Source organism: Anaerocolumna aminovalerica, from assembly GCF_900115365.1.
GTDB lineage: Bacteria > Bacillota > Clostridia > Lachnospirales > Lachnospiraceae > Anaerocolumna > Anaerocolumna aminovalerica.
Window position 1 is genome coordinate 1 of sequence record NZ_FOWD01000003.1, and the last position, 115,343, is coordinate 115,343.

At 33.6% G+C, this 115,343-nt stretch carries 98 protein-coding genes, 2 tRNA genes, 1 pseudogene and 2 riboswitches (1 of these 103 running past the window's edge); of the genes and pseudogenes, 34 read left to right on the forward strand and 67 right to left on the reverse strand.

Annotated features, from left to right (window positions below; translation table 11 throughout):
* Positions 1-204: transposase (locus BM183_RS02140; RefSeq protein ID WP_170847848.1), on the forward strand; the 204-nt coding region annotated here is incomplete at its 5' end.
* A 160-nt stretch (positions 205-364) separates the two neighbouring features.
* Entirely contained in the window at positions 365-2,140 is a 1,776-nt protein-coding gene (locus BM183_RS02145; protein WP_091684133.1) for an alanine--tRNA ligase, read from the forward strand.
* Positions 2,141-2,399: 259 nt separating this feature from the next.
* On the opposite strand, the gene BM183_RS02150 is transcribed toward BM183_RS02145, so the two are convergent.
* On the reverse strand, positions 2,400-3,038 hold the full coding sequence (locus BM183_RS02150) for a peroxiredoxin (protein ID WP_091684134.1): 639 nt from the start codon (positions 3,036-3,038) through the stop codon (positions 2,400-2,402).
* A gap of 890 nt (positions 3,039-3,928) precedes the next feature.
* Here BM183_RS02150 and BM183_RS02155 point away from each other — a divergent pair.
* Together BM183_RS02155 and BM183_RS02160 are read left to right on the forward strand one after the other, a co-directional pair.
* Entirely contained in the window at positions 3,929-4,453 is a 525-nt protein-coding gene (locus BM183_RS02155; protein ID WP_091684135.1) for an HD domain-containing protein, read from the forward strand.
* 114 nt (positions 4,454-4,567) lie between these two features.
* Positions 4,568-5,164, forward strand: a complete 597-nt coding sequence (locus BM183_RS02160; protein WP_091684136.1) for a class I SAM-dependent methyltransferase — start codon at positions 4,568-4,570, stop codon at positions 5,162-5,164.
* A 205-nt stretch (positions 5,165-5,369) separates the two neighbouring features.
* Here the strand turns inward: BM183_RS02160 and BM183_RS21210 are convergent, their stop codons facing one another.
* Complete coding sequence (locus BM183_RS21210; protein WP_276326316.1) at positions 5,370-5,495, reverse strand: hypothetical protein; 126 nt, start codon at positions 5,493-5,495, stop codon at positions 5,370-5,372.
* A 190-nt stretch (positions 5,496-5,685) separates the two neighbouring features.
* Here BM183_RS21210 and BM183_RS02165 point away from each other — a divergent pair, with 190 nt between their 5' ends.
* Complete coding sequence (locus tag BM183_RS02165) at positions 5,686-7,245, forward strand: hypothetical protein (RefSeq protein ID WP_091684137.1); 1,560 nt, start codon at positions 5,686-5,688, stop codon at positions 7,243-7,245.
* A 412-nt stretch (positions 7,246-7,657) separates the two neighbouring features.
* On the opposite strand, the gene BM183_RS02170 is transcribed toward BM183_RS02165, so the two are convergent.
* Positions 7,658-8,710 (reverse strand): tyrosine-type recombinase/integrase, encoded by a 1,053-nt coding sequence (locus BM183_RS02170; protein ID WP_091684138.1) that lies wholly within the window; start codon positions 8,708-8,710, stop codon positions 7,658-7,660.
* Positions 8,711-9,296: 586 nt separating this feature from the next.
* Here BM183_RS02170 and BM183_RS02175 point away from each other — a divergent pair.
* The 3 genes from BM183_RS02175 (at position 9,297) to BM183_RS02185 (ending at position 15,250) form a co-directional block, all read left to right on the forward strand.
* Entirely contained in the window at positions 9,297-11,936 is a 2,640-nt protein-coding gene (locus tag BM183_RS02175) for an N-acetylmuramoyl-L-alanine amidase (protein WP_091684139.1), read from the forward strand.
* 75 nt (positions 11,937-12,011) lie between these two features.
* Positions 12,012-14,060 (forward strand): glycoside hydrolase family 10-like protein, encoded by a 2,049-nt coding sequence (locus BM183_RS02180; protein WP_091684140.1) that lies wholly within the window; start codon positions 12,012-12,014, stop codon positions 14,058-14,060.
* A 365-nt stretch (positions 14,061-14,425) separates the two neighbouring features.
* Positions 14,426-15,250, forward strand: a complete 825-nt coding sequence (locus BM183_RS02185; RefSeq protein WP_091684141.1) for a helix-turn-helix domain-containing protein — start codon at positions 14,426-14,428, stop codon at positions 15,248-15,250.
* Between the two features lie 147 nt (positions 15,251-15,397).
* Here the strand turns inward: BM183_RS02185 and BM183_RS02190 are convergent, their stop codons facing one another.
* Positions 15,398-15,757, reverse strand: a complete 360-nt coding sequence (locus BM183_RS02190; RefSeq protein WP_091684142.1) for a VOC family protein — start codon at positions 15,755-15,757, stop codon at positions 15,398-15,400.
* Between the two features lie 389 nt (positions 15,758-16,146).
* Here BM183_RS02190 and yaaA point away from each other — a divergent pair, with 389 nt between their 5' ends.
* Complete coding sequence (gene yaaA, locus BM183_RS02195) at positions 16,147-16,887, forward strand: peroxide stress protein YaaA (RefSeq protein ID WP_091684143.1); 741 nt, start codon at positions 16,147-16,149, stop codon at positions 16,885-16,887.
* Positions 16,888-17,110: 223 nt separating this feature from the next.
* Here yaaA and BM183_RS02200 read toward each other — a convergent pair whose 3' ends face one another.
* Complete coding sequence (locus BM183_RS02200; protein ID WP_091684144.1) at positions 17,111-17,539, reverse strand: PPC domain-containing DNA-binding protein; 429 nt, start codon at positions 17,537-17,539, stop codon at positions 17,111-17,113.
* A 136-nt stretch (positions 17,540-17,675) separates the two neighbouring features.
* On the opposite strand from BM183_RS02200, the gene BM183_RS02205 reads away from it, so the two are divergent.
* From BM183_RS02205 to BM183_RS02275, 15 genes are all read left to right on the forward strand, one after another.
* Positions 17,676-17,945, forward strand: a complete 270-nt coding sequence (locus BM183_RS02205) for a L,D-transpeptidase (RefSeq protein WP_330392289.1) — start codon at positions 17,676-17,678, stop codon at positions 17,943-17,945.
* 71 nt (positions 17,946-18,016) lie between these two features.
* Positions 18,017-19,438: a PTS mannitol transporter subunit IIBC gene (locus tag BM183_RS02210; protein WP_091684146.1), complete on the forward strand. Its 1,422-nt coding sequence runs from the start codon at positions 18,017-18,019 to the stop codon at positions 19,436-19,438.
* Between the two features lie 167 nt (positions 19,439-19,605).
* Entirely contained in the window at positions 19,606-21,699 is a 2,094-nt protein-coding gene (locus BM183_RS02215) for a BglG family transcription antiterminator (protein ID WP_091684147.1), read from the forward strand.
* Positions 21,700-21,735: 36 nt separating this feature from the next.
* Positions 21,736-22,161 carry a PTS mannitol transporter subunit IIA gene (locus BM183_RS02220; protein ID WP_091684148.1) on the forward strand — a complete coding sequence of 142 codons (426 nt, stop codon included), beginning with the start codon at positions 21,736-21,738 and terminating at the stop codon, positions 22,159-22,161.
* Positions 22,162-22,165: 4 nt separating this feature from the next.
* Positions 22,166-23,098 carry a 1-phosphofructokinase gene (gene pfkB / locus BM183_RS02225; RefSeq protein WP_091684149.1) on the forward strand — a complete coding sequence of 311 codons (933 nt, stop codon included), beginning with the start codon at positions 22,166-22,168 and terminating at the stop codon, positions 23,096-23,098.
* A 579-nt stretch (positions 23,099-23,677) separates the two neighbouring features.
* The gene (locus tag BM183_RS02230; protein WP_091684150.1) at positions 23,678-24,940 is read left to right on the forward strand and encodes a zinc-binding dehydrogenase; all 1,263 of its coding nucleotides are present in this window, start codon (positions 23,678-23,680) and stop codon (positions 24,938-24,940) included.
* Positions 24,941-24,955: 15 nt separating this feature from the next.
* Positions 24,956-25,219 carry an HPr family phosphocarrier protein gene (locus tag BM183_RS02235; RefSeq protein ID WP_091684151.1) on the forward strand — a complete coding sequence of 88 codons (264 nt, stop codon included), beginning with the start codon at positions 24,956-24,958 and terminating at the stop codon, positions 25,217-25,219.
* Between the two features lie 342 nt (positions 25,220-25,561).
* Positions 25,562-26,605: an extracellular solute-binding protein gene (locus BM183_RS02240; RefSeq protein WP_091684152.1), complete on the forward strand. Its 1,044-nt coding sequence runs from the start codon at positions 25,562-25,564 to the stop codon at positions 26,603-26,605.
* A 59-nt stretch (positions 26,606-26,664) separates the two neighbouring features.
* Positions 26,665-28,362, forward strand: coding sequence for a sensor histidine kinase (locus BM183_RS02245; RefSeq protein ID WP_091684153.1), 1,698 nt, complete (start codon positions 26,665-26,667; stop codon positions 28,360-28,362).
* A 38-nt stretch (positions 28,363-28,400) separates the two neighbouring features.
* Positions 28,401-29,180, forward strand: a complete 780-nt coding sequence (locus BM183_RS02250) for a response regulator transcription factor (protein WP_091684154.1) — start codon at positions 28,401-28,403, stop codon at positions 29,178-29,180.
* A 145-nt stretch (positions 29,181-29,325) separates the two neighbouring features.
* A complete protein-coding gene (locus tag BM183_RS02255; RefSeq protein ID WP_091684155.1) occupies positions 29,326-30,660 on the forward strand; it encodes a hypothetical protein in 1,335 nt (444 codons plus the stop codon).
* A gap of 79 nt (positions 30,661-30,739) precedes the next feature.
* Positions 30,740-32,566, forward strand: coding sequence for an ABC transporter permease (locus BM183_RS02260; RefSeq protein ID WP_091684156.1), 1,827 nt, complete (start codon positions 30,740-30,742; stop codon positions 32,564-32,566).
* Positions 32,567-32,657: 91 nt separating this feature from the next.
* The gene (locus BM183_RS02265) at positions 32,658-34,304 is read left to right on the forward strand and encodes an ATP-binding cassette domain-containing protein (RefSeq protein ID WP_091684157.1); all 1,647 of its coding nucleotides are present in this window, start codon (positions 32,658-32,660) and stop codon (positions 34,302-34,304) included.
* 592 nt (positions 34,305-34,896) lie between these two features.
* Positions 34,897-35,886, forward strand: a complete 990-nt coding sequence (locus BM183_RS02270; protein WP_091684158.1) for a hypothetical protein — start codon at positions 34,897-34,899, stop codon at positions 35,884-35,886.
* A 14-nt stretch (positions 35,887-35,900) separates the two neighbouring features.
* The gene (locus BM183_RS02275) at positions 35,901-36,158 is read left to right on the forward strand and encodes a helix-turn-helix domain-containing protein (RefSeq protein WP_091684159.1); all 258 of its coding nucleotides are present in this window, start codon (positions 35,901-35,903) and stop codon (positions 36,156-36,158) included.
* A 994-nt stretch (positions 36,159-37,152) separates the two neighbouring features.
* Here BM183_RS02275 and BM183_RS02280 read toward each other — a convergent pair.
* The 10 genes from BM183_RS02280 to BM183_RS02335 form a co-directional block, all read right to left on the reverse strand.
* A complete protein-coding gene (locus tag BM183_RS02280; protein WP_091684160.1) occupies positions 37,153-37,548 on the reverse strand; it encodes a hypothetical protein in 396 nt (131 codons plus the stop codon).
* 181 nt (positions 37,549-37,729) lie between these two features.
* Positions 37,730-38,593 carry a class I SAM-dependent methyltransferase gene (locus BM183_RS02285; protein ID WP_091684161.1) on the reverse strand — a complete coding sequence of 288 codons (864 nt, stop codon included), beginning with the start codon at positions 38,591-38,593 and terminating at the stop codon, positions 37,730-37,732.
* Between the two features lie 103 nt (positions 38,594-38,696).
* The gene (locus tag BM183_RS02290) at positions 38,697-39,215 is read right to left on the reverse strand and encodes a hypothetical protein (protein ID WP_091684162.1); all 519 of its coding nucleotides are present in this window, start codon (positions 39,213-39,215) and stop codon (positions 38,697-38,699) included.
* Positions 39,216-39,533: 318 nt separating this feature from the next.
* Positions 39,534-39,878, reverse strand: a complete 345-nt coding sequence (locus BM183_RS02295) for a hypothetical protein (RefSeq protein WP_091684163.1) — start codon at positions 39,876-39,878, stop codon at positions 39,534-39,536.
* 23 nt (positions 39,879-39,901) lie between these two features.
* Positions 39,902-42,070 carry a DNA topoisomerase III gene (locus BM183_RS02300; protein WP_091684164.1) on the reverse strand — a complete coding sequence of 723 codons (2,169 nt, stop codon included), beginning with the start codon at positions 42,068-42,070 and terminating at the stop codon, positions 39,902-39,904.
* Positions 42,071-43,416: 1,346 nt separating this feature from the next.
* A complete protein-coding gene (locus tag BM183_RS02305) occupies positions 43,417-43,872 on the reverse strand; it encodes a chemotaxis protein CheX (RefSeq protein WP_091684165.1) in 456 nt (151 codons plus the stop codon).
* Between the two features lie 1,715 nt (positions 43,873-45,587).
* Complete coding sequence (locus BM183_RS02320) at positions 45,588-46,874, reverse strand: IS110 family RNA-guided transposase (protein WP_091684168.1); 1,287 nt, start codon at positions 46,872-46,874, stop codon at positions 45,588-45,590.
* A 773-nt stretch (positions 46,875-47,647) separates the two neighbouring features.
* Entirely contained in the window at positions 47,648-47,938 is a 291-nt protein-coding gene (locus BM183_RS02325) for a hypothetical protein (RefSeq protein WP_091684169.1), read from the reverse strand.
* A 332-nt stretch (positions 47,939-48,270) separates the two neighbouring features.
* Positions 48,271-50,421: a ferrous iron transport protein B gene (gene feoB / locus BM183_RS02330; protein ID WP_091684170.1), complete on the reverse strand. Its 2,151-nt coding sequence runs from the start codon at positions 50,419-50,421 to the stop codon at positions 48,271-48,273.
* 26 nt (positions 50,422-50,447) lie between these two features.
* On the reverse strand, positions 50,448-50,690 hold the full coding sequence (locus tag BM183_RS02335; RefSeq protein ID WP_091684171.1) for a FeoA family protein: 243 nt from the start codon (positions 50,688-50,690) through the stop codon (positions 50,448-50,450).
* 234 nt (positions 50,691-50,924) lie between these two features.
* On the opposite strand from BM183_RS02335, the gene BM183_RS02340 reads away from it, so the two are divergent.
* On the forward strand, positions 50,925-51,392 hold the full coding sequence (locus BM183_RS02340) for a metal-dependent transcriptional regulator (protein ID WP_091684313.1): 468 nt from the start codon (positions 50,925-50,927) through the stop codon (positions 51,390-51,392).
* 161 nt (positions 51,393-51,553) lie between these two features.
* Positions 51,554-51,637, forward strand: a riboswitch (NiCo riboswitch).
* A gap of 82 nt (positions 51,638-51,719) precedes the next feature.
* Positions 51,720-54,305 carry a cation-translocating P-type ATPase gene (locus tag BM183_RS02345; RefSeq protein ID WP_091684172.1) on the forward strand — a complete coding sequence of 862 codons (2,586 nt, stop codon included), beginning with the start codon at positions 51,720-51,722 and terminating at the stop codon, positions 54,303-54,305.
* A gap of 70 nt (positions 54,306-54,375) precedes the next feature.
* Here the strand turns inward: BM183_RS02345 and BM183_RS02350 are convergent, their stop codons facing one another.
* The 5 genes from BM183_RS02350 to BM183_RS21605 form a co-directional block, all read right to left on the reverse strand.
* A complete protein-coding gene (locus BM183_RS02350) occupies positions 54,376-54,897 on the reverse strand; it encodes a GNAT family N-acetyltransferase (protein ID WP_091684173.1) in 522 nt (173 codons plus the stop codon).
* A gap of 111 nt (positions 54,898-55,008) precedes the next feature.
* On the reverse strand, positions 55,009-56,490 hold the full coding sequence (locus tag BM183_RS02355; RefSeq protein WP_091684174.1) for a phytoene desaturase family protein: 1,482 nt from the start codon (positions 56,488-56,490) through the stop codon (positions 55,009-55,011).
* 91 nt (positions 56,491-56,581) lie between these two features.
* A complete protein-coding gene (locus tag BM183_RS02360) occupies positions 56,582-57,430 on the reverse strand; it encodes a DUF3307 domain-containing protein (protein WP_170847864.1) in 849 nt (282 codons plus the stop codon).
* A 4-nt stretch (positions 57,431-57,434) separates the two neighbouring features.
* A complete protein-coding gene (locus tag BM183_RS02365; protein WP_091684176.1) occupies positions 57,435-58,109 on the reverse strand; it encodes a SatD family protein in 675 nt (224 codons plus the stop codon).
* Between the two features lie 231 nt (positions 58,110-58,340).
* Positions 58,341-58,487, reverse strand: a complete 147-nt coding sequence (locus tag BM183_RS21605) for a capping complex subunit for YIEGIA (RefSeq protein WP_418884214.1) — start codon at positions 58,485-58,487, stop codon at positions 58,341-58,343.
* Between the two features lie 205 nt (positions 58,488-58,692).
* Here BM183_RS21605 and BM183_RS21345 point away from each other — a divergent pair, with 205 nt between their 5' ends.
* The 4 genes and pseudogenes from BM183_RS21345 to BM183_RS02380 all read left to right on the forward strand — a co-directional run bounded on the left by BM183_RS21345 (position 58,693) and on the right by BM183_RS02380 (position 62,339).
* Entirely contained in the window at positions 58,693-59,217 is a 525-nt protein-coding gene (locus BM183_RS21345; protein ID WP_330392291.1) for a xanthine dehydrogenase family protein molybdopterin-binding subunit, read from the forward strand.
* A gap of 12 nt (positions 59,218-59,229) precedes the next feature.
* A pseudogene (locus BM183_RS21580) lies at positions 59,230-61,026 on the forward strand (xanthine dehydrogenase family protein molybdopterin-binding subunit); the annotation flags it as partial.
* Entirely contained in the window at positions 61,016-61,861 is an 846-nt protein-coding gene (locus BM183_RS02375; RefSeq protein WP_091684177.1) for an FAD binding domain-containing protein, read from the forward strand. The pseudogene BM183_RS21580 and the gene BM183_RS02375, both read left to right, overlap by 11 nt.
* Positions 61,845-62,339, forward strand: coding sequence for a (2Fe-2S)-binding protein (locus BM183_RS02380; protein ID WP_091684178.1), 495 nt, complete (start codon positions 61,845-61,847; stop codon positions 62,337-62,339). Before BM183_RS02375 ends, BM183_RS02380 begins: the two co-directional genes overlap by 17 nt.
* A 108-nt stretch (positions 62,340-62,447) precedes the next feature.
* On the opposite strand, the gene pdaA is transcribed toward BM183_RS02380, so the two are convergent.
* Positions 62,448-63,254: a delta-lactam-biosynthetic de-N-acetylase gene (gene pdaA / locus BM183_RS02385; protein ID WP_091684179.1), complete on the reverse strand. Its 807-nt coding sequence runs from the start codon at positions 63,252-63,254 to the stop codon at positions 62,448-62,450.
* Positions 63,255-63,606: 352 nt separating this feature from the next.
* Here pdaA and BM183_RS02390 point away from each other — a divergent pair, with 352 nt between their 5' ends.
* Positions 63,607-64,434: a DNA-formamidopyrimidine glycosylase family protein gene (locus tag BM183_RS02390; RefSeq protein WP_091684180.1), complete on the forward strand. Its 828-nt coding sequence runs from the start codon at positions 63,607-63,609 to the stop codon at positions 64,432-64,434.
* Between the two features lie 84 nt (positions 64,435-64,518).
* Here the strand turns inward: BM183_RS02390 and BM183_RS02395 are convergent, their stop codons facing one another.
* The 3 genes from BM183_RS02395 to BM183_RS02405 form a co-directional block, all read right to left on the reverse strand.
* Positions 64,519-64,758: a hypothetical protein gene (locus BM183_RS02395; RefSeq protein ID WP_091684181.1), complete on the reverse strand. Its 240-nt coding sequence runs from the start codon at positions 64,756-64,758 to the stop codon at positions 64,519-64,521.
* A gap of 24 nt (positions 64,759-64,782) precedes the next feature.
* Positions 64,783-65,532: a GNAT family N-acetyltransferase gene (locus BM183_RS02400; protein WP_091684182.1), complete on the reverse strand. Its 750-nt coding sequence runs from the start codon at positions 65,530-65,532 to the stop codon at positions 64,783-64,785.
* A 186-nt stretch (positions 65,533-65,718) separates the two neighbouring features.
* The gene (locus tag BM183_RS02405) at positions 65,719-66,222 is read right to left on the reverse strand and encodes a GreA/GreB family elongation factor (RefSeq protein WP_091684314.1); all 504 of its coding nucleotides are present in this window, start codon (positions 66,220-66,222) and stop codon (positions 65,719-65,721) included.
* Between the two features lie 484 nt (positions 66,223-66,706).
* On the opposite strand from BM183_RS02405, the gene BM183_RS02410 reads away from it, so the two are divergent.
* The gene (locus tag BM183_RS02410; protein WP_091684183.1) at positions 66,707-67,117 is read left to right on the forward strand and encodes a hypothetical protein; all 411 of its coding nucleotides are present in this window, start codon (positions 66,707-66,709) and stop codon (positions 67,115-67,117) included.
* A 73-nt stretch (positions 67,118-67,190) separates the two neighbouring features.
* On the opposite strand, the gene argS is transcribed toward BM183_RS02410, so the two are convergent.
* Positions 67,191-68,885, reverse strand: coding sequence for an arginine--tRNA ligase (gene argS / locus BM183_RS02415; protein ID WP_091684184.1), 1,695 nt, complete (start codon positions 68,883-68,885; stop codon positions 67,191-67,193).
* A 601-nt stretch (positions 68,886-69,486) separates the two neighbouring features.
* On the opposite strand from argS, the gene BM183_RS02420 reads away from it, so the two are divergent.
* On the forward strand, positions 69,487-70,032 hold the full coding sequence (locus BM183_RS02420; protein ID WP_091684185.1) for a histidine phosphatase family protein: 546 nt from the start codon (positions 69,487-69,489) through the stop codon (positions 70,030-70,032).
* A 119-nt stretch (positions 70,033-70,151) separates the two neighbouring features.
* Here BM183_RS02420 and BM183_RS02425 read toward each other — a convergent pair whose 3' ends face one another.
* The 21 genes from BM183_RS02425 to BM183_RS02525 form a co-directional block, all read right to left on the reverse strand.
* Positions 70,152-71,858, reverse strand: coding sequence for a M3 family oligoendopeptidase (locus BM183_RS02425; protein WP_091684186.1), 1,707 nt, complete (start codon positions 71,856-71,858; stop codon positions 70,152-70,154).
* A gap of 101 nt (positions 71,859-71,959) precedes the next feature.
* Positions 71,960-73,144, reverse strand: coding sequence for a cation:proton antiporter (locus BM183_RS02430; protein WP_091684187.1), 1,185 nt, complete (start codon positions 73,142-73,144; stop codon positions 71,960-71,962).
* Between the two features lie 95 nt (positions 73,145-73,239).
* A riboswitch (Fluoride riboswitch) is annotated at positions 73,240-73,313 on the reverse strand.
* A gap of 38 nt (positions 73,314-73,351) precedes the next feature.
* Entirely contained in the window at positions 73,352-74,560 is a 1,209-nt protein-coding gene (locus tag BM183_RS02435) for an MFS transporter (protein ID WP_091684188.1), read from the reverse strand.
* A 43-nt stretch (positions 74,561-74,603) separates the two neighbouring features.
* A complete protein-coding gene (locus BM183_RS02440; RefSeq protein ID WP_091684189.1) occupies positions 74,604-75,422 on the reverse strand; it encodes an HAD family hydrolase in 819 nt (272 codons plus the stop codon).
* Positions 75,423-75,628: 206 nt separating this feature from the next.
* A tRNA-Tyr gene (locus BM183_RS02445) sits at positions 75,629-75,710 on the reverse strand.
* Between the two features lie 18 nt (positions 75,711-75,728).
* Positions 75,729-75,800 (reverse strand) — tRNA-Glu (locus BM183_RS02450).
* A 198-nt stretch (positions 75,801-75,998) separates the two neighbouring features.
* Positions 75,999-78,923, reverse strand: coding sequence for a glycosyl hydrolase family 18 protein (locus BM183_RS02455; protein ID WP_170847865.1), 2,925 nt, complete (start codon positions 78,921-78,923; stop codon positions 75,999-76,001).
* Positions 78,924-79,692: 769 nt separating this feature from the next.
* Positions 79,693-80,202, reverse strand: a complete 510-nt coding sequence (locus BM183_RS02460; protein ID WP_091684191.1) for a GNAT family N-acetyltransferase — start codon at positions 80,200-80,202, stop codon at positions 79,693-79,695.
* 83 nt (positions 80,203-80,285) lie between these two features.
* Positions 80,286-81,257 carry an immunoglobulin-like domain-containing protein gene (locus BM183_RS02465; RefSeq protein ID WP_091684192.1) on the reverse strand — a complete coding sequence of 324 codons (972 nt, stop codon included), beginning with the start codon at positions 81,255-81,257 and terminating at the stop codon, positions 80,286-80,288.
* A gap of 267 nt (positions 81,258-81,524) precedes the next feature.
* Complete coding sequence (locus tag BM183_RS02470; protein WP_091684193.1) at positions 81,525-82,979, reverse strand: NADP-dependent glyceraldehyde-3-phosphate dehydrogenase; 1,455 nt, start codon at positions 82,977-82,979, stop codon at positions 81,525-81,527.
* A gap of 347 nt (positions 82,980-83,326) precedes the next feature.
* The gene (locus tag BM183_RS02475; RefSeq protein ID WP_242960814.1) at positions 83,327-83,692 is read right to left on the reverse strand and encodes a BlaI/MecI/CopY family transcriptional regulator; all 366 of its coding nucleotides are present in this window, start codon (positions 83,690-83,692) and stop codon (positions 83,327-83,329) included.
* Between the two features lie 551 nt (positions 83,693-84,243).
* A complete protein-coding gene (locus BM183_RS02480; protein WP_091684194.1) occupies positions 84,244-85,542 on the reverse strand; it encodes an ATP-binding protein in 1,299 nt (432 codons plus the stop codon).
* A gap of 19 nt (positions 85,543-85,561) precedes the next feature.
* Complete coding sequence (locus BM183_RS02485; RefSeq protein WP_242960815.1) at positions 85,562-86,479, reverse strand: RluA family pseudouridine synthase; 918 nt, start codon at positions 86,477-86,479, stop codon at positions 85,562-85,564.
* A 226-nt stretch (positions 86,480-86,705) separates the two neighbouring features.
* Positions 86,706-87,203 carry a signal peptidase II gene (gene lspA, locus BM183_RS02490; RefSeq protein WP_091684196.1) on the reverse strand — a complete coding sequence of 166 codons (498 nt, stop codon included), beginning with the start codon at positions 87,201-87,203 and terminating at the stop codon, positions 86,706-86,708.
* A 156-nt stretch (positions 87,204-87,359) separates the two neighbouring features.
* Positions 87,360-88,448 carry a 3-dehydroquinate synthase gene (aroB, locus tag BM183_RS02495; RefSeq protein ID WP_091684197.1) on the reverse strand — a complete coding sequence of 363 codons (1,089 nt, stop codon included), beginning with the start codon at positions 88,446-88,448 and terminating at the stop codon, positions 87,360-87,362.
* A 50-nt stretch (positions 88,449-88,498) separates the two neighbouring features.
* The gene (locus BM183_RS02500) at positions 88,499-89,263 is read right to left on the reverse strand and encodes a DivIVA domain-containing protein (protein ID WP_091684198.1); all 765 of its coding nucleotides are present in this window, start codon (positions 89,261-89,263) and stop codon (positions 88,499-88,501) included.
* A gap of 10 nt (positions 89,264-89,273) precedes the next feature.
* Positions 89,274-90,035: a YlmH family RNA-binding protein gene (locus BM183_RS02505; protein ID WP_242960818.1), complete on the reverse strand. Its 762-nt coding sequence runs from the start codon at positions 90,033-90,035 to the stop codon at positions 89,274-89,276.
* A gap of 150 nt (positions 90,036-90,185) precedes the next feature.
* Positions 90,186-90,449, reverse strand: coding sequence for a YggT family protein (locus BM183_RS21610; protein ID WP_091684199.1), 264 nt, complete (start codon positions 90,447-90,449; stop codon positions 90,186-90,188).
* Between the two features lie 23 nt (positions 90,450-90,472).
* Entirely contained in the window at positions 90,473-91,042 is a 570-nt protein-coding gene (locus BM183_RS02515) for a cell division protein SepF (RefSeq protein ID WP_170847866.1), read from the reverse strand.
* A gap of 66 nt (positions 91,043-91,108) precedes the next feature.
* Entirely contained in the window at positions 91,109-91,801 is a 693-nt protein-coding gene (locus BM183_RS02520; protein ID WP_091684201.1) for a YggS family pyridoxal phosphate-dependent enzyme, read from the reverse strand.
* Positions 91,802-91,842: 41 nt separating this feature from the next.
* Positions 91,843-93,225, reverse strand: a complete 1,383-nt coding sequence (locus tag BM183_RS02525; protein ID WP_091684202.1) for a biotin/lipoyl attachment domain-containing protein — start codon at positions 93,223-93,225, stop codon at positions 91,843-91,845.
* A gap of 201 nt (positions 93,226-93,426) precedes the next feature.
* Between BM183_RS02525 and BM183_RS02530 the strand changes: the two genes are divergently transcribed.
* A complete protein-coding gene (locus BM183_RS02530; RefSeq protein ID WP_091684203.1) occupies positions 93,427-93,648 on the forward strand; it encodes a DUF378 domain-containing protein in 222 nt (73 codons plus the stop codon).
* Positions 93,649-93,856: 208 nt separating this feature from the next.
* On the opposite strand, the gene BM183_RS02535 is transcribed toward BM183_RS02530, so the two are convergent.
* The 21 genes from BM183_RS02535 to BM183_RS02635 form a co-directional block, all read right to left on the reverse strand.
* Positions 93,857-94,276: a twitching motility protein PilT gene (locus BM183_RS02535; RefSeq protein WP_091684204.1), complete on the reverse strand. Its 420-nt coding sequence runs from the start codon at positions 94,274-94,276 to the stop codon at positions 93,857-93,859.
* Positions 94,277-94,404: 128 nt separating this feature from the next.
* A complete protein-coding gene (locus BM183_RS02540; RefSeq protein ID WP_091684205.1) occupies positions 94,405-95,367 on the reverse strand; it encodes a D-alanyl-D-alanine carboxypeptidase family protein in 963 nt (320 codons plus the stop codon).
* A gap of 86 nt (positions 95,368-95,453) precedes the next feature.
* The gene (gene mgsA / locus BM183_RS02545; protein ID WP_091684206.1) at positions 95,454-95,852 is read right to left on the reverse strand and encodes a methylglyoxal synthase; all 399 of its coding nucleotides are present in this window, start codon (positions 95,850-95,852) and stop codon (positions 95,454-95,456) included.
* The gene (locus BM183_RS02550) at positions 95,852-96,985 is read right to left on the reverse strand and encodes an FtsW/RodA/SpoVE family cell cycle protein (protein WP_091684207.1); all 1,134 of its coding nucleotides are present in this window, start codon (positions 96,983-96,985) and stop codon (positions 95,852-95,854) included. The genes mgsA and BM183_RS02550 overlap by 1 nt, the downstream gene beginning before the upstream one ends.
* Positions 96,986-97,000: 15 nt before the next feature.
* Entirely contained in the window at positions 97,001-97,273 is a 273-nt protein-coding gene (gene minE, locus BM183_RS02555) for a cell division topological specificity factor MinE (RefSeq protein WP_091684208.1), read from the reverse strand.
* An 18-nt stretch (positions 97,274-97,291) separates the two neighbouring features.
* Entirely contained in the window at positions 97,292-98,083 is a 792-nt protein-coding gene (gene minD, locus BM183_RS02560; protein ID WP_091684209.1) for a septum site-determining protein MinD, read from the reverse strand.
* A 27-nt stretch (positions 98,084-98,110) separates the two neighbouring features.
* Complete coding sequence (minC, locus tag BM183_RS02565; protein ID WP_091684210.1) at positions 98,111-98,776, reverse strand: septum site-determining protein MinC; 666 nt, start codon at positions 98,774-98,776, stop codon at positions 98,111-98,113.
* Between the two features lie 77 nt (positions 98,777-98,853).
* The gene (locus tag BM183_RS02570) at positions 98,854-101,712 is read right to left on the reverse strand and encodes a penicillin-binding transpeptidase domain-containing protein (protein ID WP_170847868.1); all 2,859 of its coding nucleotides are present in this window, start codon (positions 101,710-101,712) and stop codon (positions 98,854-98,856) included.
* Between the two features lie 5 nt (positions 101,713-101,717).
* Positions 101,718-102,224, reverse strand: a complete 507-nt coding sequence (gene mreD / locus BM183_RS02575; protein ID WP_170847869.1) for a rod shape-determining protein MreD — start codon at positions 102,222-102,224, stop codon at positions 101,718-101,720.
* 20 nt (positions 102,225-102,244) lie between these two features.
* Positions 102,245-103,093 (reverse strand): rod shape-determining protein MreC, encoded by an 849-nt coding sequence (mreC, locus tag BM183_RS02580; RefSeq protein WP_091684213.1) that lies wholly within the window; start codon positions 103,091-103,093, stop codon positions 102,245-102,247.
* A 124-nt stretch (positions 103,094-103,217) separates the two neighbouring features.
* Positions 103,218-104,240, reverse strand: coding sequence for a rod shape-determining protein (mreB, locus tag BM183_RS02585; protein WP_091684214.1), 1,023 nt, complete (start codon positions 104,238-104,240; stop codon positions 103,218-103,220).
* A gap of 126 nt (positions 104,241-104,366) precedes the next feature.
* Positions 104,367-105,065, reverse strand: coding sequence for a RadC family protein (gene radC / locus BM183_RS02590; RefSeq protein WP_091684215.1), 699 nt, complete (start codon positions 105,063-105,065; stop codon positions 104,367-104,369).
* Between the two features lie 48 nt (positions 105,066-105,113).
* Positions 105,114-105,389 carry a DUF4321 domain-containing protein gene (locus BM183_RS02595; RefSeq protein ID WP_091684216.1) on the reverse strand — a complete coding sequence of 92 codons (276 nt, stop codon included), beginning with the start codon at positions 105,387-105,389 and terminating at the stop codon, positions 105,114-105,116.
* Between the two features lie 91 nt (positions 105,390-105,480).
* Positions 105,481-106,767: a methionine gamma-lyase family protein gene (locus BM183_RS02600; protein WP_091684217.1), complete on the reverse strand. Its 1,287-nt coding sequence runs from the start codon at positions 106,765-106,767 to the stop codon at positions 105,481-105,483.
* A 198-nt stretch (positions 106,768-106,965) separates the two neighbouring features.
* Complete coding sequence (gene miaA, locus BM183_RS02605; protein WP_091684218.1) at positions 106,966-107,922, reverse strand: tRNA (adenosine(37)-N6)-dimethylallyltransferase MiaA; 957 nt, start codon at positions 107,920-107,922, stop codon at positions 106,966-106,968.
* Between the two features lie 86 nt (positions 107,923-108,008).
* Entirely contained in the window at positions 108,009-110,090 is a 2,082-nt protein-coding gene (mutL, locus tag BM183_RS02610) for a DNA mismatch repair endonuclease MutL (RefSeq protein ID WP_091684219.1), read from the reverse strand.
* Positions 110,091-110,233: 143 nt separating this feature from the next.
* Positions 110,234-112,942, reverse strand: coding sequence for a DNA mismatch repair protein MutS (gene mutS, locus BM183_RS02615; RefSeq protein ID WP_091684220.1), 2,709 nt, complete (start codon positions 112,940-112,942; stop codon positions 110,234-110,236).
* A gap of 64 nt (positions 112,943-113,006) precedes the next feature.
* Positions 113,007-113,480 carry a ribonuclease HI gene (rnhA, locus tag BM183_RS02620; RefSeq protein WP_091684221.1) on the reverse strand — a complete coding sequence of 158 codons (474 nt, stop codon included), beginning with the start codon at positions 113,478-113,480 and terminating at the stop codon, positions 113,007-113,009.
* A 278-nt stretch (positions 113,481-113,758) separates the two neighbouring features.
* Positions 113,759-114,295: a hypothetical protein gene (locus BM183_RS02625; protein WP_139221469.1), complete on the reverse strand. Its 537-nt coding sequence runs from the start codon at positions 114,293-114,295 to the stop codon at positions 113,759-113,761.
* Positions 114,280-114,882: a J domain-containing protein gene (locus BM183_RS02630; RefSeq protein WP_091684223.1), complete on the reverse strand. Its 603-nt coding sequence runs from the start codon at positions 114,880-114,882 to the stop codon at positions 114,280-114,282. Before BM183_RS02630 ends, BM183_RS02625 begins: the two co-directional genes overlap by 16 nt.
* 30 nt (positions 114,883-114,912) lie before the next feature.
* Positions 114,913-115,343 carry the 3' portion of a DUF5685 family protein gene (locus tag BM183_RS02635; protein ID WP_091684224.1) on the reverse strand. 406 nt of this gene lie beyond the right edge of the window, so the window shows 431 of its 837 coding nt (coding positions 407-837); its start codon lies beyond the right edge, outside the window; the stop codon is at positions 114,913-114,915.

Consider the following 115,343-nt stretch of genomic DNA (forward strand, 5'->3'; position numbering starts at 1 on the left):
AGGCATTCCAATCTGAAATACAAATATGGAAACAGAAATTTTTGGTGCAGAGGATATTATGTAGATACAGTAGGAAAAAATGCAAAGAAAATACAAGAATATATACAAAATCAAATACAGGAAGATTTGCAATATGACCAGATATCATTGAAAGAGTATATAGACCCGTTTACGGGTGAGCCAGTACAAAAGGGCAAAAAATAAAGCCCTTTAGGGTTTGCCCGAGAAAATAGTGCGGCTGGCGAACTATTCAGTGCGTCTTTAGACGCAAGCAGGTAAAAGCCCCTTATAGGGGCAAATCAAGCCACCAGCTAAGCTGGTGGTCTTGACTAATACAAAAAATTACTAGGAGAGGAGTTTTTCAATGACAGCACAAGAATTAAGAAGAATGTATGTTGAATTTTTTAAGGAGAGAGGACATTGTGAAATCGCCTCTGCTTCATTGCTACCGGACAATGACCCAACGGTTCTATTTACTACGGCTGGTATGCATCCGTTAGTTCCGTACTTGTTAGGTGAGAGCCATCCACAAGGTAAAAGATTGACTAATGTTCAGAAATGTATAAGAACATGTGATATTGATGAAGTTGGTGATGATACACATCTTACATTTTTTGAGATGTTAGGAAATTGGTCTCTAGGAGATTATTTTAAAGAAGAATCAGTTTCATTAAGTTTTGAGTTTTTAACAACCGTTCTGCATATTCCAGTAGAACGGCTTGCTGTTACTGTTTTTAGTGGTGACGATATAGTTGCAAGGGATGATGAAACAGCTAAGATGTGGAAAACAAAGGGACTGTCAGATAGTCAAATATTTTTTTACGGCAGAGAAGAGAATTGGTGGGGCCCAGCAGGGGTAACTGGTCCATGTGGTCCGGACACGGAGATATTTTATGATATGGGAAAGGAGTCTTGTAGTGAGGATTGCGGACCAGCCTGCCACTGTGGGAAATACGTTGAAATATGGAATAACGTTTTTATGGAATATAACAAAAATAGTGACGGCTCATATGAACCTCTGCACAATAAAAATGTAGATACAGGAATGGGAATGGAAAGAGTTTTAACTATTTTGAATGGTAAAAATAATGTGTATGATACGGAACTATTTATACCAGTGATGAATAAACTCAAAAGCTTAACTGATATTTCGTATTCAGATGAAAATAAAAGGGATTTCCGTATCATATGTGAGCATTCAAGAGCAATTACATTTATACTTGGTGACCCAAAGCGAATTACACCTTCAAATACAGAGCAGGGCTATATTTTACGAAGGTTAATTAGAAGGACCATAAGACTAATTAAAAAGCATGGCTTTCCTGACAATATCCTTTGTGATTTGGTAAACGTGATAATACAACAATATAAGGATGTATATAAGGAGCTTGGAGAAAATCAAAATTTTATTTTAGATCAAATAGAGAAGGAGTCCTGTTTATTCAGAAAAACTCTTGATTCCGGCTTAAAGAAGGCAGAACGGTATTTTGCTTTACTAGAAAAGGATGAATTATTGAGTGGAGAACTTGCATTTAGATTGTATGATACGTTTGGATTTCCTATAGAATTTACAATGGAATTAGCTGATGAGCGTGGGGTAAGGGTAGATATTACTAATTTTGAGCAAAGATTTAAAGAACATCAGGAGAAATCAAGACAAGGTGCAGAAGGAAAGTTTAAAGGCGGCCTTGCTGATGCCAGTATACAAACAGCACGGCTTCATACAGCAACCCATCTTCTGAATGGTGCGTTAAGGAAGGTGCTGGGTGACAGCATTTATCAGCGGGGCAGCAATATAACCGAAGAGCGGTTGCGATTTGATTTTTCATTTACCAGAAAACTAACAGCAGAAGAGCTAATTGAAGTATCAAGGATTGTAAACGAAGCCATCCATAAAAGTATTGATGTAAAATGCGTGGAAATGACATTGGATGAAGCCAGAGAATCAAATGCAATCGGAATATTTGACAATAAGTATGGTGATAGAGTTAAAGTTTATACGATTCCTGGTTACTCCAAAGAAATATGTGGTGGTCCACATGCTTTCAATACAAATGAATTGGGGAAATTTATAATACTAAAGGAAGAAGCATCTTCGGCTGGCGTTAGAAGAATTAAGGCAAAAATCGAGTATGATTAAAGCTTTATCTTATTTATAAATTAATTCCTGTTAATCATGGAATGTTTTAGCTGCATAGACAGAAGAGAAAGAAATCAAACATGTTATAGGTGATTATCCTCACATGGTTAACCATTAAACCATCGAGAAATAAATCTAGATATACAGTATCTATTTGGATATGCAATTCATATATAATAAAAACCAGGTGTAAGAGAATAATGATTTCATACACCTGGTTTTTATCATTTAGAATTATGGCAGGAATGGAAAATGGTTATTATGGTAAGTCTTTGTAACACCAGAACCAGTCCATGCAATTCAATTCCATTTTGGCTGGTTCGTTTATCCGCTCTAACATCTGGTTGTATGTCTGTGGTGGAGGAATCATAGCAGGACTGCCGGGCTGCCAGTTAGCAGGGGTAACCACTTTATTTTTATCCGTTGTTTGAAGAGCGGTTAATAAACGAAGAATCTCGTATATGTTTCTGCCATTTGTCAAAGGATAAATTAGAATGGCGCGGATGATCTGCTGGGGATCAATAAAGTATACATTTCGCACAGTTTCCTGTTTACTGGCATCTGGGGCAATCATTCCATAGAGACCGGCAACTTCCGCCATGCGGTCTGCAATCACAGGAAAAGGGATCTGAACACCAGTTAATAGATAAATCTGATTTACCCATGCAAGATGAGAAGGGTTACTATCGATACTTAATCCTATTAACTTCGTATTTAATGCTTCAAATTTATCATTTGCTTTTGCAAATTCAACAAATTCTGTTGTACATACTGGTGTGAAGTCACCTGGGTGTGAAAATAGTATAACCCAGTGACCTTTGTTATCTGACATTTTGATTGGTCCAAAGGTTGTCATTGCTGTAAAATCAGGAGCTTTCATGCCGATACTGACATTCATGGGATTTTCACCAAAATACTATTTTTACTATATATATATGCCGGTTGGAAAGAATAAAGTAGCAGTAGATTGAGACGTTTGCTGAAGCTCCAAAATAACCTTACGGCTTCTTAAGCCAGTCGGCCAATAGAGAATTAACACAATCTCGTTATTTTTTGCTAATTATTCTAAATTTTTGATGTATTCTTATGCTAAAACTTAAAAGCAATACTTTAAATTATATCTCTCTTGATGCTGATTAACACTGAACTTAGACAATAAAGTACATTTTGGTTTACGTGGACTTTACTTAATATTGATTTACCAATATCTAATAATAAAGTACATATTTTAGTTTATTTGTTATAACACTACATTGATTCCAAAAGTTCAATGCTTGACACTAATAGATATTGTTTTGTACATACTAATAATGTGTAATATTACCATGTGATTATATACAAACGTTTTAGATTACAAACTGGACATAGTATATATTGAGAGGAACACTATCATGCAAGAACTAGAAAAAAATATAAAGACAGCACAGTACTTCGATTTCAATTTCAATCAGATTTATGACCACATTGGTTAGTAAGAACGATTGTTCGGATTTCAAAAAAGTGATATTGCTTCGCCATACAGAAGTGGCGAGGAAAAACTCGGTGTTAACTTTACAACCAAGAAAAATTAATTATCCATATCATCAGTATACAGGGAATGAAGAAGTTTTTTATATTATCTCTGGGACTGCTGTGATATTGAAGTTTCTGAAGGTGATGTAATTGTAATGCCGTCAAATGGAACGGCGCGCACATGCTGACTAATAATTCAAATGAAACCGCTTTTTTACCTTGGTGTTCATATAGCAGGTTCGCCGGAAGTAGTTTATATAATGGACGGAGGTAGACATGGAAAACTATATTGAAAAAATGCAAAAGCATATACATAATGGACGTTCTGAAGAAATGGAAAATCGCATTGAAAGGCTTCGAAAGTATATTGATGAAATTCTATTAAACATGAAAGACACTCAAGAAAGAAGGTGTGGGTATATCCATCTTTATGGAGTTTCACAAACATGTGCTTTTATAGCTCTCAAAAGAAATCTAGATTTTGAATTGGCGACCATGGTTGGTATGTTACATGATTTACATTCTTACAAAGCCATGAATACTGAAAATCATGCTGAGCATGGTGCAGTTTGGGCACGTCAAATTCTTGATGAGTTGTCATTGACAACAGAGAATGAAACAGATTTAATATGTTCAGCTATTCGTAACCACAGCTCAAAGGCGACTACTCATTCTGCATTTGATGAAGTATTAAAAGATGCAGATGTTTTGCAACATTATTTATATAATCCGCTTTTTCCTGTGATGGAACATGAAAAATGTAGGTTGCAGAATTTATTAACTGAATTTGGTATTAAGTAAATATTATAAGTATAATATGTGGTTCAATAACTACCAATTTTTTAGAATTTACCTTCTTCGCCCTCGTCCTCGAATGCTAAGTGAGAAATTTATATAACAGAAAGGAGTAAAACAATGAATATAGAAAATTTTACAGGCAAAGCGGAAGCCTATGCTATAGGACGCCCAGGCTACCCGAAATCGGCGATTGAATATATTTGCTCACTTGTACCGCAGGACGCCGTATTGGCCGATATTGGTGCGGGGACGGGAAAATTCACGGTGACTTTGGCGAAGCGTGGTTATTCTGTGTATGCTGTTGAACCCAACGCTGATATGCGCAGGCAGCTTGCAATTACACTTGCCCCTTATACAAATGTAAGTATTATGGAGGGTACCGCTGAAGCCACAGCACTTCCTGATGGTAGCGTTGATATTCTCACCGTCGCCCATGCACTGCATTGGTTTAATTTGGATGCATTCCGAGTAGAGTGTAACCGCATCGTCAAGCCCGGAGGATTGGTCATCGCTATTTACAACCATGTACCTGGTAGAGAAATGACAGATTTTTGTAAACAGACTGTCGATATGTTCTTTACAAATCCTACGACTTGGACATTCCCTAACCCAATGGAATATACACAGACAGGCTTTAATAGGCTTTTGCCGCCCATTAAACGAAAAATAATAAAAACGACAATTAAAATTTATACAAAATTGTCGTTTTTTTAATTTGTAATAACTTATTCAGTTTTAGTAAAAAAACAGTTTTATTGAACATTTTAAATTAATAGTTTATAATGGTATTATATGGAATCTGGGATTGGAAAGCAATATATAGTGTCGTATAATTTAATTTTAAATATTGATCTACATAAGCTTGAGTTCGAAAAGAAGTCCGAGTTCATTTTCAAGGACTTCTGGATGAACATGTCTATTATACCGCCCAATCAGGGGTAATATTAATTGTAACACTATGACCTAAAGTTTTTGTATTATTACGTGCTTCATATGAAGCAAGTCCGTCATTATAAGAGTGAGGATGAACGTGATTGTACCACACATAAGCAAAGTACTCCACTGCCTGCTTTATTTCATCATCAATATGATAATAGTGATGATGGATCTACGAACCAATGGTTTTATGTTGCGAATAGGTGGTACGCACAGTGAGTATATTCATTAATGGATTATCGACAAAACAGATTAATAATTATTTCAACTATATCAATACATGAAATGGAGAACTTTATATGAAAACTCATTTTATAAAATTAATACTCGTCTGTTTATTAGCTATTTTTACGGTTTCTTTTGGCAGTTGCAGTAAAGAAAGTGAATCAACTATTCAAAAGAAAGTGTTTACATCAAAAAATTATAATTTAGTCAATGAAAACTATAACTGGGATGATATAAGTCAACGCACCTTTGAAATGAATTATGGATATTATAATAATTTTGGTATAGGATTTGAAACAGGACTTTTTACGGCAGAAGAAGAAAAAGAACAGTTAAATGTACTACTCGATGACTTGAAACAGTTTATTTCTGTTTTGGGACCTATGAAAGAATTTGACTTGTATATTGTTCAGACCTCGCCTAAACGTGCTTCTTATTCCAAAAAAGATAAAGTGTTTTTACTAAAAGATGACTTTTTGGCAAAAGAGTATCATGTGTTATTAATGGATGCATACGAGCTAAAATATGAATGGAGTGGTTATGGCTTAAATGCTTATGTTTCAGGTGATAAAGCAGATGAATCTATGCTTAAAGACTATTACTTAAATCATGATTCTATGGATTGTTTGGAATTGCTTCCGATTCGTTTTATTGAAGAGTGGAATACACAGATTGAACTGGATATTGCAAAAAAAAGTGCAATCTCATTAACGAAATTTGTATTGGAAGAGTACGATATACAAAAGCTAAATCAAGTCGATAACGATATACGTACAAAATGGTTAGAACACATTGGAGTTAATAAAGAGTATCAGTATTCATATGGCGATATTGGTAACTATAGTTATTCCAAGGATACAAGTAACTTACTTGTTGTAGATAGTGGAAGAAATATTTATAATATAAAAAAAATTAGTGGTTTGACGGAATGTAGTGATGATGTTGAAAAATTATTGTATTTTACCGAAAAGGAAATTCAGTATATTAATAGTTATTTGTTGGAGAATTTGCCAGCGTATGAATTTGATTTTAGCTCAAAACGAAACATAAGCACATCAAGTGGTAGTGTAAGTACAGCGAAAGGAAATTTGGATATAGACTTAACTCGACCGGATGTGGTAATTCATGAGTACATGCACACTGTTTTTCCTTTATCAGGTGATCTATATTCTGAGGCTCTGTCTGAGTATTTTGGGAAAATTGTTTGTAATAATACATATTGGCAAGAAGCATTTTATAAAAATTATTTGTTAGAAAATAAAGTTGTAGAGGATCCAGTAGTACCGTTAATTCAAAGTTATTATTATAGTCACCACAAAAAGCCATTAGGTTTTGATGAAATCGATCGATCTATTTCAATCGATGCAATTGCTTATGCCTCTATTACTGCCGATTTTCATGCAGGTGGAGTATGGCGAACATTAGAGTCTACATATGGAAATAGAATGAAAAAAGAAGGAATGGAGTTAAATTTTTGGGAAGCGACTTCATTTTTTAAATTTTTGATTAATCAATATTCGCTGGATACAGTTATGAATGCAGCATTAACTGATATATCCTATAAGGATGCATATGAGAAAGAATATGAAATACTGAAAGAGGATTGGATTCAGTATCTGAATGAAAAACCATGATTTTGCTGAAAATCCCTATTCCCTGTTTTACAATCCCAATATAGAATAGAAGAATTGTTAAAAGAGTAAACGCTCCATAGTGGGGACTCTCACAAAGCTAACTATACTGGTACTCAGATGGTGGACATCAACATGACAGTTGATGTCCACCGTCTCGGGCTTTTTATTTCAATTGTAAGCACCTAATTTTAGGGTGTACTTCGTAAGCGCCTAATTTCAGGGTGGATTCCATTTACTGATATTTATCTTTAAGCTAATTCTGCTTGACTAATTCTTTTGCTAACTCTAATCATGTCATAAAATAATCCTCCTAGATTAATATTTATTTTAACATTAATCCAAGAGGATGTCTTTATAGTTTACAAAAAATTATTTACAGTTTCTTTTTTTAAGTTATATTTTCATATATTTACTATAATTTCTCCCTCAACCTCACCTTATTAGCAGCACTCCTACGTCTTGAATCTTCAATAGCAGCATAATGCTTTTTCGTTGTATTAACATCCTTATGTCCTAATACATCAGCAACCAAATAAATATCCCCTGTTTCCCGGTACAAGTTTGTACCGTATGTACTTCTTAGCTTATGTGGTGTAATATTCTTAAGTTTCGTTACCAGACCGGAATACTTTTTCACCAGGTTTTCAACTGCCTTAACGCTGATTCTTTTCTTTTGTAAAGATAAGAACAAAGCTTCCTCACTGCCCGTAGCCGGAACAATCTGTTCACGTTCTTTTAAATATTCTTCTAAGGCATCCCGTACTTCCTCACCGAAATAAATAATGGATTCATTTCCACCTTTTCTTCTGATTTTAATACCGTCATTGTTAAAATCCAAGTCATTCAAGTCTAAACCAACGCATTCGGAAACACGAATACCGGTACCTAATAGAAGAGTAATAAGAGCCAAATCCCGGTTCTTTAGTTTATTATGATACTTTTGCTGAGAGGTTGTCATGTTCTCACCATTTTCTACAGCATCTAACATTTTGGCAACTTCATCAATCTCCAGGCGGACAATCTCTTTCTCATGAAGCCTAGGTATGTTAACTAAAGCTGCCGGATTACTAACTATCATTTCTTTTTTGAAATAGTAGTTGTAGAAGGTACGGAGGGCAATTAATTTTCTTTTCTTACCGTTTTCGCTATTTAAATATTCTTTATCTTCTTTTTTATAGTAGGATAGATAATCCAAGTATTCTTCTATATCTAAGGCTTTTAATTGATCCAGTACTTCAATCTTGAATTCACGAATAGGCGTATTTTTGAATGCAGGGTTAGTTTCCGTTAGGAAAGTAAAGAATACCCTTAAATCATAAGCATAGGCGATTCTGGTGAGGGAAGAGGTGGTGGGTTCAATGCCGCGGAAAAAATCACCGCAGAATCTGGGCAGCTCACCTAATATTTCTCGTAATCTAACTGCATTTTCAATATTTTTTTGGTCGTGATAATTATGTTCGGCCATGAAATCATTCCCTTCATTACATTTAATATTTATTCATTATAGCATAAAAAGGATAAAGTAACTATAAGTATGAAATTTTTTCAAAATATGACACAATTTTAACACTAATTAAAATTATGGTAATATATGAAGCAAATGGAGTATGTTTTTTTAAAAAAGCGAAGAATTCTGTTTGGAACTTATTTATTAGATGGAGGTGTTATATGATATAGGACAGAAGATAAGGTGATAGTAAGTCGATTTTTAGATAGCTATTTTATCAGATTGACTAATCAAGCTGGGATGATTTTATATAGCCAGCTTAAAAAAGTATTAAATCTTTACAAAAGATAAGTTAGACTCAACAACAAGTAGGTTAAAAGCAGGCTAAATTTACATAAATTAATTATGTTAACTAATATATCAAATAAAATTTATGTACTTTTATGTTTTTCCTAAAAGATAAGATATGGTTATTCGCATAACTTTTAAATCTTTGCAAAGCAATTATAATGCTTATCAATTACATATAAACCAAAATGCTAACTTAGAATGTATATTATATTAGCATTTTAATGACAACAATATACAAAGGGATGATTTTAGAATGAAAATGAAAAAACGTAACATACTTTGGATGCTTTTCATTGCATTAACTTTGTTTTGCATACCATACACTACAGTATCAGCAGCATCTAATTTATCTTACTATGATTATGGAACAAAGAAGAATGTTACTTATACCGATAAACAGGTAAAGTACTATTTAGATGGAAAAGGAATCAAAACCACTGCACCAGGAATTATCATTGATGGTACTTCCTTAGTATCTTTTCGAGATGTTTTTGTTAACTCGAATATAGGTGCTGAATTTGATTATTCCTCATCTAATGGTGTGGTAACATTAAAGTTAAATGGAACAACCATAAAGTTCACAGTTGGCAGTAAAACTGCTTACGTAAATGGCAAAAAAACCACCTTGTCCATTGCCCCTAGGAAAATAAAGATGAAATCCGGCAGTTATGCGCAGATTTTTGTGCCTGCAAGATTTACAGCAGAGACATTAGGCTACAAATATGCTTATAATAGTGCAAATGGAACTGTTTCTATGACCAGTCCAATGAAATTATATTATAATGGCAAAACAGTGGCTTACACCGGTACCATAGGATCTGTTTCCGTAGATGGCAAAGCGATTAATCTTGGAAAAATGCCAAGCATTATAATAAATGACACCGCAATGGTTTATGCATATAAGGTATTTGGAAGTGCCCCAATCAGTGCAAAATATAACTACAATGAAAAAGAGGGAACTGTTACCTTATCCAAAAACGATGTTACGGTTAAACTGACACTTGGCAGTAAAACCGCTTACGTGAATGGAAAAGCCCATGGAATGGACACGGCGCCTCTTTTAGTTAAGAATTTAGATTCCGGTGCTGCCCATGTTATGGTTCCGGGAAGCTTTATATCATCCTATCTTGGATACAATTACAGATGGGACAGTACTCTAAAGAGATCCGTTATAACTTCACGTAAAGAAGAAAATAATAACAATGGAAAACCGGACGGACCAGAATTAGGTGGAGACGATTTTATACCGGAGGACAAAGTTTTCTTAGAGTGGAATCTTTTAGACGAATATCTTGATGATTATAAATTAATTGGTAACACTGCCAATAGAAAAGAGATAAAGTCAGATGAAAAGAATACTGCTAATATTTACTCGATTATCAAAGACAGTCAAAGTACAGCAACTACAGAAACTTACTCTATAATGTCTACAACACCCTTTGGAAATGTTACATCAAATTTAAATGATCAAACCTTAACATTACATGTAAGTAATGCAAGTACTAATAATACCAGTTATGATTTAAAAGGTACTTATGTAGGCAATGCATCATCTGCATATAATTATACCGATATCAGTACGGATGTAATATTAAATTTAAATCAAAAAAACATGGATTATTTCTTATCACTATCTGAAGATAAATGTACTTTAAAAGTAACGTTTTTCAAGAACTATTTATTTAAAGTTACAGCAGGAATAAAAGATGGTTATGATTATATTACGTTAACCGGTTTAAGTAAGCTGGATGTACAGCTGATAGAAAACAACTATCAGTTTATTTTACAGATAGCAAACGTTAATAACGGAATAGGAAACCAAAGTTTTGTAAACGAAACGGCAGAATCCCTCCATTCCTTAAGAAATGTGGATAGTCTCACAATAGACAGCAATACAGCACAGATTGTAATTGAAAAATCAGAGGATGCAACTTATGAAGTAACAGAAACGGATAATGAGTATACAATTTCATTTAAAGAAAAACGTCCGGAAACAGTTCCTTCAAATGTAAGTATAATACAGTTTAAGATGCCGGAGAATGTACTTTTCTCTGAAATCACTCACGAAGACCGTTATTATAACAATAAATTCTCTATTTATGTACCTGGTGACCAACGTTCTTTTTATGCTAATACATTCTATGGTTATCAGGATGGCAGAATTAAAAATATTTCACTTAATTATGATTCTAAAAATGATGTTACTGAGATTATTGTAAATACAACTAAATTACAAGGTTATAAATTAAAAGAGAACAAAGGATACATAAATGTAACTGTTGGAGATCCAAAGGATATTTATAAAAATATTGTAGTTTTAGATGCAGGTCATGGTGGTACTGACCCAGGTGCTGTTCGTAAATTAAATGGTAAAACTATCAATGAAAAAGATGTAAACTTCTCCATTATTTACGATTACTGCAAAAAAATCTTTGATGCACCGGAATCTGAGATCAAAGCTTATTACTCAAGATATAATGATACAAAAGTTGATCTTTATGAACGTGCAGCATTCGCTAAAAAGGTAGGAGCTGATTTATTTATAAGCCTTCACATGAATGCAAACACTAAGACCACTGTTCGCGGAACAGAAATCTATTACTCCGATGCAAATAATTCAATGTCCAAAATGGGCTTAAACAGTCAAAAATTTGCTTCTATATTCTTGGATAATTTACCTAGTGCAGTAGGTACACAAAAAAGGAGTATTTTTGCTAAACAATATGTTGTTACCAAATACAATACGGTTCCTGCAATTCTTATTGAATTAGGTTTTATGTCCAATACGAGCGATTTAACACTTATGACAAAAAGTTCCTTCCGTGAAAGTACCGCAGAAGCAATTTATGATATATTGCAAATGGTATTCACTACTTACCCTACAGGAAGATAAAAATTCATATTCCGTCTTTACTGACTTTGTAAAGACGGAATTGTCAAATAAACAGTTATTGAAAGGAAGGATATAATGCAAAATAATTTAATGAAGTGGTTATATAAGGCAATTATTTGTACTGTACTTGGTATCGCCTTGTTTGGAACAACTTATGCCAGTGCAGCAACCGACACAAAAAAACCATCCATTACTTTGACGCCGGCCACAACAAAGCCTACCAAGGGTTCTGTAAAAGTGGCATTGCAAGTTAGTGATGCATCAAAATTAAAGAAAGTAAAATATAGATCTGGAAACAGAAATGCAAGTTACTTTAGTAAAGATGGTAAAGTAATAAATTTAAATTCCGATAACAAAGCTACGGTAAGTATTACTAGAAATGATACATATACTTTTTATGCAGAAGATATTCATGGTAATAAAACGACTAAGGAACTTGTAGTCTCTAACATTGATAAAACAGCTCCCGTTATTAACTATTCTTTAAGTACAACGGAACCTGTCAAATCTGGAATTAGTATATATGTAACTCCATCTGACAAAGAATCCGGTATAAAGGAGGTACTCTATATGGCCGGAAAGAAGACTCTTTCTGACTTTAATACTCAGACAGATGCAGTTAAAACCGTTTCAATGGATGAAAAAGGAACAGCTGCTATAGACGTTTCAGCCAATGGAGAGTATTCTGTAGCTGTAACCGATAAAGCCGGCAATCAGGCTTTAGAAGTAATTAAAATAACTAATATTGATAAAACAGCACCTTCTTTAGATTTAACATATTCTGTAATGAATCAGAAAGCAACTGTAACCTGTAATGCTTCAGATAAATCAGGAATTAAGCGTGTTTTATATGTAAAAGGTGATATGTCAAATGTTAATAATCCTGATTGGAATACTAAAGGTATTAATATAACCGATTCTAAAGAGTTTAAAGTAGATTCTGCCGGTGTATACACAGTATTGGTTCAAGATAAGGCTGATAATAAAATTGCTAAAACTATTAATATTAAATTAGAGTTTAAAGCTGTTTGGATCTCTTATCTGGAATTCGCAGAATATGGTAAAGGCGGATTTACAAAAGAAAGTTTTGAAGCTGTAATAGATACTATGTTTGACAACGTAGTTGATATGAAAATGAATGCAGTAGTGGTACAAGTAAGACCTTTTGGAGATGCTATGTATAAATCCAATTATTTCCCATGGTCAAAATATATATCAGGAACACAAGGCGTTGATCCTGGATTTGATCCATTGAAATATATGGTAAAAGCGGCACATGACAGAGGATTGGAATTCCATGCATGGTTAAATCCATACCGTGTAACCACTGCAAGCACCGATTATAAAGCATTATCAAAAGACAACCCTGCAAGAGTATGGTATGAGGACAAGGATAAATCCAATGACAGAAATGTATTGGCTTTTGGCGGTAATTTATATTATAATCCGGCTTCCAGTGAAGTTCGTCAGTTAATCTATAACGGCGTGAAAGAAATTGTAAGAAATTATGATGTAGACGGTATCCATTTTGATGATTATTTTTATCCTGTATTAGGAACCGGTCATGAAAAAAAGTTTGACAATGTAGAATATGAAGAGTATGTTGTTCGTTGCGGTAAATACAACAAAAAACCTTTATCTATTGCAGACTGGAGAAGACAAAACGTTAATGATCTGGTAAAGAATGTTTATAAATCAGTTAAAGATATCGACCCTACCGTAGAATTTGGTATCAGTCCGGGTGGATTTATCAATTCCTTATTTGCAGATAGCGGATATTATACTGATATTGCAACCTGGTTATCAAAAGACGGATATATTGATTATATTTGTCCGCAGATTTATTGGACCTTCTCTAACAGTTCCTATCCATATGATAAAACATTGGATAAATGGCTATCTTACAGAACCAGTTCATCTGTTAAGATGTATGTAGGTATTGCAAACTACAAAGCTGGATCCAGTTTAGAACCAGACTGGAAGAATGATAAGGATGTTTTAAGAAAACAGGTAGAGTATGGCAGAGGCACCGGATTGGTTGATGGTTATATGTTCTTTAGATATGACTTCTTCTTTAATAAGGTGGCAAAACCGGGTAATGACAGATTGATAGAAATATTATAATTTTAACTTGAATATGAATTAACACTACAAGGAAGTTTCTTTCTGCTTAAAAAGCAAGGATGAACTTCCTTGTATTTTATATAACTTTAATATTTCGGAATTAGCCCTATGAATAAGGTTAAGAAATATCTTTGTTTAAATACTGGATTAAAAAATAAAATTTAATTATACGAGCATTTGTGATAATATAGATTTGTAATTAGTACATAAGAATAAATCTGTCCGTAAAGCCTCAACTATAAGTTGAGATAAGAATTAAAGTAACTCAAGCATCAGTTGCTTTATTATAGAGATTTTATTCGGTATATTAGAATTATCCAATTGGAGAAACAAAATAAAATTATTAATTTAAGGAGGATATTCTAATGTTTAATACAACAGTCATTGGAAAGAAAATTGCACAATTAAGAAAAGAGAAAAATTTAACTCAAATGGAACTGGCTGATATTATGGGAGTCAGTTATCAGGCAGTTAGTAACTGGGAAAGGGGTAATTCCATGCCTGATATTTCAAAATTAACGGAATTAACGGTTACTTTAGGTGTTAGTATTGATGATTTATTAGACTATGAAAAGCCTGTTAAACTGGTAAAACATATTTTAGAAGGTACAGAAGATACCTATATTTATAATGATAATGTAACAGCTTCTTCTGTTGTTGAAATTGCACCTATATTAAAACCGGAACAAACTCAGAATATTTTAGAATCTATAATTAAAAAGAATCAAAATAACATTAGTATTTCTGATATTATATCACTTGCACCGTTTTTAAATGAGGAGCTATTAGAATCCTATGTTAATAGGTTATCAGGTACCATATCTATGAAAGAAATGGCAGGATTATGTCCATTCTTAAGTTCAGAAAGAGTTGATAGATTAGCATTAAAAATAAATACAGGCAGCTTAAAAGAACTAACCTCTATAGCACCGTTTATGAGCGATGAAGGCCTAAATGAAGTTGTTAAAATGGTGGAAAATGAAAATATGCAAGATATCATACCCTTAGCACCGTATCTTAGTGAAGAAACTTTAGATACCCTGGCAATGAAAGCTTTTGAGTGTAATAATATGGACTTTCTACCGGCTTTGGCACCATACCTGTCAACAGAAATATTAAATAGGCTTGCAGAAGAAATTGTTAATCAAAATGGATTTAAAGCATTGAAATCCATAGCACCATATCTATAAAATAAGAAAGACAATTATAAAATTTTAGCCTATAAAACGAAGAATCTCATATCTTAAAGTGAGATCTATAAACCAAAACTGTCATTCTAAAGCAAAAATCATTCAGAATGACAGTTTTTATTTTGCCGTCGCATGAAAAGCAATTTTTTACTTTTGTTCAATTAACTGAATTGTATATCCATCCGGGTCTTGAACAAAAAAGAAGCGTATATGGGGGTTAGGTGATACAGGGCCAGTCACTCTATAACCCATATTCTTTAATTCGTCAATAAGTTTTTCTAAATTGTCGGTTTCCAGCCCGATTGATACGCCGTTACCCGGGTTTTCTATTCGAGCATTTGGTTCAAATATCAACTCAATCTTTGTCCCGTCAGCCTCTCCAAGCATGACAATTTGGTGGTTCTCATCGCCAAACCTCGCTGAAATATTAAGTTTTAGCACCTTTGTATAAAAATACAAGCTCTTTTCTAAATCCCTTACATTAAGCGTAACCCAGTTTAGTTTCATAATTGAATGCACTCCTTTTTGAAATATTTCTAAAAATATCGCTGGCTGATGAGCCAAAAATGGCTACATATTGCACCTTTGCCAAAAAAATTGTATTTGGACATACCATGTAATATTATTATAATATAAAATAAGGTTTTTGCAATAAATATCATCTTTCACAATTGAAAAACGAACATAGGTTTACTATAATATATTCTAGTGCTACCGATATGGCGGGAGCCTATCCCTTTTAGCACCTGAATTCCATCAAAAATTTAAACATTTAGCATAGAAATCATCAAACATTAAAATCATCCTATGATAATTTTTCTGAGAAAATCTTTACAAAAAGGAGGGATGAATTGTGGTATGGTTTTGATAAATCATTATTTACAAGGAGGATAATTGTGAAAGTTATAATATCACCTGCAAAAAACATGAGAGTTATTCCCAAAGAAGATCTGACTCTAACAAATCCAAAGTATATAAAACAAGCAAAATATTTAATAAGTATATTAAAGGAATATTCCCCTTTTGAATTAGAAAGTCTGATGGGTATTAATCCTAAACTGGCAATGGGGACTTTTGTGGATTTTCAAAGCTGGTCTGAAAAAAAGCATGAAACTCCAGCACTACTTGCATACCATGGATTACAATATATGAATGTGGCTCCGGATACCTTTTCAAGAGAGGACTTTGATTTTGCAGGAGAAACAGTTCGGATCTTAAGCGGTTTATATGGCATGGTGAAAGCTTCTGATAAAGTTTATCCATATCGTTTAGAAATGCAATGCAAACTTGATATAAGCGGTAAAAATCTATATGGTTTTTGGGGCGATACTCTATATAAAGAGTTGTTTCAGAGTCAGGAGATTATAATAAATCTGGCCTCCAAGGAATATTCCAGCGTAATAGAGCCTTATTTATTACCCTTTGATAGAATGATTACCTGTGATTTTAAAGTAATGAAAGGTGGTAAGCTGAGAACTCTAGCTACAGAAGCCAAGATGGCTAGAGGTCAGATGGTAAGATACATAATTAAAAACCGTATCAACAATCCGGAGGATTTGAAAGGGTTTTCTTGGAATGACTATTATTTTGAAACCTTAGAATCTATGGAGAATAGATATACTTTTATTAAGAATTAGTCTGAATAATAGAAGTTAAACACTATTGGCGAAGACATTAAGAAGAAAAAAATGAAACAGGATTTTATATTGACTTTCTGCTTCACTATACTAGGCTGATATTATATTGCAAATTAAGTTACATAATAGACTGTCTCTCTGGGAGTGTAAATTCATCGAAACTAAATTTACACTCCCAGAGAGACAGTCTATTGTGTTACATCAGCCTTTTCCTGGCTATCAATTACATATTGAATTTCATTAAGTTAAGACCGATTTCTTCGCTAAATTCTCTTCCTACTTTTCCGGGAATAACAGTGATAAAGATTTCACCGGTAGCGCCGATTACCGCTTTATTTAAGTGACCGCCATAGTTTTCATTTGTTTCGGTATTTCCTATGGTAATGTGCAAATGAAGATATGGCTTTTCATTCATTCGGGTGATGTTACCGGTTAAAGAAGTAACTTCGTAATCACCTTTACATTCTTTACTATAATAGGTTTTTTCTTCGGTATCGAACATTCCGATAGTTACATCATTGACTGCACCAAGTCCGCTTACTACGCCTAAATGAATATCCTCATCTATGCATAATTTTTCTAAAGAAGATAATATTTCCTCTCCTTTATCAATTCTTGCAACAATAGTGTTCTCAAATCTCTTATATTCCATATAATCACCTTTCCCTTTATGTATTTTTATTTTTTACTGATGCTTTAGAAACTTTCCTTATCTGATATTATACCATGTATTTTTGAATTAAAAAACATTTTACAATAAATAAAAAGTAACATTAGTGAATAAAGCTATGAATCCAGGCGGACCATTTGGAGCTAGATGGCTTGGATTAAATGCTCCAAATGGAGATTATGGTATTCATGGCACTAATAATCCAAGCTCAATTGGTAAAGATATTTCCAATGGATGTATTCGAATATACAATAATAATGTAATAGAACTTTATAATTTAGTACAGATAGGTACACGGCTAAAATTATATAAAGTTAACTTTTTAATTATGTCATTAACGTCTAGTGCCAAATTAATATTACTTCAAGTTGTAAATAGTCTGTCTTAGCTAGTATAATGAAAACATGAAGAGGATTGGCCGATCGTTTCTTCGGAATAAATCAGAAGAGAGGGTATGTAATGAAAGAAAGAATTCAGGTATTTGGAAGATTCTTAAGCGGTATGATAATGCCGAATATTGGGGCATTTATTGCATGGGGACTTATCACTGCATTTTTTATACCAACAGGTTGGGTACCGAATGAAAAGTTTGGAGCTTTAGTTGGCCCAATGTCTACCTACTTGTTAACAATATTAATTGCATTTACAGGCGGTAAAATGGTGGCCGGTCATAGAGGCGGTGTTATTGGGGCCATAGCTACTATGGGTGTAATTGTTGGAGCGGATGTACCAATGTTTTTAGGTGCCATGATTATGGGACCTTTAAGCGGATGGATTATCAAAAAATTTGATAAATTATTTGAGGGTAAAGTAAAGGCAGGTTTTGAAATGCTTGTGAATAACTTCTCCCTTGGTATTATAGGTGCTATTTTGGCGTTAATCGGGTTAATCGGTGTCAGTCCAATCGTACAAGGATTAAATACAGTAATGGAAGCCGGTGTTGATTTTTTCGTAAGCCATGGAATTCTGCCTCTTGCCAGTATATTTATTGAACCGGCAAAAGTATTATTCTTAAATAATGCGGTAAATCATGGTATACTTTCTCCAATGGGAATGGAACAGGTTAAGGAAGTAGGAAAATCCATTTTCTTCTTGTTGGAAGCAAATCCAGGACCTGGTCTTGGAATTCTGTTAGCATATTGCCTGGTTGGAAAAGGAGATGCAAAAAATTCAGCACCCGGTGCAATTATTATACATTTTTTTGGTGGAATTCATGAAATATATTTCCCTTATATATTAATGAATCCTACTTTATTATTAGCTGCAATTGCCGGTGGAGCAAGTGGCATATTTACTCTTAATCTATTAGGCGGCGCATTAACTTCTCCTGCATCACCAGGAAGTATTTTAGCTATTCTTCCATTAACACCGATAGGAAGTCATGTAGGTGTTATACTAGGGATTTTAATATCGACAGCAGTATCCTTTATAGTTGCATTACCATTATTAAAGATCTTTGGAAAAGAAGGGAATTTGGAAACAAGCAAAAATACAGTAAAAGATATGAAACTAGCATCAAAAGGAATGGCAACGTCAACTACTCCGGCAAAAGCTGCGGATGGTTCATCAGAAGCAGCAATAACAAAAGAATTAGGTGTTGTAGAAAATATCGTATTTGCATGTGATGCAGGTATGGGTTCCAGTGCAATGGGGGCAACAGTACTTCGTAAGAAACTAGCTGCTGCCGGATTAGGGCATATTAATGTAATTCATTCTTCTGTTTCCTCCATTCCGGAAAATGCCCAGATTGTTGTAACACATGCAGAACTAAAGGAACGTGCTTCCCATAGTAATCCTGATGCAAAGTTGGTATTGATCCATAATTTCTTGTCAGCTCCTGAATATGATAAATTAGTGGAGGAATTAACGAAAAGAAAATAGAGATATATAGAATGTCATTCTTAAGGAAATTCTGTTGGAGCCATATTCATAAAGAATCTGTGAAGGTATAGTTGATATTCTTAGTTAGGATTAGAATAATTAAGGTCAAAGATAATTTTTTCCTTGATTCTTAGAATGACAGAACAAAATGTATAAGGAGGAAGACCATGATCTTATCACCAAGACTTCGGCAAATATTGTATATTATGCTTAAAGAGAATCAGATTATTTCTGTCCAGAAACTTGCAGATGAAATTAAAGTGAGCAAGCGCACGGTTCAAAGAGAGCTGGAAGATGTAGATGCTTCTTTAAGAAAATATGGTCTTTCTTTGCAATCAAAGACAGGAATTGGTATTTGGCTGGAAGGTAAATCAGATAATAAAGAGTCTTTGTTATCCGAATTAAAAGAAGAGGATATGATTGATTCCGGTGATATAGAAGAACGCAGAAAGTTATTGATTCTTGAAATCTTAAAGGATCTTTCTCCAAAAAAATTATATTATTATGGAAATATCTTTGGTGTAAGTGAAGCAACCATTAGTAATGACATGGAAGCAATCCAAACCTGGTTTGAACAATTTAACTTGAAATTGATCCGCAAGCCAGGTTATGGAGTTGCCTTAGAAGGCAGTGAAAAGAATTACCGCATTGCTTTACGAAAGTTTATTGATGAGAATATGGACAACAAGATATTTAGAAATCTTATAGATGAAAGAAATCGAACGGTTATTGATGTAATAAGAAATAAGGAAGAAGAAAATATATACAACTTACTGGATGAAGACATATTAAAACGGGTAGTGATATGCTTTTTAAGTATCCGTGATAAAAGAATATTACGGTTAACGGATATTTCCTACATTGGGTTGTTATTACACATTACGATTGCAATCAGTAGAATCTTACAGCATGAAATTATTGAGCCAAATGAGGAATTAATCGAAAAACTGCATAAAGACGATGACTATGATTTAGCTTTATGTCTTGCTACTTCCCTGGAAGAAGAGTTTCAAATCGAGATACCGGATATAGAAATCGCTTATATCTTCCTTCATATTAAAGGCTCCAAATTGCAGTATATTGATGAAGAAGGAATGGAAAATCAGTCAGAAAGAGAGGAATTATTAAGCTTTATTAATAGTATGATTGATGCTTATGATGAATCTTTAAGCTATGAATTAAAACAGGATGAAGAATTCATAGTCGGTTTGCTGGCACATTTACAGCCTACTTTTGTTCGTTTAAAAAATCATATGATGATCTCCAATCCATTATTGAAACAAATAAAAGAAACATATTCTGATATTTTTCAGAAATGCTTAAAAGCAGGCAAATTAATTGAAACAAAATTAAAATGTAAAGTGCCGGAAGAAGAAATAGGATTTTTATCCATGCATTTTGGAGCCGCTGTTGTTCGGTTGGAAAATCAAAAGGAAAGTAAGCGTAAAGTAAATATCGGCATTGTTTGTGCCAGTGGTATTGGAATATCCAGATTAATGCTTTCTAAGTTAAATCGTTTTTTAAAAGAACGTGCAGATATTGTTACTTATGGGAAAGAAGATTTAAACCCTTTGATTCTCGGCAAATTAGATTTCTTAATATCCAGCATCGCTTTAGATAATATTGAGGCTGATATTGTGAAGGTTAGTCCGTTGCTAATTGATAAGGATCTGGAACAAATTGATGCAAAAGTCAGAAAGTATGCAAAAACCCCTAAAAAGAATATGGCCGCCACAGAATTTAGCAGGCAACTGGAACAAATTAATTTTACCATAAGCCAAATAAAACATATTATCAAAGAATTTGAATGTATTAAGGTAAATAATGAAATACCCTTTGATGAACTGTTAGTAGCGGTTACCGAAAGAATAGCTTATTACAACGACAAGCGCTTGATGATACAGGAAGATATCAAAAAAAGAGAAAAAATTGCATCTCAGGTGATTCCTGAATACGATTTTGCCTTATTACATTCCAGAACAAAAGGGGTTGTAAAACCAAGTTTTTCAGTATGTCTGACTAAAGATTTAAAAGAATTTACGGATCCTTATTTAAAATCGGTGCATACCGTAATCATTATGTTAATACCGGATGATGAACATACAAAAGAAAACGGAGCAATTCTTGGATTCTTAAGCAGCCGGCTGATAGAAGATAATGAATTCTTAGATGTAATATTTACCGGTGAGAAAGAAAAAATAAGAAATTTTATATCCAAGGAATTAAAGAAATATTTTAACCAGTATTTAGAAACTGTTTAAAAAATAAGATTTATTGCATAAGGAAGGAATGACAAAATGGAACTGCTTCAGAAGAAAAATATCATATTAGGATGTAGACCAAAAGAAAAAGATGAGGTAATACGTGAATCCGGCAGACTGCTATATAATAGTGGTTATGTGGAGGAAAGCTATATTGATGGCATGTTAGAAAGAGAAAAGACTTTCTCTACTAATATTGGCAACGGAATTGCAATTCCACATGGTGTAGAGGCAGCAAAGCAGAATATCAAGACATCCGGTCTGTCAGTTATGGTATTTCCGGAGGGGACTATGTGGGATGGTGAACTGATGTATGTTGTAATCGGTATTGCTGCTGTGGGAGATGAACATCTGAGTATTCTGGCTAATATAGCGGATAAATTATCGGACATGGAAGCGGTTAAAAAATTAATCGTTAGTGATGTAGATACTATTTACAATATCTTTATGGGAAAGGAATAAAGAGATGATTATAACTGTTACGATGAATCCTGCCATTGATAAGACAGCTGATCTGGCACATTTTGATCATGGTGGTTTAAATAGATTATCTGGTGTAATTATGGATGCCGGTGGTAAGGGCATTAATGTATCAAAAACGATTCATGAGCTTGGAGGAGAAACCATTGCTACCGGCTTTATAGGGGGAAGCGGAGGTGTCCTTATTGAAAAGGCTCTGTCAGAATTGGGAATTCAATCTGATTTTGTGTTTATCAAAAATGAAATTAGAACTAATATGAAAGTAGTTGAATCCAATGGCTTAGTTACAGAACTGAACGAACCAGGACCTATGATTCATAAAGAAGAAGTAAATGAATTAACAGAAAAATTAGTCAGCTACGCAAAAGAAGATACACTATTCATTTTTGCAGGAAGCATTCCTAATGGAATAGATACCTCTATATATAAGACATTAATAGAAAAAGTAAAAGAAAAAGGCGCTAAAGTATTCCTGGATGCAGATGGGGAATTATTTATAAATGCCATTGAAGCAAAGCCGGATATAATAAAACCAAACCGCCACGAAATTGAAAAGTTTTTTAAGATGGATTACCGTGCCGATGAAAAGGAATTGCTGGATATGGGTAATAGACTATTAGATAAAGGTATCCACATGGTAACCATATCCCTTGGGCAGATGGGGGCACTTTTCTTAACGAAAGAACAAAAACTAAAATGCCCCGGATTAAAGGTAGAGGCTCATTCCACTGTTGGTGCCGGTGATGCTATGGTTGCAGCTTTGGCATATGGATTAGATCAGGGCCTTGACTTAGAGGAATGTGTAAAATTAAGCATGGCTGCATCAGCCGGCGCTGTTACAACGAAAGGTACGAAACCACCAAAAAGGGAATTAGTAGATGAACTAATGGAGAAAGTTATAGTAATTCAATGTAAGTAATAGGAAGCATTACTGATAATTATAGATAGAAAAGTAATTGTTAGAATTGAATTGTTACAGACATAGAACTAGATAAAATATAAAAATAAATAAAATATATAGATAGAAGAAGTATAGAAATAGACAAAATATAGAATAAAAACAGATTAATGTAATAATAAAATAAATATATAAGGTATGGTAATAAATAAAACACTGCAATTGTAAAAATATAAAATTATTAAAACGTTGCTAAAACATTAATTATAAAAACATATAACTGTAAAAACATATAACTGTAAACATATACCTATATAAATATATACCTATATAAATTATACCTATAATAAATTACCTATACTAAATTATATCTATATAAAAAATATATAATTTTTTAATTATAGTACTACGAAAATTTAAAACATAATAGTTGTTAATAATAGCCCAAATTGAAATAGAATTTAAACAGGTAATTAATTACATATTATTACCTTAGTTAAAATTATTTTCCGAGTTTGGTTTACATAAATATATTATGTAGACTATATGCTTATATTTATTTACTTAGTAAAAGATAAAAAGGAAGGCAGGAGATCAATTATGAAAACAAAAGCAGTAAGAATGTATGGAATGGATGATTTACGGTTAGAAGAATTTGAATTACCTGATATAAAAGAGGATGAGATTTTAGTAAAAGTAATAAGTGACAGCATATGTATGTCTACTTATAAATTAGTAAAGCAAGGGAAAAAGCATAAAAGAGCTCCCCAAAATATAGATACAAACCCAATTATTATTGGTCATGAATTTGCTGGTGATATTGTTAAAGTAGGTTCAAAATGGCAGGATCAGTTTAAACCCGGACAAAAGTTTTCTTTGCAGCCGGCACTTAACTATAAAGGAAGTTTAGCATCACCGGGTTATTCCTACGAATATTTTGGAGGAGCCTGTACCTATTGCATCATCCCCCATGAAGTTATGGAATTAGGATGTTTGTTGAATTATGATGGAGATAGTTATTTTGAAGCTTCTCTTGGTGAACCTATGAGTTGTATAATAGGAGGATATCATGCTAATTACCATACCAACAAGCAAAATTATCATCACGCCATGGGAACGAAAACAGGGGGTAATATATTAATATTAGGTGGCTGCGGTCCAATGGGGCTTGGTGCCATAAGTTATGGTTTAATTATGGAGAATAAACCAAAACGCTTGGTAATTACGGATATAAGCGATGAAAAAATTAAAAGAGCAAAGGAAGTAATATCCGAAGAAACAGCTGCTGCTAAAGGGATTGAACTTATATATGTAAATACAGCAACTATGAAGGATCCGGTATCAGAACTAATGGAATTGACAGAAGGTCACGGCTATGACGATGTATTCGTGTATATTCCTATTCGTGAAGTAGCTGAAATGGGAGATAGGCTTTTAGCATTTGACGGTTGCATGAATTTTTTTGCCGGTCCTACAAATAATGAATTTAAGGCAGAAATTAATTTATATAATGCACATTATACCAGCACACACATTATGGGTACGACTGGTGGTAATACAGATGATTTAAAAGAAGCACTTTATCTATCCGGTAAGAAATTAATTGAACCTGCAGTTATGGTAACCCATGTAGGAGGAATAGACAGTATTGCAGAAGCTACCATTAATTTACCCAATATACCGGGAGGTAAAAAATTAACCTATACCCAGTTTAATATGCCTTTAACTGCAATAGATGATTTTGCCCAGTTGGGAAAAACAGATCCCCTATTTGAGAAACTATCAGAATCCTGTAAAAAGCATAGAGGACTGTGGAACAGTGAAGCAGAGAAAATATTATTTGAACATTTTGGAGTCAATTAAATAAGAGGTGACAATATGGTTAGTAAAAATGTTGTAGTAAAGAATAAATCAGGTCTTCACGCAAGGCCTGCCAGTGAATTGGCAAGAACAGCGATGAAATGTAATTCAGATGTAACAATTAAAGTAGGGGAGAGGAAAATAAATCCCAAAAGTATATTAAATTTAATGGCTGCAGCTATAAAATGCGGAACAGAAATTACAGTAGAGTGTACCGGAGATACGGAAGTAGAAGATCTTAACGCAATTGTATCAAGTATTGAGAATGGTTTGGGAGAATAACTACCCTTTTCCAATTGTAACAAATTTAAATTCATATTCCATCCCATAAACTATCACAAAAAAAGCAGGAAGTAATCAGATTTTGATACTTCCTGCTTTTTTTGTGGTATAGGTAAAAGACATTGGTATATAAGGCATGTATAAAATCCAGTATTTATACTTACCTTTTTAGCATTATTATGTTAATATGTATAAAGAAAGTGCTTGCATAATATGGTTTGTTATTAAAATTGTAGAAAGAATTAATAAAAGGCAACCATTTATTATAATTATAATGCATTTTTATTTCTATAAAGTTTATCTATATTTCAACAGCGACAGTAGATTAATTGGGGGATTGCTATGAAACGTAAAATAATAATTACGGTTATACTGTCATTCTTTGTCATACTTTTAGTTGGATATACCATATCAAAAAGAAACCACAATGTACATATCAGTAAGCATCAACGGGAAGAGTTAGTGATTTACAGCTCCCATCCATTGGAATTTCTCAGACCGTTAATTGAAGAATTTGAGTCAAAAACAGAGATTTTAGTAACGGTTGTCAGTGGCGGTACCGGAGAATTGATTGAAAGAATAGAAGGGGAACAGAATAACCCCAATGCAGATATATTATGGGGAGGGACATTGTCTACATTAAAACCCCAGAAGTATCTGTTTGAAGAGTACTCTTGTGCTAATGAAGATGTAATTCAGGAAGAATTCAAGAATAAAGAAGGAATGTTTACTAAGTTTTCTGATGTACCCAGTGTCTTAATGGTTAACACAGATTTAATAGGAAATATAAAAATTAATGGTTATAAGGACTTACTAAATCCGGAGTTAAAAGGTAAGATTGCTTATTGCAGTCCTGCCGTATCATCATCTGCTTTCGAGCATCTTATTAATATGTTATATACAATGGGAGAGGGTAATCCTGAGGAGGGTTGGGATTATGTAAAACTCTTTTGTGAGAATCTGGACGGAAATCTGTTGAAAAGTTCAACAGAGGTATATCAAGGCGTTGCAAATGGTGAATTTGTTGTGGGACTTATATTTGAGGAAGCTGCTGCCGCTTTGGTGGCTAATGGAGAAAAGATAAAAATTGTATATATGGAAGAAGGAGTTCTATCTATGCCTGACTGTGTGACGATAGTTAAAAATTCACCTCATCTAAAAAGTGCCAAGGCATTTATAGATTATGCTACCGGATATGAAGTGCAGACAATGATAACCATAGAGCTTAACAGACGGTCGGTTCGTGTAGATGTAAAAACTCCAAAGTATCTTAAGACAAAGGATGAGATTACAATTGCTCATGCAGATAGAGAATTGGTTTATGAAATGAAAAAAGAATGGCTGCAAAAATTCAAAGAAATATTTTTAAATATAAATGAAGAATAGGAATCCTAAATTGATAATATAAGTATCGCAATTAAACTGCGGTACATAATGGAGCCGATATGAACAGAAAAAGAATAAGATACTTTAGTGATAATATAAGACATATGTTTATCCTGTATGCAATTATACCTGCATTCCTGATTGCCTGTTTATGCATGGGGCTGATACTTGGAATATGGCAATATAGTGTTTATACTACAAACCGTGCCGCTAATGCTAAGGTAAGTAATGTATTTCAAAAAGTTGTGGATATTTACATAAATGAAGCATTAAGCTTATCAAAGGATGAATCGTTAATTACGGAACCTATCGATACAAATAAGCTGGTAGAAATACGAAGATCCATGTATAAACTTTTTGCAGAAACAAAATATTCCGCAAAACTATATATTCTAGACGAAGAACTGAATTCTGTTCTATCCGATTATAATAATATGCCTGGTTTTTTAATAGATAATTCTTGTTATGATTGGGGTATTATTCGGGAAATACGTGAAAACCCTCAGGATATTTCTATAAAGCTTGCAACAGAGGGAGGGCGGATTCTATGTATTGGTACAAGCATACAAAAACAAGGAGAACTGGCAGGCTATATAGTAGTAACGATTCCGGCGGATGAATTTCGTTTATTGTTGACACAGGTATCACCGCAGCAAACGGTTATAACAGATGGTAATGGATGGATCTATCTTACCAATAATTATGTTTTTCAAGATACATTGGGACGCTTTGTAAGAGAACAGGAATATTCCGAAGGATTTATTCAGTATCAGGATAAAGGATATTATCTGTCCAAAAGTAAAATATGCAAGGATAAGTTACAGGTGTACACTATTACCAGCCATGATATGGAATCAAGAATGTTTTACACAATGAGCATGTTCATTCTGCTTATATTTGCCGCAATTATTATAATTACCTATTTTATCAGCAGAAAAGTAGCAAAAAAGAGTACAAGGGATATTTATAAAATAGCGGAAGCATTTGAACAGGTCAAAAAAGGTAATCTGGAACGTTATCTGAATATTGACAGTAGTGTTGAATTCAAGGAAATCGGCGAAGCATATAACTTAATGTTGGACGGCTTAAAGAAGAACATAAAAGAAAACAAAGAATTGACCAGATATGCTGCATTTGCACAGGTGAAACAACTGGAAGCGCAGTTTAATCCTCATTTTCTTTTTAATACTTTGGACAATATCCGCTTTATGAGTAAGATTGATCCGGAAGCTTCGGATAAAATGATCATTGCCTTATCAACGCTGCTTCGATACAGTATCAGTGATGCGGAAGAAGAAATTCAGGTTGAAGAAGATATGCGATATACGGAGAGTTATCTCACCATTTTAAAAATTCGATATAACAGAAGGTTTACCTATGAAATTGATGTAGAAGAAAAGGTTAAGAAGTATTTAATTCCTAAATTAATGATACAATCAATTATTGAAAATGCTGTCAAATATGGTTATGCAGAAGGAGATACACTGCATGTTACCATTAAAGGATTTGAGAAGGAAGGCAAATTAATCTTTGTTTGCAAAGATAACGGAGGGGGAATTAAAGAAGACATGTTAAAGCAAATCAGAGAAAACCTTCTACTGCCGGTAAATAAAACGAATCATCATGGTATTTATAATATACACAGAAGAATACAATTAATGTATCACGGGGATTATGGAGTTACTTTAGAAAGCAAATTGGGAGAGGGAACGGTTGTAACCTTGACGTTACCTGTTCGCATGAATTCTGGTCTATAGTTGCATTGTAATATTATTGAGAAGGAAGGTATAAGGTTATGCTTAAGGTACTAATAGCAGAAGATGAGGATATTATCAGAAAGGGATTAGCTTACACCATTGATTGGTTAAGCATAGGATATGTCCTTGTGGGGGAGGCCGCCAACGGTGAAGAAGGAATTGAAAAGATTAAAGAATTAAAGCCGGACGTGGTACTCGCAGACATTATGATGCCTAAAGTAAATGGACTTGAAATGATACGCCGGGCAAAGGAGGAAGTTCGGTTTAAAAGTGTAATTCTCACAAGCTATGCAGAGTTTGATTATGCAAAAGAGGCAATTGAATTAAAAGCATATGATTATCTTATGAAACCGGTTGATGTAGATAAACTGAAAGAGGTCATGGGTAAACTGCAAGTTGAAATTAAGCATGAAAAGGAGAAGGAACTGGTATTTAGGCAGAAAAATCAGGGAATGGACATTGAACTGCTTTCTTCCGGTGACTTCTATAAGAATCCTTATGTTAAAAAAACAATCGATTTTATCAAAGAACGTTACATAGAGAAGATAAGTATAGAAAGTATTTCAGAGGAATTAGAGATTAGTGCCAGTTATCTTAGCAGGAAGTTTAAAGAAGAAACGGGACACACCTGTCTGGATTTTTTAAATATGTACCGTGTACAGCAAGCCATAAGACTTCTTGATGAAGGAATTTACCGTGTTTATCAGGTATCGGATATGACAGGATTTTCAGATTACAAACATTTTTGTTTAGTGTTTAAGCGTTATACCAAAACTTCACCTAGGGAATTTATAAAAAATAAGGTATATACCAGTTAATAGTTCATTTTTAAGGATAATTTTGCACAAAAGAAGGTATCATTATTACCACAAATTATCTAATATGTATATATGAAGAATACAAGTTACGGGGGATTCATATTGTATTACTTCAAAAAACAGATAATATGTGGAGGATGGAAAAATGAAAAAGTTGGTATCACTTCTTTTGGTTCTTACAATGGTCAGCACAATGCTGGCTGGTTGCGGAACATCACAGACAAGTAAAAGTGGAGAAAAAAGTGAGGCAGAGAAAATCATTGAACAAGCAGAAAAAATGACACTTCAAGAACTTTACCAAAAAGCAATTGAAGAGTCCAAGGGTAAAACCATGTATGGTATCGGTAACTCAAGCCGGGGTGCAACGGCAGCAACCGGTTTTATTGAAGAACTGCAAAAAATTGATTCTTCCTATAATGGAACCATCGAATGGTCACAGCCTAAGAATAATTCAATTTTTACCCTATTAAATGCAGACATAACCAGTTCCAGTCATACATATTCCATGACATTAATTCAGGATGGAAACCAGATTCAGAGTAAAATGCTGGATACCGGTAATCTTCTTAATTTCATTCCTAAGGAATGGAAAGAGGCAAATGGCGTAAATGAAAAGGAAAACGGGCATCCATTAGCATTACAAACATTAAATAAAGTATTCATGTTTAACAATCTTGGAAATAAAAACTACACAAACTGCTGGGATTTTGTGTATGAGGACGCAAGCCCGTTATTTATGGGTGTTGATTCTGAACCTGTTGGAAAGAATTTCTTATATATGTTAACTAATGATAAATATGCGACCTACCTAAAGAAAGCATTTGATGCTTTAGACAGTACAAAACAGGCTTATTTCCAAACAACCATTGATGAAGTAGCTGAAGATGGGAAAAGCCTTGGTTTGTCCGGGGATAATACGAAATATGGTTTAGCATGGATTAAGCTATGGTGTGAAAAATACAACGAACAGACAGATGACGGCCCTATCTGTAACGAACTTGTTACCACCTCAGCAGTTGGTGAAAGCGGTCTTCTTGTTTATTCTAAGCTTCGTTCCGTTGAAGAATCAGAAACTGTTTCTGTAAATAATGTAACAGTGGCAGCCTATCAGGATGAATATGCGGGAATCGGCGGCTATGCCTATAAGCATTATCTTCAGCTTGTGAAGACAGCTCCCCTTCCATGGACAGCCTGTGCTTTTATTGCGTATATGGTAACTACAGAAGAAGGTTTTTATGCATGGGGCAAAGATATGGGTGGCTATAGTGCTAATCCTAATATCAATCAGGATCATTCACAGGATGGTTTTGTAGATGGTGTTGATACCTATTCTGCCAAAAATGACAGAGGATATGACTGGTGGGTTAGCGAAGATGGAGGAGCTCTTGTAGTAGAAGATCCGAAGTACTGTTCAGAGGTATCTTTCAATATGAGTGACTGGATAGACGTAATTATTGGAAATAAAGCTACAGCAGAATAATTATTTTTTTGAAACTAATAGTTGACCCAATAAGGGGCGTTTATGATACGCCCCTTTAATAATAAAGAAAGAGGAAATCATGGAACAGCAAATTTTACAAAGACCGGGGAAATCAAGAATTTTTATGAATAAAGTTAAGACTTTCCTATGTAAACCCCAAAACGTTGTTTTGTTGGTTCTCGGTATTATTCTTTCTGTAACGACGATAGCACCCATTGTTTCTATTTTTGCGGATACAATTTCCATACATGTAGGATCTGTAGACGCACATCTGACCGGAAAGACCTCCGGTTATACATTAGTTAATTGGATTGATCTTTTTACCGGAAATCTTAGCAGACAAAATGTTTGGATACCTCTTGGCAATACACTGTTATTGGCTTTCTTTACTTGCTTAGGTGCAATTATTTATGGAGGTATTTTTGCCTATCTTGTTACAAGAACGAATTTAAAATTCAAAAAGTATTTAAGTGCCATTTTTATCTTCCCGTATATCATGCCACAGTGGACCTTGGCAGTAGTATGGCAGAATTTATTTAACAGTCATGGGGTAACCGGCGGTTCTGACGGTTTACTTGCCTCCTTATTCAGGATCACCATGCCTGCATGGTGGTGTAAAGGACTTTTTCCCAGTGCAGTAGTATTGGCACTTCATTATGCCCCTTTTGCATATATAATGATCGGTGGAATATTCCGTAATATGGATGCCAATCTGGAAGAAGCGGCAGTGATTTTGAACACACCAAAGTGGAGAATATTCAGCAAGGTTACTCTTCCCATGATTAAACCGGCAATTCTTTCAACTATCCTTCTTGTTTTCGGAAGTGCTATGGGAAGTTATCCGGTACCTCATTATATGAATTTAACAACTCTGTCAACAAAGTACGTCAGTATGAATGTGAACAGAGCCGGAGAAGCCAGTATTCTTGCTATTATCATGATGGTTTTTGGTGTAGTTATTCTTATGATGAATCAGGTAACCACAAGCAGCCGGAAGAGCTATACAACAGTAACAGGTAAATCAGGACAGATTAGTAAGGTGAATCTTGGCAGAGTGGGCAAATATGCAATTGCTGCTATATTTATTATATTAACAACATTTACAAGTATTTATCCTATTATTTCCTTTGCTATGGAAACCTTCCTGCCAAACCCAGGTGATTATAGTTTCCTTACTTCAGGAAATCTAAGTAATTTAACATTAAAATGGTGGATTACTTCAGAAAATTTAACGGAAAATGGAATGTACGGACAATTGGGAATCCTATTTAATTCTACCATATGGAATGCATTTAAAGGCACGTTAATTGTATCAATATGCTGTTCTTTAATTGCCGGTACCATAGGTACTTTGGTGGGATACAGTGTCAGTAAAAACAGAAGGAGCAAAGCCGCAGGCTATGTAAATGCCATAGCATTCCTGCCTTACCTGATACCTTCATTGGCAGTGGGTGTTTCCTTCTTTATCTTTGGATCGGCACTGGGAATTTATAATACATACCTTTTAATTATTCTTGCAGGAACTGTAAAGTATATACCATTTGCAAGCAGAAGTGCGCTAAATTCCATGTTACAGCTAAGCGGTGAGATCGAAGAAGCTGCCATTATCCAGGACATTCCATGGTTCAAACGAATGTTCAAGATTATTATTCCTATTCAAAAGTCATCCATTATAAGCGGCTATCTATTACCGTTTATGACTTGCCTTAGAGAATTAACTTTATTTATGCTGCTTTGCTCACAAAATAAGATCGTTACAACTTTACTTGATTATTTTGATGAAATGGGTCTTTATGCATTCTCCAGCGGTATTAATCTTATTTTGATTATATTTATTATTATATGCAACGGGCTGATTAATAAGGTAACGGGTGCAAGCCTGGATAAAGGAATTGGAGGAAATTAAGTTGAAAAAGTAAATTTTTAACCGGCAATTTGTGCGGCACAAAAATTGCTTCGTTATAAAATGGTGCTAAAGCATCGGAATCGAGGATAATATGCCAGAAATAATACTAGAAAATGTTACGAAAAGATGGGGAAAGTTTTATGCGGTGGATAATCTTAACCTGGTAATAGAAGATAATGCATTTGTTACGTTACTTGGGCCTTCCGGATGCGGAAAAACAACAACACTCCGTATGATTGCAGGTCTTGAAACTCCTACAAGCGGAAAAATTACCATTGGCGGAGTTACTGTATTTGATAGTGAGATGGGAATTAATATTCCTGCTAATAAAAGACATGTAGGCTTTCTCTTCCAAAACTATGCTTTGTGGCCAAATATGACCGTATACCAGAATATATGCTTTGGTCTTAAAAACATAAAAGAAGAGATGGCAACGGTGGATTACGAGGTTAAAAGTGCAGATACGCTTATTAAAATACTTAGTAAACCGGGAGAAGTTGCTCAGGCAATTAACGAATGCATGGATAAGTCCGGCGTTTTGGACACAGGCAGAGCAATAATCAAATTAATTGATTTATATGAAATATCTGTTTACACAGCAAAAGAACTTTTAAGTTATAAATTACAGGATACTTTTGATGTAGAAGAAAAAGCGAAACAAATTCGAGAAAAATGGAAAGCTGATATTGAAAGTGCAAAAAGAAAATATAAAGATTCCGGCTGCGAATTAAATGATAACTATGAAGTTATAAAGAATGGTCAGGTAGTAAAGACAATTAGAAAAATGACGAAGGAGGAAATCGATTTAGCGGTACGAAGAGTCTCCAGAATCGTAAAGATTGGCATGTTTATGGATAGGTATCCCAGTGAACTTTCAGGAGGTCAGCAGCAACGTGTAGCTATTGCACGTACTTTGGCTCCGGAACCTACGGTGCTGTTTATGGATGAGCCATTGTCAAACTTGGATGCTAAATTAAGACTTGAGATGCGATCTGAGTTACAAAGACTTCATATTGATACCGGAAGTACATTCGTCTATGTCACCCACGACCAGATGGAAGCTATGACCTTAGCCACTAAAATATGTCTGATTGACAATGGAGTGTTAAATCAATATGATAGACCTCTCCAGGTATATAATAGACCAAATAATTTATTTGTGGCGGATTTTGTAGGGAACCCGGCCATTAATTTCATGGAAGCAAAAGGAGTACAGAACGCAAATGGAAACATTGCTTTAGAAATCTTAAAGAATATTAAAGCCACATTTATACCAAGAGAAAACCTGGATATAGCACGTTGGATCAAGCAACAGGAAATAGAAGAGGAGAGTAAGCGTCAAACTGAGTTTGAAAAGCAAAAGGACAAGAAAAATGTTGAAAAAGGAAATAAAGATTCCCGATTCCGATATCACATTGCTAAGGTGGATGAAGATGGAATATTAGAGGAAGAGAAGGTAATTACATACCATGATTTTGTTATAGGAATACGGCCGGAATTTATAAAAATCAGTGAGCATGGTTCTTTAACAGGAGAAATCTACAGTGCAATGCCTACTGGTATGGAGACTACCGTTAAAATAAGAATTGGTAATTTCCTATTTACAGGTGTTGTATTCGGGGGTGTATTATATGAGATTGGGCAGACTGTAAAACTCGACTTTGATGGGAAAGGTATATTGTTATTTAGTCGTAAGAATGGTAATCTGATATCCCAGGGAGCATTAAATGTGGAGTAAAGAAATTGACTTGTAAGGTTTTTAACTTTAAATTACCAAATAAGCATAGATAGTATTAAATAACGTTCTATTAAGAAGGATTTTGCTAACCTTTTTAATGGAACGTTTTTTGCTATTTATTAATATCGATATGTATAACCTAAGGTGGCAGCTAAGGTTACAAAAAATACTGTGGCAGAAGTCACCGCCCTTGCGAAAATCACAAGTGAATTATATTCTGACCTTTTAAATTACCAAATTAGTATAGATAGTATTAAATAGGTAGTTGATAAAATTAGTTTTATAGTTAAAAAACGTTCCATTAAGAAGGATTTTACTAACCTTTTAAGTGGAACGTTTTGCTATTTATTAATGTTATTTATTAATATCGATATGTATATTCTAAGGTGGTAGCTAAGGTTACAAAAAACATCTTGAATGAATGATGATAATGTCAAAGAAACTTATTGAAATTAATAGATGAAAATTTTAAAAAAAGAAAATAGCCTCTTTACAATTATCGGAATAAATGATATTCTTAAATCATAAGTAGTAAGTAATATGTAGTAAGAAGTAACTAATAAACATATTAATTACAGGAGGAAGTATAGTTATGGAGGAGTTAACATTAGCTCAGGGATTTACAATTATATCACTAAATTCGTTGGACAGTCTGCATATGACAACAGCAAAAAGAATGGCGCTTCGCTGTATTTCTGCAGCGGTAATACTAGAACTTTATTTAGAGGACTACTTTACAGAGAAGGAAGAACAACTGGTTCTGAACAGAGAGGTGTTTGCCAAGCCGGATATTCTTCTTTATCAGGAAGAGGTACTGAAACATCTATTTAAGAACCAGGACAGTCTGGAAGGGACTTTTGCCTGGTGGCTTGGGAAAGCTTCAACACTTTCCGATAAAAGCTTAAAGAGGGTAGAGCATACTATAATGGATTCCTTAAAAGGACTTAATTTAATGGAGGAAATTCCGAACCTTTTAGGTTGTGATTTATTTTATACTACAGCGGATATTACCATGAGGGAATATAGAAGCAACAGTTTGGAATATAACCGGCAGACAGAAGGAATCAGAAGCGAAGTATTGGAAGAGGGTAAACTTACAGACGAAGATATCGTAAAGCTTTGGCTTCTACGGGAAAGTGCTTGCTTAAGCGAGATATTTACAAAAAAAGAATTGGATAGCGTTTTGATCCGTTTTAATGAAATGTATCAAAGCAGCCAACTGGCAAAGAGGTTGTTTGAAGTTTCAATCCATCATATGGGTGAGACTGCCGTAAAGAATTTTCTGACCTTTAAAAAACAGTTGATGAGTACACCTTTCGGTACGGGTTTAAATTTTGACTTTCCCTTTATTGAACGTTCCCAGTCAGTATTCATTGAAACGGAAGCAATGTTTTCCAACCCTGAGAAGCGTCTTGAGGACGTACTAAAGCGTCTGAATGGTTACGGACATGAAGTTACCGTGCTTCGTGGGGGAGCGGTGCCATTATTGAAGATAGACAATATCTTATATGAAGCAGTCGCAGATGCAATTGTGGGTAAAATTCCGGTTCATGGTATTCGTCTCCGCCGCTATCAGATATAAAAGGAGGGATAGAAATGTCAAGACAGCGCTCCCTTGAGAAGATAGCAGCCTCGGAATATGTTTCCATCGGAGAATTGGTCCGGCTTACTGGTAGCCGGTACAGTACCCTGAAGTTCTACACAGAGGAGGGAATATTACCCTTTGAACAGGAAGAAGAGAATCTGACACGGAGATTTCCAAGGGAAAAGACAATTGCAAGGATTAATGAAATCCAGGAACTGAAGAGGCAGGGATATAGCATTTCGGAAATTAAGAAGCTTCTGTATAAATAATTAAAAGTGTCATAAGTCATTGTATCGAATCAATCTGACTTATGACACTTTTAATTATAGAGGAATTTTTAGATAACTAAATAATAAATACGATGTTAATCTGGATTCCATATATATTATATATATATTAAATTTAGTTTAAACAAAAGATTACCCGAGAATGTTTAAATACAAATAAAGGAAAACAGGGTTTCCTTGAAGAATTTCTTTAGAGTTATAAGAAGAACTCTCCAACTATTCGATAAACTTGTGTTTTGCGAATAGTTGGATATGTGCCTAATCATACAATATGCTAACTTTGTCAAATTGTCCATTGAAAAGAAACTTCGGGTGTTTTTGAAAAGAAAGTTCGGGCTTACTCTCTTTACATATCGAATATAAAATTAAAATGAATCTTCAGAAATCTCGAATTATTGAAAAGAAACTTAAGAAATCATGTAGCTAGGTTATATTGAAACAAAACTTTGATATGGAGTATTGAAAGGAAATTTAAGAAATATCGTAATGTATCCATGATTAAAAGCTGCATTTTACGAAAAATACAGCTTATAGATTTGCTCTTTTTGATTGACTGTTAATAGGAACTCTTTGTATATTCTTCTGAATATGTTCTAAATGATATGTTTTTCAGGCGTTTGGTCAACGCGTATTTATCTTCATGGTGAAACCAATAATTAATATAATTTTCCCACATTCCATATCTCGTTTCCATAAAAATAAAGTATGGCATTCAAGCTAAAGCCTCTATTAAAAAAATGTTCTATTTGCTTTTCATTTAGTATTAGATAAAATCTTCTGCTTTTACCAATTTACGTCTTATGTGGTTTGCTCGACTAATATGGTAATAAAGCTTCTGATAGGCATAAATGTATACATACTCTTCTATTTTTCTTCTTTCGTTCAGTCTTCTATGATAAAATAAATTAAATCATTAGAAGACCTATTATTATGCAAACATAGAATATTTTTACTGGTTTAATGCTTCTTGGAGTTATTATCTCTTAAGACGAAATTTTGCTTTATCTGTAACCTTTACTTCTTGATTTTCATTTTTTAATTTTATCAGAGATGAACTATTTTCTAGAAAAATAAGAGTATCTCCATCTATTTGAAATACATATTTTTCGTTACCATCATATGTTGTCATTGTTAATATATCACCTTCTATTGAATAATTACCAAGTGATAAATGATTACTTAGTAAATCATATGTGAATGATATTTGATTTTCACTAATCATAACAAATGGAGATATCCCTGATTCTGTATCTACTTCCATATAATAAGATCCATACTTTACAGTTTTTGAAATATAATTATTCATGTACCATGATAGAAATAAAATAATTAAAACTATAATAAAGACAAAAAAAACTGCTCTTTTTTTCATATAAAACATCTCCATTAATTCAAAAATCTGAATTTAAACTAAGTGTCTAGTATTTAATTAGCATGGTTTTTCTACTCACTTAAGCTCATATTACAGAAGAAACAATAAAAAGGTGTAGTTAAAATAGATTCTACTCTCTTACTTTTCCTTCACAACAAGGTATATTGAAACAGAATGTATATCATAACTTCCACCCATATGAAATCAATACACACGGTGTTTGTATTAAATAACCTTCTCCATTCACGACAGTAGATGCTATCTTTTGTTGATTATCAAGGAATTTCTTCTTTTCTTTATCTGTCAGAGCAACTGCTAGTGGCGGTAAAACATCCGGGTTTTTAAGTATTTCATAATATCCTTTTCCGGCTGCAAACATTCTGCGTTTTTCTTCATAATTATCCAAAACGGGGCTTGCAAATTTCACGCTGTCATTCATTCTTACACTGACATTTTGCAACCCAATTTCCTGCATAAACTTCGGCATCTTTATTCCTACACGATAGTCCCGTCCACCTGTTGTATATTCATAATCGCACATTTTACGATAAAGCTCTGATTGACCAAGCGAATAATTATCAATTTCACTACAATAAAATCCGATCTCTTCTATAGGTCTGTCCACTTCAAAACAGATTACTAATCCATTTTTTACAACAGAATTCTTCATCTTCTCCAATATCTTTACAGGATTAGGAATATGTCGCAAAACGGCATTGCAAATTGCCAGATCATACTTTTCTTCCGGAATATACTCTAGCAAATCCGCATATACAAAATTTACTTCAAATTCATAATGTGCAAGATGCTTTCTTGCTGCCTTTATTAGTTCATTACTGTTATCAATACCTGTGTATGTACTTCCCGCCGGAAGAAGGGGCATCAGTAAATCACAGATATATCCATAGCCACACCCAAAATCAACTACTTTTACTGGATCATTAATACACCAAACCTTCTCAACTAGAAACTCGATATAATCACTGTTACACCAGTCCTTACGAATACTTTTTAAAAATTCGAGTTTATCATCCCATTCGGACATATATGTACCTCTCTGTCATTTGTACTTTTTTAGGCTTTACATTAAGCAAATATGCTCTTCCCTGACATACAGATTCCTCATTCATTTCTGTTATACAGAGAAATCATCTCTGATTTTCTGTCATACAATCTAATATGTATTTTGCTTCTTCAACTAATTGCTGCTCCTTTACCTTTATATCTTTCAATAATAATATCTGTTCATTTCGTAAGTTCAGATTCAGTTTCATTTGAATTGAACCATTATAACAAAGAACCTTTCCATTACTCTTATTTAGCTTTTCTCGAAATACCAATACTCTTTCACTAATCTTTGTATAACTATGGGCAATGCCATTCAGCATTCTTGCCTCCTCCTGTTGTAACAATGAAGCACATTCTTTTAAATAGACTCCAGCACATCTTCTTGCATCGCCTAAATTAAGTAACTGTGCATCATTGACTTGTAACCTTCGTTCTACCTCATTCTCTAAACTGCTATCATTCCATAAGTCGTCTTTGCTCAAACCAGTAATCCAATGTTCATAGCCTTCGCTCCCTTGATAGTATCCTCGTTCACATGGAGCTTCAAATGAATCTATCATTGCATGAAGAGATGCTATTAATTTTTGAGTCTGTGACAATTCTTCTTGCTTCTCTCCAAAATGTTGAATTAGAAATGGCCAAAAATCACTTTCTAAATATTCTTCTTACTCATTCAAATATTCTTGATCTTTCCTTCCCAAATCGATTGCTTTATCATTTGATTCGCGAATAATTATAACTGTTCTTTCATTACATTTATCCTTCCCATAACTACACTCTAACACGATAGCTCTACAATAGAACAAGTCTGTATTCATCAATCTTTTCATGGTTACTCTTTTTTATGTAACGTATCCCTTGTTCATTGCAGTTGGCTTCGACCCAAGATTCTATGCAAAATACAATGCCTTATCCGCTTATATAAATTTAATTCCACAAACACTACACCTTTTATCACTCAGCTTAACTTGTCGATTACCACATGCCTGACATTCAAATTTTCCGTCTTCAATTGAGATTTTTTTATTCTTATTTTTCTCAAAATGCTTATTTATTTTTTTATCCTGATAAAGTTCTATCTTTAGCCAAATGAAAAATAGTAGTAAGATTAAAATACCTACCCAAAATGAAACCTTTGAAACAAGATTTAACAAACTGCATTTATATGGAACAAAGAATATTATTATTGGAAAAATAAATGTAAACAAAATACCAACTAAAATAACCTTTCCACCATATCCTATTGAATTTATCTTTTTCATACCTTTTCATTCCTATCTTACTTTTAAAGCTTTAACCTAGCAAAAGCATCTGCAAATGCACTATTTATTGGTTCTTTTTCTTCTTTATTAAGTTTATTCATATAGTTTGCAATATCCTTTTTGCTAACACCAGCACCTTCCTTTTTCCGTCTTTCTTGGAATGCCGTTAGTTTTTCTTTGTATCCGCAAACACAGGTAAATAACTGCCCTTCCCCTTGACCTTTTAATGCCATCTTCTTGTGACATACAGGGCATCTTGCATTACTTGTTCTTTCTATTGTCTCTCTATGACCACATTCACGGTCTTGGCAAACTAACATTTTACTGTTTTTATTATTTACCAATAGCATTTTTTTACCGCAATCTGGACATTTCGTATTGGTTAGATTATCATGCCGGAACTTGCCTTCATTCTCTTTAATCTCTGCTACAATTTCCTTTGTATAAGATACCATCTCATTCATTAAGTCTTGCTTTTTAAGATTTCCCTTGGCTATTTTGGATAACTTCATCTCCAATTGAGCGGTTAACTCCGGTTTTTTCAAGTCTTCCGGTACTAATTCTAATAATTGTTTTCCTTTTGATGTAATAAATATATCTTTACCCCTCTTCTCCATTAAGAAAGAGTTAAATAGCTTTTCTATGATATCAGCACGGGTAGCAACGGTTCCTAGTCCACCTGTTTCTCCTAATGTTTTTACCATTTCTTTTTCTTTTAGTTCTAAAAAGTTGATTGGATTTTCCATAGCAGTTAATAGACTCGCTTCATTAAATGGTGCTGGTGGTTTCGTTTTTCCAACTGTTATGGAGAATTGGATATTCTTTAGAATATCATTTTTATTTACTTTAGGCAGCTTTTCCAGATCAGTTTCTTCTTCAAATGTATTTTCATAGATTTCTTTATATCCTAATGACTTAATTACCTTACCATTTGCAATAAATTCTTCATTTTCCACTTGTACCTTTATTGTTACTTCCTCATATTCACAAGGCAGGCTTAATACAGATAGGAATCTTTTAACCACCAAATCATATATCTTTCTCTCATCAGTACTTAGATTATCAAGGCGAACATATTGTTCAGTTGGTATTATAGCATGATGATCACTTACTTTTTGATTATCTACAAATGAAGAATTGGTTACTATTGGTTTTCTCGCTAACATGGATGCGTATTTTTTATATGGACCAATACTGATAGCATCTAATCGTTCTTTTAAAGTTCCTATAATATCCGTAGTAAGGTACCTAGAATCCGTTCTTGGATAAGTTAACACTTTATGATTTTCATATAAGCGCTGCATAATATTTAGAGTTTCTTTCGCTGAAAAATCATATCTCTTATTGGCATCTCTTTGTAGTTCTGTTAAATCATATAATCCAGGTGAATAGGATTTTTTCATTATAGAATTTAGTTCTGTAACTATACCATTTTTTCCTGTTACAACTTTTAAAACATCGTCCGCTCTACTTTTATCAAAGGTAGTATAACCTTTTGATTTTGGATCTTTCCAATTAATTGTCATTCCATTAACTCTTCCAACAAGTCCATAGTATGGAACCGGTATGAAATTTTTTATCTCTTCTTCTCTCTTGGAAATCATCGCTAATGTAGGTGTCTGAACTCGTCCACAAGAAAGGCTCGCATTATATTTACACGTTAGAGCCCTTGTAGCATTCATTCCCACAATCCAATCCGCTTCAGCTCTTGCTACAGCTGCCTGGTAGAGATTCACATATTCTTTGCCATCCTTAAGATGAGAAAAACCTTCTTTGATTGCTTTGTCTGTAACAGATGAAATCCATAATCTCTTCACTGGCTTATTATTCTTTGCTTTTTCTAATATCCACCTAGCAACTAATTCACCCTCACGTCCAGCATCAGTAGCAATAATAATATCTGATACATCATTTCGATGAATTTGTGATTTAACGTTTTGATATTGCTTACTTGTTTGTTTCAGTACAACTAATTCAAACTTCTTCGGTAACATAGGAAGATGTTCCATTTTCCACTCTTTATATTTGCCATCGTATACTTCCGGATCTGCTAATGAAACCAGATGACCTAGTCCCCATGTGACAATATATCGTTCTCCTTCTATGGCTCCATTTATATTTTTAGAACATTTTAAGACTTTTGCAATGTCTCTTCCAACTGATGGTTTCTCAGCTAATACTAATGACTTCATATCTCTTCCTGTACCTTTCTCGTTTTAAGTTCTATATAAATTATAACTAAAATAGTCAAAAATACGTGTGGCTGAAGTGTTCTTCAACCTTATACTCATTGAATATCACGTCTGTGAACAGATGTGATATTGCTACAAATAAATAGTTTGAAAAGTATTATTCTGTGGCAGCCTTCTATATATATATCTTTCAAATTAGCTTCTAATTAATACTTGTAAAGTTATTATATATCAATCATTGTATTTTTACAATTCACATAAATCACTGACCCTAGTACTAAAATTCCATGTAATATAAAGAATTTCATGTTTTCAGAAAACAGCAAGCTGATTTTCTCTATATTTTCTATTTATTTATCTAAGGAGTAATTACAATCCAGTTTCTTAATCTGCGCTTGTTTATTTCTTTATATGGTTCTGAGTTTCCCATTATTGCTATAATTAACAACATATTGCCATTATATCATATTATATCAGTGGAAAATATTAAAACATGTTGAATACCAACATTCCCTAACATTTACTTCAAAACTTGATGATATTCCCTAAGTTTTGCTTTAAATTACAAAATTCCCTTACTATTGCTTCACAAATAAATGAAGAAAAGGTTAGGGAATCAAATGTGGATAAAAAAAGAAAGCCAGAAAAATCAAGGCTTCCAATATGATTTTATATGTAAATTCCATAGCATTTGCTTCAATGGACAAATTCTTAAGATTTGCTCTCTGTTGACATTTTATTAAATTTACTTATTTTAAAATTATTTTTTTATGCGATTATATTGAAAAATTAAAAAAAGCATATTCTAAGTATTATTCTGCAGTTTGAATATGCAATAAATTATATAAATAGTGTTAACTATAATACAAATTACAGTATAACTATAATCTATTAAGATTAACACTTCTTTTGTTAATGATTCGTTGAAATCAAGTTTTTCATTTTTTAATGAAAGCACTTCATGCTTCGAACAGAACTCTTCCAGCGTAAGTTCATCTTAAAAAAAATTAAGCCATTCTTAAGTTTGAGACATCCCTGCTTTTCAGGAATATCAATTAGGTCATATCTTAAAAATCTGTTTCTGCAGCAGTATTTATCGCTAAAAAGGGAACAAAATCACGATTATTTTTTACCTTGATTTTGCCCCATTTTGCTTTAGACATACTATATGTTGTGGTCATATTCTAATTTTTTCTCGTATCACAATTCTACATCAAAATTCACGCATTCAACGTGCCTTGAGCGATCAATAATGATGCCTCTTAAATCTAGTTATTCCTTGGTGGGAGCTCATTTTTTAGAAAACTCACCTTACCAGGTTATTTCCTGCCGTTTTAGCTTTTAGCTCAGCTTATATTAAGTCCAATATTAAGTTCCATTTTTCCCAGATCAGTTTCAAAATCAATCACTAAAGTCTCAATACTGTTAATTTCAGCGTTTTCTAAAATAACTCTGGGAGGATTTATCTTTGTAGATAATCCAAATGAAGAAAGTTTTGTTGCATAAGAACTTGCTATAATACTGGATAATTCCCCTATTGCACTTTTAGCCATATTATCGATGACAGTAATACTCATTCCCATCATCATTACTGATGCTAAATTTTTTGCAGTGTCTAAAGGCATAGAAAGAGCTATATCGCCCTGAACGGCACCTTGAAAACAGACTATTGTGGATAAATCTAAGTTCAAGTACATTTTGTTTTTCTTTTGAATATTACATCTTTTAATATTATGTACTCCGAATTGCTCCAAAGTAACATTGAAAGTTTCTATAACAGAATTTATATACTTAACGTCCATAATAGCTCACAAAATCTCCTTTAAGGCAACTGCCTTCCCAAAGTTTTTACGGATTACATTTTACAAAATAATCATTTTTTTGGTTAAGATCATCAATAAGTTGTTGTATCTTTATTTTTTGATACATTAAATACTGAAGCTCTTTAGAACTAATAGTATTATTTTTTTCAATTCTCGAATCGATGTTATTCAGTACGATTTGTAAATCATTGATTGTCTGTTCACACATATAATTTCACTCCTCATTTTTTCTTATTATAATTTCGTCAATTCACTGAGGTAATATAACAACATACAGACTATTTACCTATTAAAATAAGCTTAAAGAACTAGGAAAACCATGCAAATCAAATACAGCCTTCTTCTGCTTATGCCTTATGGGTATAGTTCAGCTGTTAGCCTACCTCTTAATATGATTTCAAATTCCACACACACATTGATTGAATCCAGGTTTTCTTTTTCAAATTGCATATTGATCCCTCACTCTCTTAAAAATCTTAAAATTTTCAAAACACTAAAGTAATTGCGCATTCTCTATAAATCAGTCACATTTGCCTATAAGAAAATTGGTAAACTAAACATGGGTAGCTTCTTAGTTTAGAAGCTACCCATCAAGTAAGCTATGATTATATTATTAACCGTAATGTTCCATATGCGCAGTACATAAAAAACAGTATAAATAAGGCACCTCTTCTTGCTTACGGACACAAATCTGGTAAAATGCCGCGCAGTAACTATTTATGCTTCTCTTTCCAGATAAAAAAGTGACACAAAAGTGGTTACATGTATCACTTGATTTATTCTGTGATTTGGTTATAAACAATATGTTAGCTTGTTAAATATTGTTTTAAGTCAAAATGATATTATTCCATTGATATTTCTGGAAGCTATATGTAATCTATCATTTTCTATCATGGTACGCCCTGAGAATGTAAGTGGAATATTTATTGTACTCTCCAATTCAATGTTTCTTTATTATTGCTCCGTTTCGCATACAGGCAAATCCTGTCACACATTTTTCTAGATTGACTAAGTAATTCATAATTATATCTCCTATTGACTACATTTCCAAAACTAATTTAATTTTCCTTTTGAAAAATTATAATATAAATTTTTATAATAAAATAATAGGTTAAGACAATTCCAATAAGAGTGATTAAATTTATTATTGGATTAAAGAAAAATAAAATCAGAGTAGATAAATTAATAAGCCTATTATTAGACATATGTTCTATGCTTTTCTTAATCAATTCATTATTAATTATAATAAGTAATATAGATATTACTAACCCAAATGTGTATTTTTTTAATAAACTTACTTTCATAGTCTTGTAATCCTCCTCTTTAAGTCAAGTACCGATTTACCAGTACTTTGTATACTTTTTGTTACATAATTCCTAGTTATATATTAATTGAAATGTTGATAATCTAATAAATTGCCCACACTTAATAAAAGCAACACATATTTTTCTATAGATAGTGACTTTAGCTTCACTTAAAACATGAGAATACGACCTCTTTCTACCGGAGTCATTGCTCCAAACTTCCTTCGTTCTATCTCATCATGTGTGAGTCCCGCGATGCTCGTATACGGGGTTATGCCCTAATGGAGGAAATACGGGATCGTCACTTTTGTCATTTGTCTTTCTTTGTTGCGTTTGTAATCCGTTACCGTTGCCATAATAACAGACCTTTTTCATTACTTAAAAATCTTTCTATGCTGCAAAAGAAAACTCATCTGGGTGTTTTATAGCTTCAAGCATTTTTGTCTCGTCATAATCAACATCCTTTACCACAATCGTATGGATAATCCGTAACAACTTGTTGACCAAGACTATGATTGCCTGTTTCCCTGTCAGCTGATTCTTGGCTCTATATCGATAATACTGATATAACTTATGGAAGGCTTCATTGGTTCGAATCATACCTACTACGGCTTGATATAGTATCTTTCTCAAGTCCTTACGTCCTCGTTTGCTAATGGACATTTTACCTTTCTTTTGACCCGAACTGTTTTCCGTCAACGATAAACCAGCCATTTTTATCATCTGTTTTGGGGTTCTGTATTCTTTTATATTTCCCAGTTCTGCAACAACACCACTAGCGGTAGTAATTCCAAAACCTTTTATCTGTGTGATTCTTTGTACTTCTGGCAACTCTTCACACAGACTTCCGATGGTGCTTTCTATATCATCTATATCTGAGACCAATTCATTATATCGTTTCAATAGATAATCTAATTCCTTTTCTGCCATACGGCATCCTTCCGTTATTCCTATGCTTTCCTTACTTGCCCTAATCAGATTTTCAATCTTTTTCTGACCTACTCCTCGAGGAAATTTTTCTCTTACATCTGAATATACTGTTATTGCATCTAACTCTGCAATTCTTGACGGAAGTTTATATTTTTCTAAAACATACAAGAATGATTCTGCCTCCCAGTTAGTGTATCCTCTTTTGTATTCAGGAAAATACCTATCTAACCAATTCGCCATTTGATTCTTGATACGTTTCAAATCATTTACCATTACTTTTCGGATATTCTTTGCATTTCTCAACTCTTCATATACACCTGCAAGCAGGTTTGGTTCTGAGAACCTTGCATCTTTTATCAATTGAGCAATAACCCTTGCATCTCGATAGTCTGTTTTTGCCTGGTTATTGTCATCTAATTCCTTGCACTTCTTTACATGTGCTGGATTTACAGTAACCGTCCAGTATCCTTCTGTCTGTAACCATCTTGCAAATGGCAGCCAGTAAGGTCCAGTCGGCTCCATACCAACTATTACTTTTGTTTTACTATTTTCAGACTGTAAAGAATTCTTCCATTCCTCAAATTCAGCAAATCCTTGTCTGCTGTTGTCAAATTTAATTCCTTTTTTAAACTCAACTCCCCTAAAGTCCTGTGCTCTAGCAACGTGAAATTTTTTTGACACGTCAACTCCAATGATAAGAATATTTTCATCCAATTGATTAAGTCTTTTGTTTTGGTTATAATTCATAGTGAATCCTCCTTAAAAATAAGATTTTTGTTTTCGTCAAATTCATTATATCTTATTTTTTAAGTGAGGGTTCTTTTTACATTTCTACTTTATCACAGGAAGCTCGTATTATAAAATAGGCCTTAAAGTCACTGGACACTACAGAAAAACTAATTTCCTACGCAAGTGCCATTAATATTATTTTTTACCTATATAATAAATAATAAATTACACTTTATTAAATTTAACTTTACCATTCTTTCCATTATATATCAATGTCTGATGTCTGCAATTTACACTCAGTCCCCTCCTGTATTATTCAGTATAATATGACTCTATTTTTTACTTCATCCCAATTCATTATGAGCTTCTTGCTCTGTAACACCGCGGTCACAAAGCGATTTTACACAGTCATAAAATAATTTTCTTAGATTTCTTCATAATCAGAACTACTATAATATATTTGATTATACCCTCAATTTTACAATTGTCCAAGCACTTTTTAAACAGACTATAAAAATATTTTTACTACTACCCTATTTCATACATTTCAAATTCTTTACATAAAAAATGAACCCTCCATGTTAGACTTTTACAACATTTTGGGTTCAATTAACCTGTGATTTCTCCTAATATTTCTCCAAGTACTGTATTCAAAATTATTTTGGGCTAATGATATACATAAAGTAAATATCCAATTTTAAAACTAATTATATATATATATTAATACACAAGTCTTTTGTATCTACCAAATTCCTAACTCATGCTTGTTGAAAATCTATACGAGGAAGTTCTTAACGCTCACGGAAAAAACGTTCACGAGGAAATTCCTCACGTTCTTCTTCACGACGTTCACGAGGAAATTCTTCACGTTCGCGGAAGAAACGTTCACGAGGAAATTCTTCAAGTTCTTCTTCAAATTCAGGAAAGAAACGTTCGCGAGGGAATTCTTCTCGTTCACGGAAGAAACGTTCACGAGGAAATTCTTCTCGTTCCCGGAAGAAACCTCCACGAGGAAATTCTGGTGGATCAGATCTGAAACTTGAACATCGTTTTCGACTTTCATCTTTTCTATAATATGTCATTAATATCAACTCCTTAAATATATTTTAGATTAAAAAGGTAATCTATAGCCTATTTTCTCTTAGCATTATACATAAATACTAATACTTTCTCATTTATCTAATAAATAATTTTTATTACTACACTATATATTATGAAGAAAATGTCGTATTGTGAATGAAACAATGTAATTTTGCATTTTAAATTTAAATAAAAAAAAGGATTACAACAAGTTTCAATCAAGTTGTAATCCTTTTTATACTCCAGTATCCTTCGGAAACAGAGCTTTATTAATGGTATACAATACAAATCATAATAATTGATGTAGACTTTTGTCTGACATTTTAGAATTATATTATATTAAACCAATTAATCTTACTGTATTTGCAACAAAGAAACATGTTATTATACCGGTTACTGTTGGAATAAGAAATGAAACCGCTGTCCATTTCCAGCTTTGAGATTCTTTCTTTATTGTCCAGCATGTTGTACCACATGGCCAATGCATTAATGAAAAAAGCATTGTACAAACAGCGGTAACCCAAGTCCAACCATGGGAAACAAGTAGTTCTCTAAGTTGATCTAAGCCATCCAACTCCATAATATTACCGGTTGCCATATAGCTCATTATAATGATTGGTATAACGATTTCATTTGCAGGAAAGCCGAGTATAAATGCCATTAAGATATAGCCATCTAAGCCTATTAACTTAGCAAAAGGATTTAAGAAACCTGCACAATAGGAAAGAATGCTTGAACCACCTATATGGATATTTGCCGTAATCCATATAATTAAACCGGCAGGGACAGCTATTAAAACAGCACGGGCAAGAACAAATAAAGTTCTGTCAAATACAGATCGGATAATTACTCTACCAATCTGAGGCTTTCGGTAAGGTGGAAGCTCCAAAGTAAATGAGGAAGGAAGACCTTTTAGAATTGTTTTGGATAATATTTTTGATATGACCAATGTCATAAATACACCATAAACAATTACCCCAGTTAACAATAGTGTTGAAACTAAGGATTGAAAAGGACTTGCAACTACACCTGCAAAGAACATGGTGATAATTGCAATCAGCGTAGGGAAACGGCCATTACAAGGTACAAAATTATTTGTAATCATTGCGATAAGTCGCTCTCTTGGTGAATCTATAATTCTACACCCAATTATACCTGCTGCATTACATCCAAATCCCATACACATAGTAAGCGCCTGCTTTCCATGAGCACATGATTTTTTGAAATAATTATCCAGATTAAAAGCAACTCTCGGTAAATAGCCCAAATCTTCCAACAGAGTAAAAAGAGGAAAGAATATTGCCATGGGAGGCAGCATGACGGATACAACCCATGCTAATGTACGATAGATTCCCATGATAAAAACCCCATGTACCCAGGAAGGGGTTCCCAGCCATATGAAAAATTCAGTAAGCCAGCCTTCTATCCAGAAAAGGAACTTTGCAATCATTTCGGAAGGATAATTTGCCCCGGTAATAGTGAGCCAGAATACAATACCAAGAAGTCCAATCATAATAGGAATTCCAAATATTCTGGATGTTACAATACGGTCTATTTTCCGGTCTATATGGTTATATTTTTCATTTTCAATAGTAATTGACTCACTACAGATTTTTTCTGCCGTGCTTATAATTGCGGATACAACTTTATCCCTCAACACATTATGGTCTATACCAGCTATCTCCAGCCTATCTTTCGCTTCCTTTATTTTTTGCAGGATATTTTCATCCGATGTCAATTCAAAATCCAAGTATTTTTGAAGTGCCTGTAATAAAATTTCATCCTCATCCAAAAGCTTTAATGCTACCCAACGACTGCTGAGTCTATCTTTTAAAAGATCCCATATGGCAGGTTCCAGAATACGGATTGCTTCTTCTATGGTATCATCATATGTAATTTGTAACGGAGTGCTGGCTGCTTCTTGATTTGTAACTTCATATACGGCATCCATTAGAGCGCCCAGTCCTCTCCCGCTTCTTGCACTGGTTCCGATAACTGGTACACCTAATTGATAAGAAAGTTCTTTCAAATCAATACTTATTTTTTTCTTTTTTGCTTCATCTAGAAGGTTTACGCAAACCACAACATTAGATGTAATTTCCAAAGTCTGTAGAACAAGATTTAAATTTCTTTCCAGGCAAGTTGCATCAGTTACGATTATAGTTGCATCTGGGTTTCCAAAGCAGATGAAATCCCGGGCAACTTCTTCTTCTACCGAATTAGCCATTAGTGAATAAGTACCGGGTAAATCTACCATAATAAAATTTTTATCCTTATGAATACATTTTCCTTGTGCATTGGTAACTGTTTTACCGGGCCAATTACCTGTGTGTTGATTTAACCCTGTTAAGCTGTTAAATACTGTGCTTTTTCCTACATTGGGATTTCCGGCAAGTGCTATGATCTTATCATCCACACGGCTACGTTCAATTCTTAATTCGCTGTCTAATACACCTATTCCGGTAGATTGACTTGTCAAACCCATATTCTGCTCTCTCCTTTATTAAACTATTACGATATAGCCTCTACTATGACCTTGGAAGCCTCTTCTGAACGTAAAGCTATTACTGCTCCCCGGATATCGTAAGCAACGGGATCTCCGGAGGGACTCCTTTGTAACGCTTCAATTTCGGTACCATTAGTTAATCCTAAATCAAGCATCCTTCTTCGCATAATACCATCAGATATAAGTACCTTTACTTTTGCTTTTTTTCCTAGGGGTAAGAAATTAAGTGGTATGATGTTATTATTCATTGAATATTAGCCTCCTGAATTATGAATCGTTAATGTTAGTGGGGTGCAATACTTTTACCCTACACTAACATATGTAAAATAACTTCATGTGTTACTGCATATATATAAATTAATAGAAATTTTGGGATATGGAAGGCTGAAAGAATATTAATCTTATAAGGTTGAAATTCTTTCAGCCGGAGATTTGTGCTATGCACAAAGCCTCCAGACTTTGAAAGGAGCATGATTATAAAGGTGATAAATAACGAATTTTATACGGTTAGAGGATATCAACTCCTGGAGCAGAACAAAAGTAAGCTAACATCGGCTATGGAGGATTATCTTGAGATGATATATAGGAATAGCTTAAAAGAAGGATATATCCGAATTAATATACTTGCAGAATTATTGAATGTAAAAGCGGCCTCTGCTACGAGAATGGTGCAGAAACTTGCTGCACTTGGTCTATTAATATATAAGAAATACGGAATTATCATGTTAAGTGAAAGTGGTAAGGAAATAGGTGAATACCTTTTAAAACGCCATCATATCATTGAAAATTTCCTGAAAATCCTGGGTTGTGAAGATGACTTATTACAGCAGACGGAATTGATGGAACATAGTTTAAATCCGAAAACCGTACATAAAATGAACGTATTTAATACTTTCTTTTCTGATCATAGTGACATACTGGAAAGCTTACGTGAATATCAGAAAAACTAAACGAATCAGAATATTTCAAACCCACTAAGCTTGTAAGCGTTAATACGGTATTAGCAGTTTGACCGTATTGGTGCTTTTAATTTTTGATGTAACATTTAATTCATATTTACATATGATGAAGTACTAAATCACTTTGCACTGCAGGGTTAATAAGGTAATCAACAGTACAATCTGATCAGGCGGCGATACTTCGTGCAGCCGGGCTGTTAGACAGCAACAGGAATATAAATGCCTGTGGGACAGTAGTTTTCTCTATGTGTTCCACAGGCATTTTTTTATAATCGGGACACATACCCTTAACTCTGCCTAAATGGAGGTAGCAGGTATATGACTGATTATTACGGATTAACTTTGAAAGAAGTTCAAAAACGGAGGGAGATTTACGGATATAATGAAATACGTACGAATAATAAGAAAAAGTTTTTAAAACAGCTAAAGCATATTATTTCAGAACCAATATATCTTCTATTATCCTTTGCTGCTATAATTTATTTTCTTCTGGGGGAAGCAACAGATGGTATATTTATGATAGCATTTGTAATATTTGTTATCGGAATCGATGTTTTTCAAGAAATCAGAACCGGAAATGTATTAAAAAAATTAAAGGAAATTAGTGAACCTAAAATTCCTGTTATCCGAGAAGGAAAAGAAATACAATTATCCGGCAGAGAACTTGTACCAGGGGATTTGATGCTTATAACGGAAGGAGTTAAAATTCCTGCTGATGGCTATATAGTCAGGGCAAATGGTCTATGTATTGATGAAAGTATATTAACCGGTGAATCCACCGGTATATGGAAGAATGCCAAAAAACATATTATTCATAAGGACTTATTAAATTATCTCAATGTGAATACCGAGGCAGAAAGCAAAGAAGAATATTTTAAAAAAGATTGCTGTTATGCGGGAACCCATGTAATCGTTGGAACCGGTATTGTATGTGTGGAGAAAACAGGTAAATATACAGAGTATGGGAAAATAGCTGAGAGCATTTTAAAAGTACCTGAAATAAATACCGGTCTACAAATACAGATGAAAAAGCTTGCAAAGCAATGTACTATATTGGCTGCATTACTTTTTCTTTTAGTTGGATTTTTTACATTTTTAAATTTATCAGAGCAAGAATTGATGGAACGTATTATTCATAGTATGATGGCTGGCATTGTTTTGGCTTTATCTATGATTCCCGGAGAATTCCCTGTAATTTTATCTGTCTTTTTATCAATGGGAGCCTTTCGATTGGCCAAGAAAAATGCTTTGATTAGACATCTTCCCTCTGTGGAAACTCTGGGTTCTGTGTCTGTATTATGTATGGACAAAACAGGTACCATAACACATAATAAAATGCAGGTTTCGGAATGCTTTATGAATAACCCTCAAATTGAAAGGTTCCGCAAAGCTATAATTTTTTCCTGTAAAGAAGGGACTTTCGATCCGGTGGAAAAAGCATTGATTGAATATGGAGAATCTTTATACAGACAAAGTACCAACCAACCAGAGAAAGTTTCAATTTGCAGTATAGATAAAAGTAATTCTATACTTATTAAGGAATATCCCTTTACCAACGAACTTAAAGCCATGGGTCAGGTCTGGAAAGAAGATGGATATTATACTATAGCCGCAAAGGGAAGTCCTGAGACAATCCTTTCCCAATGCTATCTCACAACGGATCAGGACATGGAAGTGAAAGAACAGATGAATAACTTTTTAAAGAAAGGTCTAAGAGTAATTGCATTGGCAGACAGGATTATTCCGGAAGGCAACCATATTCCTGATAATCTGTCTGAGTGTAAATTGCATTTTAGAGGAATTGTTGGTTTATCCGATCCAATTAGAAATGAAATGAAAGATATTATTAAAGAAAGTTATGATGCAGGAATCCGTATTATTATGATTACCGGAGATCATCCGGAAACAGCGTCCTTTATTGCAGGTAAAGTAGGGATTCGTAACAGCGATAAGGTTATTACTGGGGAAATGCTATCCAGGCTAACAGACTTAGAATTAAAAAATATTGTAAAAGAATATAATATTTATGCCAGAGTTTTACCCCTCCATAAAATGAAAATTGTGAAAGCACTTCAGGAAAACGGTGAAGTAGTTGCTATGACCGGTGATGGAGTGAATGACTCTCCTGCTCAGAAAATTGCTGATATTGGAATTGCAATGGGCAAGCATGGCAGCGAAGTATGCAGAGAGGCTGCTGATTTAATCCTATTAGACGATAATATATCAACTATAATAAGTACTGTTCATGATGGAAGGCGAATATATCAGAATATTGTTAAAGCAATAGGATATGTATTAACGATACACATACCAATAGCGCTTATATCCCTGGTAGCCCCAATGTTAGGAATCGGGTCGGATTCCCTTATGCTTCTGCCCCTCCATATTGTATTACTGGAGTTGATAATGGATCCAACCTGTAGTATTGCGCTGGAACGCATTCCGGCAGAGGCTAATACTATGAAGAAACCGCCAAGACAGCCAATGGAATCATTATTTTCAAAAGCCAGACTTATAAAAAGCATTATTCAGGGATTGGTAATATTTATATTTTCATTTAGTATTTACTTTAGTATGCTGAATTTATCTTATCCACCAGAAATTGCAAGAACAGCGGGCTTTTCCGTCCTTGTACTTTCCAACATTCTATTAGTAATAGAAAATAGTTCTGAAAAAGAAAACATAGTTCAGGCTTTTAAAAAGATAAGCCACGATCCAGGAATATGGGCAGTTAATATTATAACATTGGTCGGACTTGTTTTATGTATTTACAGCCCTCTTCATAAAACTTTAGGATTTTATCCTTTAGGCCTGACAAGTATAAGCCTGGTAATAATTTTTTCCATCCTTTCAGTATTGTGGTTTGAAATAGTAAAATTAAAATATTGCCGGAAGACGGAATAAAGTAAATATAAAAAGGCAGCATCTGAAAATTATTCTTCTGGTTGTTGCCTTTTTTATGTGATAATCCTGTTTATTTAATTTCAAGGGAGTACATCAATTCTTCTCTTTCTTCATCAGAGGATTTATTCTTACGTCCATTTGCTCTTTCCACTAATGAGAATCCCAATTTTTCCATCACTCTAGATGAGCTAACATTTTCACTGTCACAGTGTGCAATGAATTTCCGGATTTTCAATTCTTGTATAGCAAAATGGATAATTGCACTTGCCGCTTCTGCTGCATACCCATTTCCCCAGAACTCCTTACATATTATCCAGCCAAGCTCACCCTCTGCATTTTCATTATTGATATATATACTAACTGCGCCGATATGTTTATTATCTAACAGAATAGCAAATTCATAAAATTGAGGGTTATACTTTTCCCATTCTGCCTGTACCCTTTCCAGAAAGCTCTCAGTCTCCCTTATATCTGTATTTGGTAAGTATACCATATATTTAGTATTATCAAAATCACTGGCATATTTATGTGTAGATATAAGATGTCGGGATCCTAATGGCTCCAATAACAACCTTTTTGTATGTATATTCATATTAGTTCTCCCCTACAAACTGGTATTCAAAAATATTATCAATTTCCATGACGCATGATTCCAACATTCTGTTGATATATCTTGTCTCGTTACGAATCTCCAGATCAGAATTTAAATATTAATTGACTTGCCTTCTTTTTTTAGTATCCGCTGTATCACAAATTTTCCGGTAGCTGCAGCCACTGGTAATCCACCGGGAGATTGCAGCCATTGACTTGCTATAAATACGTTGGAAAGCCCATTTACTTTACCTTTTAATCTTGGGATTTTAATATTTTTCTTTTCAATGAAAGCCATATATGCTCCGTTAAATGAATTGCAATATTTCTCATAGGTCAGAGGTGTCCAACAATCCAGAAGTTCAATATGACCATTAAGTTTAGGAAAACATTCAATAATTCTATCTGTTACAGCTTCTGCAATGGTTTGTTTTGCATTTTTGTAATCCTGCTTATTCAAGGACTTCCAGTAATCAAAATCATCTTTCCGTTGCATAATATTAACTTGTAAAACAGTTTTACCTTCTGGAGCAAAGGAAGGATCATAATGATAACTTTTTAGTGACATTCTTGTAACATCATTATTTCCTATAGTAATAGGCTTGAAATCAAAAATAATTGTTTCATCGCTAAACAAGTTATTATCTGCAGAAAAAGCCATTTGTAATCCACTGAAAACAGGATAATCATTGGGATTTTCATAGCAGACTTTTAGCTTTTTATCCATATAGGAGCTATCCATTAAACGTCCAAATGTTTCTGCTGTGTCAGTTGCACAAATAACATAGTCTGCATGAACAACTGTGTCATCATTAAGAATAACACCTTCTGCTTTATTATGACTGATGATTATTTTCTTTATAGGTTTATTAGTATGCAGAACACCTCCAAGTTCTTTATATCTTTTAATAATTCTGTTTGTCATGGCAAGTGAGCCTTTCAATGGAATATCACCGTTTCCGCTTGTCATTGTAGCATAAGAAATAATGAAGCTGGAAGCGAAATATTCTTTACACATATAGTCGGTTAACAATTTTCGTATCAGCGGATTCTCAAATCTGTTACCTAAATCTTCAATATCCATTTTGTCATATTCTTTCATTACTTTAAACATTCCAGCCATTTTTTTGCCCATGTTAATATAATCAAATATATTCATCATATCCATTGGCTTGTTGAAAGGCATTTCACAACATTCTGCTAACCGAACATGGGAAATTAATTTATGTATTTCTTCTGCATCTTCGGGAGCAATTTGTAAAAGTTCCCTTTGGGTTTTATCCAAATCTCTCCACAAGGTAGCCGATTTGCCATCCAGTTTGGAGGTGTAGAAGGTTTGATTATGAATCATTTCTACATCATCACCAATTGCATTTAAAGTTTCCCAAATTTTATAAAGTTCCGTTCCTTTTTTTGTCCCAGTTAACCAATGGATGCAATTGTCAATGTGATGCCCTTTTCTGTCCCAGCCCATGCATTGTCCACCTGCTACCGGATTTTTTTCATAAATTTCACTTTTGAAACCATTCAATTGTGCATAAACTCCGGCTGTAAGTCCTGCAATACCCTCGCCGACTATTACTGTTTTTTTCAAATTATCCCCTCCTTAAAATATCATTCATATTTCTAAGTCTAACATCATCATAACTTCATCCTCATCTATTACGCCCATATGTTGAAATCATTTATAATAAAGTAAAAATAAAAAAGTATGTAACCAAAGCTGCTATCAGGCTTGCAAGAGTACCAACCAGGTAATACTCTGCAAATTCCTGACTTTTTGATATTTTATCATACCTTGCAATTGATTTTGCAGTCATAATAAAACCGATGGAAGCGTATTGGCCTATGCTAAGAAATATAGCTATTAAAATTCGTTCTAAAAATCCAATATACTGTCCTGCATTTTTATTTTCTATTCCTATGATAGTCTTCCTATTCATATCCATTGAAGTATCTGCTGCAGTCACAGATAGTTTGAATTCTGAGCCACTATATTGGGATATTAATGGATCAGATGGCTTTAAACCAGTAAATAACTTTTTAAAGCTTATATTAATTGGTTTACCAATAATTAACATAAGCAATATCCATCGAAATAATTTATGTGAATCGATGTTTAGGTATTGAAAAAATGCTTCTACGGAAAATACAGGTTTAATTTTTAAATTGCGGTTTATAAAACATATAATAATAATTGAAATTAAATGCAGGCTTTGGTCAGCCAGATATAAAGTACTTTCTCTTAATACTAAATATTTTTTCTTTATTTTTTTAATGATTTTTACCTTATATAAAAATTTTACAGAATCAATTATGAAGTGAATAATACAGATAAATAAGAGGGTTCTCCATAAGCTCCCATCCAATCCCAAAAGAAACCATATAAATAAGAATGGTATACAATATATGAAACTATGCTGTACAACCCCTTTAAATACATTATCCTTTATTTTAGCCAAATGCTTAGTCTGCAAATAGTAATCACCTGCAAAATGTGCCATTAAGCATAATAATAATAGTTCATGTTTCATTAAACTACCCCCAAATCTCATTCACTATTGTAGATACAGTTTCAACTCCTTGAATATAATCATAAAACCCTGCTGCTTTCAGACGTCTTTGCACACTTGATTGGGATATTCCCAACGCTTCTGCTGCTTCTACCTGACTTTTCTTTTCTAACATTATTTTTTTAACTATCTCTCTTTGCTTTAAGGTCCAATTGTTTTCAATACAAGAACATAATTGAAGGTTGCTATTTATTAAATTAATTTCATGAGGATGGATTCCTGCTTCTTCTTTTATCATAATGTTTACACTGCCATTCATCTTGCCTTTTTCTAAAACTTTAATCTCCTCAACCATTTTTCTAGCATTATAGTAAGCAGGGCCGTCCGCTCCTATTGCCATATCTCGATTGATTTCTGTGTACATTCCGCCTATACCAATCCCAAAACGTAGTTTTATTGGATAAATATTTAATTTAATAGTTTCAATAATTTCAAAAATATATTTTGGATGATTCAATAATCCTTGGAACTCATCTCCCAGAGTTATTAAAAAATTAGCTGCTATTACATCAGAATATTTTTTATTTATTTCATCTAATATTTTGTTTAAATTAATTTGAACTTCATTTCTAATTTGTAATGTTCTATCTGTATCGATGCTTTTGGAATTAATGATATCTCCTATTATGGCAAAAAACATTGGCTATTCCTCCATATAAACAATTCTTTATTTTGGAATATTTTATCATATTTTTTATATAATAGCAAGAAAATATGCAATAAAAAGTACATATTTAAACTACATGCAGTTAAAACTGCATATTTAAAGTTCGTGTAATTTCTACTGCATATAATTAAATTATTTACTTACATTTGTACTCTATCTAATTGTCCAAAGTACCCTGTCTCATTCCATTAACAGTAACAGTGCTCATCTACTAATTAAAATATAATCTCCATTTTTTAATTGTATAACGTCAGCCTTTAATGCAATTTCTAAATCCCTTATACACTGCTGCTTTTCGTTTTCATCAGTTATATATAGTGCCAGGGGGTTTCCAGTAATTACACTATCTATTTATCAGTTATATATACAAAAATCTCACGATTCTTCTCCACTTGAACCGCCTCCGATTTTAGTATTCATAATTGTATGGATTCCCCTACCATTTTATAACAATGTTGTTTCTTTGCAATTGCATGGCTATAAGAAAGCAGATGCATATTATCTTTAAATTAGTAAATAATCTAAATACTAAATAACAAATAAAGGAATTTAAGAGATGGGTACAACTATTAATGAAAATGTTCATCGTAAAGAATCTTGGGATAAAGTTACGGGCAATGCAAAATATACAGATGATTATCCTATTACAAAATGTCTCTGTGCTCGTTTGCTTACTTCTCCCCACCCTCATGCTAAAATAAAATTTATCAATATACTTAAGGCACAAAAATTAGAAGGTGTAAAAGCTATAATTACAGGTCATGATTTTCCAATATTAACAGGTCCCTTGTTAAAAGATCGGCCGCCTTTAGCTAAAGATATTGTAAGATATGCTGGAGAACCAGTTGCAATGGTTGTTGCTATTACAGAAGCAATTGCATTAAAAGCTGTTAGACTAATTGAGGTGGAATATGAAAAACTAACTCCAATATTTTCACCTATAAAAGCACTGGAAACTGATGCGCCCATATTACATCCATATCTATCTCAGTATACTAAAGTTCAAAAAGATATATATCCAATAGAGAATACTAACATAAGCTCTAAGTTTCAGATACGAAAAGGCGATATAGAAGAATGATTTAAAAAAAGTGATGTAATAATAGAACAATCATATCATTTACCACCATCTGATCACTTAGCTATGGAAATACGTACAGCCAGAGCAGAAATTTCAGCTGATGGGAAAGTGAAAATAGAAACCTCATCACAATCTCCCTTTTCAGTAATGAAACAAATTGGAAAATGCTTTAATATTGATGCTGGTAATATTGAAGTTCATGTTCCATTTGTTGGTGGTGCATTTGGTGGAAAAGCACCGGTTACCTTAGAAATATTAGCTTATATGGCCAGCTTTAAAGTAAATGGAACTCCGGTAAGGGTTATAATATCCCGGGAAGAAGATATGACTTCGGCTCCTTGCCGCCTTGGATTAGATGCAAAGATAATGCTTGGTGCAACCAAAGAAGGTAAAATAAATGCTGCTAAGCTAACTTTTTATTTAGATTCAGGTGCCTATGCAGATATTAGCCCGTATATGTCAAAATCTATTGCTGCTGATTGTACAGGTCCATATAATATAGAAAACTTATATTGTGACTCCTATTGTATTTACACCAATCGTACCTATTCGACCTCATATAGAGGCTTTGGACATCTATGCTATACCTATTGCATGGAATGTGCATTGGATATTCTGGCGAAACGGTGCGAAGTAGATCCTCTTGAATTAAGGTTAATTAATGCAATTAAACCCGGGAATCTAAGTCCAACACAAGTAATAAGTACCTTAAGTAATACTGGAAATATAACATCATGCTTACAAAAATTAAAGGAGGTCATTAATTGGAAAGGGCCTCAAATTAAGAAAATTGATAACGAAGTTATACGAACCACTGGTATTGCATGTTTATGGAAACAAGCTGTTCCGCCACCTGGTTCTGTATCCGGTGCTATCATTACTTTCAATTCAGATGGCAGCCTTAATTTAAACACTGGTAATGTTGAGATGGGAAGTGGCGGACAAACCATGCTTGCACATATGTTAGCTGATAAATTAAAAATGGATATAAAAAAAATTCATGTTAATTTTACTAAAGATACAAGGTTTAATCCAGAACACTATAAAACTGTGGCAAGTATAACTAACTATATGGCTGGAAATGCAGTAATGAAGGCTGCAGATGAAGTCCTTTCACAATTAAAGGAAATGGGAAGTGAAATATTTTCTTGCAGCCCTGAAGATATAGACGTAGCTGAAAGTAAAGTGTTTCGTAAAGATAATCCCCAAAGCTTTATTGACTTTAAAGATATTGTATTAGGATATAAGCCAGAAAATGAGAAAGTAATTGGACAGCCGGTTATAGCCAAAGGCACTTTTATATTGAAACAACTATCCTTATTAGACCCCAATACAGGTAAAGGAAAAAGTGGCCCATCATGGACAGTTGGGGCACAAGCTGTAGAGATAGAATTTAATATAAAAGATTATACTTATCGAATCGTAAATGCAACTACCGTTATGGATGTTGGAAAAATTGTTAATCCAGATGGAATGAAAGGTATAATCTATGGTGGAATGGCCATGGGATTAAGTATGGCTAGCCGTGAGGTTTATGACTATAATCAGGAAGGCAGATTAAAAACTCCTAATTTACGCACCTATAAATTATTGCATATTGGCCAAGAACCGTTATATCATGTTGAATTTATTGAAACCCCCCAATTAGATTCGCCATATGGTTCACGTAGTATATCTGAACATGGCATTATTGGAATACCTGCGGCTCTCTCAAATGCTCTATCCTTAGCTACCAATATTAATATTAATGAATTACCCTTAACACCAGAGTATTTATGGAGGCAGATGGAGGCTAAACATGATAGCTGATAATTTTATATATTGTAAACCAGAAACAAAAAAAGATGCTGTAAAAGCTTATGAAAAACTAAAAAAGGAAAGCAATAAAGTATTTTATTATGGTGGAGGCAGTGAAATTATCACTATGGCCAGGGCTGGCAGTAATGTACCTGATGCTGTAATTGACATTAAAGGTATACCAGAATGCAATGTTTTAGAGCTTAAAAATGATGTATTAATTATTGGTGGAGCGGTTTCACTTAATGATATTAATGAATCCAAGTTATTTCCTTTATTGGGTACTGCCGGTGCACGTATTGCTGATCATACAAATCAGTGTCGTATCACAGTAGGCGGGAATATTTGCGGAACAATTATATATAGAGAAACCGTACTTCCATTATTGCTTACAGATGCTAAAGTATCAATTTATGGTCCTGGCAGACGTAGAACTTTACCCTTAAATGAAATCTTTCATGAAAGAATTAAGTTAGACCAGGGGGAATTCATTTACCAAATAAAAGTCAAAAAAGAGATGACAGAAACACCTTTTATTCATGTAAAAAAGACAGCTAATGAAAAAATAGACTATCCACTTGTGACAGTTTGTGTTACCCAATATAAAGGCAGATTACGAATGGCATTTTCGGGAATTTGTTCCTACCCTTTTAGAAGTACAGATATTGAAGAAGTCATTAATAATCCGGAAATTTCTGTAGGAGATAAATTAAATCTGATTCATAATTTACTTCCTGAACCACCTTTGACAGATTATGAAGGTTCTGGTAAGTATAGAATATTTGTCATGAAAAATATTATTGAAAAGATTTTAGAAAGGTATCATAATAATGCTAAAATTCTATGATAATTTAACAGTAATAAATTTAGATGTCAATGGTGAATTAAGGAGTGTTACAGTACGTCCTTCTGATATACTTTTAGATGTATTAAGGGAACAATTAGGTTTAACAGGTGCTAAACCAGGCTGTAAAAATGGTGATTGCGGTACTTGTACGGTCTTATTAGATGGTATGCCTGTAAAATCCTGCTTAACTTTAGCTATCGAAACCATTGGTCATAAGATCTTAACCATTGAAGGGTTGGGAGGCATGGGAAGCCATACCCAAATTCAGGAAGCTTTTGTAGAATATAATGCATTTCAATGTGGCTATTGTACCTCTGGTTTTCTTATGGTCTGTCATGCCCTGATTAATAATAAACCTGAAGCTGATGAATATGAAATAGAGAAATGGCTGGAATCAAATATCTGCCGTTGCACAAGTTATCAAGAAATTAGAAGTGCTGTTGAAAGCGTTTTAAAAAATCAGCCTAAATATGTTTAATCCCACTTGGGAAAGAATGTATAATCTAAGATACCGCTTTTATAAAATTTAAGAGACGAACAAGTATTCACTGATTCGTCTCTTATTGACAACATATTCAACTTCGTTTTACTTACTTTGAACGATATCATCTAATGTTCCAAAGGTATACCCCATCTCTTTCCACTTCGTAATTAACTCATCCAGGATTTCAGAATTCGTCTTTGATGTACTATGAAGAAGAACGATTGCTCCCGGGTGGATTCTGCCAAGGAGCTTTTTAAATGCCTCTTCATGTGTAGGTTGTTTGTCGTTATACCAATCGACATAGGCAAGGCTCCAAAATATAGTTTTATATCCTAATTCTTGTGCCATTTTCATGTTATTTTCGCTATATATACCTTGAGGGGGCCGGTAATATTTTGTTAAATCTTTACCGGTAATTTCTTTATAAGCATTTTCTAAATCTTCGATTTCTTTACGAAAAGCTTCCATGGTAGAAATCTTTGACATATTTGGATGATTGTATGTATGATTTGCTACATTATGCCCTTCTTCTACCATTCTTTTTACCAAATCAGGGCTTGAGGTCATATAATTACCAACTAGAAAAAATGTGGCAGGTACGTTATGCTTTTTTAATGCATCAAGTATAGTTGGTGTGTAGCCATTCTCATATCCTGCGTCAAAAGTTAAATAAATAACTTTCTTATTGGCATCTCCGATATAGTACGCATCATATTTTTTTAGTTCGGTTGCTGTTGCATTGCCTGTAGGCGGCTGACCTTCCGTGGAAAAGCCAAGTCCCCAGTTTGATTCGTTTACTTTATCTTTACCATAGGCATGCACTAACATAGCGATTCCACCGCCAAGAAAATACATTACTGCAAAAAGTAAAATATAGATTACTGCTTTTTTCAATTTTATCCGTTCCATATAAATAAAACTCCAACAAGTGTTTATTATAGTATATTTGCCGGAACTCAGGGTAATTCCTTTATATGTTGTACTATTTAGAGATTTGTTGTTTTTCTGCTGCCTCTTAATGAATTTTATTAATTTACTTAGATTCTAGTACATTTTCTTGAAAATTCATAACTAATAATTTGAATTGCTTCAAAAAAGTAAGGAGTGATCAAGGATTAGTTTTGTTTGACAAGCAGTTTTATTTTGGTATAAAATAACATATAAGGAAAATAAATTTCTATAACAATTAAAGTAAGGTAAAGGCATATTTTTTATATTTTTTCGGAGTATTTAAAAACTAATAATAATCGGAGGCCTGTTTATGTTAGAATTTCCAGAAGTATTGACTATTGCAGAACAACTTAATAATCATGTGGTTGGGAAAAGAATCAATAACGTGTTACCGCCGTCTAAAGAGCACAAATTTTGCTGGTATAATGGAGAACCGGCCAAATATGACGCTGCAATAAAAGGAAGGGAAATTGAATCTGTAGAAGGGTTTGGAATTTTTGTTGAAATCACTTTCTCTAACGGTTATAAGCTATGTTTTAATGATGGTGTAAATGTAAGGCTGGAGTCCAGTGAGAAAGATTTGAAAAATTATCAATTACTAATTGAATTAGATGATAGCTCAAATTTAGTTTTCACGGTGGCAATGTATGGCGGAATTTTTCTTCACGATGGTAGTTATGATAATGAATATTATTTGAAAAGTAAACATGCAATTTCACCATTCTCACCAGAGTTTAAAGAGAAATACCATAAAATATTAATGGATAGCAAGCCTAATCTAAGTGCTAAAGCTTTTCTTGCCACTGAACAGCGCTTTCCCGGAATTGGTAATGGTGTATTACAGGATATTCTGTTTACAGCGGGTATTCACCCTAAGCGTAAAATTAGTACATTTAGTGATTCGGATAAAGAAAATTTATTGGATTGTATCATTACTGTTTTACAGGATATGGTTGAAAATGGTGGACGTGATATAGAAAAAGACATTTTTGGACGAAAAGGTGGTTATAAGGTATGTATGTCAAAAAACACCATTAAATCAAATTGTCCAAAGTGCGGAGGGCAAATTATAAAAGAGTCATATCTTGGAGGCTCTGTCTATTACTGCCCTTTATGTCAACCACTTATTAAAGAATAAGGCTATAATGGACATATCATATAAAACAACTTAATCTTCATTCCCTGTCTGATAAGGAATTTTATAGTTGCCATAAAATCATTATCAGACAGGGAATGTTTTGCTAAATCTTAAACACAAAAATAGCATAAGTCTTATCATTTCCATAACTCTTAAATAATTAATTACTACTAAATCATTTCTTAATTCAGACTTATCAAGTGCCTTTAAAACATTAATTTCGTCTATGATGTTACAACATTTTGCAGTAAGTCTTTCTCTATCATGAGGTTTATGTACAGGTGGATTGAGTATTATTCCTTTTCTATAGAATTCATCTTCCATTCTTCCCCCATAGCAAATTACCTGTTAAGTCCTGCTTGTGCTGACTAATTCCGCCCATGCAGGATAAAATCCGGCATTAAGAGCAATATTTTGTGAATGAAAATGTGAACTTGCAGTACCGTAAAAAGGTACTTTCCCTCGTTTTAAGATTTCATTTTTTAATAGTGTAACCAGGTATGTCCCTATTCCTCTGCCTCTGTATTCCGGAATGACATCAATACCAATCTGCCACATAGTATTACTGTCGGTACTGGCACCAGCCATACCCATTATGTTAACTCCATCAAATGCAGCAACTGAAAGCACATCTGGATGGTTTTTATCATAAGCAAAGGCTTGCTTAAATCTATTATCACCTTTAAATTGCATTATCTCTTCCTCTTCATACCATTTCGTGCTGGCAATAGGCTTGATTTCTGATATGTTTGGTCTTGGAAGATAATAATAATGGATATCTTCTATTTCATGTCCATATTCTTGCAGCTTTTTATCAATTGTTCGCAGCTTGGGATACTCAAAAAGCCAAGCCGTATTACTATTTAACAAGTTTTCTTCACACCATGGTATCATCGAAGATTCCGTACATATAATTGCTTTGTTGCCAAAACAAAGTATTTTAAAAAAGCATCCATCACTTATATAAATACGTCTGCCCTCCAAGAGGCCATTTTTAACTATAGTATTTTTATCTTTTTCAAAATCAGATAATTGACAATTATAATCCAGTGCTAATTGTGTCTTAGTAATTTGTAAAATTTGTTCGTTTGTATACATATCAGTACCTCATATTTAAATTTTATTTTGAATGGATATTAGAATTATACCACATATATGGGATTAAAATATCCAACATTTATATTGATATTTTTTAAATCCAAGTTTATTTGAAAAGGAATTGTATTCTTGCTATTAACCTAATAGTACTTTGCTCTTTGAATTAATTCCAAATTCACTGCATTATTAATATTTATTTAACTCATCTGTACCGTCATCTTCTATTTTTTCTATCTTGCGGATAATAACGTCATAGGAATAGTTATCGTTGATTCTGACATTTACCTTATCATTAACTTTATGATGCAGGAGAGCTTTTCCAAGAGGAGAGTCAATACTAATTCGTTTCTTAATTGAATTTGACCTGACGGTGGTTACAATCTTGTAAGTTACTTCTTCATCATCTTCAGGTATAAAGACGGTAACAAGAGTATTAAGTCCAACTTCATCATCTTCCCCATCCTCAGATATTATATGGGCTGTTTTTATCATTTTCTCAAGGTATCTTATTCTGCTTTCGTTTTGATTCTTAAATTGTTTTGCTGCTTTATATTCAAAATTCTCGCTTAAATCACCATGTGCTCTTGCTTCTTGTACATCCTGTAATGCTTTCTTCCTCACCACAAGTTTTCGATGTTCAATTTCTTCTTCCATTCTTTTTACGTCTTTTTCTGTTATTCTATCATACATATTTATTTTCTCCGTTTTTAATAATTTTTGTGAAAAGCTAGTTTTTAAGATAATAAAATTTATGTACATGATTCAGGTATCCAATCGGTATTTACAATCAACCATGTAAATATTTCATTCCGTTTTTATTATATCATGAACATAAAGCTTGTTCATGATCCTGGCACTCCATTCAGAAAATACAAGCAAGCTTGCATTTCCTCATTCCGTTTTTATTATATCATGAACGTAAAGCTTGTTCATGATCTTGGCACTCCATTCAGAAAATACAAGCAAGCTTGCATTTTCCTCATTCCGTTTTTATTATATCATACCTTCGAATAAATTTGATAAATAAAAGGTTCTTATTTTCTACAAAAATATGTAGTAAATTCTACAATCCCTTTCATAGTAACTTTTGTTATGGTATACTTAAAGAATCAAAATATATATACCTCTGGAATGTATATTCAATTATGATATTCTTAATCATGGGGGCGTAATTATGGAAGATTTGCTTACTTTATTAAATGTGTTACAAGCTAAAAGAAAATTTTTCTTACCTTTTTTAGCATTTTGTTGGATTTTTATTACATGTTTTTTGTTCCCTCAACCATTTATTAATAAAGGTAATTCCTCAATCTTATTTAATGGATTAATAATTTATGCATATTCAATAGCATGCCTTATGCTATTAGGCATGATAAATATAAATAGAGTTTGGGTGGTATTCTTATTTGTAATGGCAGCGGATGCAATCGGAATAGGAAGTCGTTATATATTAGAATACGGGGAAGTCTCCAATGAAATTAATTTTACCTTATCTTCCACATTAGGATATTTGTTAATAATTCCGTTTACTACTACATTGATATACTTATTAATGTACAGTTTTAAAAGGTGGTTTAAATTATAAATAAATGCAAAATAACAAGGAAAGTTGTTGTCCAAGTCAGGGTACCCAAAAAGGTACCCTGTTTTATTTCTAATTACATTTCTTCCGGACACTGTATCCCTAATAATTCCATGGCTTCCTTCATAACCTTCTGAGCTGCAAATACAAGGCATAAACGTGCCAGCCTAATCTTATATTCCGAATTAATAATGGAACAATTGTGATAGAACTTATTAAATTCTTGCGCTAATCCTATAACATATCGGGCGATTATACTTGGCTCATATGAATCTGCTGCATACAAAACAGCTTTAGGATAATCATTTAATTTCTTTACTAACTGAAAACTGGTATCTTCATTAAGAGGAGAAAAATCAATGTCCAGACTTGATACATAGTCAGGATTCTTTCTTAATATACTTTTAGCACGTGCGTAAGTATATTGAACATATGGACCGGTGGAACCTTCAAAACTAAGGACTTCATCCCAGGAAAAGTCTATATTTTTTATCCGTTGATGAAATAAATCATGAAATATAATTGCTCCAATTCCAACCATCTTAGCTGTTTTCTCTTTGTTTTGCAAATTAGGATTCCTGGTTTCTATAGCTTTTTCTGCTCTTAAAATAGCTTCCTTTAAAAGCTCTTCCGCATAAACAATATTACCACTGCGTGTGGATAATTTTTCACCGGATATACTTACCAGGCCATATGGTATATGGATTAATCCATTGCTCCAATCATAACCCATCATGTCAATTACTTTAAAAACCTGAGCAAAATGAAGTTTTTGCTCTAAGCCAGTAACATACAAGCATTTTGTAAAGTGAAAGGTTTTTTTCCTATACAATATGGCGGCTAAATCTCTTGATGGATAAATGGAGCTGCCATCACTTTTTGTAATCAAGCATGGAGCCATATTGTATTTATCTAAATTGACAATTTTAGCTCCCTGGCTTTCTTCTAATAGATTCTTATGTGTCAATTCCTTAACAACTGCAGAAACTTTATCCATATAAAAACTTTCTCCGGTAAAACTATCAAATTCTACGCCAAGCAATTGGTAGATATGGTTAAATTGGATCATACTGATTTCCTTAAACCAATCCCATATATTAAGAGCTTCCTCATCTCCTTGTTCCATTTTTAGAAACCAGGAGCGCGCCTCCTCATTAAGTTTAGGATTATCTTTTGCTTCCTTATGAAATAGTATATAGATTCGTAATAATTCATTGATACCTTCTTTTTCTACTTTTTCCCTGCTGCTCCAATTCTTATAAGCCAGGATTAGTTTACCAAACTGGGTTCCCCAATCCCCTAAGTGGTTGATTCTAACAACTTTATATCCAAGTTTTTCGTATATCTTATACAGAGAATTACCTATTACGGTAGTTCTTAAATGTCCCACGTGAAAATTTTTCGCAATATTGGGAGAAGAATAATCAATGCATATAGTTTGATTTCTGCCAATGGATCTGCTAATATAAGTTTCATTCATTATTTGCTCTAAGACTATTTTTATATAGTAATTTCTTTGGACGAAAATATTTAGATATCCATTGAATACTTCTGTTTTATCAATGAATGGGATGTTAGCAGAATCAATATATTGTTTAATATCTTCTGCAATATTTGTTGGGTTCTTATGATATATCTTGGCTAAAGGAAAACATGGTAATGCATAATCACCCATAGTACTGTTAGGTGGTATTTCTATTAATGATGCTATGGTTTCTTCTGGTATTTCCGATGCATAATTTGCAATTAATTTGCTAATCTCTTTTATCATATAATTCCTCCTAAAAAAGTATAAAAAAAACCGTAATAGAATTTGCATAAAGCTAATCTATTACGGCTCATGATAAGGATAAAATAACTTCACTAACCGCATAGAAACAAGACGTTTACTCCTGTAACTATGCTGGTACCTTCATAATTACAAGAGCTTACGTCTGTCTCTACGTCTTAAATTACTTAGAACTAGTGATGTCATTTTACCATTTCCTTTCCGTTATTTGATATATATTACCATCATATATGGTTAGTGTCAACTATAAACTATATAATTATATATGGTTATCATATCTAATAAGAATAAAGTATATAATGCGGTAGCTGCTGCTTCCATCATCCTTTGGAACCACCATGAAACCACCGACTTGATATCTTCCATGAAAAATATAAGAATATCATTATCAAGTCTGGTGAAGTTTATTCAGAAGGTATCCTGGAATATACTGATCTGCCCACCAAACTTTTTAACATATGTATAGTTACTGGAATATTTTATCCAATAATGTTTAAACAATATAATTTAGTATTGCAATTCAACATTATAAAGTCGCATCATATAGTAGTATAATATAAAAAAATAGTAAGGAGTTAATGAGGTGGACGAATCTTTGTTAGATTTACTTAGAGAAGGTGGGTATATACTGTATGCCAGACATGGGGATGCAACTGTTGGAGATGATCAGCCTAATTTAGATTTTCATTACTGCTTTACCCAAAGAAATCTTTCTGAAACCGGAGAAATGCAAGGAGTTTATTATGGAGATAGTTTACGTAAATTACATATTCCAATTAGTTATCCCATAATAGCAAGCCCTTATTGTCGAACTATAGGAACTGCCCAGCTGGCCTTTGGATGGAGAAATATTCAAGTTGATCCATTTTGGGCAGAAATTAATAGATTAAGTGAAAAATTATCTAGTGAAGAACAAAAAAGAATATTAGATATTCTTACATCAAAGTTAGAAATCATACCTCCTCTAGGAACGAATAAGGTAATCATCGCTCATAGTTTTCCAGATGATATTGGATTAGGCCAAATCCCTTATATGGGAACTGTAGTTGTTAAACCACTTGGGCCAGGAAATGGGTATGATATTGTGGGTAGATTTTCTTTAGAAGATATAATGAAATACGATCAATAAAAAATAACGCTGTAGAAGAAGTGTATCAAAATAAAGTAAAAATTGAACTGAACCAGAGCATTGAATTTATATACAATGTTTTGGTTCAGTTCAAGTAACACTTTAAAAGACCTAAAAGTTTAATTCATTTTCTCTATTTCCTTCAAAAGAATATCCTTAGCGGTAGATATTGCCCTTGCTACACTTCCTTCTTCAAAAGGTACAGATAGATTCGCAACTTTTAATAGTTCCAGATAACTCTTGCTAGAACCTGCTTTACATAGATTCAGATAATCCTGCCAAGCCTCTTTAGGGTTTTCCATATACCGTTTCTTAAATTCCATAGCACCCATTGTGGTAAGAGTATAATTAATATAATAGAATGGGTATAGGAATATATGAAGCTTGTGATACCAGTAACCGCCGCGATCCATGAATTCATCATCCTCGTATTTACGCCAGGGCATATACTTCTTCTCTAATTTATGCCATTCCAGGGTACGTTCTTTCGGTGTTAATTCCGGATGCTCATATACAATATGCTGGAATTCATCTACTGCAACACCAAATGGTACGAAGGTCATTGCCTCCTGTAAATGAGCAAATCGGAATTTATCAGCATCTTTTCCAAAGAACTGTTCTGCATAAGGATATGAAAATTGTTCCATAGACATAGAGTGAATCTCCGCAATATCTGTACCCCCCATGTAATATAGAGAAGTTTTCTGATTTCGCATGGATTCATATCCTGCAAACGCATGGCCAAGCTCATGTGTTAACACCTGCATATCAAAGATAGTATGGTTAAAGCAGGAAAATACAAAGGGGGCTTTATAGGAAGCTAGAACAGTCATATATCCTGTAGAAGCTTTATTGGGTTTATTTTTAAGATCCATTAAATCATGATCTATCATAAAATCAATAAATTCACCAGTTTCCGGACTTAGATCATGATACATTTTCTGCGCTTCTTTTACCAGATAATCATCATCTCCGATTGGTTGTGCATTGCCATCTGGATATATGAATTTCTCATCATATACTTTTATTTTATCTACGCCAATACGTTTTGCTTGAGCTTCATATAGTTTCTCGCATAGAGGAACAATTTCTTTCCGAACTTGTTCACGGAAAGCAGCTACTTCTTTTATTCCATAGTCACTACGTTGTTGTTGTATATAACCTAGTGGAATAAAATTTTCATATCCTAATGCTTTACCCATTTCATTTCTGATCTTAACAAGTTCGGCAAAGATTTCTTCCATCTCTTCCTCGTTGCTGTGATAAAAGTCAGAATATGCTTTAAATGCCGCTTTTCTTACGCTTCTGTCCGGATTTTCAAAGTATTTTTGAACACCATATAGGTTTAAGGTCTGGCCATCAAATGGAATCTGTGCAGTAGCCATTAACTTCTGATATCTTTGTTTTAATTTAGCTTCCTTTTGCAGGTATGGAATTAATTCTTCCTTGAATTGATCCACTTGGCGCCTTATACTAATTAGAAATTCTTTACCATATTCTTCGGTTATTTCATTTGTAAAATTACAATTTAACAGCGCTTTATAGAACTCAGTTGAACTAGCAGCAGCTTCTGCACTTTTTTCATCATTATATTCTACTTCTTTTTCATAAAAATCATCAGTAGTATTTAGTGTATTACGAATATACGCTATGGTAGTCATATCACTTACAGAGACTGAAAGTTCATCTGCTTGCTTTATAGTATGTTGAATTTCTTCATAGCTTTTGGCGCTTTTAACTTGCTCCGTCAGTTTCTGAAAGTCTGTTTTATACTGCTCAAAGTCTGGACGCACGTATTCAATCGTAGAAAATTTAAAGTTTTTCATAATTACTCTCCTTCTTGTCTTTTCTAATGAATGTAAAAATTACCATTAGTGTTATTTTATCAGTAATAATGATATATAACAAGTTATTTTAAACAGTAAATTTAATTCTTTGCAGATACTAAAAGTCTTTTGTATGTCATATCTATACCAATTGCACCTAAAGGAGCTGTAATTAAAATAGCCAAAACAGCAACAGTTAAGATAATCTGGCCGCAGTTAAGACCCATTGCCAAAGGTACTCCGCCGATGGCAGCCTGAACAGTAGCCTTAGGCAAATAGGCAATCATACAGAATACCCTTTCATTTCGTGTTAAATTTGTTTTTAATAAACAAAGCAATACACCAATCATTCGAAAAACAAGAACACCAAATATTAAGAGAATAGCGGAAATACTTGCGGTAAGAGCATATCGGATATTGACAATGGAGCCTACTAAAACAAATAATAAGGTTTCTGCTGCCACCCATAACTTTGCATATTTTACTGATAACCGATTTGCTGCCACTTGGCGTTTTTTTTGTAATGCTATACCAATACTCATGACAGCAAGGAGTCCGGAGAATGGAATTATAGTCTTTATGAGATTTTCCAAAGCAACCATTAAAAAAGAAATACTTAATAAAATGATCACTTTAACAGAATCTCGCATGTGGAACTGTTTAAAGAAGATTGCCAACAAAGTTCCTAAGAGGATACCAAGGATAATACCAGTGATGATAGATACTGGAATCTGTATAAAATCAACAGGTGATATTTTTGCACCTTGAGATAAACCGATAAAAGCGGTGAACATAACAATTACAAAAACATCATCTACGGAGGCACCTGCCAAAATAAGCTGTGGAATATTTTTATCTTTACCATATCCATTTTCCATAAGTATAAGCATCTTAGGAACAATAACTGCCGGTGATACGGCCCCAAGAACAGCACCCATAATAGCTGCTTCAAGAATGGTAATTCCCAGTAGTCTTGGTGCAAGTATAATCATACCTAATATTTCAAAAGAAGCAGGAACAAAGCACATTAGGATAGCGGGTCTCCCAACTTTCTTTAAATCATTGATATCCAACGACAACCCTGCTCTGGTTAAAATAATAATTAAAGCAATTTGCCTTAAATCTGCCGATATTTCCAGCATGGTAGGATCAATCAGATTTAGTGCATAAGGGCCTAAAAGTATACCGGTAACCAGCATTCCTAAAAGCCTTGGCAATTTTATTTTTTGAAATATCCAACCAAGTGACATTCCAAGTAAAAATATTAGTGCTAAACTTGTAAGCATTATTTTCCTCCTGTAAGTAAAATTATTGTCTCGTCCGACAAGATAGTTTTAGTTTATAATCCTTAGATAAACAAAAAAAGCTGATAACCCCTGTAATTAATACAGAAGTCATCAGCATAAATGCAGTTTAGGTTAAAAACCATGGGAGTACTTCATTCCCGAGATAAGTATAACAAAATTATTTGAACAATACAAGCATTATTCAAATTATTCTGAGCCCAATGCTTCAACTGTATCTTTTTGGACTTCATTTTTTCTATGCTTTAGTATTTTATTCATCATTTCTGAGGAAACCAACATTATTGCAACAAGGAATAATAAAAATGCAGGAAACCATTGAAAACCGATGAGTTTTGATAGTAGTCCAAATAAAGGTGACATGAAAGTACCTCCCACATAGGCTACTGCCATTTGAATTCCCATAATCCCCTGGGAGATTTCCTTACCAAATCTATTTGGCGTTTCATGTAACATAGCCGGGTAGATTGGTGCACATCCAAGCCCAATGAGAATAAAGGCAAACATCTGGAATATATCAAAAAGTGGTAAAGCAAGCAAAGCTACTCCAATTAGAATAATAATTTGTCCAAGGCGAATAAGAGTTTTATTATTCATCTTTAGGCTTAAAAAGCCGGATAAGAACCTTCCGATTGTAATTCCCAAATAATATAAAGATATCCATCTTGCTGCAACTTCAGCAGAAATACCTTTAGCAGTAACCAGATAGGAACTTCCCCATAAACCGGCTGTTGCTTCAATTGCACAATAACAAAAGAAACTTGTTAAGGCAGGTTTTGCTCCTGGTAAACTAATTAATTTGGATATTTTAATATCTATAGAATCCGTTGTCTGTTCTGTCTCTTCCTGTTGGAATTTCTTCCAAAGGGGCAAAGAAAGTATCAAACAAGCTACCAATATAATTTGCAGGATTGCAATTGCACCATAACCCATTCTCCAGTTATTGTTCTTTCGTATGAAAAATGACATAATAAGTGGTCCGGCAGTGGCTCCGATTCCCCAGAAACAGTGGAGCCAATTCATATGTTTTGCTTTATAATGCAGGGCTACAAAGTTATTTAATGCAGAATCCACTGCTCCTGCACCAATTCCTAAAGGAATTCCGCATAAGCAAATCCATAGAAAGCCTGGAGAAAAATATGTACCTGCTAAACCGGCAGCCGTTAAAAATACACTTACAGCAGTAATTTTACCGGTTCCAAATCTTTTAATTAACTTTCCGCTAAAAAAGCTGGATAAAATAGTCCCTCCGGATATAATCATAGTTACGATACCAGCATAAGAAATGGAAACTTGAAAATCTTTATGTATAATTGGCCATGCCGGTCCTAATAAGGAATCCGGTAAACCTAAACTGATAAACGCAATGTAAATAATAACAAGTAACAGTGTTGCCATAATAAACTCCTTTGTTTATATTTTAATTCGGTATGAAATATAATTATAACTTTATTTTTGGCAAAAAGTTGTTAATCACATCTTCAATAGCATGTTCATTGTTGCTGCGGGTTATGAATTTTGCTATTTTCTTTATTTCATCCAAAGCATTGGATGGTGCAAAGCTAATATGAGCATTACTTAATAATTCTATATCATTATTAAAATCACCAATGGCACAAATAATACGGTTATTAAATTGGGGAAGTTCTTTTATCAAATTCAGAGCGGAGCCTTTATTAATGCCTTTTGGCAGTATTTCTAAGAATTCATCAGAAGAAAATACAAAATCCACTTGATTTGAAAAATTACTACTTAAGAATGCATCCAGAATTATTTCTAAACCTTCTTTTTGGCCTTGAAATAAGACTTTTAACCAGTCTTCTTCCCAGGCAATATCCAAATTACTAATTTTGCAGGGTTTATGATTGGAAATAAAATCGTGATTCATGGTATCTAAGGAAGATATAAACAGATTCTCATATTCTGTATACACTTGGATATTAACTTCCGGCATATCCTTTATAATCCATGACAGCATCTTATCAATATTTTTTTTATCTAATGTGAATGTTTTAATATAAGAATCTTTCCTAAAGTCATAAATACCGCTTCCGTTGTAGAGTATGGAGGGGGCGTTGATTACTATATCAGGTAAAATACTTTTTACTTTATATTGTGTCCTTCCGGTAGATACGGCAAATAAGCCTCCACCTTCTTCAAATTTACAAATGGCTTCTTTATTCTCCTCTGAAACCATGGTTTGTGAATTAAATAAAGTACCGTCTAAGTCACTAAATAGAGCAAAACTACTATAATCCATTGGCAAATCTCCTTATGCTTGTATCTTTGATGTGGTTTTAATAGTGTCCAGGCTATTCCATTTTTAGAATTTTATAACATTACGATATGAATTATATCATAAAAAGTTTTGGAAAAACACCTGTTATTTACCTGTTGTTTAAAAAAGAATATAAAAAAAGCTCTGAACTCATTCAGGGCATTCATTTCTTCCGATTAAATTATGAGTGGATGGAGAAGGATTCGAACCTTCGAAAGCGTCGCTAACAGATTTACAGTCTGCCCCCTTTGGCCACTCGGGAACCCATCCATATTAAAACATAAAAAATGACTCCAAGGGGATTTGAACCCCTGTTACCGCCGTGAAAGGGCGGTGTCTTAACCGCTTGACCATGGAGCCGTTTTGCCGAGCAACAAAATGAATTCTAACATGTTAAGAACATATTGTCAACACTTTTTTTAAACTTTTTTATAATTTATAAATTCTAATAATAAATTTAACCTATAATTTTAATTCTTCTCTTTACTTTTGCGGTATTCTATTTAGCAGAAAAGGAGTAGGATTCGAAGGAATCCTACTCCTTATTGACAATGTTTATTAATTACTATTTAATCTAACAACATCTCCAATTGTTTTTAACAGACTCTTACTCATATCAGTAGTATCTTGACTGATTTCCCAAATCATAATTCCACCAACATTATCACAAGCCCACTGTGCTTTCTTTGTTATGGTTGGAATTCCATTATAATGAGCTTGTAATCCATTAATTACTGAAACATCAGTGTTATATGCATTAGGGTTAGCCTCAAGAATTGCTTCATAAGATGCCCACGATGGTCTACCATAGAAAGGTACGCCTAATACAACTTTGTTAGCAGGCATATTTCTAGTATTCTTCCAGTAGTTGGCAGAGTTAACAGCAAACTCATAGGAAGAATGTCTTTCTCCATCTCCTCCATCATATGCCATAACATTGATAAAATCTACGGCATTAAGTACTGCATCTGTATGAGCAGCTGAATCGTAATAGATGTTTCCATCAGGGGTGGCACCACTTAAAACAGCCGATGTTAATAACATATTTTCTTTTTTAAGTTCAGTACTTAAATATAGCATAAGTTCTTCATATTGATCTTGGGTAGTGCCAGTTCTAGGATGCTCCCAATCCATATCTACTCCATCAAACCCATACTGTTTGGCCATAGAAACTATTGCATCGCCAAACTTTTTAATTTTTGCAGGAGAATTCGTAGCTGCTATGAAAGTGTTTTCTAAAGGTATATCATTGTAAGACCAGCCCCCAACTGCAATAAGTACTTTAACTCCATTTTGATGAGCCTCATTAATTATTCTGGCTGCTGTTTCTGGGTTTGACAGTGGAAGAAGACCTCCATCAGTAGTAGGAATAGCAAATGCATAGTTTATATGAGTTAAGTTATTGTACTGTATCCTATCTACTTTATTAGGTTCCCAACTTGGATAATATCCTACAATTTTAAGATCTGTAGTTCCTGGATTAGGTTCTACTTCATCAGAACTAATCTTTTTCCATACTCCCCATTGTCCGGTAGTTCCTGGTTCTTCTCCTTGAGTCCACCATTTTGCTTCCCATATAGATCCATTATGAGATACTCTATCTCCACCGTTATAAACTTTACTATGTTCCCATGGAGCAACGTCCGCAAAAGGTTCTATGAGTTCTGAAGGCTTTACTGATTCTATAGAATTAACTGGTACGATTGGAATGGGAACACTAGTTTCAATTTGTTTCCATACTCCCCATTGTCCAGTAGTCCCTGGTTCCTCTCCTTGAGTCCACCATTTTGCTTCCCATATAGATCCATTATGAGATACCCTGTCGCCGCCGTTATAGCTTTTTGAGCTTTCCCATGGAGCATACTCTGGATCTACTGGATCTACTGGATCTACTGGATCAACAGGATCTACAGGATCAGTTGGAACAAACCCATTGGCAAAAACATCATTAATCTTATTCACTAAAGGGCTGTTAATTATTGACCATTTTTTAAGCTTGCTGCCATAGTTGGTTACCGTTCCACTTAACTCAACATCTCCATATCCCGTCCAAATAATTGTTCCAGCTAAGTTTTTATCTTTAATATATTGTGCCTTATAACCAATAGACTCTTCATCATCATAACTTAAGAAAAAGTTATTTTTAGTCAGATAAGGAACCTTTGCCTGAGCGTCCCAGTGCTTCGTCCAACCACTGTTAGACTGAAGTGCAGTTTTCTTAATATAATTAAAATTTGGAGTTCCATCATATACATCTCTAGCCCAATTAGTAAAATCTGCACAAGTCATAATCGGACCATCAGGCTGTATAGTTTCAGCTCTTTTTACAGTCTTTTTATTAAGTGCTGCTGCACCATCTGTTATGAATCCTCTGCCATAGAAAGGGATTCCCATATTAACTTTATTTAGATTTACACCTTTTTGCACTAGGTATTGATACAAATAATCCCAATTAAAATTAGGAGCCTCTGCATTGGGATATCCATATAATGGTGCATTGTGGCCTGTTTTATCTGACCAGCCACCATTAAAATCATATGTCATGAAATTATAATAATCTACGTACTTATTAACTTCGTTCCAATTAAAACCTTCAAGTTTTCTTGTATCTGCTGAGAAACATGAAGTAATTAGCTTGTTGTTCCCAATAGCTTGTCTAATTTCTTTAGTTAAAGTAATAAAATTATTATAATCCATTTCCGATCCGGTAAAGTTCATACCAGAAAATGGTCCGGGATATTCCCAATCAAGATCGATTCCATCAAAACCTAATTGAATTAATCGTACACAATCTTGGATAAATTTTGCTCTCTTTACCGGATCAGCCGCAATTTCCGGAAAATGCTTGCACATACTCCATCCACCAATTGAGGCCATCACCTTAACACCATTTTGTTTTGCTAATTCCAATACTCCTGGTGCACCACCATCTTTTTTAAGAGGCATTGGTAAAGGTTGGTTGTATAATCCCCAACTAGGTTTTGACCAGGTATTACCCCATTCCACTACATCAAAACCCTGTTCCTTAGCTCGTCTTGCAATATCAGCATTAATTGAGTATACCGGTTCTAATTCACCAAATAGAATAAATAAATCCCAGCTACTGTATATATCAGTATTGAACATTGGAGCTGGCTGTTGTTGCACACCCTCTTTATAAATATTTTTATTCCGATAATCTCCACTATGTAAGGAACCATCATTAGCCACTCCAAAGAATGAATAATTTAAAATGGTGTATTTCGAATAGTCAATATTTAAATGAGTTAAAGCTCCTTCAGATGGCAAGCCCGCATTTGATCCTTTCCATGCATCCCATTGGGTTATATATCCTATGACCTGCTTGTTATGGTCTCTAGTTGTTGCTCCGCTATTAGCTTCTACATAAGTCTTACCCGGTAATCCTGTTAAGATTAAACTAACAACTAACAAAGCCTTGAATATAGATTTTAAAAATAAATTTTTCCTCTTATTATTTAGCATTATATTCTCCTTTCTTGTCTTCATAACATTAATTATTTACTAACTTAAATATTACTGAAAAAACTAAAACCATTTGCGGTACTAGATTATATACACCTCCTCTTTAAATATTTACTTTTATTTTTTTCAGTCCACCTCCTTATCTAGGTACTGTTTTTTGATATATTTTGCTCACACTGAGTTGACTACCTCATCACTTAATTACTGCTTTTGATCTATTCTCCATCTCTTTTTCATATATCCAAGCGCTACTTACAAATCCTCTAATCATAGAATGTGATTTAAAGAAGATTTATTAATTTAGTTATTTTTAGTAGTCCAATAATGGCTCAATATTTATGTATTCATGTTGGGAAGACGCATTTTCTGAATGGTATGTAAAGCTATAAAATCATAATAAAAAGAAAATTTACTGAAAAATTATAATATTAATTAGTTACTATTTAATTCGTTACTTTAATAATTCGTTACCATATTAATTAGTTACTATTTATAGAATTTTTTAGTAATTTTAGAAATATTATTATAAATATAGCATAATTTAACATTTTGTAAATGTACTATATTTGCCATATTTTGAATTTTCTTGCTTTGTTATCCTCTTTCTATTTGTAAAATTGTTATAAATAAAACTCTTATACTATGATAATCGAAACATTAATTCATGAACACTAAAAGATATACTATGGTAATAAAAAAGCACCTTCTCTTTGAAGATGCCATATTATTCAAGCAACATGCAGTTACCATTAAATTTAGAGCTCACGATTTACAATTGATGCTTATAGAGAATGTGCCGGTCCAGGCCGCCATATTTTTTTACTGTAGTAATAATGCTATAATTAAGACGGATAAAGTTATTTAGGCTATACTGATTATCCGGGTGTACTGTTGCAAAAAAGTATTGATAAGGAGTTTCTTTTAAAATTTCTTCTGCTGCTTCCATAAGTTTTAATTGAAGTTTCTTACCTTGATAATCTTTACTTATTACCACTGTTTTCATATGTGCTGCATGTATCATCTGTTCTTTTGTAAGGTTTAGATATCCCCCTAAATTATCTTCTGACTGGTTAGGAAATCTTACAATTAGAAAACCTGCAAGGGTTTGATTATCTGATGCCTTTAATATAAAGCCCTCCCGGTCTATATGCCTAGTTATAAAATCTGGTTCGTCCATACAAAACCAGGAGGGATCTTCCAGGTATTTGCTGGCTTCCTTATTTAAGTGTGTAATGGCCCCGATATCCTGATAGTCTGCTTTTTTGATCTCAATATTCATATATCCTCGTTCCCGGCGCCATAGCACCTTATATTCATATTATGTCTTAATAGGATTGATGGAGCTGCCTTTACTATTAATTATTATTTTACTTCAAACTCAAATGCTGTATATCCCATATTACCATTAAAACTTATATCTTTAATTAGTCTGTACCGCCCTGTAGGAAGAGGCTGAAAATAAGTGAAATGAAATACAGTATCTAAAGAGTTGCCCGCCTCTAAAATATATAGTTCATCTGTCCATCCTAAGTTTATATTGTCATTAATCATATTATCAATATTGTACCAGCTGTCATCAATTAAGGCTTCCAATTCCAGACGGGATCCGAATTCAATTTCCTTGGAAGAAGTATTTTCTATTAAAATTTTTAGCAATTCCGTATCAGAATGAAGTTCTTTATTATCACCAATCATTTGAACCTTTTCCAGAGTATCATCTGTCTTTATACTTTTATTCATGTACTTAGTGTTCCATTTCCCATCTATTAGTGATAGATATCTGTTATTAACGATATTATAGACAGTATCATGAACCTGTGTATTTCTAATAATAGAATTACACATCTTTACGGACTCTTCTTTATCTATGAGAAAATATTCTCCTTCATAATTAATAGCATATTCCCCAGCAAACAAAAGAGTATAAGGATAACTTCCAGACAGCTCAACGCCATAAAAGAATCCGCTTAAATCATCTGGATTTATATTACTTACTTTTTTTCCTGATAAATTTTTAAGGTAATTAACAAAATCGGTCATATCTTCTTTTTCATATACCCAGTTGCTGGTAGTTGTATTACCTTCAAAATTGTAAGTATAAACAAAAAGACTTTGTATATCTTCCTCTGGAAATTTAAATACTAATTCCCTATCAAGTTCTTCCACTTTATTTCCATCAATTTTTGTATTTGTTTTCCTATCTGTATTTCTATCTGTTTCAGTAATACTTTCTTTATCTTTTCCTATTTCTGTTTGTTCCGTTGGCTCATTATAGCAACCTGAAACCAATACCATACATAATAGAAATACCAATATTATCTTATGTTTTTTCATGATAATCACCTCTTTGCATTAAAATTATTTTATTCCAATTTTACCATATATTTTAATTAATAAGAAGCAGATAATGGTTAGTTGTGTTAAAACTAATATATTTTAAGGCATAAAAATACCTAACGAGTGTAAAATACTCTAAACCCGTTAGGTAATTTTTTATATGCTGAAAGTTTATTATACTGAAAGATTATTAATACTGAAAGATTATTAATACTGAAAGGTTCCGGTAAAAGGATTTTATATTCTTAATAATGGAGAAAAGATTTAATAATGCAAATTTATAACGGTAGCCTTTACTCTGGTCATTGCCTCAATAGAATAACGGATTCCCTGGGTACCAATTCCGGATTTCTTAACACCTAAGAATGGGAAGTGGTCAGGTCCTCTTTCTGTCTTATTATTGATCTGCACTGTTCCAACTTCCAGTTTAGAAGCTACATAAAATGCGTCTTCAATATTTTCGGTAAATACAGAACTCTGTAAACCGTATTCGGAAGCATTAGCAAGTCTTATGGCTTCATCAACGGATTCCACACGTAAAACAGGCAATACAGGTCCAAAAGGCTCTTCCCAGGCAACTCTCATATCTGTTGTAACATAATCTAATAAAGTTGGGAAGATCAAATTACTTTCTCTCTTTCCTCCGCAAATCAGTTTTGCACCTTTTTCTTTCGCGTCCTCAATTAGATTCCAAACAAAATCAGCTGCTCTTTCGTTAATTAAGGGAACTACATCAACTTGTTCTTCTAGAGGATTACCGATTTTTAACTGCTCAATTAATTCTTTTAATTTTGCAATCAATTCATCCGCAACTTCATTTAAAACTAAAATTCTTTTAACAGCAGTACATCTTTGACCAGAGTATGAAAATGCTCCCGATACAATATTCTTTGCTGCAAAGGATAAATCTGCATCTTTTAATACGATAGCAGCATCTTTGCCTCCTAACTCCATAAGCAAAGGAACCATGGTAGTCATTTTAGATATATGTTCTCCCACTTCTGTACTTCCGGTAAAATTTATAAAATTAATGCCCTGATGTGTTACTACATAATCCCCTATTTCTGAGCCTTTACCTGTAACCATAGTCAGTACCCCATCAGGCAATCCCGCTTCTTTGAATATTTCCACCAATTTGGTGCCGCAAAGAGCCCCGGTTGTTGCAGGCTTAAACACGACTGTATTACCTGCTGCTAATGCCGGTGCGATTTTAGATGCCGCCAAATTGATTGGATAATTAAATGGCGATATGGCAAGTACAACTCCTACCGGCTCTCTTGTTACAACTGCCACTTTTTCTTTATTAAAACCTGAAAAATTATCACCTTGAATACTTTCTCCATGGATACTTTTAGCGGTATCTGCAGTAAATCTCATAAAGTCTGCGGTTCTGCTTATTTCAGAATTGGCACTTTTCTTATCCTTACCAACTTCATGGACCAGAAGATCTGTTAATTCATCAATATTACGAAGTAATATGTCAGAGGCCTTGTATAGAACTTCGGCACGTACACTTAATGGTGTATCTCTCCAGGCAGGAAAAGCATTCTTTGCTTTTTTTATCTCCCTATCCACTTCTTCCTTTGAGTATGCAGGTACGGTGCCAAGTATGGAACCGCCAATAGGTGATATAATTTCAATGTGTTTTTCATTGTTTTTTATCTCTATATCAAGATTTTCGTGTAATGAATCTTTTTTAATCTCTTTTTCAGCGTTCATAAACACTCCTCCTTTACGTTAATATCTATAGTATATTAGTAATAGTTCTCTTTGGAATATATTTATATTCAACAATTAGTAAAATAGAATTAAATTGATTATAATCAGAATACTATATTAAGTCAATAGGAATTATATGAAAGATTGGCCTGCATTCCGATAATAATCTTATAATTGTAAATATTTTTAAGAATTTTATTCTTAATGGAAAAGGCTATTACAAAATGAATGTTCTTCCGGATATGGATTGGAAACAATTTGCTCCTACATATCAGGTATTTCATTCTATTTTGCAATAGCCTCTTTAAGTTTGTAAATAATGTATGGTATATCTTATAAAAAATTCTTTATAATTTTTGCTCACTAATGATTCTTTCTAATTCTAAAATTTCAGCTGGTGATAACGTTTGGTTTTTTAAATACTCTGTAAGGAATGTATTTAGAGAACCGTTGTATAGTTTATTAAATAAAGCTTTTGTTTCAATATTTTGAACGGTACGTTTAGAAATACATGCTTTGCATAAAAATCCGGGATCTTCTCTTTTAACGGCACCTTTATCTATTAACCGATTGATTACGGTATATGTGGTATTTTTTTCCCAACCTATGTATTCTTTGATAATCTTAGCAATGTCTTTTGCAGCTAAAACTTTATTCGACCATAATAACTCCATAATATTTAATTCACCTTCGTGTAGTCGTATTTCACTCATTACTGCTCCTATCTGCCTTAATATAGATAATTTTTGTAGGCTCTTCCAATTTAGTCTATTTTCTATATATCAAATTCATTTAACATAAATACGAAGAAAATTTACTTCAAAAAACTTATGTAAAATAAATCATAATAAGGATTTTAAGCGCATACTACATAAGTAGAATGCAATAAATATTATAAAAATAATTATAATCAAGTTAAGATTTCTTAGTAATATCAAGTGTTTTATGAATATTTCAATTTTTGTATTTTAGATCTTAAATATTAGATTTTAAATTTTTAAAACGTAAAAAAATATAGGCTCTACAATTGTCGAATACAATAACATAAATAGTCGAATTATAAACTACTTATGTAGACAAGTCCTAATGTATGTATTCTATCTTAATAGAACCTAATTGTCAACCATAATAACCAAAATTTATGAAAAATCACATTATAAAACTGACATATTATACATACAGAAAAACATAATCATAAACTTTTATTTTACATAGTATAACTTCTTATAAATGAAAAAAGCTTAGTCAATATAGAAACTAAGCTTTAAATGCAAAATACTGCATAGATTGGTACATATTTTATATTTCCGGAATATTCAAAATTTCTGGTTGAAATTTTTATTGCTTCCTTTATGGATTCACTTTTTGTTCTTAATACACTTAAATTTTTAGAACGAGTTATATTACCGGTCTTCACTTCGATTGGAAGTAAATAATTATCTTTATAAAGAATAAAATCTATTTTAGCCTGTGAGTTGGATTCCCAATAAGTAAGATGGTATCCATTTGCGTATAAAGATTGAGCTACATAATTCTCAATAAGGCCTTTTCTAATCTGATCCGGATGTTTGACCTCAATTTGTTTTAATGAAGAATATAACATTCCCACATCTGACATATATAATTTGTACTGAGGTGATATATTCGAATCTATTTCTGCTTTACAGGCACTTTCCAATGCTTCTTCTGCAAGTTTATTGCATCTTATTCCATAGAAAGTATCGGTTATGTATTGAACGGCATTTTCATACATTGCATTAGTTGCACCTTTACGAATTAAGTTATATTGGAATTTGCGGTTTTCTTTTATAAGCTGTTTATCCATGATGTTATAAACCTGGCTGATTTTTAACCCATCTCCTTCGTCATTACGGCTCCTGGCATCCCATAAATATGCATTGGCTAATATTCTATGCTGTTCTGAGACATTATATTTACCTTCCATATTGATAAATTCATTTATAGCAGCAGGCATTCCCCCTGTTTGCAAATAGTCTTCGAATAAGGTTAATAATTCCCGATGAACAATGTCCGGAAGCTTTTTATTGGAGGAATAATGTATTCTAATTGCTTCAGCATACCAGTCATTACCTGTAGCAATTAAAAATTCCTCAAAATTTAAAGGAAAAAGCTGCAATACATAAAAGAAATCATCCTTTTCCCACAGGTCAATGCGAAAGCTAGTTATACATATGATCTGAAAGGGTGGATTGGCTTTCATTAAGGCTTTTAATTTTTCAATAAAAGGGGGATAAAAAGAAACTTCATCCATAATTAATAATACCGGCTCATCCTCATTCTCCAGACGTTCAGATGCATAAGGATGAGTATCAGAAAGCATGTATAAATTCTGAATCCAAACAGATACATCTTCTCCATCCAATAATTTATGATATTCCGGTACTCTTTCAAGATTAATATAGATGGATTTTGCATAAAATGCCTTTGCAAAGTCATTTACTAAATAAGTCTTTCCTGTACCTCTTCCACCCATTAACAGGAGAGGCTTATTCATATAATTTTCTTTCCATTCCAGCAAACTATCGATTCGTTTCCTTTTCAAAATTAGCACTCCTTTTTATCTATCTTAATTTTGTAAGTAACTGTTCAAAATAATCCGGTAAAGGTGCTTCAAATTCTACATATTTTTTTGTGGTAGGGTGGATAAAACCTAACACTCTGGCATGTAATGCTTGGCCTTCCAGATGAAAAGGATCTTTTCCCGGTCCATATACATCATCACCTAATAAAGGATGGTGTATACTTGCCATGTGTACACGTATTTGATGGGTTCTGCCGGTTTCTAAAGTACATTCAATATGAGCATATTTATTTTTAAGGTTTTCAATTACCCGATAATGTGTGATTGCATTTTTGCCATTTCTCTGGTTAACAGCCATCTTTTTTCTATCCGTTTGATGTCTTCCGATGGGTGCATCCACTGACCCACTTTCTTCTTTGAAGGAATGATAGACGATAGCATTATATTTACGGGTAATGGAATGAACTTTTAATTGCCCTGCTATGAACTGATGAGCTTCGTTGTTTTTACAGGCAACTATAACACCGGTGGTATTCATATCAATACGGTGGACGATACCCGGACGTAATACTCCATTAATACCGGACAATTCATCTTTGCAGTGATATAACAGACCATTTACCAAAGTACCGGAATAATGCCCTGCAGCCGGATGGACTACCATTCCCTTTCCTTTATTGATAAGAATAATATCTTTATCTTCATAAATAATATCCAAAGGAATATCTTCTGGTTCTATATTCAAATCTACTGGAGGTGGTATCTCAACTGTTATCTGTTCACCTTCCGATACTTTATAATTAGATTTTTTCTGTTTTCCATCTACCAAAACCAAGCCATCTTCAATTAATTTCTGAATATATGACCTGGTCAGATCTTCTATATTTTCCGCTATATATTTATCAATTCTAGTTTTGTTGTCTTCTTTTTCTACTAATAAATCAATAAAATTATTCATTTTTACACTCATTACGTATCATATCTATTTATTGATGTGATACAGCCACAAAATCAGGTTGAAAGAATCATTTCGCGGCATCTTTCTATATAATATTTTTAAATTTTAAACAAGATGCCGCTTTACGGCATCTTAATAACAAAATTATTTTAAATTTCTTCCCAAAGTTTGGAGATGTTCTAATTCACAGTTATGGAAGTTTTTTACAATTTTATGTCATCATAATTTAAGCACTTTTTTTCTTACTTTTTCCCAAAAATTCAAAATCTTCATCTTTATAATAAAATATGAATAGAATAATAAGCACTACGGAAGCTACAGTTACATAGCAGTCCGCTACATTAAAGATAGGGAAATTAATTAATTCAAAATAAAGAAAATCAACAACATATTTTCTAAAAATACGATCAATTAAATTACCGATTGCTCCAGCTGTAATAAATACTAAAACAATTCGAAGGTAATTATAGTGTTTGTCAGCAGGTATCTTAAAGTAAAAGAAAATCATAGCCAGCATAATGATAGAAGAAAAGACAACCAACAGCCCGGTTTGATTACTTAATATCCCCCATACAGCACCTGTATTTTCATGATACAGCAACTTAAATACCTTTGGAATAATTGTAACAGATTCCTTTTTTAATTGAGTTACAGCATAATATTTTGTTAATTGATCTAATGCAATTAAAAGTATCAGGTATAGCAAATGTCGCAATTTTTTCATAAATCCTCCAGTTGTTCTTAACTTACCTGTTCATAAGTTAAGATTTATATCATAATAGTGTTTATGATATTTTCTTTATAATATAGCATGGAGTTCTGATCCATGCAGTTCATTGAGCTGTGGCCTGATTCGGTCTATATACGAGTAATATGAATTTTATTTTAATATAAATCGAATTCCATCCATAAGCTCTTCCTGTGTAACAGATGTATCCATAAATGCCTGCCCTATTTCTGATAATAATATAAATTTTAATTTTCCAAATTCCATCTTTTTATCATGAGCAGTAGCTTGAAAGATTTCTTCCGGGTCTATTCCGGATACCTTAACAGGTAAATCAAAGCTGCTGATAAAACCAATTATATTATCCAGCTCTTCTTTTAAAAGATACCCTCTTTTATAAGAAATATAACAGGAAGCAGCCATACCCACAGCTACACATTCTCCATGCAAAAGACTAAAGTTTGTCAAATTTTCAACAGCATGGCCGATGGTATGCCCAAAGTTTAATAAAGCACGCTCTCCAAGTTCTTTGGGATCTTTTTCTACTACTTCCCGTTTAATCAGGCAGCTTCTATATATCATTTCTTTCATCACTGGAATATCACGGGATTTTATCTCATCTTTGTGGTCTTTCAACCATTGATAGTAATCCGGTTCTTTTATTAAACCATGTTTTATTATCTCTCCTAAGCCTGCATAATATTGTCTATTGCTAAGGGATTCTAAAGTACTTAGATTTATATAAACAGATTCAGGTTGGTGAAATGCTCCAATCATATTTTTATAGGATTGAAAATCAACACCGGTTTTTCCACCGATACTGCTGTCTACCATTGCCAATAATGAGGTAGGCATTTGAATAAATCCAATTCCCCTTAAGTAGGTGGCAGCGGCATATCCTGTTAGATCACCTGTCACACCACCACCTAAAGCAATTAAAAGGTCTTTTCGGTCAAATTTTGCCCTTATGAGATGCTCATATAAAGAATATACTGTATCCAGGTTCTTACTGTCCTCTCCTGATCTAAACACAAAAGTCTCTACTGTTTTGGCGTGCTCCTTTAATAAACTCCTTAATTCCTCCATGTAAAGCTTGCTGACATTGGTATCAGAAACAATACAGAGTTTAAGATTTTCCGTTCCCAATTTATCTAATTCTTCTATCAATTGAACATAGTCATTTTCTATAAGAATATCATAAATTGGCTTATTATTATAATTAACAGTAATGCTGGAATTCATAAATAACACCTGTGCCTTTCTAAATGGTCTTATGTATAGAATAAGTTTATTTATAACTGTTCCTCTTCCTCTACATTAAGAAACTCAAAGTCGTCATAAATATCATTTTTCTGCCTGTCCATTTCATCATTCCTTGGGGAATCTGTGGAATCATCTTTTTCCATGCCATTTTGAGCATTATCCGGCATGTCAGTTACGGTGTCCTTCTGAGCGATTTGAACATCTTTTTTTACGTTGCTTTGTGTATCTGTTTGAGCATCCTTTTGTGTGTTTTTTGGCTTATCTGTTTGGGCATCTTTTTGCAAATTATTATATTTATCTTCTTTCCTATCATCCTTTTGATTCAGGAATGCATCCAGATTTGCAATATGTATATTAAAGGCATCAGACTCTAATAATTCTTCTTGAGCTTTTGCTAAATATTTAAATTGAGCCTTATATGCTTCATATTGTCTCACTATTTGTATAGTCTGCTGGTGAATCTTATCCAATTCATTCTGTGCATCCATAAGAATAAGTTTTGCTTTTGCCCGTGCCTCTTCTTTAATGGCATGTGCCTCCTGCCTTGCAGCTTCTTTGGTCTCTTCTGCCGTTTTTTCAGCCAGAACTAATGCCTTTTGAATAGTCTTCTCGATGGTTTTATAATAATTAATACCTTCATTAAGTACATTACATTTATCTTTTAATTCAATATTTTCTTTATATAAAGTTTCATAGTCACCAAGTAAAGAACTTATGAAATATTCCACATCCTTTTTATCAAAGCCGATCCCTGTTTTAAATGTTTTACTTTGTAATTCAATTGGTGTTATCATATGCTTCCTCCTAAGTATATTTTAATATTAAACAATAGTATCTGCCTTTTTTGGTCTGACTTTGCAATTCTTTATAAATGAATTTGCCATGTCCTCTTACAGATACTGTTTCACCTTCTTTTAGTACATAACTGTTTGATTCCACAAGACGGCCATCTACAAACACGTTTCCGCTGCTTATAAGACTTAGCATACTGCTTCTGGAAGAACCAAAAGCAAGTGCAATTATAGAATCCAGTCTTGGAGACGAAACGGTTCCCCTGATTTCTTTAAAGGAAGGACGAACCTCCGGTGCTTCCTCGTTCATTCTTTCGCATTGAATGGAGGTATGTTTTACTTTTTCTAAGTTATCTATAATAAACGAACTTATTCCGGATAAACAAAATATATATCCTTCTTTTTCTTTCACCAAAATATCACCAATTTTACTACGTTCTAATCCTAAGTTCATAATGGCACCTAGGAAATCTCTGTGGGTTAAATCATCACTGAATTTTTTATTTAAAGGTTTTATTCGAATACAGGTAATGTAACTGGAAAAAGCCTTTACAGATTCATCTCCGTAAAAGCATATAACATTTCGCTCTGCGCCTTCGTATCCACCATATAATTGATAGTTTATATAAGGTAATTCATTATTCATACTTTTAAATATACTGATTTCGTTTAAATTCAAAAAGTCAGTATACGTAGCCATGCCTTTCCTATCAGCAACTTTTGCCAATTCCATAATTCGTTTTCTTAATAACAGTTCCTCTTTATCCTTACTCAAAGCTGTCTCCTAACTAAAAACATGGTATAATACAAACGGAACGAGAAAATGCGAACTTGTTTGCATTTTCTGAGTGGGGTGCCAAGATCATGAACACGCTTTATGCTCATGATATAAGATGATTCTTAATTGTATATCTTTCCCTCTGATTTATGCAATAAGCTGGGATAACACATTTTGAAGATAGGATAATATAACAATACCTATAATAGGCGAAAAATCTGAAACAGATGTATTAAAAATTGAACGCTTTAATAAAAACCTAATGGGATCAAGAAAGGGATTAATTAATGTTAATAAAATTTTCTTAATCCCATTAGGAATCGGAAACCAGGAAGAAATAATATATACAAATAAAATAATTTCAATTACATTAAAAAAAACATAAAAGGTTTTATAAATTAAAATATTCATATTTAAGTCCTTATAGTTATATTTTAAAATTCTCTATTCAAAGTGGGTACTTCAAATCCATCACTTTGAACCAAATCAAGATAATCACCGGAAATATCAACAGAATCAGGTGATATAATGAATATGTAACTGGAAATCTGATGTAACTTACCATTCAAAGCATATACGGAACCTGAAACAAAGTCCATAATCCTCTGAGCCAGATCAACATCAATCCCCTCTAAATTAATAACAGCTGCACGGTTAGATAACAGCATATCACAAATATCCTGAGAATCTTCAAAGGTAGTAGGTTTCATAATGCAGACTTCAAATCCCTTGGGTGTTGTTCTAATGGGAACAACTTTGTTATTTGTAGTTCTTTCCATTCTGGTCACCCTTTCTTTTCTAGGTTCTTGGAAGGAAGCACTAAAGTCAGATAATGTTTCTTCTCTTTCCATTGACTGCTGTTTCAACTTTTGCTTTTCTACTTTACGCTCCATACGCTCGGCACGTTTCGCTTCTTTTTCTTCTAATTCATCATCGTAATCATCGAAATCATCATCTTCGGTTAATTTAAGTGAATCTAAAATGTTTTTAAATATATTAGCCATATGCCAATCTCCTATCATGATTATTTATATATACGCTTTATTATGTTTGTAAATATATTCCGGTAATTATATAGAATAATTACGCTCACCAAATATACCTGTCCCAACTCGTACTATTGTTGCTCCTTCTTCTATTGCAACTTCATAGTCTCCAGTCATCCCCATAGATAATATATCCATATGAACATTATCAATGTTTTTTGATTTTATGTCAATATTTAATTGTCGCAAATTTCTAAAATGAATCCTATTTTTTTCAGGCTCATCCACAAATGGAGCGATTGTCATAAGACCTTTTATCTGAACATGTTTTAACTTTGATATTTCCATGATCAGAGGATATATATCTTCTGCATATACACCGAATTTAGTATCTTCTTTTGCAATATTAACTTCAATTAAAATATTACTGATTACATTTTTTTTAGCAGATTCTTTATCTATTTGTATGGCAAGCTTTAAAGAATCAACAGAATGAATAAGCACTGTTTTATCAACAATATATTTTACTTTATTAGTTTGCAAATGGCCTATTAGATGCCAATTTAAATTCTTAGGTAATACTTCATACTTGGAGGTTAATTCCTGTACTTTGTTTTCACCAAACTCTATTATACCGGCATCCATTGCTTCCTCTATCATAGAGATAGGTTTTGTTTTACTGACTGCTACTAAAGTAACCTCTTCCCTTGACCGTCCTGCTCTTAAACAGGCAGCATTTATTTTTTCCTCTACGATTTTTAAATTTTCTTTAACCAATGGATTCACGACCTTTCATATTTGTTAATATAGTGATGATTCTAATAGATAATAGCCTGTTCAACTGCAGTTTTTCCATCCAATGCAATATGATCGTAAACAGACAGTCCATATTCAGTATTATCTTTTATGATACAATATTCTTCATTTTTATATAATATTTCAACCCGGCGGAAGGTGGCATAACCTTTATTTACATTAAATACACCTTCTAAAGCTTCTTTTGGACCAACCTGATACCGTTCTCCTGATTCAGAACGTATATAGACACCAGGATTTTCAAACAACCTGCCATCTATATATCCTAAAGTTTCAGTCTTATAATATATATCGGTAGGAACAAATACATATTCTGCTTCACCACTATCTGTATTGTAAGATTCTTTCATTATACCAGTACTGCCTGAATCACCACCCAGGGTAAAGAATTCCAATGGAATGGTATAAAAATCTTTCTTTACAATTGCCGAAGTAGGTATTTTAAGTCCTTTGGCAGAATTGGTTTCCAATTCGATTGATACAAAGCGGTCACTGATATAACGATCCAAATATTTTGTTAAGCTTAGTTTTGCAAAATAATCAGCGCCTTTTTGAAAAGTGGAGATTGGCACAGTCGTACTTATTTCTGTATCAGTAAAGGTTATTTTAATATTTTCTTTTTCCTGTAATTTCTTATATTGATTTTCATCCAACAAAAGAATGATATTCCAATTATTGTTTTTTATGATTCGATAGATAGGACTGTTCTTCTCAACTAATTCCATGGTACGAAGCTGAGTTTTATTATAAGTTTCCGGATTAAAGTTCTCCGCTGTAATGGAATCTGTAGTTATATCCTCCATATTATCTATGGTGTAGGAAATAACGCCACTGATTTTGGAATGATTAACTTTTATGGAATTACTTGTCCCATTCTCACTCATAATATTATGTAAATTATTTATAAAATTATCATTTGCAATTTCAAGTACCATATTATCCAGTTCATATTTTAAATCATATACAGTAGAAAAATTGCTGTTGCTAAAATCATTATGAAAATTCATGATTTCTTTTTTTACTTCCATTGTATTATCAGAGGATATGGTAAGTGCATTTTCACCATTACCTATTAAATCATAAGACTTTTTATTTTTATCAAGAGTGAAAATGGTGGTATTTTTTGCCACACGGTCTCCATCTCTATGATAATAGTTAATATAACCAGCGGCACCGGAATAAACTACTTCTTCATTTCTTAGAATTAACCCGTTAAAAACATTATTATCTGCTGTAAATCCTTCTCTTACTTCATAAATGGATAAATGATCCTTTGTAAGATATATATATACCACACATATAACATAAATAAATATAATAAGAAACACAATCACACCTATATTCACGTTCTTGCGTTTTCGAAATTTTGTAACTTTTTCTGCCAAATAAAAACCTCCTTCATACAAATAAGCAATCTCTTTTATTGTCCATGATTTTGCTTATGTACTGTATATAAGCCATCCTTATGTGTTGCTTATATAGTATCTTCTTTATTATACTTATATTTGAAACATAATGAAAGTACTATTTGTATTTTTTATAAATAACCTTTCGAATATTGGATAAAAATATGGTAATACTAATTAATGCAACAAAAAGGAGGTAAACAATTGAAAACAGTAGATTATATTGCATTAGTTTTAGTAATCATTGGAGCCATTAACTGGGGCCTAATTGGTTTTTTCGGTTTTGATTTAGTCAGAGTAATTTTTGGTGATATGACTATCGTATCAAGAATTTTGTACTCAGTGATAGGCGTAGCTGGATTATATGCATTAAGCTTCTTTGGAAGAGTTCAAAATGATTAGTAGTTCAAAATAACAATCCAGTTATAGTTGTTTTAGCTTTAAGTTATACTTACTATCATTATAAACAAGAGGTGAATAAGACTTCTTGTGAAGTACAACAAAAAGGGACTGATATAAAATCAGTCCCTTGCTGCTTTTAATAAGTAATTTTGATTTTATTTTATAACAAATCCGGTAACTGGATTTGTAATTAACCTTTTAGTACACCTTATAAGGATACAGAGACAAATTTCTTTGCAGGCTCTGGCAAATCTACCTCATCGCGAGATAAACTAAGAATAAAATCTATATTAAATTCATTAGATATATGTTCTAATTTTTCTAGGGTAGGTAATAAATCAGAATTTTCAATATTGGCAAGTTTTAAGAAACTATCTAAGAATATATGTTCCAAATCATGATCTTGTGAAATTAAACCACAGATAAAACCTAAGAATTCGCTACAATTATCAATACAGTAAGACTTTACATTAATCAATCGAATCTTATTACTTAATTCATACATATGTTTGTTGTTCTTGTCAAGATAAACAATACTGCCTTTTGCTTCTTTTACTGCGTTATTAGCTTTTTCAATCAGGATTTTAGTTTTACCTTTTCCTTTTTCACCAGCAATAATCTGTATCATTATTATCTCCTCCTTAAGATGTGTACAAAATATGGTTGATTTAGATAAATATATAATTAATATAGTTTAATTATAGTATATTATCACACAAATTACAACTTAAATTTTTACATTTTAGTAAATTATAGTTAAGGAATCATATTCAATAATTTTGTCATTTGTGAAAATAAACTGTTACCATCACTTGCTTGCATAATTAATGAAACATAGGATTTGTTATTACTATCTTTACTATGTAATATCAGACAGTTTCCGGCTTTACTGGTGGTTCCGGTTTTTCCGCCTGTTACGGTAATACCTTCCGGTGCAGTTTCCAAACCCTTTAGATAGCGATTGGTGTTTAAAAACTGAACTTCTTTTGGATGATTATCTTTATCGGTATATTGAATAGTATAACTTGCCTGGTTAATAATTGAGACAAATTTATCATACATAAGTAATTCATTAAAAATTAAATATAAATCATAAGCTGTTGTATAATGGTTGTCATCATGAAGACCATGTGCATTGATAAAATTAGAATGAACTGCACCAATACTTTTAGCTGTTTCATTCATTAGCTTGGAAAATCCTGCTTCGGAACCGCCTATATGTTCTGCAATAGCGATTCCGGCATCATTGCCTGAATAAACTAATAAGCTGTTAAGCAATGCATCTAATTTAACTTTGTCCCCCTCTTTAAAGCCACAAAGCTTTGCGCCGCTTTCCGTAATATGAGAGGCATTGTAACTTATGGTTACAGTATCATTTAGATCACCCTGTCTTAAAACCACCAAAGCAGTTATCAACTTAGTCAAACTGGCCGGATAGAGACGTTGATAAACATTATTGGCATATAAAACTTCATCATCACTAGTATTAATAATCAGTGATGATGTGGCAGTAATATCTGAATTTTGCATATGATTTAAGTCGTCAGGAATAACGGTTAAATCAGTTGCAAAAAATTCAGCTATATCTATATTCTCTGGTTGTTCATATTGATATTCGTCTTGGTTTGATTCCAAATAAGTTAATAAAATAGTTGGAGTGTTACTACATCCGGTTAAAATGGCAGCTGTTAAAATGACAGCTATAAATTTTTTCTTCATGCTTTATCTCCAATTCCATATCTTAAATCCAAGAAATAATATAAATGGTTAATAAGCAATAAAACAATACAATGATACTTGATTTATTAAGCTTTAAATATTTCTCTCCAATCTAAGTCTCCGCGATCCAGAGCTTTAATTAACAATTCAGCTGTTGCCAAATTAGTAGCTAAAGGAATGTTGTGTGTATCACATAAACGTACAACATTATTTACATCCGGTTCATGGGATTTTGAAGTTAACGGATCTCTTAGAAAAATTACAAGATCTATTTCGTTATGTTCAATCTGAGCACCCATTTGCTGCTCTCCTCCAAGGTGACCGGCTAAGTATTTGTGAATAGAAAGATTCGTTACTTCTTCAATCAATCTTCCGGTAGTTCCTGTTGCATATAAAGTGTGCTTATTTAAAATACCACGATAAGCGATACAAAAATTCTGCATTAATTTTTTCTTAGCATCATGTGCTATTAGTCCAATATTCATTAGGTATTACCCCCTTTTCGTTTTCTTTGTAAATTAATATTTAAAACTAAACCTATAGCGATCATAGAGCTCATTAAGGAGCTAAGACCATAACTAACAAAAGGTAATGGTATCCCTGTGTTAGGTAAAATCATTGTAGTAACTCCTATGTTTACAAAAACCTGAAACATAAACATAGCAGCTATACCTGTAGCAATTAACATACCCAGGCGGTCCGAAGCGTGTTTGGCAGTCTTTAAGCATTGAAACACTATAAGAGCCAATAAGAATATTATAACACATGCTCCTATAAATCCAAAAGCCTCACCTAAAATAGAAAATATAAAATCACTTTCCGATATTGGTACGTAAGTACCGCCTTGAATAGAATCAATCCCCTCTGTAAGTAGTTTGCCGGTTAATTGACCTGAACCAATAACCTCAACAGAGTTTCCTTGCTGATAGATAGTATCAGTAGAAGCCTCTAATTCAGGATTTAAAAAAGCAATTACCCTCTTTTGCTGATAATTTGTTAAAATCACCTGAAAATCTTGCTGTACATACCAGAATAATCCTCCTACCAAAGGAATTCCGATGACCAATATGGGTAATATAATTTTATAACTTAAACCAGCAGCAAATATCATGATTACAAAAATAAATAACATAACTAAACTGGTTGATAAATTAGTTTGTATTAATATTAAGAAGGTAGGTATGCCCATTAATATTCCTGTCAGCACCAGTACATAGAAGCGATCCATCTTTTCTCTTAATATTGTATACATTTTTGCCAAAAATATAATCATAAAAATCTTACTAAATTCAGAAGGCTGAATGGTTGTAACTTTTAAGTCAAGCCATCTTCTTGAATTATTAAATTCCACACCAACTAATCTTACTAAAACCAATAATATTAAATTGACTATATAGAGTAAAATGTAGAACTCACTAATAAAATGATAATCAATAAGAGAAACAATAAATGCAACCAAAAGACCGCCAATAACACCAATTACCTGCTTCTTAAAAAGATTTTCACCTTCCTGCTGTGCCAGGCGGACTAAAAAAGTTCCAATACTGCTTAATATTACAACCATTATCACCAGTGATATATTATAGTTTTTAAAATTATACTGCTTTAAATTAAACATAAAAGATTTTCCTTACTATTTTTTTTGCTTAAGGTCTTTAATTGGAATGTTGGCAAATAAAGCAGGTACTGTCCCGTTAGAACTTTCAGACTCTGTTTGTGTAATCTTAATGTCAAGTCCCTCCAGATCAATCTCAATGTATCTGGATATAACGGCGATAATATCATTTTTTATCTGCTCCATAATCTCAGGAGAACAGCCAGCGCGGTCAGAAACTAAGACTAATTTCAACCTATCTTTTGCCACATTACTAGAAGTTTTTCTTCTGAAAAAATCTGCTAAGCTCATTTAACTTTCTCCTCTCAATTAGTTTTTCTTTAGTAAACCAGCAAGTTTTGCAAACAAACTTTGCTTGCCGCTTAAATCCAAATACGGAACTTCCTCTCCTATGATTCTTCTGCATATATTCATATATGCTTGTCCTGCTAAAGTGTCAGATCCAACTAAAGGTTCACCTTGGTTAGTAGATATGACGATATTCTCGTCATCAGGTACAACTCCAATTAAATCCACTGCCAAAATTTCTACAACATCATCACTTGACATCATATCACCACGTTTTACCATATCATTTCTAAGTCTATTCACAATTAAATGGGTTTGTTTCATTTCGTTTGCTTCTAATAGACCTATAATTCTGTCAGCATCACGTACAGAGGATACTTCTGGAGTTGAAACAACTAATGCTCTGTCAGCACCTGCAATTGCATTTTTGAATCCTTGTTCGATTCCGGCTGGACAGTCCATTAATATGTAATCAAATTCTTCTCTTAATTCATCTGCTAATTTTTTCATCTGCTCTGGTGTTACTGAAGTTTTATCTCTGGTTTGTGCAGATGGTAATAAGTATAGATTCGGATATCTCTTATCTTTGATTAATGCTTGTTTGATTCTGCAATTTCCTTCAATCACATCTACCAGATTATATACAATACGATTTTCAAGTCCCATAACAACATCTAAATTTCTAAGGCCTATATCTGTATCGATTAAAACGACTTTCTTATCTAATTTTGCTAATCCTGTACCAATATTAGCAGTTGATGTTGTTTTTCCTACTCCACCCTTACCGGATGTTACTACAATTACTTCTCCCATTCTATTTCTTCCTCCAAACACTTATTATTATAAATTAATATCATTTAAAACTTCTTTATTTAGTGTTTCAATGTATATATTACCATCTTCAAAGAATGCAATTTTTGCTTCTTTTTTTGCCTCTTTAATGGGTTTATCCGGCGATCTGGCAATAGTATCAGCTATTCGGATCTGTACAGGATTCATATCCAGTGCTACAACAAAGGAATTGGAATTACCGGTTGCACCTGCAAATACAGTCCCTTTTAAGGAACCTAGTACAATGATATTTCCTTTGGAAACAATTCTTGCACCTGGATTTACATCGCCTATGACGATGATGCTTGTTTCTGATTCTAGAACTTGACCAGATCTTAAATTGCCCTTATAGAACTGACCTGTAGTATTGGAAAGCTCCATAAGTTTTTCATCTAAAGCTTTCTTAAATACTTCCTCTTTTTGTGGATCATTTTCAACTACACAAACCACATGAAGTTCTGTTTCTTCGGCAATAATATCAAGTATTGTCCGTTGTTCCTCATTGGATAAGGCCCTGCCTTCAAAACTGATTGCCATTTGCGCTTTACTGAAAAACTTTGAAGAATCTCGAAATTTCTCAGCAATTTTTTCTTTCAGTTCATCAAATTTCATGAAGGCATCCAAGACAACAACAATACCGTACTTATTACCTTTAATAATAACTGGATTATTCATTATTACCTCCTGGATAACAATTTAAACTCACAAGGAAGCCTAATGAATAAGAGACTTCCTTGTTTTAGCAGGATTTATTAATCGGCAAATCCTCTGGATTCCGTTTCCGGTAATTCTGCAAAGCCGTTTACTAACTTATCTTTATCTTCCAAATCAAAATAATAACTATAAACATCCCGGGTAAGTTCCACTGCATTAGAAGAACCATGACCATTGGGAATTACGGTTGTTACCGATATTTCCGGCGCAGTATAAGGAGCATAGGAAACAAATAAAGCATGGTTGGGTTTTGATTTACTTTCCTGAGCTGTTCCCGTTTTTCCGGCAACGGTTACTCCAAAATCTTTAAACATTTTACTGGTAGAACTTCTTGCACCGTTTCCAACCTTATACATTCCCTCATGTATTAAATCCCAGGTAGAATCTTTAATAGTAGTTAATTCTGTATATTTTGCTTTATTATCCAGTAAAACATTATTATCTTTATCTTGAATTCTATCCAACAACGTTAAATCAAAGCGTTTTCCGCTGTTTGCAACGGTAGTCACATATCGGGCAATCTGTACGGGAGTATAATTATGGGTACCTTGTCCGATTGCGGAAGGAACGGAATACTTGTCAGAAATATGAGGATCATATTCTTCCACTTCAATACCGGATTTTTCTCCAAATCCAAAAAGTTCTGCATATTTTGCAAGTTTTTCAAGACCAATTTGATCATTATTCTTACCAGTACTGTCCATACCTAAACGCCATGAACCTTCATAGAAAAAGTAGTTACAAGAGACCTCCAATGCGGTAGTAACATCTACTTTCCCATGGCTATGTGTTGTCCAGTCCCTGGGAGACGGAACTATTTTATCAAAAATGGTTTTATCTAAAATGGTCTCAGATGGACCTACTGCTCCTTCTTCCAGTAAAGCTGCTGCAGATACCATCTTAAAAGTAGAACCCGGTGCAGTCCTTTGTTTGGTTGCACGATGGTTTTGAGGGCCTGTAAGGTCATTATTCAGCTTATTAAAATAAGCTGCATCTACTTTATTGGCAAACATGTTATTATCATAACTTGGATAAGAAACCATTGCAAGTACTTCACCGGTTTTTACATCCGTAACCACAACAGAAGCACTGCAGGGGTCTAAAGCCAGTTGTGCAGGGGTAATCTCTAATGTCCTTATTTTATCTGTAATAAAGGAATAAGCCGAAATTACACCATTTTCTAAATTAGATTTTTCTTCCTTATTGTATTTTATCACACCTTGGTCAAATAATAAAAGACAAATTTCAGTTCCTGATAATTTATACGAATATACCAAGGATTTATATAGTATTTTATCAAACTTACTGTCATTTTTTAGTGTATCGATCAGGACTTCCAATAACTTTTCGTAAATTTCTTCTGTATTATAATACTGATCACTGATATTTAACTTGGTTAAATCAATATTATTGCTTGCAATTGCATGTTGAAGAAATTGACTAAAACTGAATTTATTATCCTCAAAATTACTATAATTGTAGGAGACAGATTCATTGGTTCCGTTAGCAGAGGTGCTGCTGCCCCCAGATGTGCTTAGGATAATCTTTCCCTTCACTAATAATTCTGAATATATATATGAAATATAATCTTTTTCCTCTTCTGTCAGACTGTTATATAATGAAGTATTACCATAATCAAGTAAAGATTTGATTTCATGTAAGGCATCTTTTTGTTTTGTTGTAAACTTATTATATACCTGTTTTTCTAAATCAGTGGCATCCTTTTCTTTTAAAGCGTTTACATCGATTACATTATTATTGATTAAATTATAGTAAACATCATAAATTGGTATGCGGATATCAGAAGCAGACGTACCTTTAGTCCCTGCATTCATACTATTATTAATTTTAGATAATAAAATACCTGCAAGGTTCTTCTCTATTATATGGTAAATTGCTTTTTGCAAATCACTGTCTATAGTTAAATAAATATCGTCTCCTGCAATAGGAGCAAGGCGGTCAATAGTCTCCAGATATTTATTTGAGTTATTTACGGAAATGTTCTCTAAGCCTTTGGTACCGGCAAGGTAGGATTCAAATTCCTTTTCAATACCGGATTTTCCGATAAAATCGGAACTGTTGTAATTAAGTTCTTTGTATTTTTCCAGTTCTTCTGCATTTACTAAGCCGGTATAACCCAGTATATGGGCAAAATATACACTATCATTATACTTACGGTAGGTCTGCTCTTTGATCTCAACTCCCGGAAGACTTTTGCTGTTCTCCACTATGGCAGCCACTGTTTTATCACTAACATTGGAAGCGATAATTATCTGATTATATTTTGGATAATTAGTGTAGATGGCATAACGCAGGGTCATAATTTTTAACGCTTCTTCTAAGGAATACTCATCTGAAATAGCAAACATATATTTACCATGTCTCATATGTTCAAATACTTCTTGAACAGTGGCATTCTTTTCTTCCTCTTCCAGCTTATCTACCGAACGGCGTCCATATACATTTTTCTTAAAACGCAATTCTGCATTGCCTTCCACATTAAAATATAATTCACCATTTTCATCAATGGATATGCCAAATTCGCTTTCTATTTCATTCCCATGTTTTTCTAAGATAGTAATCAACTTATGAAGCATGGTATTTCTATCAGCATTGGTACTAAGTTCTGTACTTTCCTCCAGTACAACTGCAAAGGTAAGCTCATTATAGGCTAATAGAACACCATTTTTGTCATATATGTTTCCTCTTGCACTTTTAAGCTCCCTTGTTTTAACTCTTTTCAAAGAGACATCTTTTGAATGTTCTTTTCCCTGTACGATTTGAAGTACAAATAGCCTGTTTATTAAAGTACCGAATAATATAATGAATATAAGGGCTATGGGAACTAATCTGGAGGTAACAATTTGTTTTAATTTCTCTAAAATAATATCTAACAATAAACTCAAACCTCCTCTTGTTCAGCTTTTTCCATATGTTTATTAATAATATAGAACAATTTAAGTAAGAAAATTGATGCTAATAAGGTATATACGATTTCAGGCAAACCAATTCTTGTAAAATAAAAGAAAATATTTAATTTACCTCTTAACAAAAAATTAAAAACATAGTATAAAAAGAAATAAAAAAAATCGCTGATACCCACTAATATCATAGGAATGATTTGGTCGTCTTTGTCAAATACTATATTGGCAAAGCCGTTAGCATATCCAATTGCCATATACATAAAAGCATATAAACCAATTAAATTGCCAAAGCACAAATCAACTAAAAGCCCGCAAAAAAATCCAACTGTAAGACCTGATTTTCTGCCTCTTAAAAATCCATTGGATACGGTTAGAATTAGTAATAAATTCGGAACAACATTAGCAAGAGCTATCCATTGGAATATTGTGGTTTGTAACAAAAAACATAATAAAATTTCAATGGTAATAATTATAAATCGTTTCACGAATATCCTCCCGGGCTAACTTATTCCAGTTTTTCTTTTACTTCTGTAATAATTAAAACCTCTTCTAAGTGTTCAAAGTCAACAGCCGGTGTTAAATCTGCTGTTTTAGACAGATTATTGGAATCCACGGTTATATTACTTATGTAACCGATTAATATTCCTTGCAGATATTTATCACTGATATTTGAGGTTACCACTTCGTACCCATCCTGTATATCAGCTTCTTTTTTAATCATTTCTACACCAATGACGCCTTTTTCTAATTTTTCCAAGTCGCCTCTAACTACACAGGTATCAGAAGTTTTTAAAAACATGCCATATACACTGCTGGAATCGTCAATAACAGATCTTATAGTCGCATAGTTTTTTCCAACACTTTCAACAATCCCAACTAAACCATTACCTGCAATTACGTTCATATCTACTGTAATTCCATCGTCAGAACCTTTGTCGATTTGAAAAGTACTAAAACCATTGTTTGGATCTGCAGCAATAACTCTTGCAGCTACTTTGGGGTAATCGGCATATTTTTTATCCAGCTTATATAAATCTCGAAACCTGTCTAACTCATATTTATCCTGAAGAAGAATTTTATTTTCATAAGATAGAACATTCAGTTCTTCTTTCAAGCGGGTATTTTCATCTAATAATTTATTAAAACTAGCTATTTTTTCAAATTGATTAAACAAACCGTGCCCTACGGTATTAATCCCCTTTTGCATAGGACTAATGACATCTCCAACTACTGTTTTAATTGGAGATAACTCGTCGCCAAATTGATAAGAAAGAAACATTAAAGCAAAACAAAGGATGGCGACAGCTATGAACACATGTTTCGGATTCAGATTTAACTTAGTCCGTCGTCTCATAATAACCTCAATTCTGGCGTTTTAGCGCCTTTGGATAATGAAAGTAATTTGTGTGCCAGTACAAATTACCGGTTGAAAAAACACTGTTTTTTCAACCTAACCTCCTTTCTATATATCCTGAATTTTAACTAAAATTAGCCTGTTTTAGCGTCAGGGCCAAGGAGGATAGCTTAGGATCTTCTATAATTCGTCCCAAACCGCTTACTACAGTATTGGATGCATTTTCACAAACATTTATATTTAAATCTGTTTCTTTTGCAATTAATTCTTTTAAACCAAGTATAGCTGCTGAACCACCGGTTACATAGATTCCTGAATCAATAATATCGGAGGAGATTTCCGGCGGAGTTCTCTCCAGAATGATTTTAACCGAATCTACGATAGTATGGAAATGTTCCAATATGGATTCGTAAGCCATGGTAGAACTAACATCTACCTCGGTAGGCAGTCCTGTTACCAGATTACGGCCATATACTTTTATGCTTTTTTCTTCCTTGGGAAGTGCAGAAGCTAATTCAATTTTGATATATTCTGCCGTTTTATCTCCAATTACTAAATTATAAGTTTTTTTAACAAAGGACTTAATGGATTCATCAAATCGATTACCACCAACCGGCACCAACTTACTAATAACTATGCCGCCAAGTGACATAATGGAGATTTCTGTGGTATCAGCGCCGATATCTACAACCATAACACCTCTGGCGTTGGTAACATCTAAACCAGCACCAATAGCATCTGCAATTGGTTTTTCTACCATACGTATATTTTTGGGTTTCGCATTAGAGCTTGCTACTAAGTCAAAAAATGCCCGTTTTTCTACTTCTGTAATGTCAGTTGGAGTTGCCAAGATAAACTCCGCTGAAGAAAAACGGCTGCTCTTTGCATTAATTTTCTTCAATAAATAATTTAATAAATCAAGCATATTCACTAAATCTGCAATTACACCATTCCTAACCGGATAGGTCACTTCGATATTTGTAGGTGCTTTCCCATACATTTCAGAAGCTTCATTACCTACTGCAATTATCTTTTTCTTATTGGCTACTGCAATAACATTTTTTTCGTCAAGTATAATACCTTCATTTTTATGGTATATCTTAATGGTGCTTGTTCCAAAATCAATTCCATACATTTTTCCTGCCATACAAGCTGTCTCCTTCCAAATTAATAACACATCATTGGAACAGAATCATTTGTGATGCTCACCATATAATTCATTAATTCCAAAATACTTACAAAAAGGGCAACGGTGCTTCCACCGTCCGGGAAATTATAAATAGCCCTCTTCATTAAGACTTATATATTTATTATCTCCAATAATTATATGATCCATAAGCTTAATTCCTATTAAATTTCCAACTTCTTTTAGTCTTTTTGTAGTATGTATATCTTCTTTACTAGGTGTGGGGTCTCCACTTGGATGATTATGTAAGATAATAATGCTTACCGCTTCGTATTTTAAAGCATGAAGGAAAATTTCTCTTGGGGACAATAGTGAACTATTGACTGTTCCAGAAGAAATAATCATATCTTTTAAAATCTTACTTTTTGAATCCAACATAATAAGAAGAACTTTTTCCTGGGTTAAGTGACGCATGTCCTGCATATAGTAATTAGCAACAGAGGAAGGATTGGTTAAACGAATAGCATCTGCATTAGTGGCTTTTGCCATTCGCTTTGTCAATTCAGTCATACACAATAATTGTATTGCTTTTACTCTTCCGATTCCTTTGATAGATATCAAATCATTCATATTCATATGATTAAGTCCAAGTAATCCAGGGTAAACCTTAGAGTAATTTAAAACTCTGGTTGCAACATCTACTACCCGTTCATTCTTAGAGCCGGAACGTATAATTACTGCAAGAAGTTCTGCATCAGATAAAACACTGGGACCATATTTTTCACATTTATCATATGGTCTTTCAGATAATGGTAATTCTTTTACGGTATAAAACTTTTTATTCATGATTCCTCCTGATCTTCTCTCTCCAAGAAAATAGCAGGATGTCTATTATTAAAGTTTACGGTAAATAATGATTCCCAAGACTAATCCAATTATTCCAGCAATGGTAAATTTAATTCTAATTCCAAAGTTGATTACCATAACACCTAAATTCAGGCTTACGGTACTATGGTCATTTCCATTGCCAATACCAAACTCCTGGCCATAATTAAGCCATGATAAATAAGGTACATCTTTTGCTAAATAACCGATAAATCCTCCTAAAACAACACCTGCTAATATAATTAGCAGCAATGCCCATGAATTTTTACCGACAACTCTAGACATAAAAGTTTCCTCCAATTATACCATTTCTAGTGTCCATTCTAACACAAATCCATATGTTTGTATACTAAAATTCCTTAAAAATCCCTTACCTTTATAACTGTATTAAGTTTTCCTCATAAAGTTTTTCAACTGACATCAGAATACCAAGTTTCCCATGATACCAGGTTAACCCCCCCTGGAAATACACGGCATAAGGCGGCTCAATTGGGGCATCTGCACTTAACTCTATTGAAGATCCCTGAACGAAAGCACCGGCTGCCATAATAACGTCAGAGTGATATCCCGGCATAGGCCATGGTTCGGGAACAACATAACTGTCCACAGGAGCTGCAGCTTGAATTCCTTTACAAAATGCTATTACCCCCTCAGGACTTCCAAGAGTGATTGCCTGAATAATATCGTAACGGGGTTCTGATCCATTGGGAATGGCGGTAAATCCTAACTTTTCGTAAATATTTGCTGCGTAGATTGCTGCCTTTAAAGCTCCTGATACAACCTGGGGAGCCATAAAGAAGCCCTGATATAATAAACTATTAATTCCTAGTGTAGCTCCTACTTCTTTTCCAAGTCCCGGAGCCGTCAGGCGGAAAGCCGCATTATCCACATATTCTTCTTTTCCTACTATATATCCGCCGATTGGTGCTAAACCGCCACCGGGGTTTTTAATTAAAGATCCTACACATAAATCAGCGCCAACATCCGTTGGCTCTATTGTCTCCACAAATTCACCGTAACAATTATCTACCATACAGATTACATCAGGTTTTATATTTTTTATATAGGAAATTAGTTCACCGATTCGTTTTACAGATAAGGTTGGTCTGGTTGCATAACCTTTTGAACGTTGAATGGTAACTAATTTTGTTCTATCATTAAGGGCGTTTTTAATTCCTTCATAATCAAAATCACCATTTGGTAAAAGATCAACTTGAGCATATGTGACACCATATTCTGCCAAAGACCCTCTGGATTCACGAATTCCAATAACTCCCTCTAAAGTGTCATATGGTTTTCCTACCGGAGACAATATTTCATCTCCCGGGCGGAGGTTACCGGATAAAGCAGTACTTAATGCATGGGTTCCGCTTATAAGCTGTGGTCTTACAAGGGCAGATTCTGCATGAAACACGGAAGCATATACACTTTCTAAAGTATCACGGCCTATATCATTATAACCATAGCCGGTGGTTGCTGCAAAATGGATATCACTTACTTTGTTATCCTGCATGGCTTTTAAAACTTTTAGCTGATTATATTCAGCAATTCTGTCGATTTCATCAAAGCGTTCCTTTAAATTTTGCTCAATTCGTTCACAGAAGTTTAGTATTTTGTTATCAATATGGAGATCATTATATATTTGATTTAATTGAGAATTCATTGGTTTTCCTTTCCTGAATAAATATTACGTCAAATTATTGAGATAAATTATTTTAATAAACCGCCCCGTCATTTTGTATACGTTATGTCATGTCATTGGTAACGCAGTGAAAAATCCCTGTAGTAACTTGTATTTTTCACTGCGTTTATATGGCATTCTATAAAATTATCCCTTAATATTAAAAACATTTGCAGGACGTTATATTAGATTGTTTAATTTTATTTCTTTTATCATAGCTTCTAATACTTTGTCATCATTATCGTTATACTGGTCTTTATTTACCCAGATCACATCTTTTTCACGTTTGAACCAGGTCAATTGACGTTTGGCAAAATGTCTGGTATCCCGTTTCAAAATATAGACTGCCTCTTGGAAAGTACATTTACCCTCCAGATATTCTATGATTTCTTTGTAACCCAGGCCCTGCATGGAAACCATATCTTTTGTACATCCCATGTCCAATAAATGTTTTACCTCTTCTAGCAGTCCTTGCTCTATCATTACATCAACCCGCTTATTGATTCTCTCATATAGAACCTCTCTCTTGTTATTTAATACAAAATAACAAAAATTATATGGAGATTCTTTTTGTCTTTGTTCCGCATTGTGTTCTGAAATCTTATTTCCTGTCTGTTTATAGTATTCCAAGGCACGAATCACACGCTTTATGTTATTGGGATGAATGGAACATGCAGCCGCTGGATCTGCTTCCTGTAACATAGAGTGAATATAAAGAGCTCCTTTTTCCTGAGCCAAATCCTCTAATTCTTTTCTGTAGGAAATTCCGTGGGAAGTATCTTCTTCATTTTCCTCAAAATCAATACCATATAGAACCGCCTGTATATAGAAACCGGTACCTCCTGCGATGATTGGAACCTTATTATTTGCATAAATTTCTGCCATGTATTTTTCTGCATATTCTTTGAACTTTACAACATTAAAGTCTTCTTGGGGAGCAAATTCATCAATGAGGTAATGTTTAATACCACTCATTTCTGAGGGCATTATTTTTGCAGTTCCGATATTCATATGCTTATAGACCTGCATGGAGTCAGCAGAAATAATCTCTCCATTGACAGCCTTGGCAAGTTTAATGGATAAATCGGTTTTCCCTACAGCCGTTGGTCCTGTTAATATAATTAATGGTTTCTTCATAAAATACTTCCTTTATTGCTTTTTCTGATTTTATAATTAATTTCACATGCATTTGAGGGCATGTAATTAAATCCTTGTAGCCTAATTTATACAATTCTCTTAAATTTCTTTTCTAATTCATATTTACTCATAGAGATTATAGTTGGTCTGCCATGAGGGCAATGATAAGGATTTTCTAGCGTTAATAGCTGATCAATCAAAGAAGAAGCCTCTTGGGGGGAAATTCTATGATTTCCCTTTACGGCTGCTTTACAGGAAAGGGAAGCTATTTTTTCCAGTATGATTTCAGGAGTTTCATTATGCACTTCATCAACCAATTCATCAATCATTTCAATTAGAATTTCTTTTTGAGCCAAGCCAAATAAATCGCCGGGTACAGCACGTACTGCATATTCTTTGCCGCCAAACTCTTCTATTTCAAAACCAATACGTTTTAATTCTTCGCCGTATTTTTTAATTACCTCTTCTTCTCTCATACTTAATGAAAGAATCACAGGTGGCTCCAGCATCTGGGCATTATATTGCTTCTCATGAAGTCCTTTCATTGTTTTTTCATATAGTACTTTTTCATGAGCTGCATGCTGATCAATTAAGTACATTTTGTCTCCGAATTCAACTATCCAGTAAGTAGAGAATACCTGTCCCACGATTCGGTGACTTTCTTTGGCCTTCTCTGATATAAAGGATAACTGTTCCGGTTTGTTTATCATTACAGAAGGATCGTTAAAAAAGAACTCCTTTTTATCTGCATTTGAAGCAGCACTGTCTCTACTTAAAGAAGTATCTTCCATATTCAAAGTATTATACTGGGAAGATTCTTTAATCACAGGAGATGCAGTTTTAACAACTTCTTGAAATTTTCCGATTTCCGTATCTTTTATTAACTCTTTTGTTTCTGCAGAAACAGGAGTTTTATTTTGATTCAGATAATCATCTGCTGCATCCATATATTTGTTATATGTAAATGGATTTGAACCGCTCTTATTGGCGGTACCGTTGTTATGCTGTAAGTTTCTTGAAATTGGAAAAGTACTATGTTGAATTGAACTTGCCACTTTTTCATTCTTCTCTTCTGATTCCTCCAGCCTTCGATTAACTTCAAATGGTTCTGGAATTTTCTCAGTAATAACAGTTTTCTCTTTGTTTTTATCCTCTTCTAATCTAACAGAAGGTATTAACTCTTTTCCCTCTAAAGCGCTTTTTACAGCATGGTAAACCAACTGATAAACTTCTTCTCCATTCTTAAAACGGATTTCTAATTTGGCAGGGTGTACATTTACATCAATTAATTCACTTGGAATATGCAAATGAAGGCAGGTAAAAGGATAACGGTGAGTCATGGAAAATGGACGAAAAGCTTCTTCAATTGCTTTGCTGATTAAACCGCTCTTAATATATCTTCCGTTTATAAAATAATTTTCATAATTACGGTTTCCACGGGAAACAATAGGTTTTGCAATAAAACCATTTATATTCAGCCCGTTTGCATCATCTTCAACAGTTACCAAATGAGATGCTATATCCCTTCCATAAACATGATATATAATATCTTTTAAATTATTATTGCCTGAGGTATGAAGCTTAATTTGGTTATTATTAATGAATTTAAAAGCAACGTTAGGATGAGATACCGATAACCGTTCCATCAGGTCACTAATATATCCCGCTTCCGTAACCGGAGATTTTAAGAATTTTCTTCTCGCCGGTGTATTATAGAAAAGGTTTCTTACGATAAAGGTTGTACCCCCGGGACAGCCAATATGCTCTATGCTTTTTTCTTCTCCTCCTGCAATTTGGTATCTTATACCGGAGAAAGCTTCCGCTGTTTTGGTAACCAGTTCTACTTGGGCTATGGCAGCAATACTGGACAAGGCTTCACCACGAAAGCCTAAACTGGATACACTTAATAAGTCCTCCGCTGTTCTTATTTTGCTGGTGGAATGCCTTAAAAAAACCAACGGCATATCCTCTTCATCTATACCGGAACCGTTGTCCGTAATCCGAATAAAGCTGATACCCCCCTCTTTGATTTCTACCGTAATGGCATTGGCACCTGCATCTATAGAATTCTCCACTAATTCTTTTACCACTGCTGCCGGACGTTCAATTACTTCACCAGCAGCTATTTGATTAATCGTACTCTCGTCTAAAACAGTTATTTTCGTCATATGTTCACCTCTATTCTTTCTAAATTTATGGTGAAATACTTAGGTTAAAGTATAAATATTTCATTTTAAGTAATCTCTGCCTGACTAAAGTAAAATCTGAAAACTTAAAAAAGAGCTTCTTCGCCGATGAACTAGAATAATATTTATTTTACCTTTTGCTGTAATTCATATATTTTATTCATTGCATCCATAGGGGTCATGGAGTTCAGATTGATTGTTTTTAATTCCTTTATAATATCTTCATATGGGTTTAAAACATCATTAAAATCAAAGAATGACATTTGATTTGGTATATCCGTATGTTTTTTCTTTCCTTTGTGATTGAAACCAGTTTCAAGCTCTGTTTCCGCAACACTATCCTTATCAGAAGTAACATCCGGTTTGACTTGAATATGGGAATCTGCAATTGCCCTTGCTTTCTCTGTAATGTCATTTTGGCTTAATTCTTCTACAATTTCACTTGCTCTTTTTAATACGTTTTCAGGAACGCCAGCTAATTTGGCTACTTGAATTCCATAGCTTTTGTCAGCACCGCCTTTTACTATTTTACGAAGGAATACAATGTCTTCTCCCTGTTCTTTAACCGCAATGCAATAATTATTTACACTGTCTAATTTACCTTCTAGTTCCGTCAGTTCATGGTAATGGGTGGCAAATAATGTCTTTGCTCCCAATAACTTTGGATTGCTGATATGTTCTACTACGGCCCATGCAATACTTAATCCGTCAAAAGTACTGGTACCTCTTCCGATTTCATCTAAGATAAGCAGGCTGTTTTTCGTTGCATTTCTAAGTATGTTGGCTACTTCCGTCATTTCCACCATAAAGGTACTTTGACCGGAAGCTAAGTCATCCGATGCACCCACACGTGTAAAAATTCGGTCTGCGATACCGATATTGGCATAGGAAGCAGGTACAAAACTTCCCACCTGAGCCATTAACACTATCAACGCAGTTTGTCTCATGTAGGTTGATTTTCCTGCCATGTTGGGGCCGGTAATAATGGAGATTCGCTTCTCCTTATTATCGAGGTAAGTATCATTAGCAACAAACATATCGTTGGATATCATTTTTTCAACAACCGGATGCCGTCCGTCTTTGATGTCAATAACACCTTCTTCATTAATAGCTGGTCTGGTAAAATTATTTCTTTCAGCAACTAAGGCTAAGGATGTAAACACATCCAGTTTTGCAACGGCTTTAGCTGTTTGCTGTATACGGCTTACTTCCGCTGCGATTTTTTCACGGACTTCACAGAATAAATCATATTCCAAAGAGAATAATTTATCCTCGGCACCTAGAATTACATCTTCCAATTCTTTTAATTCAGATGTTGTGTAACGTTCTGCATTGGTTAAGGTTTGCTTTCGGATCCAATTTTCCGGAACCAGGTTTTGATAGGAATTAGTTACTTCCAGGTAATATCCAAAGACTTTATTAAACTTAATTTTAAGATTCTTAATTCCTGTTTTTTCTTTTTCCCTGCTTTCCAATTGGGCAAGCCAGGTTTTCCCCTCTGTTTTTGCTTTACGAAGCTTATCAACTTCTTCATGAAAACCATCTTTGATGATGCCTCCTTCCCTTACAGTAATGGGAGGTTCTTCAACTATAGATGTTTCAATTAAGTGGTAAAGGTCTTCCAATGCATCTAAATTATTATAAATATTTTTTAACAAATCACTGACAGCGGTATTTAATAAAACCTTAATATGAGGAAGCATGGATAAGGAGGACTTAAAGGCAATTAAATCTCTAGGTCCCGCGCTTTTATAACTAATTCGTCCCATCAAACGTTCTAAGTCGTAGATAGGATTTAAATATTCCCGTATTTCTTCCCTTGTAATTACACTATCGTTTAATTCCGCTATGGCATCCAAACGGATATTGATTTCTTTTTTATCAATTAATGGCTGTTCCAAATAATTTCTTAATAATCTGGCACCCATGGCAGTCTTTGTTTTATCCAGTACCCAAAGAAGAGAACCTCTCTTTTGCTTTTCCCTTAAGGTTTCTGTTAATTCCAGATTACGTCTTGTGGAACTGTCTAATAGCATATATTTACTTGTAACATAGGGTGTAATTTTAGTCAAATGAGTTAAGGAATTCTTCTGTGTTTCATATAAATACTGTAATACAGCACCGGAAGCAATAACACCAATGCTATAATCCCCTAAACCAAGACCGTCTAAAGAAGAAATATTAAAATGTTCCTTTAGAGATTTGACACATCCCTCATCATCGAAATACCAGGATTCCAGATTGGATATAGAAATCTGAAGCCGGCTTTTTAGGTCATCTATATCCACACCACTTACTAAAAAGGTATTGTTACATATGATTTCAGAAGGATTAAATTTTGTGATTTCATCCAGTAATTTTCTGTCAGAGTCTACTTCCGTGACATAAAAATCACCTGTGGTTACATCCACCGTACTAATTCCATAGGCATTTGTAGTATGTACGATCCCCATTAGATAATTATTTTTGCTTTCATCCAATGCCTGAGGATTGATATTAGTTCCAGGTGTTACAATTCTTATGACCTCTCTTCGGACAATTCCCTTTGCAGCCTTTGGATCTTCTACCTGTTCGCATATGGCAACATGATAACCACGGCTTATTAATTTGCTTAAATAACCGTCCACCGCATGATAGGGTATCCCGCACATAGGAGCCCTCTCCTCAAGACCGCAGTTTTTCCCTGTTAAAGTTATCTCAAGTTCTTTCGAACAAATTTGTGCATCTTCAAAGAACATTTCATAAAAATCCCCTAAACGGTAAAATAAGATACAATCTTTATATTGGCTTTTTATTTCCATGTATTGCTGCATCATTGGTGTTAATTCTGCCATAGTTAATCGTCCCTTCTAAACGTATGGTATATTATTTATTTATCTTTTCTGTTTTTTGTGTATTCTAAAGGATTACATCATCCATCAGCTCATCTCCATCCGCAGCAGAGGTTGCTAAAACATCACATCGTTCATTCTGAGGATGCCCTGCATGTCCTTTTACCCAGATAAAGTTAACTTTATGAGGCTTCATGGCTTCTAGCAGCCGTTTCCATAAATCTACGTTTTTAACCGGTTCGTTTTTGCCACGTTTCCAGCCTTTTTTAATCCACCCCTCCAACCAGTGCTCGTTAAATGCTTTCACCAGATATTGTGAATCAGAATATAACTCTACTTCACATGGTTTTGTCAATGCTTCCAGGCCTGCTATTGCTGCCATTAATTCCATTCGGTTGTTGGTTGTTTTCTTATATCCCCCTGAAAGCTCCCTTATGTGCTCCTGGCCTTTGGAATCAACAAATACAAGGATTGTCCCAAAGCCACCCGGACCCTCCGGATTTCCTCTCGCTGCACCATCTGTATAAATAGTAACCTTCATAAATTACTCCCTTTTACTAATAATTTTAAAATATAAAGGGCTGTTGCAAAACTGTCATTCCGATCTAAAAGCGTTCTCAGAATGACAGTTTATTGTTTGCGACAGCCTGGTCGTTACATAACTTTTATGTTTATCTTGTTTCCGCAAGTATGTTATTCCTGCTTTTATAGGTATTGGTTTAACGTAAGTATTATAACATAATATTCATAGTTTGAAAAGTAATAATGCTTTGATTCACTTGCATTTTATCCCATCCGGGAGGGCCCTTCCTTCTAATTCTAGTTAAATATATGGAAGCGCCTTCTGAATTTTCCCCAAACATAAGTCTGAAAATAATCGTAGGCTTTATCAAATATAAATAAAGCAATCTGTCCCCCAAGGATAACCAAAGCCCATATTTCCCTTCGTATTGTTCCCTGATAGAACAGATGAGGCATAATAATCACAGATGGCAGATAAATAATATTGAATATACTATATTTAATCACCCATAATATTAGGTTTCTGTTTCTTATTTTACTAAGTTTTTCCCATGCAAATTCATTGATCAGAATATATAATCCCATAGCTGAAAAAGTTATGCAATAGAATTTATTGGATGCCATAAAAAAACTTAAGATGCTGCTTCCTATAAAAAAGCCAAGCCCCAGCCTGATGCCGCACTCCCGTATTGCAATACCTATACAGAATGATGCTCCGGCCAGCAGAAAAATAGTATTAAATTCAAATACTCCACTTAATATAACCAGTACTACGGATATAGCAAGTAAAAGACCTAAGAATGCCATCTTTTTTGCCCCTAGATACATCGGCACAAATCTCCTCCCATACATTCACATAAGGTGTCTGCACACCATAGATCACAGCATAAATTACCGGTTCCAAAAACGGTATCACCGCCATAGCGGGTGTTCTGATATCTTTGTCCTCTAAATTGCAACTGATTTAATAAATTTCTATACTCAGGATTGCCCGGCTCCATGTTAACGGCTGTTTGAGCATGGTTTAATGCTTCATAGTTATTTCCAATATTAGCATTTGCTATGGCACTGTAAAAATACCATCTGGCAGTACGATTGCCGATACCTGATAGAACATTTAAGGCCTCTCTATAATGTCCGGAGTTAATATAGTTGTAAACAGCAGTCATTTCAACTGGTTCATCTGCACTGTTACTGGAATAGGTACTTTGACCTCCTGAATAACCGCCTTCTCTTTCTCTCATTATTTGATCGTATGCTTCCTGAACCTCTTTAAATTTCTCTTCTGCTAAATCAGACAATGGATTATCAACATACGAATCCGGGTGATATTTTCTGCTTAATTCTCTATAAGCCTTTTTAATTTCATCATTAGATGCACTAGGTGAGACACCAAGCACTTTATATGGGTCTATTATCATATCTTCCTCTTTTCTGCGTAATGCATGGTATTATTTCTGAATAACCTCTGATTTTTTCTTTTGGATAGAATTAAACTTCGTCCAAACTCCCTCATATAAGATGTTTCTTAAAATGTCCCCGTCCAATAAGCATGGTAGTTTTTCGAATTCACCGGTACATTCTGCTATCATTATATTAAGTATATTCTTGCATTCTGTCTCATAGGTATCTTTTTGAAAAGCAGATTTTAAGGGGTTGTATCTGCCTTTTTTTATATCTTCTTCCAAGTCTTCATAAGCATCTATAACATAAATATACTTACCCAAAAAGAAACCGAATTTTTTTAATGTAGGTTCCCACATATCCTGTTTGTATACAAACAATTCGGACATTAGTTCACCAAAACAACGGGAAACCAGATCAATATTCTGGTCATTATTTTGTTCACATTCTTTCAGCAGATTTAAACTGTTGCTGATTG

Coding starts and splice junctions, on each gene's coding strand:
- BM183_RS02210 (WP_091684146.1), top strand. CDS start 18,017: ATGAAAGAAAGAATTCAGGTATTTGGAAGATTCTTAAGCGGTATGATA.
- BM183_RS02470 (WP_091684193.1), bottom strand. CDS start 82,979: ATGAACGCTGAAAAAGAGATTAAAAAAGATTCATTACACGAAAATCTT.
- BM183_RS02220 (WP_091684148.1), top strand. CDS start 21,736: ATGGAACTGCTTCAGAAGAAAAATATCATATTAGGATGTAGACCAAAA.
- BM183_RS02595 (WP_091684216.1), bottom strand. CDS start 105,389: ATGTCTAGAGTTGTCGGTAAAAATTCATGGGCATTGCTGCTAATTATA.
- BM183_RS02200 (WP_091684144.1), bottom strand. CDS start 17,539: ATGGAATATAAGAGATTTGAGAACACTATTGTTGCAAGAATTGATAAA.
- BM183_RS02440 (WP_091684189.1), bottom strand. CDS start 75,422: ATGGATTATAGTAGTTTTGCTCTATTTAGTGACTTAGACGGTACTTTA.
- mreB (WP_091684214.1), bottom strand. CDS start 104,240: ATGGCAGGAAAAATGTATGGAATTGATTTTGGAACAAGCACCATTAAG.
- BM183_RS02515 (WP_170847866.1), bottom strand. CDS start 91,042: ATGGCTAATATATTTAAAAACATTTTAGATTCACTTAAATTAACCGAA.
- BM183_RS02345 (WP_091684172.1), top strand. CDS start 51,720: ATGACTGATTATTACGGATTAACTTTGAAAGAAGTTCAAAAACGGAGG.
- BM183_RS02475 (WP_242960814.1), bottom strand. CDS start 83,692: ATGAGTGAAATACGACTACACGAAGGTGAATTAAATATTATGGAGTTA.
- BM183_RS02400 (WP_091684182.1), bottom strand. CDS start 65,532: ATGTATACAAACGAACAAATTTTACAAATTACTAAGACACAATTAGCA.
- BM183_RS02325 (WP_091684169.1), bottom strand. CDS start 47,938: ATGACATATTATAGAAAAGATGAAAGTCGAAAACGATGTTCAAGTTTC.
- BM183_RS02630 (WP_091684223.1), bottom strand. CDS start 114,882: ATGATAATAGACCCATATAAAGTGCTTGGTGTCTCACCTAGTGCATCT.
- minD (WP_091684209.1), bottom strand. CDS start 98,083: ATGGGAGAAGTAATTGTAGTAACATCCGGTAAGGGTGGAGTAGGAAAA.
- BM183_RS02240 (WP_091684152.1), top strand. CDS start 25,562: ATGAAACGTAAAATAATAATTACGGTTATACTGTCATTCTTTGTCATA.
- BM183_RS02380 (WP_091684178.1), top strand. CDS start 61,845: ATGCTAAAATTCTATGATAATTTAACAGTAATAAATTTAGATGTCAAT.
- BM183_RS02185 (WP_091684141.1), top strand. CDS start 14,426: ATGTTTAATACAACAGTCATTGGAAAGAAAATTGCACAATTAAGAAAA.
- BM183_RS21345 (WP_330392291.1), top strand. CDS start 58,693: ATGGGTACAACTATTAATGAAAATGTTCATCGTAAAGAATCTTGGGAT.
- radC (WP_091684215.1), bottom strand. CDS start 105,065: ATGAATAAAAAGTTTTATACCGTAAAAGAATTACCATTATCTGAAAGA.
- BM183_RS02155 (WP_091684135.1), top strand. CDS start 3,929: ATGGAAAACTATATTGAAAAAATGCAAAAGCATATACATAATGGACGT.
- BM183_RS02375 (WP_091684177.1), top strand. CDS start 61,016: ATGATAGCTGATAATTTTATATATTGTAAACCAGAAACAAAAAAAGAT.
- mutL (WP_091684219.1), bottom strand. CDS start 110,090: ATGACGAAAATAACTGTTTTAGACGAGAGTACGATTAATCAAATAGCT.
- rnhA (WP_091684221.1), bottom strand. CDS start 113,480: ATGAAGGTTACTATTTATACAGATGGTGCAGCGAGAGGAAATCCGGAG.
- BM183_RS02165 (WP_091684137.1), top strand. CDS start 5,686: ATGAAAACTCATTTTATAAAATTAATACTCGTCTGTTTATTAGCTATT.
- BM183_RS02280 (WP_091684160.1), bottom strand. CDS start 37,548: ATGAAAAAAAGAGCAGTTTTTTTTGTCTTTATTATAGTTTTAATTATT.
- BM183_RS02250 (WP_091684154.1), top strand. CDS start 28,401: ATGCTTAAGGTACTAATAGCAGAAGATGAGGATATTATCAGAAAGGGA.
- BM183_RS02245 (WP_091684153.1), top strand. CDS start 26,665: ATGAACAGAAAAAGAATAAGATACTTTAGTGATAATATAAGACATATG.
- BM183_RS02180 (WP_091684140.1), top strand. CDS start 12,012: ATGCAAAATAATTTAATGAAGTGGTTATATAAGGCAATTATTTGTACT.
- BM183_RS02535 (WP_091684204.1), bottom strand. CDS start 94,276: ATGATACAGATTATTGCTGGTGAAAAAGGAAAAGGTAAAACTAAAATC.
- BM183_RS02425 (WP_091684186.1), bottom strand. CDS start 71,858: ATGAAAAACTTTAAATTTTCTACGATTGAATACGTGCGTCCAGACTTT.
- BM183_RS02175 (WP_091684139.1), top strand. CDS start 9,297: ATGAAAATGAAAAAACGTAACATACTTTGGATGCTTTTCATTGCATTA.
- mreC (WP_091684213.1), bottom strand. CDS start 103,093: ATGAGACGACGGACTAAGTTAAATCTGAATCCGAAACATGTGTTCATA.
- BM183_RS02230 (WP_091684150.1), top strand. CDS start 23,678: ATGAAAACAAAAGCAGTAAGAATGTATGGAATGGATGATTTACGGTTA.
- argS (WP_091684184.1), bottom strand. CDS start 68,885: ATGATAAAAGAGATTAGCAAATTAATTGCAAATTATGCATCGGAAATA.
- BM183_RS02150 (WP_091684134.1), bottom strand. CDS start 3,038: ATGAATGTCAGTATCGGCATGAAAGCTCCTGATTTTACAGCAATGACA.
- pdaA (WP_091684179.1), bottom strand. CDS start 63,254: ATGGAACGGATAAAATTGAAAAAAGCAGTAATCTATATTTTACTTTTT.
- BM183_RS02255 (WP_091684155.1), top strand. CDS start 29,326: ATGAAAAAGTTGGTATCACTTCTTTTGGTTCTTACAATGGTCAGCACA.
- BM183_RS02530 (WP_091684203.1), top strand. CDS start 93,427: ATGCAACAAAAAGGAGGTAAACAATTGAAAACAGTAGATTATATTGCA.
- BM183_RS02295 (WP_091684163.1), bottom strand. CDS start 39,878: ATGAAAAAGATAAATTCAATAGGATATGGTGGAAAGGTTATTTTAGTT.
- BM183_RS02170 (WP_091684138.1), bottom strand. CDS start 8,710: ATGGCCGAACATAATTATCACGACCAAAAAAATATTGAAAATGCAGTT.
- BM183_RS02500 (WP_091684198.1), bottom strand. CDS start 89,263: ATGATAACACCAATTGAATTACAAAGTAAAACATTTAAAACAGGGATC.
- BM183_RS02390 (WP_091684180.1), top strand. CDS start 63,607: ATGTTAGAATTTCCAGAAGTATTGACTATTGCAGAACAACTTAATAAT.
- BM183_RS02360 (WP_170847864.1), bottom strand. CDS start 57,430: ATGAAACATGAACTATTATTATTATGCTTAATGGCACATTTTGCAGGT.
- BM183_RS02145 (WP_091684133.1), top strand. CDS start 365: ATGACAGCACAAGAATTAAGAAGAATGTATGTTGAATTTTTTAAGGAG.
- BM183_RS02235 (WP_091684151.1), top strand. CDS start 24,956: ATGGTTAGTAAAAATGTTGTAGTAAAGAATAAATCAGGTCTTCACGCA.
- BM183_RS02305 (WP_091684165.1), bottom strand. CDS start 43,872: ATGGACGTTAAGTATATAAATTCTGTTATAGAAACTTTCAATGTTACT.
- BM183_RS02405 (WP_091684314.1), bottom strand. CDS start 66,222: ATGTATGATAGAATAACAGAAAAAGACGTAAAAAGAATGGAAGAAGAA.
- BM183_RS02265 (WP_091684157.1), top strand. CDS start 32,658: ATGCCAGAAATAATACTAGAAAATGTTACGAAAAGATGGGGAAAGTTT.
- BM183_RS02190 (WP_091684142.1), bottom strand. CDS start 15,757: ATGAAACTAAACTGGGTTACGCTTAATGTAAGGGATTTAGAAAAGAGC.
- lspA (WP_091684196.1), bottom strand. CDS start 87,203: ATGAAAAAATTGCGACATTTGCTATACCTGATACTTTTAATTGCATTA.
- minC (WP_091684210.1), bottom strand. CDS start 98,776: ATGAATAATCCAGTTATTATTAAAGGTAATAAGTACGGTATTGTTGTT.
- BM183_RS02260 (WP_091684156.1), top strand. CDS start 30,740: ATGGAACAGCAAATTTTACAAAGACCGGGGAAATCAAGAATTTTTATG.
- mutS (WP_091684220.1), bottom strand. CDS start 112,942: ATGGCAGAATTAACACCAATGATGCAGCAATACATGGAAATAAAAAGC.
- miaA (WP_091684218.1), bottom strand. CDS start 107,922: ATGAAGAAACCATTAATTATATTAACAGGACCAACGGCTGTAGGGAAA.
- BM183_RS02600 (WP_091684217.1), bottom strand. CDS start 106,767: ATGAATTCTCAATTAAATCAAATATATAATGATCTCCATATTGATAAC.
- aroB (WP_091684197.1), bottom strand. CDS start 88,448: ATGAATTCCAGCATTACTGTTAATTATAATAATAAGCCAATTTATGAT.
- pfkB (WP_091684149.1), top strand. CDS start 22,166: ATGATTATAACTGTTACGATGAATCCTGCCATTGATAAGACAGCTGAT.
- BM183_RS02430 (WP_091684187.1), bottom strand. CDS start 73,144: ATGCTTACAAGTTTAGCACTAATATTTTTACTTGGAATGTCACTTGGT.
- BM183_RS02540 (WP_091684205.1), bottom strand. CDS start 95,367: ATGAAGAAAAAATTTATAGCTGTCATTTTAACAGCTGCCATTTTAACC.
- BM183_RS02205 (WP_330392289.1), top strand. CDS start 17,676: ATGAATCCAGGCGGACCATTTGGAGCTAGATGGCTTGGATTAAATGCT.
- BM183_RS02215 (WP_091684147.1), top strand. CDS start 19,606: ATGATCTTATCACCAAGACTTCGGCAAATATTGTATATTATGCTTAAA.
- BM183_RS02455 (WP_170847865.1), bottom strand. CDS start 78,923: ATGCTAAATAATAAGAGGAAAAATTTATTTTTAAAATCTATATTCAAG.
- BM183_RS02270 (WP_091684158.1), top strand. CDS start 34,897: ATGGAGGAGTTAACATTAGCTCAGGGATTTACAATTATATCACTAAAT.
- BM183_RS02435 (WP_091684188.1), bottom strand. CDS start 74,560: ATGGCAACACTGTTACTTGTTATTATTTACATTGCGTTTATCAGTTTA.
- BM183_RS02410 (WP_091684183.1), top strand. CDS start 66,707: ATGGAAGATTTGCTTACTTTATTAAATGTGTTACAAGCTAAAAGAAAA.
- BM183_RS02160 (WP_091684136.1), top strand. CDS start 4,568: ATGAATATAGAAAATTTTACAGGCAAAGCGGAAGCCTATGCTATAGGA.
- BM183_RS02285 (WP_091684161.1), bottom strand. CDS start 38,593: ATGTCCGAATGGGATGATAAACTCGAATTTTTAAAAAGTATTCGTAAG.
- minE (WP_091684208.1), bottom strand. CDS start 97,273: ATGAGCTTAGCAGATTTTTTCAGAAGAAAAACTTCTAGTAATGTGGCA.
- feoB (WP_091684170.1), bottom strand. CDS start 50,421: ATGGGTTTGACAAGTCAATCTACCGGAATAGGTGTATTAGACAGCGAA.
- BM183_RS02335 (WP_091684171.1), bottom strand. CDS start 50,690: ATGAATAATAACATCATACCACTTAATTTCTTACCCCTAGGAAAAAAA.
- BM183_RS02320 (WP_091684168.1), bottom strand. CDS start 46,874: ATGAATTATAACCAAAACAAAAGACTTAATCAATTGGATGAAAATATT.
- BM183_RS02485 (WP_242960815.1), bottom strand. CDS start 86,479: ATGAATAATTTTATTGATTTATTAGTAGAAAAAGAAGACAACAAAACT.
- BM183_RS02465 (WP_091684192.1), bottom strand. CDS start 81,257: ATGAAAAAACATAAGATAATATTGGTATTTCTATTATGTATGGTATTG.
- BM183_RS02395 (WP_091684181.1), bottom strand. CDS start 64,758: ATGGAAGATGAATTCTATAGAAAAGGAATAATACTCAATCCACCTGTA.
- BM183_RS02365 (WP_091684176.1), bottom strand. CDS start 58,109: ATGTTTTTTGCCATAATAGGAGATATCATTAATTCCAAAAGCATCGAT.
- BM183_RS02550 (WP_091684207.1), bottom strand. CDS start 96,985: ATGTTTAATTTAAAGCAGTATAATTTTAAAAACTATAATATATCACTG.
- BM183_RS02275 (WP_091684159.1), top strand. CDS start 35,901: ATGTCAAGACAGCGCTCCCTTGAGAAGATAGCAGCCTCGGAATATGTT.
- BM183_RS02300 (WP_091684164.1), bottom strand. CDS start 42,070: ATGAAGTCATTAGTATTAGCTGAGAAACCATCAGTTGGAAGAGACATT.
- BM183_RS02350 (WP_091684173.1), bottom strand. CDS start 54,897: ATGAATATACATACAAAAAGGTTGTTATTGGAGCCATTAGGATCCCGA.
- BM183_RS21610 (WP_091684199.1), bottom strand. CDS start 90,449: ATGAATATTTTAATTTATAAAACCTTTTATGTTTTTTTTAATGTAATT.
- mgsA (WP_091684206.1), bottom strand. CDS start 95,852: ATGAATATTGGACTAATAGCACATGATGCTAAGAAAAAATTAATGCAG.
- BM183_RS02460 (WP_091684191.1), bottom strand. CDS start 80,202: ATGAATATTGAGATCAAAAAAGCAGACTATCAGGATATCGGGGCCATT.